Genomic DNA, 115343 nt, shown 5'->3' with positions numbered 1-115343 from the left:
TCGTCAACCTGCTCCTCGCCGGTGTGGTCCTGGCCGTCTCCAGCTTCTGGTGGGCGGCCGCCGTGTCACTGGTCCCGGCCTCCGAGCGGCCGTACATCGGCGGCTCGACCGACGGCACCGCCTGGAACCTGATCATGGGTTACAACGGCCTCGGCCGGATCTTCGGCGGCGAGGGCAACGGCGGGGGCGGGGGTGGAGGCGGTGATCTCCATGTGGGGCTGGTCCGGCAGCGACAAGGCGATGACCCTGGCGAAGCTGAAGGAACTGGTGAAGGCGGGCGAGCTGCACTACATGCAGATCGGTGGCGGCGGTATGGGCGGGGGTCCCGGTGGCGGGTCCGACGTCAGCTCCGAGGTCACGGCGTGGGTGCAGGAGCACGGTACGGCGGTGAAGGAGAGCGACTACAGCGGGAGTTCGGCGTCGAGCACGGCCAACCAGTCGACGGTCTACCGCCTGGACGCGTCGGACGTCAGCTGACACCGGCGTGAAGCCGCCCCTCTGCGGCCCCTGACTCCCGGTCAGGGGCCGTTCCGCTGCGTCAACTCGCGCAGAGAAGCCCCGATTTGCCGTTTCACGTCATCCAATGGACACGTCGACTCCATGGACATGACCGCATGTCCATGCCACTCTCCCGTTTGCCGCCTCCATTCAACCCGCGTAGATGGGACCCCACTTATGCTGGCGACACGCACCCGCCGCCGCTGGAAGCCGGTCGCGCTGACGACCGCCGCCGTGCTGGTCGGCCTCGCCGCTCCCGCCCTGACCGCGACCCCCGCCGCGGCCACGACGACCGCGTACGACACGACGTACTACAAGAACGCGATCGGGAAGACGGGCACGAGCCTCAAGTCCTCCCTGCACACGATCATCAGCAGCCAGTCGAAGATCTCGTACTCCGCGGTCTGGAACGCCCTCAAGGTCACCGACCAGGACCCGAACAACAGCAGCAACGTGATCCTGCTGTACAGCGGTGTCTCGCGCAGCAAGTCCCTCAACGGCGGCGACGTCGGCGACTGGAACCGCGAGCACGTGTGGGCCAAGTCCCACGGCGACTTCGGCGAGGCCACCGGACCCGGCACCGACCTGCACCACCTGCGCCCCGCGGACGTCAAGGTCAACAGCATCCGCGGCAACCTGGACTTCGACAACGGCGGCAGCGCGGTCACGGGCGGCGGCGGCAGCCTCGTCGACTCCGACTCCTTCGAGCCGCGCGACGCCGACAAGGGCGACGTGGCCCGCATGATCCTCTACATGGCCGTGCGGTACGACGGCGGCGACGGCTTCGCCGACCTGGAGCCCAACGAGAAGGTCAACAACGGCAGCAACCCGTACATCGGCAAGCTCTCCGTGCTCAAGCAGTGGAACGACGAGGACCCGCCGAGCGCCTTCGAGGAAAAGCGCAACCAGGTCATCTACGACACGTACCAGCACAACCGCAACCCGTTCATCGACCACCCGGAGTGGGTCGAGGCGATCTGGTAACGGCACAGGACGAAGGGAAGGGGCCCCGCCGGACGGATCCGGCAGGGCCCCTGGCTCCCATCCCTGCTACCCGAGACGCACGAGGTCCTCGGGCAACGCGTACCGGTGCTCTCCGGTCAGCACGTCGGACGCGAAGACGAGCACATACTCCCGGTCCTCGTCGAGCCCGCACGCGCCGCACGGCTCCTGGTACCCGATAACCTCCGCACGCTCCTGACCCGGCGCCCCCTTGTCGTTGCCGCCCCATCCCAGGCGATCGCCGATGCGGTACGTGTCCTGGAACGTGTGCCCGAAGTGGAACTGCAGGGTCATCGGCCCCTCGTCGCCACACCCCGGACACCCGTGCAGCCGCGGCACGACCGCCATGTTGTACGCCCCCATGGCCCCACCCCGAGTTCAGTCCCTGTCGTCGTCTTCCAGGTACCAGCCGCGAGCGACCATGCGTTCCTTGAGGCGCTCCACTTGTCCGGCCGACGGCTTGCGGACGGACCGTACCGCTGCCGCCTCGTTGCGCACCACGTGCCGGTCGAGGCCGAAGGCCGTCTCCACCACCTCGCCGAGGTTCCGCTCCGACAACAGGTCCGAGAGGATCACGAGCAGCGGCCCGTAGTCCTCGTCGTCCTTTCCGAGACCGGCGGGGAACGCCGTGTGCAACTGCTCGACGACCTCGGCGAGGTGGGGCGCCGGGTTCACGGCCCGCCAGTCCCAGCCCGGTTCGGCTTCCATGCGGCGCACGAACTCGGAGAACTCGATGAGCTCTCCGAAGTTCGTGTCCACCACCCCCGTCCGGTCGCGGATGAGGCTGCCAAGGAGGGCCTTCGCCGACTCGGCGTTCTCGTACTCCACGAGGACCGCGTACGGATCCGGCGCCACGCGGGCGACCTCTTCGAGTTCCTCCGGGTCGAAGTCCTCGATCACGCGCCCGGAGAGCGCGAAACCGTAGGTGTTCTCGCCGAGTTCGAGCAGGTCGAAGAACGGGTCCGGTCGGTCCGTCAGTCCGAGTGCCCGGAGGTCCGCGAGCAACCGCTCACGGTCCGAGCCCGGCACCAGCAGGACGAGGGTGGGCTTCACCTGGACCTCAGCTCGGGCATCAGGTCCGCCGGGCAAGGCCCAGGCGGGCCGCATCGTCGTATCGCTCGCACAGTTCGCCGACCCGGGCCTCGACGAAGGTCAGGGCCTCGTCGAGGTCCAGGCCTTCGGCGTGCCGCCGGTACGGGGTGTGGACCCCGGCCGGCCACTCGCCCATGTCGCGCTCCAGGTCGATCCGGACGAGCGCCTCCGCCGTGATCCCCGCCTCGGTGAAGGCGAGGGTCACGGCGAGGCGGTACTCGTTCGGCTCGGGGTCCCGGGTGAGGTCCATCCAGGTGATGCCGTGGTGGAGCGTCACCTGCGGTGTGCCGTCCACGACGTCGAGGAGGAGCTGCGGGCTGAGTGCCGTCTCGTCCTCGACGTCGGAGTCGCCCCTGAAGTCGAACTCCAGGTAGCGGCCGAGCATGAACTCGGCGAGCTGCTTCTGGAAACGGTCCAGCGACAGCAGGAACCGCGTGAACTTCTGTTCCGCCAACTGGAGTTCATCCCCTTCATCGCATTCGAGGTGCCCCCTGGCACGACGATCGCCGGGGAGCTCGTCACACGCTCTCCCCGGCGATCGCCGCTGTCCGGAACGTCAGGAGGAGAGACCTCGCCGCTCCTCGGCCCTGCGCAGGCGTTCCGCGAGAGGCACCTGCCCCGGAGGCCTCAGGATGAACTTGTTCTTCATCTCGTCGAAGGCGTCCAGGTAGCACGACACTCGGTCGCCCACCTGGTAGTTGTCGTCATCGTCGATGTAGAGGACATCGATGAGGCCGTCCCGTGACAGGCCCAGGTCCACGATGACTCCCCAGGGGAAAACCGCCGTGGCCTCTCCCTCGACGACGCTCCCCACGAGGCTCATCTCGGCCTCGGGCACCTCATGGTCGGTCATAGCTCGTCCATCACTCTCAGCGGATACGAGTTGAGGAGACCCAACATCTCCTTGGGAATTCCGACTTCGGCGCGCTGAACGCCGTTGTGCGAACCGACGAACTTCTCGAAGTGCTTGTCGAAGTCGGCCCTGGGGATCTTGATCTCCACAACCGTCCCATCGTAGGGACCACGCCCCGCGTAGTCCTCCGCGACGACCAGCCCCTTGTCGCCCAGGCCGAAGTAGGCGTGGCCGTCCGGGTTCTGGCCCTTGCGGCCCGGGTAGTCCTCGGGCTTGAAGCCCTCCTCCTCGATCTTCTTGGTCTTTCCCTTGTACGGAGCCTTGTAGATGTAGACGTTGTCCGGATCGTCGTCCTTCTTCGGCCTCGCGGGCTTGTCGGCGTCCGCCTTCTCGCTCTTCTTCGGGCCGTCGGCCTTCTTGGTCGGCGGGGCCGGCTTGGGCTTGGCCGGCGGAGCCGGCTTGGGCGGGGGCTTGGGCTTGGGGGTGGACGGCGGCGTCACGTTCTCGGCGTTCTTGACGGCGTCCTTGGTCTTGTCGGCCGCCTTGACGGTGTCCGTCGCCACGTCGACCGCGTCCACTGCCTTGTCGACGTACCGCGCGCCCTTCGCCGCGGTCGCACCGTAGCCCGCGATCGGGATCGCCGAGGCGTAGGACAGACCCGCGTCGATGTAGTTGCCCTCGGCCGTGTACCAGACGCCGTTGAGCAGGTCGGCGGGTTCGCCGAAGCCGGGCACCAGGCCCACGACGTCGAGGGCTCCGTGGCCGATCGGGCTGATCCAGGACTCGCCCCAGTACAGGCCCGTCGGGTCCGGGAAGGCCAACGGGTTGTTGCGGCCGTAGGCGTAGGCGTTGAGGTGCTGTGAGTCCGCGAGGTTGAGCATCGGGTCCACGGACACGAAGCGGCCTGCGGCCGGGTCGTACGCGCGTGCGCCGAGCTGGATCAGGCCGGTCGTCGCGTCGGCCGTGCCGCCCACGAACGACTTGTCACCGGGCCACGCGCCCGCCGCCGGCTTGGCACCGCGTACCTCGCCGAAGGGAAGGGTGCGGCGCTGGACGATCGCCGAGTCGGACGCCCTGACGGCGATCTCCGCGGTGCCGTTCTGGCCGCCGACCAGCCAGGTCACGCCGGCGGAGGTGCGCACGGCGATCTGCCGGCCGCCGTGGGAGTAGTAGCGCGTGCCCGACAGGGACTTCTTCTCCGTGTCGAGGCGGATCTCCTGGCTGCCCAGGTACAGCGTGACGGCGCCCTTCTCCTTGCGGAGCAGGCGCTTTCCGTCCGCGCTGTACACGAACGAGGTCTTGTTCGCCTCGTCCAGCGTGTCGCCGGACAGGTACGGGGTGACCGCGCTCAGGCGGCCTTCCTCGTCCCAGTCCAGCTTCTGGTCGACCGCCGGGGAGAGGTCCGTCGCCGCCTTCGTACGGCGGACGGTGTTGCCCGCCTCGTCGTACGCGAACGACTGGGCCGCCGTCGCCTCCTTCGCCGCCGAACCCGACGTCGAGGTGCGCGCCTCCGCCGACTTCAGGGCGTGGGCGTGCGTTCCGCCCTTGGCGTCCTGGGCCTTCGGTACGTACGTCGTCGTCTGTGTGATCGCCGCGTCCCCGGACGTGCCGGTGGCGTGGCGGACCTCCCCGGTTCGGTTGCCCGCCACGTCGTACGCGTAGGAGTGCCAGTACGGCGCCGGGCCGCCGACGGTCGCCTCACCGGCGCTCGCCGCGCAGGCTGTGGCCGTCTGGGTCCACGCCTCGCTCAGACGGCGCAGGTAGTCGTACGTGAAGCACTGGACGTCCGCTGTCTTGCCCTCGGGCGTGTCCGCGACCTTGCGGATGTTGCCGGTGGCGTCGTAGCCGTAGGTGATGTCCGAGTCGGGGTTCTGGACGATCTCCCGGTCGATGCGGGCGCGCTCCAGGCGCCGGGTGCCCTCCTCGTAGGTGTTGGTGAGCCAGGTGTACTTGTCGGCGCTGGCGGTACCCAGCGTGAGCTGGAGGAGTTCGCCGTAGTTGGAGTAGCGGGACTCGCGGGCGTAGTCGGTCGTGTCGCCCACCGTGAAGGACGGCAGTCCGGTCGCCGTGTAGCCGGTGGTGACCGTCTCCGCCGGGAGACCGCCGGCCGCCGGGAGACCGATGTCGTCGGGCGACCCGTCCGGCTTGTACGACGCCGTCGAGGTGTAGGTGCCGGCCAGCTTGCCCTCGGCGGCGGGGATCGTCACCGAGGTCTTCGTCGGGCGGCCCGCCGCGTCATAGGCGTCGACCGAATTCGTGTAGGCGTCGTCGCCCACCCACTTGGTGGCCGAGGCCAGGCGCCCCTTGCCGTTCGGGACGGTGGCGCTGTCGTACTCCCAGGTCGTCAGTTTCTTGTCGCCGTTGTAGAGCGAGCGCTGACGGCCCAGCTTGTCGTAGGTGAAGGTGAGGGTGGTGTCGCGCTGGTTGCGGACCGTCTTCAGCTGGTCGAGGTCGTTGTACGTCATCCAGGACGTGCCGGCGTCCGGGTCGACGGCCCGGGTCTGACGGCCGCGCACGTCGTACTCGAAGGACCAGAGGTTGCCCGACTCGTCCTTGACCTCGGTGACATGGCCCGCGGCGTCGTAGTCGTAGGACGTCGTGTCCGCCGCGCCCGTCGGCGACGAGGCCTTGAACTCGAGGACCTTGGTCTTCTTCCCCTGCGCGTTGGTGTACGTCGCGGTGGGTGTGCCGCCGGCCGGCGGGTCGACCGTCGTGTGGTCACCGTGGTACGTGGTCTTCGTACGCCACTTCTCGGTGCCGGCCACGCGGAAGATCTCGTCCGTCGCCCGCCCCGCCCCGTCGTACACCGTCTCCGTCTCCCGAGGCGTCCCCTCGGAAGCGTCCGCCACGCCCACGAAGGTCGTGCCGACGGCGGCCGAGTTGTAGAAGGGGCCGATCTCGTTGACGGCGAGGCCGCGGGAGTCGTACTCCGTGGTGGTGACGACCCGGCCGGAGTTGGCGGCCGGGGCCTGGGACTGGCGCTCGCGCAGGAGGCCGTCCTGGAGCTGGTGGCTGACCGCGACGGAGCCGTTCGGGAGGAGCGACTTCGTGGTGGTGACGACCGGGCCGTTGTTGCGGACCAGGTAGGAGTACTCCAGGGACGGGGTGTCCCCGGACTTCGCGCGGCCCGGGAGCCAGACCTTCAGCAGGCGGCCCAGGGCGTCGTAGTCCAGGTCGGTGCGCTGCTTGTTGGCGTCGACCGTGGCGGTGACCAGGCCCCAGCGGGGGTCGACCGTCGAGGTCGTCGAGTTGCCCACCGGGTCGGTGACCTTCATGCCGGTCACCGGGCCGCCCGTGGTCGGCGTGTACGACGTCTTCGTCGTGTTGCCCTGCTGGTCGGCGGAGTCGGTGACCCGGCCGTGGGCGTCGTACTTCGCGGTCGACGTCGTCACGTACTGCGGGGTGCCGTCGTCCGTGTAGCCCTTGACCTTCTCGCTGCGGACCACGTCGCCCTTGGTGGGCGTGGTGCCGTAGGTGTCGGGGTCGTCGTACCAGGTGCGGACGTCGGAGATCGCCTCGCCCTTGTAGGACGGGGCGCCGTCGTCGCAGTTGACCGGGACCACCGTCACGCGCTTGAGGAGCGTGAGCAGGTTGGCCTTGGTGTTGCGGTTGTAGCTGTTGGTCGTGCACGTGTCGTCGTCCGGGTCCGACAGGTCACCCGAGTCCGACGAGCGCTCCAGCATGCCGTACGAGTCGTAGAAGTGCTCGATGGCGGCGCGGCGGACCTTGCCGTCGTCGAGGGCGGTGCGGGTCTTCGTCGACTTCACCGCCGCGTACGTCGCCTCGTCGCTGCCCTCGGTGGCCGTGGCGGCCGACTTCCAGGGGGTGCTGACGGCGCCGCTGACCTCGGCGGAGCCGTTGTAGGTGCGCTGTTCCAGCTGGAAGCCCTGGTGGCGGGCGTCGTCGCGGACCTTGGTGCCGTCGGAGGCGGTGACCGTGACGGACTTGGTGCCGCCGGACTCCTTCTCCCGGTCGCCGTCCATGCCCTGGAGGTAGGTGGTCTGGGTGCGCAGCTGCTTGCTGTTCTCGTCACCCGTCTTCACGGTGACCGTGCGGAAGCCGCGCCACTGGTTCCACGTCTTCTTCTTGGTCTTGACGAGCTCGCTCTCGTCGAAGGCCCAGGCGGCGCCCGAGTAGTCGTAGGAGGTGACCTTGTTCGGGCCGGTGACGGTGACCTCGTCCTCGGTGACCGTGTCGACGACGAACTTGTGGAACCAGTCCTCCTTCTCCCCGACCGTGCCCTCCTTCGACCAGAAGGACGGCATGCAGCGCTTGGTGTTGGTCTCGGGGGTGGGCAGGTTCGACGGGGTGCACTCGGTCGGCTTGTAGTTGACCGAGATGGTGCCGCCGGTCTCCGACTGGATGGCCCGGATGCGCCACTTGTACATGGGAAGGCGGTCGTCGGCGCCGGTGTCGACGCGGTTGGCGTCCTGCCGCTCGTAGAAGGTGACCTTCGGGAGCTTGTTCGCGCCGTCCTTGCCGGAGTGGGTGACCGACTCCAGCCACATGGACGGGGAGTGGGTGGTGTCGGCGCTCTGGTACTTGTGCGCCAGCTCCCACTCGTCGACGTCGTCGTACGTCTTGCCGTCCGCCTTCAGGACCTGCGTGGTGACCTTCGTCAGGCGCTTGCGGGAGAAGAAGGTCGGGGACCACTGGTCCTTGCACTCGGTGTCGGAGGTGCAGATCTGCTCGAACGGCACGTCCGGCCAGCGGGTGGCGGTGGACTCCTTCAGGTCGCCCGGCTCACAGTCGGCGGCCGCGCCCTTGCAGCGCTCGGCGGTGTCGAAGACGACCCGGGAGGGAGCGGCGGTGGAGTTCTCCTTGCCCTCCTGCTCGCCGTACTCGACGCGCTTGAGCCAGCCGCCGCGGTCGTAGGAGACGACCTTGTCGCCGCGCACGGTGTCGTACTTGTTGGTCTCGGTGCCGTAGTAGTACGTCATCGTGTTGCCGTGCACGTCGACGACGTAGTCCAGGTTCCAGCGCCAGGTCTGCTGGCAGCGGGACTCCTTGAAGGTGTCCTTGTGGCAGGGCTCGTCCTTGTCGTCGCCGAAGACCGGGACCTCCCAGGAGGAGCCGGTGAACTCGGTGTCGGCGGACTCGCGCTTGCCCTTGCCGAAGTAGTAGCGGGTGCCGTCGGTGGTGGTGACGACCCAGTACTCGTTGTTGTCGTCGTTGTTGAAGCCGCCGGTCCTCCGCTCGACGATCGTGCCGTCGTCCTGCTTCAGACGCCACTCGTCCTTGGCCTTCTTGACCAGCTCACCGGCCCGGCCGCCGAAGTTCATGGTGGCGTTGTCGGAGTGCCAGCACAGGTCGTACTTCTGCGACCCGGCCTCGTCGTGGCCGTCCTCCGTGCAGGAGCGGTACGACCGCTCGATGTAGCCGGCGCTGAGGTCGAAGCCCTCGCCGACCCAGGAGGTCTGGTTGTTGCTGCTGGCGGTACGGCCGTCGGTGGACGCCGAGTTGTAGGCCAGGCCCAGCTGCGGGGACGGGCCCGCGACGGCGGGCGGGACCCGCAGCGGGTACTGCCAGGTGAAGGCGCCGGTCTGGGCGGCGACCTGCCAGGACGCGGAGGGCGCGAGGGAGGTCGCGGTGTAGGACCCGGAGCCGCCGGAGGGCGCGGCGGAGACCGCGAGCAGCGGTGCCTTGGCGCCGGGCGCGGCCGTGACGTCGGCGGTGAGCTTCTGGGCGCGGACGTCGTTGCTGGTACTGAGCGGCGTGACGCCCTGGCAGGCGGCCGCCTTCGGGGTGGCCAGCGCACAGGCGGGCAGCTCGACCAGGCGCAGCCGCTGCGCCCAGTCGCCGCCGTAGGCCTGGGCGAAGGAGGCGTAGTCGACCTGGACGGAGACCTTGCCCGGCTTGGCCTTTGCCTTGGCCGTACGGGCGTTGTCCGCGTCGGTCACCTTCAGCAGCAGGCCGTCGATGCCGGCCTTGCGGGCGGCGGCGTGACCGAGGAGGTCGACCTTGGCGCGGGTCGGTGTGGCGGCCGCGCGGGACTTGGGGGCGGCGATCCGCACGGGGAGGCCGCCGGCGCGGGCGCCGCCGAGGGCCGCGCGGGTCTGGCCCAGGGTGACGGTGGCGCTGCCGGGTTCGGGCCAGGTGGCCTTCGGGGGCTTCGACGCGCCGAATCCGGCGAGGTGCTTGAGCGGGGTGACGTGGCCGGCCTCCTCCACCACGGGGGTGGAGGGCACGTCCTGGGTCTTGGGTCGGCGCTGCTCACGGGCGTCGTCGTCGGCGAGCGCCGGGGCCGCCTGGAGCAGCGTCAGGGTCAGGGCCGCCGACACCGCGGCGGCCAGATGTTTCGCCCATCTTTGGGCGTAATGTCTCCGTGTTGAGCGCATGCGCGCTCCCCTCCCGTTGTGATGTGAAGACCCGGGCGCCCGAAGGGTGTTCGTTCGGGCGCCCGGGAGAGCGGTTCTGGTCAGGAACCGCTAGTCGTTCGCGAGCCGGAAGATCTCCGCGCCCGAGAGCAGGCCGGGGACCACGCGCACGTCGTCGATGTCACCGGCGAAGAAGTCGTGCCAGGCGCCGCCGAACTGGGCGCGGCCGATGTTGAGGCCCTTGGTGGCGTTCCACACGTCGGTGACGGTGGCGCTGCCCTGCTCCTCGCCGTCGACGTAGAGGGTGAACTTGCGGGCGGCCGGGTCGTAACTGCCCGCCAGGTGCGTCCACTTGCCGACCGTGGGCGGCCTCTCGCTGGAAGCCATGGCGCGGATGACGTCGTTGGCGCCGTCCGCGTCGGAGATGTGGCGGCCGAAAATCCAGCGCTTGTAGGCGGTCGAGTAGTAGAGGGTGAAGCCGTTGCCGTTGTTGCCGGCCTGGCTGACCACCGCGATGTTCTCGCTCAGCGAGGTGGGCCGCACCCACGCCGAGACGGTGAACGCCTGCCCGGTGTGCACGACGGAGCCGGTGGTGGCGTAGTCGCTGCTGCCGTTGAAACGCAGCGCCTTGTCGGCGGCGTCGGTGGCGGAGTGGTTGCCCGCGACCCAGTCGGCGCCCTTGACGGTCAGGGTGCGGTCGTGGCCCGAGGTGTCGGGGGCGGTGGTGCCGGAGGTCTGGTCGAGGCCGTAGACGGCGGCGGCGCAGGAGTCGGCGAGGGCGTCTTCGCAGGCGCGGTCGGCGGTGAAGATGTACTTCTCCAGCGGGCCGCGGTTGCCGGCCCGGTCGACGCTGCGCACGTAGAGGACGTTCGGCCCGAAGGTGGACGTCGGTACCTCGATGGTGGCGTTGCCGCCGAGGCTCGCCGGGGTGGCCTTGCGGCCGGGGGTGTCGTTGCCGAGGTCCCACTCGTAGAACTCGACGTCGTTCTTGAAGACGGAGTCGGAGTTGCCGTTGGCGGAGACGGTGAAGTGCCGCTTGGCGCCCACCGGGAGGTTCTCCTCACCGGCCGCCGGCTCCACGAGCGGCTTGGTGTCGGGGCGCTCGGTGTCGACGACGAACTCGCACCAGTCGGACCACTCGGAGTACCCGGAGGCCTCGAGCTTCCCCTTGGAGCCGTCGTAGAGCTGGGCGTGCCACTTGTAGCCGCGGCCGTGTGTGAGCTCGCGGACGGGGATGTTCTCCTCGAACACGCCCTCGTTCTGCGGTCCGTCCTTGCCCTCGTAGACCTTGGGCCGGTCCGCGGCTGTCTCCCAGACGCGGAAGGTGGCGGTGAGGTTCTGGCCGGTGCCGTCGCTGTAGGAGTCGGCGTCGGTGCCGTTGACCGCCATGGTCGGGGTGGCGTCGCGGATCCACGGGCGCTTGGTGTTGTCCGTGGTGCAGGCCTTCTCCTCCGGGTTGCTCAGGCGCTCCTTGGAGGGCTTGCCCGGGGTGGTGTTGTACGTGACGACGAGCTTGGCGTTGTCGCCGCGGAACCGCTTCCAGGAGTTCGGGTCGTCCTCGTCGGCGGCCCGCAGCGAGAAGGCCAGCGGGTCACCGGCGGCCACCTTCTTGCGCACGGTGGAGGTGAGGTTCTCGTTGTTCTCGTCGCCGTTGTCCTGGAAGTCGACCCAGCTGGGCGGCGCGTCGGGGCTGCAGCTGTCGCCGCGCCCGTAGGCCACCGTGCGGTCGACCATCAGGTCGCCGTCCTTGGGCTTGTTGTTCCAGTTGGTGGCCGAGTCGACGCCCGCCGAGTCCACCAGGTGCAGGTTGACGGTGCTCTTGGTGCACGAGAAGGAGAACGTCTCGTAGACCTCGAAGACGGCCTTGGAGATGGTGCGGTTCTTCCACCCGGCGGTGGAGAACTGGAAGTACATGCGGTTGGTGTACGGCGAGGTGCTGCACACGTAGTACGTGCCGCCGATGGTCTTGTACGAGCAGTGGCCGACACCCTCCTCGTCCTTGAACTTGTGGTACTCCGTGCTCGGATGGGAGCTGGAGACGTACAGCCACTCGCTCTTGGACATGCCGGCCTCCGGGTCGAGGTAGACCGGGAAGTCGGTGTCGGCGGACGTCAGCACGGCAGGGTCGGGTACGACGGTGACCGCGTCGGCGGAGACGTCGAGGCCCATGTCGGCGACCTTGGCGGCGGCGTCGGGCGTGTCCTGGACCGGGGCGGCCGTGCCGGAGGCGGCGACCGCGTCGGCCGGGAGCTCACCGGAGGCGGTGGCGGAGTCCCACATCTTGGGTGCCTGGCCGCCGAAGACGCGCTCACCGGAGGCGTCCACCGCCTCCAGGCCACCGGCCGCACCGGCGCCGAGGTCGAGCCCCTCGGTCCGCACGGGCAGGCGAAGCCGCGCGAGTTCGGGGTTGCGGGCCGCCTGGGGGGTCTTCACCTCCAGGACGTACGAGTAGCCGGTGACCGAGGCGCTGGCCAGCAGGTCCACGCCGGGCAGCACCTCGCGGTACTCGGCGGTGTCGCCGTCCAGGACGGGCTCGGGCAGTGGCTTCGGCCAGCGCAGGGTGAAGGACTTCCCGTCCTCGCCGAGGGTGACGAAGTCCTGTGAGCCGCCGGCCGCGAAGGCCAGGTCGACGACGGCGGCCTTCGGCCCGACGGTTCCGTCGGGGCGCCGCTCCAGGGTCGCGTCGGCTGCGTCCCAGCCGCCGTCGGCCCGCTGTACCCGCTGCGGCTGGACGCTGGTCTCACTGGTGAGCGAGCCGTCGGGATTGGCGAAGACGAGTTCGTCCTCGGTGCGTCGCTGAAGGATCTCCACCGGTTCCCCGGTGTCTGCGGCCCGGGCGAACGCGGTCGCCTCGGCTGATGTCGGTCTGGTCTGGGCGGCCTCGGCCGCGCTGGTGACGGCGGGCAGCGCGCCCAGGACGACGGCGCTGCCGAGCAGCACGCCGAACGTCCGGGCAGCACGCGCCCGCCGGAACCAAGGGTTGGTCATGCCCTTGTTCTCCCCCTGAGCTCTCCCCAGAGCTCTTTATGCAATTGATGTGGCCGCTGCGCTTGATGTGGCCATGCGGTAAAGCAGCGGTGGAGGTGAACGTAGGGGACTTTCTTTGCCGGGACAAGTGTCTTTCGGCCAGCGGACCGGGGCCTGTCGGCCTTGACGCTGGTCAGTCCAGGTGCGTCGGCGCGAACATCCGCAGTACGGCCGGGAGGACGACCACCGAAGGCCCGGGTGCGGCCAGCGCCTTCGCCAGGTCCGCCTCCAGGGCCTCCGGGGACGTCCGTACGCCGGGCACACCGAACGACTGGGCCAGCGCCACGTAGTCCGGGCGGGTCAGCTCGGTACCGGTGGTCTCGCCGAAGGTGTCGTTCATGTACGCGCGCAGGATGCCGTAGCCGCCGTCGTCGACGATCAGCCAGGTGACGTTCAGCTCGTACTGCCGGGCCGTCGCCAGCTCGGCGATCGAGTACAGGGCCCCTCCGTCGCCCGACACGGCCAGCACCGGGCGGGTCGGGTCGGCCGCGGCCGCGCCCAGCGCCGCGGGGAAGCCGTAGCCGAGGCCGCCGGCACCCTGGGCGGAGTGCATGTGGTTGGGGCCCTTCGGGTCGAACGCCGACCAGGCCCAGTACGCGAGGATCGTCATGTCCCAGAAGGACGGCGAGTCGGCGGGCAGCGCCCTGCGTACCGACGCCAACACCTGCTGTTCCAGGGTGAGTTCCTGGGCGGCGATACGGTCGGCGACCTTCGCGAGGAGTGCGCGGACGCGCTCCGGCGCCGTCGGGTCCTGCCGCCGGGAGACCGTCTCCAGCAGGGCCTGCAACGCGAGGCGGGCGTCCGCGTGGATACCGAGGGCAGGGTGGTTGGACTCCAGCTTGCCGAGGTCGGCCTCGATCTGGATCACCCGGCCGCGCGGCTTGAACGTGTGGTAGTTCGAGGAGAGTTCGCCGAGGCCCGAGCCGACCACCAGCAGGACGTCGGCGTCCTCCAGGAAGTCAGTGGTGTGGCGGTCTTCCAGCCAGGACTGGAGCGAGAGGGGGTGCTTCCAGGGGAACGCGCCCTTGCCGCCCGGGGTCGTGACGACCGGCGCCTGAAGCGTCTCGGCCAGCTGACGCAGCTTCTTCGACGCGTCCGCCCGTACCACTCCCCCGCCCGCGATGATCGCCGGACGAGCGGCACGGGACAGCAGGTCGGCTGCCACGGCGGTCAGTTCCGGGCGTGGGGGCAGCTCGTCGGGGAAGGCGTCGCCCCCGGTCACGACGGGGATCGACGTCTCGGCCAGCAGGACGTCCTGCGGGATCTCCACCCACACCGGGCCGTGCGGGGCCGTCAGCGCCGACTTCCAGGCCGCCTCGATCGCGGACGGGATCTGGGACTGGGTACGGACGGTGTGAACCGACTTCACCACGCCCCGGAACGAGGCCGCCTGGTCGGGGAGTTCGTGCAGGTAGCCGTGGCGGCCGCCGCCCAGCCCCGCGGTCGGGACCTGGCTGCTGATCGCGAGGACGGGGGCGCTCGCCGCGGCCGCCTCCTGGAGCGCGGCGAGCGAGGTCAGCGCGCCAGGGCCCGTCGACAGCAGCAGCGGCGCCGCCTCACCGGTGACGCGGCCGTACGCGTCCGCCGCGAACCCCGCGTTGTTCTCCACCCGCAGGCCGATGTACCGCAGGTCCGAGCGGCGCAGGGCGTCGAACATGCCCAACGCGTGCTGGCCGGGCAGGCCGAAGACGGTCGTCGCGCCGAGCCCGGCGAGGGTCTCCACGACCAGGTCTCCGCCCCTGCGGCCGGGCGGAGGGTTCAACGCGGCCTCCGTCTGGGCCGGCGTCGGGCGGAGCACCAGGTCGTGGTCGTGAGTCACTTCGCGCGGGCCTCTGCAATCTGGCGGGACATGATCGTGGTCAGTTCGTACGCCGTGTGGGACGCGGCCACCGACGTGATCTCCGCGTGATCGTACGCGGGCGCCACCTCGACGACGTCCGCCGAGACCAGGTTGCAGGACGCCAGACCGCGCAGGATCTCCAGGAGTTCGCGGGAGGTCATGCCACCCGCCTCGGGGGTGCCGGTGCCGGGCGCGTGCGCCGGGTCGAGGCAGTCGATGTCGATGGAGATGTACAGCGGGCGGTCGCCGATGCGCTGCCGCAGCTGGTCGGCGACCTCGTCGGCGCCCCGGCGGTAGACGTCCGCCGAGGTGACGATGCCGAAGCCCATCTTCTCGTCGTCGGTGAGGTCCTGCTTGCCGTACAGCGGGCCGCGGATGCCGACGTGGGAGAGCGCCTCGGTGTCGAGGATGCCCTCCTCGACCGCGCGGCGGAACGGGGTGCCGTGCGTGTACTCGGCGCCGAAGTAGGTGTCCCAGGTGTCGAGGTGGGCGTCGAAGTGGAGCAGGGCGACCGGGCCGTGCTTCTTCGCGACCGACCGCAGCAGGGGCAGCGCGATGGTGTGGTCGCCGCCGAGGGTCATCAGCCGGGCGCCGGTGCCGAGCAGTTCGTCGGCGGCCGCCTCGACGGTCTCCACGGCCTCGTTGATGTTGAACGGGTTGACCGCGATGTCGCCGCCGTCCGCGACCTGGGCGAGGGCGAAGGGGGAGGCGTCCTGCGCCGGGTTGTACGGCCTGAGCAGCCGGGAGGCCTCGCGGATCGCGTTGCCGCCGAAGCGGGCGCCCGGCCGGTAGGAGACCCCCGAGTCGAACGGCACGCCCACCACGGCGACATCGGCGCGGCCGACCTCGTCGAGGCGGGGCAGCCGGGCGAAGGTCGCGGGTCCGGCGTACCGCGGGATGCGCGAGGAGTCGACGGGGCCGCGGGGCGTCTCGTTGCTGCTCATGGTCGTGTGCCTTCTCTCCTACGCTTCATCGCGTATGTACTGCTTCCGGTACGAGACTAGGCGCGCTTTCGGCGGCGCCGACGGGACCTGACCCTAGGTGGCCGGCAAGCGGCTGCGAAGTGTACGTTTCATCCAGGTGACACCCTGAGGCTGGAGGAAACGTCCATCGTGCCGGATCCCGCCGTTCCCCCCACCCCACCGGTGCCTCTCGCCGCGCTGCTGGCCCGCGAGGACCTGGGCCTGCGCCGGATCGCCGGGCCGGCGGACAGGGGCATCGCGATCCACGGTGCGCACACCTCCGAGATGGCCGACCCCTCCCCCTACCTCCTGGGCGGCGAACTGCTGCTGACCGCCGGGGCGCACATCCCGCAGGCGGCGGGGCCAGGGCCCTCCTTCGACTTCGACTTCGACTTCGGCTTCGACGACTACGTCTCCCGGATCGTCGCGGCGGGCGGCGCGGCCCTCGGCTTCGGGCTCACCCCGGTGCACGACAGCGTGCCGCGCGCCCTGGTGGCGGCCTGCGACACGCACGGGCTGCCGCTCCTGGAGGTCCCGCCCCGCACGACCTTCTCGGGCGTGGCCCGCGCGGTCTGGCAACTGATGGCCCAGGCCCGCCACGCCGAGCTGCGCCGCGTCACGGAGGCCCAGCAGAGCCTGGCCGCCGCGGCCTCCCGCCCCGACCCGGTCCCCTCGGTCCTCGGCCAACTGGCCCAGCGGGTCGGCGGCTGGGCGGCGCTGTACGGCCCCGAGGGCACGGAGATCGCCACGGCGGGGCGGGCACCGGAGGAGGCGGTGAGCGCGGCGCTGCTGGAGCTGACGTCAGTGGTCCGGCCGACGCCTCCGACCGGCAGCCCCGCCCAGCAGCCGGCCACCGTCAGCCGCACCACTCCCCCGCCCGCCCCCACCCCCTCCTCCGCCACCGACACCGTCGCCGGCGCCCGGCTCGCCGCCTACGCCCTCGGTGCCGGGCAGGGCTTCGTACTCGGCGTCGCGGTGCCCGGGCGGGAGGCCGGGGACCACACGATCGCGTCGGTCGCCGCCGTCCTGCTCTCCCTCCTCACCGGGGAACAGCAGAGCGGTCCCGGGGCGGCGCGTTCGTCGGCGTTGGTGCGGCTGCTGCTGGGCGGTACGCCGGAGGAGGTGGCCCCGCTGCTGGGCGGCGGGCGGTGGACGGTCGTGCACGCCGCTCCCCACGGCCGGCCCCTCGACGCGGTCGCCGCGTCCGCGCTGGGCGCCGCTCTGGGCTCGTCGCTGGTCGACCTGGCGGCGGACGTCGTGCGCGTCCTCGTACCGAAGGGGCGGGAGGTGGACGCGCAGGCCGGCTGGACGCTGGGTGTGAGCGCTCCGGCCGGCCCCGGTGACTGGCCCGTCGCCGACTCCCAGGCGGCCCGGGCCCTGGCACGCGCCCGGGCCACCCGCACGCCGCTGGTCCGGCACGGCGGGCGCCCCGCCCTCGCCGAACTGGTCCCGCCGGACGCGGCCGAGACGCACGCCCGCGCCCTCCTCGCCCCGGTCACCGCGGGCAGCCCCGCCCTCGCCGAGACCCTGCGTGCCTGGCTGTCGCTGCACGGCAGCTGGGACCGTACGGCGGTGGCGCTGTCGGTGCACCGCAACACCGTGCGGCAGCGGATCGCCCGGTGCGCGGCGCTGCTCGACGCCGACCTGGACGACCCGGACGTACGCATGGAGTTGTGGTTCGCGCTGGGGCGGTTGTAGATCATGGCGTGACGCACGTCCCAGCGTGCGGGACGTCGGGTGTGCGCACAGAGCGCTGCCTCACAATGGACGCATGCCGATACCCGGGACACCCAGCCGCGCCGAGCTCGTCGACCACCTCGTGAGGACCCGTATCGCGGGCGCTGTCGCCACGCCGCGTGAGAACAACCTCTCCCACTACCGCAAGCTGGCGAACGGCGACCGCAAGTACTGGCTCGGCCTGGAGCTCGGCGACCGCTGGAGCGACGAGCAGGACGTGCTCGCGGTGATGGCGGAGCGGGCCGGCGTCAACGACGACCCCGAGCACCGGTACGGCCAGGACACCATCGACCCCGAGCTGACCCTCGCGGCCCTGGAGCGGCTGGCGGGCCGGCTCCGCAAGGCGGCCGACGGCCGGCAGCGGGTCCTCTTCGCGACGGGCCACCCGGGCAGCCTGCTCGACGTGCACCGCGCCACGGCCGCCGCCCTGCGCACGGCCGGCTGCGAGATCGTGGTGATCCCGGAAGGGCTGCAGACGGACGAGGGGTATGTCTGGCAGCTCGCGGACGTGGCGGTCCTGGCCCACGGCGCCAGCCTCTGGCACACCCACTCCGGCGAGCCCATGAAGGCCATCCTCACCGCACTGGAGCGCGAGGGCCGCCCCCTGCCCGACCTGGTCGTCGCCGACCACGGCTGGGCGGGCTACGCGGGACAGCACGGCGTCGACTCCGTCGGCTACGCCGACTGCAACGACCCGGCGCTGTTCCTCGCCGAGGCGGAGGGGACCGTGCAGGTGACGGTCCCCCTCGACGACCATGTACTCAGCCCGCGCCACTACGACCCGATGACGGCGTACCTCCTGGCGGAGGCGGGTCTCACCGAGGAGTGATCTCCGAGACGTGATCAGCGCGGGACGCGGACCACGCCCTCCTGGATCACCGAGATGGCGAGCTTGCCGTCCTGCGTGTAGATGCGGGCCTGGCCCAGGCCCCGGCCGCCGTGGGCCGTCGGCGACTCCTGGTCGTACAGGAGCCACTCGTCGGCGCGGAACGGCCGGTGGAACCACATCGCGTGGTCCAGGGACGCCCCGACGACGTCACCCACGGCCCAGCCACCGCGCCCGTGCGCGAGCAGGACCGAGTCGAGCAGGGTCATGTCGGAGACGTACGTGGCGAGGACGACGTGCAGCAGGGGTTCGTCAACAGAACCGCCGAGCTTGCCGTTGGTGCGGAACCACACCTGGGAGTGCGGCTCGCGCGGCTCGCCGAACTTCCCGTACGGCGGCTCGTCGGCGTAGCGCAGGTCGATGGCCTCGCGGGTCTCCAGGAACTTCTCCACCACCGCCGCGTCGAGGTGGTCGTAGCCGCGCAGCCGTTCCTCGGAGGTGGGCAGCGTGGCCGGGTCCGGGGAGGGCGGAACGGGCGTCTGGTGGTCGAGGCCGTCCTCGTACGTCTGGAACGACGCGGACAGGGTGAAGATCGGCCTGCCGTGCTGGACCGCGACGGCCCGGCGCGTGGTGAAGGAGCGGCCGTCGCGGATGCGCTCGACGTTGTAGACGATGGGCGCGCCCGGGTCGCCCATGCGCAGGAAGTACGCGTGGAGGGAGTGGGCGTGCCGGTCCGGGGGGACCGTACGCCCGGCGGCGACCAGCGCCTGGGCCGCGACCTGCCCGCCGAAGACGCGCGGGACGACGGCGGACCGGGACTGGCCGCGGAAGATGTTCTCCTCGATCTGCTCGAGGTCGAGCAGATCGAGGAGATCCTGAAGTGCCTGGCTCATGGCGTCCAGTTGTATCGGCCGGCGATTGCGGGCGGCTTACAGGCCCATGTCCTTGGCGATGATCGACTTCATGATCTCGCTGGTGCCGCCGTAGATGCGGTTGACGCGGTTGTCCGCGTACAGGCGGGCGATCGGGTACTCGTTCATGAAGCCGTAGCCGCCGTGCAGCTGGAGGCAGCGGTCGATGACGCGGTGGGCGACCTCGGTGCAGAACAGCTTGGCGCTGGCGGCTTCGGCGGGGGTCAGCTCACCGGCGTCGAGGGCCTCCGTGGCGCGGTCGGCGACGGCCTCGGCGGCGTCCACCTCGGCCTGACAGGCGGCCAGCTCGAACTTGGTGTTCTGGAAGTGGGCGACAGGCTTGCCGAACACCACCCGCTCCTGCACGTACTGCTTGGCGAACCGGACGGCGGCCTTGGCCTGGGCGTAGGCGCCGTAGGCGATGCCCCAGCGCTCGGAGGCCAGGTTGTGGCCGAGGTAGTAGAAGCCCTTGTTCTCCTCGCCGAGGAGGTCCTCGACGGGGACCTTGACGTCGACGAACGCCAGCTCGGCGGTGTCGGAGGTCTTCAGGCCGAGCTTGTCGAGCTTGCGGCCGACGGAGTAGCCCTCGGCCTTGGTGTCCACGACGAAGAGGGAGATGCCGTGGCGGCGGTCCTCGGCGGTGGGCGCGGAGGTGCGGGCGCAGACGATCATGCGGTCGGCGTGCACGCCACCGGTGATGAAGGTCTTGGAGCCGTTGAGGACGTAGTGCGTGCCGTCCTCGGAGAGCTTGGCGGTGCTCTTCATGCCCGCGAGGTCGGAGCCGGTGCCCGGCTCGGTCATCGCGATCGCCCACATCTCCTCACCGGAGACGAACTTCGGCAGGTAGCGCTTCTTCTGCTCGTCGGTGGCGAGGAGCTTGATGTAGGGCAGGCCGAGCAGGACGTGCACGCCGGAGCCGCCGAAGGAGACACCCGCGCGGGCGGTCTCCTCGTAGAGGATGGCCTCGAACTTGTAGGAGTCGATGCCGGCGCCGCCGTACTCCTCGTCGACGCGGATACCGAAGACGCCGAGGTCGGCGAGCTTGTAGTAGAAGTCGCGCGGCGCCTGGCCGGCGGCGAACCACTCGTCGTAGACGGGGACGACCTCGGCCTCGATGAAGGCCCGGAGGGTCTCCCGGAACGCCTCGTGATCCTCGTTGAACACCGTACGGCGCACCGTCGCCACCCTTCTTTGCGCCTAAACCGGCGCCGCTCTCGCGTACCTGGTTGCTCGCCGTGGGACTTGCTCAATTGATGGTTGCCGTCCCGTCGGCTAAGCGCTTGCTCATATCCACCGTACCGGCGGGTAGGAAGAGCGTCCAGGGTGAGGCAGGGGTAACGCTCGTCACGCCCCCGCCGCCGCCAACGCGCCTCGCGCCATGCGGTGCAGGAGCTCGGCGGTGGCGCCGCGGCCCGGGAGTGAACCGGCGCGGCCGAGGTGGGGGGTGGAGTTGAGCAGGCCGAAGACGGAGTGCACGGCCGAGCGGGCCGCGGGTTCACCCAGGTCGGGGTACACCTCGCGGACGACCTCCACCCACAGCTCGACGTACTGCCGCTGGAGCTGTCGGACCAGCTTGCGGTCACTGTCCCGGAGGCGGTCCAGCTCGCGGTCGTGCAGGGTGATGAGGGGACGGTCGTCGAGCGCGAAGTCGATGTGCCCCTCGATGAGCGAGTCGAGGACCTCCCCGGGAGCCACCCCGTCGGCCTCCTCCAGCCGCTGCTTCGCCCCCGTCAGCAGCTGACCGGAGATGCCCACGAGCAGCTCGGCGAGCATCGCGTCCTTGCCCGGGAAGTGCCGGTACAGGCCAGGGCCGCTGATGCCGACCGCGGCTCCTATCTCGTCGACCCCGACGCCGTGGAAGCCGCGCTCGGCGAAGAGCCGGGCGGCCTCCTTGAGGATCTGCTCACGGCGGGTGGGGGCATCGGTCCGGGTGCTCATGAAGACAATTCTAGACAGGGAGGTTAGCGGTCGTTAACCTGAAGGAAATGCGTTAACGCTCATTAACAAAGTGAGGGGCCGCAGGATGCACCAGGCACCGGAGCTTCAGAGCGCGGCCGATCCCGCGTCGGAGGTCTGGCGGGCCAACGAGGAGGCGCACCGCGCGCTGGTCGAGGAGCTGCGCGGCAAGCTGGCCGCGGCCCGCCTCGGCGGCGGCGAGAAGGCCCGCGCCCGCCACACCGCGCGCGGCAAGCTGCTCCCGCGCGACCGCGTGGACACCCTTCTGGACCCGGGCTCGCCGTTCCTGGAGCTGGCGCCCCTGGCCGCCGACGGGATGTACGAGGGGCAGGCCCCGGCCGCCGGGGTCATCGCCGGGATCGGGCGGGTCAGCGGCCGCGCGTGTGTGATCGTCGCCAACGACGCCACCGTCAAGGGCGGCACGTACTACCCGATGACGGTGAAGAAGCACCTGCGCGCGCAGGAGGTGGCCCTGGAGAACCGGCTGCCGTGCGTGTACCTCGTGGACTCAGGCGGGGCGTTCCTGCCGATGCAGGACGAGGTCTTCCCCGACCGCGAGCACTTCGGGCGGATCTTCTACAACCAGGCCCGCATGTCGGGCGCCGGCATCCCGCAGATCGCGGCCGTGCTCGGCTCCTGCACGGCCGGCGGGGCGTACGTCCCGGCGATGAGCGACGAGGCCGTGATCGTCCGCAACCAGGGCACGATCTTCCTCGGCGGCCCGCCCCTGGTGAAGGCCGCCACCGGCGAGGTCGTCACCGCCGAGGAGCTCGGCGGCGGCGAGGTCCACTCGCGTGTGTCGGGCGTGACGGACCATCTCGCGGAGGACGACGCGCACGCGCTGCGGATCGTGCGGGACATCGTCGCCACGCTCCCCGCGCGCGGGGAGCTGCCCTGGGAGGTCACCGCGGCCGTCGAGCCGAAGGTCGACCCACACGGGCTGTACGGCGCGGTGCCGGTCGACTCCCGCACCCCCTACGACGTGCGCGAGATCATCGCGCGCGTGGTCGACGGCTCCCGGTTCGCCGAGTTCAAGGCCGAGTTCGGCCAGACCCTCGTCACCGGCTTCGCCCGCATCCACGGCCACCCGGTCGGGATCGTCGCCAACAACGGCATCCTGTTCTCCGAGTCGGCCCAGAAGGGCGCCCACTTCATCGAGCTGTGCGACCAGCGCGGGATCCCGCTGGTGTTCCTGCAGAACATCTCCGGCTTCATGGTCGGCCGGGACTACGAGGCCGGTGGCATCGCCAAGCACGGCGCCAAGATGGTCACCGCCGTGGCGTGCACGCGCGTGCCGAAGCTGACCGTCGTCGTCGGCGGCTCGTACGGCGCGGGCAACTACTCGATGTGCGGTCGGGCGTACTCGCCGCGCTTCCTGTGGATGTGGCCGGGCGCGAAGATCTCCGTGATGGGCGGCGAGCAGGCCGCCTCCGTCCTCGCGACCGTCAAGCGGGACCAGTTGGAGGCGCGCGGGGAGTCCTGGCCCCTGGAGGAGGAAGAGGCGTTCAAGGCGCCGATCCGCGCGCAGTACGAGCGCCAGGGCAACGCCTACTACGCGACCGCCCGCCTCTGGGACGACGGCGTGATCGACCCGCTGGAGACCCGGCAGGTGCTGGGCCTGGCCTTGACCGCGTGCGCGAACGCCCCACTGGGTGACCCCCAGTTCGGCGTCTTCCGGATGTGAGGGACCTGATGACGATGTTCGACACAGTGCTTGTGGCCAACCGGGGCGAGATCGCCGTCCGCGTCATCCGGACGCTGCGGTCGATGGGCGTGCGCTCGGTGGCCGTCTTCTCCGACGCCGACGCCGACGCCCGGCACGTCCGGGAAGCCGACACGGCGGTACGGATCGGTCCGGCGCCCGCAGCCGAGAGCTATCTGTCGGTCGAGCGGCTCCTGGAGGCGGCGGCGCGCACGGGCGCGCAGGCGGTGCACCCCGGATACGGCTTCCTCGCCGAGAACGCCGGCTTCGCGCGTGCGTGCGCCGAGGCGGGGCTGGTGTTCATAGGGCCGCCCGCGGAGGCGATCGCCCTGATGGGCGACAAGATTCGCGCCAAGGAGACGGTGCGGGCGGCCGGGGTGCCGGTGGTGCCCGGCGGCCGCGACCCCGAGTTGGCCGAGGCGGCTCGTGAGCTCGGGGCGCCTGTGCTGCTCAAGCCCTCGGCGGGCGGCGGCGGCAAGGGCATGCGCCTGGTGCGGGACCTGACCCTGCTGGAGGACGAGATCGCCGCCGCCCGCCGCGAGGCCCGCGCCTCCTTCGGCGACGACACCCTCCTCGTCGAGCGGTGGGTCGACCGGCCCCGGCACATCGAGATCCAGGTCCTGGCGGACGGCCATGGCAACGTCGTCCACCTGGGCGAGCGCGAGTGCTCCCTCCAGCGGCGCCACCAGAAGGTCATCGAGGAGGCGCCCTCAGTTCTCCTCGACGGGCGCACGCGCGCGGCGATGGGCGAGGCGGCGGTCCAGGCGGCCCGCTCCTGCGGCTACCGGGGCGCTGGCACGGTGGAGTTCATCGTCCCCGGCGGCGACCCGTCCTCGTACTACTTCATGGAGATGAACACCCGCCTCCAGGTGGAGCACCCGGTGACCGAGCTGGTCACGGGACTGGACCTGGTGGAGTGGCAGCTGCGGGTGGCGGCGGGCGAGCGCCTGTCCTTCGGGCAGGACGACATCGGGCTCACCGGGCACGCGATCGAGGCCCGCATCTGCGCCGAGGACCCCTCGCGCGGGTTCCTGCCGTCGGGCGGCACGGTGCTGCGGCTCCGCGAACCCCAGGGCGACGGCGTCCGCACCGACTCCGGGCTCAGCGAGGGCACCGAGGTGGGCAGCCTGTACGACCCGATGCTGTCCAAGGTGATCGCGTACGGCCCCGACCGCGCGACCGCGCTCAGGAAGCTCCGGGCGGCCCTCGCGGAGACGGTCACGCTGGGGGTGCAGACCAACGCGGGCTTCCTGCGCAGGCTGCTGGCCCACCCCGCCGTCGTCTCCGGGGAGTTGGACACGGGTCTGGTCGAGCGCGAGGTGGAGGGGCTCGTCGCCACCGACGTACCGGACGAGGTGTACGAGGCGGCCGCGGCCGTACGGCTGGAGGCGCTGCGGCCTCGCGGTGACGGCTGGACCGACCCGTTCTCGGTGCCGAGCGGTTGGCGGCTCGGGGGTGAGCCCCGGCCCGTCGGGTTCCACCTGCGGGTGCAGGACCCGGTGGAGTACGTGCCCCAGGGCACCCACACCGTCACCGACGACCGGGTCTCCGTCACCCTCGACGGCGTCCGCCACACCTTCCACCGAGCCGCCGACTGGCTCGGCCGTGATGGCGACGCCTGGCATGTGCGCGACCACGATCCCGTGGCCGCGTCCCTGAACCGGGCCGCGCACGCGGGCGCCGACTCGCTGACCGCGCCCATGCCGGGGACGGTGACCGTGGTGAAGGTGGCCGTCGGGGACGAGGTGACCGCCGGTCAGAGCCTGCTGGTGGTGGAGGCGATGAAGATGGAGCACGTCATCTCCGCCCCGCACGCGGGCACGGTCACCGAGCTGGACGTGACACCGGGCACGACCGTCGCCATGGACCAGGTACTGGCGGTCATCGCCCCGGTGGAAGCCGCGGAGGAGGAGAAATGACGCTCCCCATGGTCGTACCGGCCCCGGGCCTGCCCCCGCGCGTCCGCATCCACGAGGTGGGCCCCCGTGACGGCCTGCAGAACGAGAAGTCGGCGGTCCCGACCGAGGTCAAGGCCGAGTTCATCCGCCGGCTGGCCGAGGCGGGCCTGACGACCATCGAGGCCACCAGCTTCGTCCACCCCAAGTGGGTACCCCAACTGGCCGACGCCGAGCAGTTGTTCCCGGCCGTCAGCGAGCTGCCCGTCGCGCTGCCGGTCCTGGTGCCGAACGAGCGCGGCCTGGACCGGGCCCTGGCGCTCGGGGCGCGACGCGTCGCCGTCTTCGCCAGCGCCACCGAGTCCTTCGCGAAGGCCAACCTCAACCGCACGGTGGACGAGGCGCTCGCGATGTTCGAGCCGGTGGTGGCCCGGGCGAAGGCCGAGGGCGTCCATGTGCGCGGCTACCTCTCGATGTGCTTCGGCGACCCGTGGGAGGGCCCGGTCCCCGTCGCCCAGGTGGTGCGGGTCTGCGCGGCCCTGAGCGACATGGGCTGCGACGAGCTGAGCCTCGGCGACACGATCGGCGTCGCGACCCCGGGGCATGTGAGCGCCCTGCTCACCGCGCTCGGCGAACGGGGTGTCCCGGTCGGCGCGTTGGGCGTGCACTTCCACGACACCTACGGCCAGGCGCTCGCCAACACCGCGGCCGCCCTCCAGCACGGCGTCACCACCGTCGACGCCTCCGCCGGCGGACTCGGCGGCTGTCCGTACGCCAAGTCCGCCACCGGCAACCTCGCCACCGAAGACCTCGTGTGGATGCTTCAGGGTCTCGGCATCGACACCGGAGTCGACCTCGGCCGTCTCGTCGCCACCAGCGTGTGGATGGCCGACCAACTGGGCCGACCCAGCCCGTCCAGAACCGTCCGAGCCCTGTCCCACGAGGACGCCCAGGACACCGAGGAGCACTGATCCCGATGGACTTCCGACTCTCCCCCGAACTGGAAGAACTCCGCCGCACGGTCGAGGAGTTCGCGCACGACGTGGTGGCGCCCAAGATCGGCGACTTCTACGAGCGGCACGAGTTCCCGTACGAGATCGTCCGCGAGATGGGCCGCATGGGCCTGTTCGGGCTGCCGTTCCCGGAGGAGTACGGCGGCATGGGCGGCGACTATCTGGCCCTTGGTGTGGCCCTGGAGGAGCTGGCCCGGGTCGACTCCTCGGTGGCGATCACGCTGGAGGCGGGTGTCTCGCTGGGCGCGATGCCGATCCACCTGTTCGGCACGGAGGAGCAGAAGCGTCAGTGGCTGCCGCGGCTGTGCACCGGTGAGATCCTGGGCGCCTTCGGCCTCACGGAGCCGGACGGCGGCAGCGACGCCGGAGCCACCCGGACGACGGCCCGCCTTGACGCGCAGACGAACGAGTGGGTGATCAACGGCACGAAGTGCTTCATCACCAACTCGGGCACGGACATCACGGGGCTGGTGACGGTCACGGCCGTCACCGGACGCAAGCCGGACGGCAGGCCGCTGATCTCCGCGATCATCGTCCCCTCGGGCACGCCCGGGTTCACGGTGGCGCCGCCGTACTCGAAGGTCGGCTGGAACGCCTCGGACACCCGTGAGCTGTCCTTCGACGACGTGCGGGTCCCGGCGGCCAACCTGCTGGGTGAGCAGGGCCGCGGCTACGCCCAGTTCCTGCGGATCCTGGACGAGGGCCGTATCGCCATCGCGGCGCTCGGCACGGGCCTCGCGCAGGGCTGTGTGGACGAGTCGGTGAAGTACGCGAAGGAACGCCAGGCCTTCGGGCGGCCCATCGGCGCCAACCAGGCCATCCAGTTCAAGATCGCCGACATGGAGATGAAGGCCCACACGGCCCGCCTCGCCTGGCGTGACGCGGCCTCACGTCTGGTATCCGGCGAGCCGTTCAAGAAGGAGGCGGCGGTCGCCAAGCTGTACTCGTCGACGGTCGCCGTGGACAACGCCCGTGACGCCACGCAGATCCACGGCGGGTACGGCTTCATGAACGAGTACCCGGTGGCCCGTATGTGGCGCGACTCCAAGATCCTGGAGATCGGCGAGGGCACGAGCGAGGTGCAGCGGATGCTGATCGCACGGGAGCTGGGCCTGACGAGCTGACCCACACAGGGCGTTCACAGTTTCGAACGGGAGGCCCCCCGCCCCCTGGACAAGCAGTGAGGTTAGGCTAACCTACCTTCGAACTTGTCCGGCGGGCGATCCGCCCCGTTCGAAAGCAGTCATACCCATGTTCAACGCCCGTGCCACCCACCTCACTCGTCGCGGCGTCCTCGCCGCGGGCGGTGCCGTCGGCCTCGGTGCCGTGCTCGCAGCCTGTGGTGACGAAGACAAGAAAAGCGGCGCCGCGGGCAAGGGCGGGACGGCGGCCGCGAAGTCCGGCCCCTTCTCCTTCAAGGACGACCGCGGCCAGACCGTGAAGGCCGACAAGACCCCGTCGAGCATCGTCGCGTTCACGGGTGTCGCCGCCGCGCTGTACGACTACGGCGTCCAGGTCAAGGGCGTCTTCGGTCCGACGAAGACGACGGCCGGCAAGGCCGACGTCCAGGCCGGCGACATGGACATCAGCAAGGTGGAGATCCTCGGCAACGTCTGGGGCGAGTTCAACGTCGAGAAGTACGCGGCCCTCGCGCCCGACCTCCTCGTCTCCACGATGTTCGACGACGCGGGCACGCTCTGGTACGTGCCGGAGGAGTCGAAGAAGAAGATCGAGGCCGTGGGCGCGCCGAGCATCGGCATCTCCGTCTACGACCGCCAGCTGACCGAGCCGCTGCAGCGCATGCAGGAGCTCGCCGAGTCGCTTGGCGCCGACGTGACGTCCTCCAAGGTCACCGACGCGAAGAAGCGGTTCGAGGACGCGGCCGCACGGCTGCGGGCCGCGGCCAAGGCCAAGCCCGACATCAAGGTTCTGGCGGGGTCGGCGAGCCAGGAGCTGTTCTACGTCTCCGGGACCAACCTCTCCATCGACCTGGAGTACTTCAAGGCGCTCGGCGTGAACTTCGTCGAGCCGCCGGAGTCCGCGAAGAAGCAGGGTGGTGGCTGGTTCGAGTCGCTGAGCTGGGAGAACGTCGACAAGTACGGGGCGGACATCATCATGATGGACAACCGGACGTCGGCCATTCAGCCTGCGGACATCGCCGAGGCGACGTGGAAGAAGCTGCCTGCGGTGAAGGCGGGGCAGGTCATTGCGCGCAATCCCGAGCCGATTCTGTCTTACGACAAGTGTGTGCCGCTGCTTGAGGCTCTCGCCGAGGCGCTGGAGAAGGCGAAGAAGGTCAGCTGAGCGAGCGGGTGAGCTGCGGGTCCGTTGTGGCTGGGCGCGCCCGCGCGGCGAAGCCGCACATCGATACAGCCCCGCGCCCCTGGGTCAGTTGCAGTCCCCCACGTTTCAGGAGTCCCGTTGACTACTGCCGTAGCCGCTCCGTTCCGGTTCTTCTCCCTGCAGGTCGTTCGGACTCGGCGGCTCGGGCCGTCTCTTGTCCGGGTTACGTTCACCGGGGAAGACCTGCAGTACTTCTTCTCCGACGGACGTGATCAGTCGCTGTCCCTCTTCCTGCCGCATCCGGGGCAGCGGGAGCCGCGGGTGCCGTTGGAGCTCGGGGACGGGTGGTGGCAGGGGTGGCGTGAACTGCCGGACGACGTGCGGGCCGTGATGCGGTCGTACACCCTGCGGGCGCTGCGGCGGGACCCGGACGAGATCGACATCGACTTCGTGCTGCACACTCCGGCGGGGCCCGCCTCGCGGTGGGCCGCGCAGGCGAGTGCCGGGGACCGGGTGTTGCTGCTCGGGCCCGCCATCGCCGACAACCGGGCGATCCGGTTCCGGCCGCCGGAGGACGCCGATCTGGTGGTGCTCTGGGGTGACGCGTCTGCGTTGCCCGCCGTCTCGGCGATCCTCGAATCCCTCCCGGCCGGGCAGCGTGTGCGCGCCTGGCTGGAGGTGCATGACCCCGGGGACATCCAGGACCTGCCGACGGAGGCGGACGCGGAGATCACCTGGCTGGTCGAGGACGAGACCCGCGGCGAGGGATCCCCCATGGCCCTCGCCGCGCTCCAGGAGACCCAACTGCCGTACGCCGCACACCCGTACGTCTGGATCGCGGGTGAGTCCGGCTGTGTGAAGGCGCTGCGTCGGCACTTCGTCGGTGAGCGCGGGATCGACCGGCGGCGGGTCACGTTCGTCGGGTACTGGCGACGGGGCCTGACGGAGGAACAGCTGCGCGTGCAGGAGTGACACGTGGATTCAACTTAGGTTAGGCTTACCTAAGTTTCAGCCGAGGCCTGGCCCTCGCCTGGCTCCCCCACGGACCGTCCCCACCGGAGGACCCCCACGATGCGCTCGCACCTGCTCAATGACACGACCGCGGAGCAGTACCGCCGCTCCGTGACCGAAGGAGTAGAGCGGGTGGCCGCCAAACTCGCCGCCACCGACCGTCCGTTCACCGGCATCACGGTCGACGCCCTCGCGCCCCGCATCGACGGGATCGACCTCGACCGGCCACTGCACGACACCGCGGCCGTCCTGGACGAGCTGGAGGAGGTCTACCTCCGCGACGCGATCTACTTCCACCACCCCCGCTACCTCGCCCACCTCAACTGCCCGGTCGTCATCCCGGCCGTGCTGGGCGAGGCGGTCCTGTCCGCCGTCAACTCCTCCCTCGACACCTGGGACCAGTCGGCCGGCGGCACCCTCATCGAGCGCAAGCTCATCGACTGGACCGCCGAGCGCATCGGCCTCGGCCCTGCCGCCGACGGCGTGTTCACCTCCGGCGGCACCCAGTCCAACCTCCAGGCGCTGCTGCTGGCCCGCGAGGAGGCCAAAACCAACAGCCTCGCCGAACTGCGCGTCTTCGCCTCCGAGGTCAGCCACTTCAGCGTGAAGAAGTCCGCGAAGCTGCTCGGCCTCGGCCAGGACTCCGTCGTGTCGATCCCCGTCGACCACGACAAGCGCATGCAGACCGTCGCGCTCGCCCATGAGCTGGAGCGCTGCACGACGGACGGCCTGATTCCCATGGCCGTCGTCGCCACCGCCGGCACCACCGACTTCGGCTCCATCGACCCGCTGCCCGAGATCGCCGAGCTGTGCGAGCAGTTCGGCGCCTGGATGCACGTGGACGCCGCCTACGGCTGCGGACTGCTCGCCTCGCGGAAGTACCGCGGCCGCATCGACGGCATCGAGCGCGCCGACTCGGTCACCGTCGACTACCACAAGTCCTTCTTCCAGCCGGTGAGTTCGTCCGCCGTGCTGGTGCGGGACGCGGCCACGCTGCGGCACGCGACCTACCACGCCGAGTACCTGAACCCGCGCCGCATGGTGCAGGAACGTATCCCTAATCAGGTGGACAAGTCCCTGCAGACCACCCGGCGCTTCGACGCCCTCAAACTGTGGATGACGCTGCGCGTGATGGGCGCCGACGGCATCGGGCAGCTCTTCGACGAGGTCTGCGACCTCGCGGTGGAGGGCTGGCGGCTGCTGGCCGGCGACCCGCGCTTCGACGTGGTCGTCGAGCCGTCGCTGTCCACCCTGGTCTTCCGCTACATCCCGGCCTCCGTCACCGACCCGGCCGAGATCGACCGCGCCAACCTCCACGCCCGCAAGGCCCTGTTCGCCTCCGGGGACGCCGTCGTCGCGGGCACCAAGGTCGGCGGCCGCCACTACCTGAAGTTCACCCTGCTCAACCCCGAGACGACGGCCGACGACATCGCCGCCGTCCTCGACCTGATCGCCGGCCACGCCGAGCAGTACCTGGGAGAGTCCCTTGACCGCGCTTCCTGAATCCACGAACGCCGCCTATGACTTCGTGGGGATCGGGCTCGGGCCCTTCAACCTCGGTCTGGCCTGCCTGACCGAGCCCATCGCCGAACTCAGTGGCGTCTTCCTGGAGTCGAAGCCCGACTTCGAGTGGCACGCGGGGATGTTCCTCGACGGCGCCCACCTCCAGACGCCGTTCATGTCGGACCTGGTCACCCTGGCCGACCCGACGTCGCCGTACTCCTTCCTCAACTACCTGAAGGAGAAGGGCCGCCTCTACTCGTTCTACATCCGCGAGAACTTCTACCCGCTGCGCGTGGAGTACGACGACTACTGCCGCTGGGCCGCGAACCGGCTGAGCAGCGTCCGCTTCTCCACGACGGTCACGGAAGTGACGTACGACGAGGGGGACGGGCTGTACGTCGTGAGGACCGCGGCCGGTGAGGAGTTCCGCGCCCGCCACCTGGTCCTCGGCACCGGCACCCCGCCGTACGTCCCCGAGGCCTGCCAGGGCCTGGGCGGCGACTTCATCCACAACTCCCGCTATCTGGAGCACAGAGCGGAGCTCCAGCGCAAGGAGTCGATCACGCTGGTCGGCAGCGGTCAGTCCGCCGCCGAGATCTACTACGACCTGCTCAGCGAGATCGATGTCCACGGCTACCGGCTGAACTGGGTCACCCGCTCCCCGCGCTTCTTCCCGCTGGAGTACACCAAGCTCACGCTGGAGATGACCTCCCCGGAGTACATCGACTACTTCCACGCGCTGCCGGAGGGGACCCGCCACCGCCTCACCACCGAGCAGAAAGGCCTGTTCAAGGGCATCGACGGGGATCTGATCAACGAGATCTTCGACCTGCTCTACCAGAAGAACCTCGGCGGCCCCGTCCCCACGCGTCTGCTCACCAACTCCTCCCTCAACGGCGTGACGTACGAGAACGGCACGTACACCCTGTCCCTGCGCCAGGAGGAGCAGGAGAAGGACTACGAACTCTCCTCGCAGGGCCTGATCCTCGCCACCGGCTACAGGTACGCCGAGCCCGAGTTCCTCAAGCCCGTCCGCGACCGCCTGCGCTACGACTCCCAGGGCAACTACGACGTCGCCCGCAACTACGCCATCGACGTCACGGGCCGGGGCGTCTTCCTGCAGAACGCCGGCGTGCACACGCACAGCATCACGTCCCCCGACCTGGGCATGGGCGCGTACCGCAACAGCTACATCATCCGCGAGCTGCTCGGCACCGAGTACTACCCCGTCGAGAAGAGCATCGCGTTCCAGGAGTTCGCCGTATGACCTTCGCCTTCCGCCCCCTCGACCCCCTGAAGGACGCCGAGCTGCTGCACGGCTGGGTCACCCACCCCAAGGCCGCCTTCTGGATGATGCAGGACGCGAAACTGGAGGACGTCGAGCGGGCGTACATGGAGATCGCCGCCGACGAGCACCACCACGCGTACCTCGGTCTGCACGACGGTGAGCCCGCCTTTCTGATGGAGAGGTACGACCCCGCCCACCGCGAGCTGGCAGGCCTGTACGAGCCGCGGCCCGGTGACGTCGGCATGCACTTCCTGGTCGCCCCCACCGACCGGCCCGTGCACGGCTTCACCCGGGCCGTGATCACCGCCGTGATGGCGCACCTCTTCGACGACCCGGCGACCGCGCGTGTGGTCGTCGAGCCGGACGTGTCCAACAAGGCCGTCCACGCCCTGAACGAAGCCGTCGGATTCGTGCCGGAGCGCGAGATCCAGAAGCCGGAGAAGAAGGCGTTGCTGAGCTTCTGCACGCGGGAACAGTTCGTCGCGGCGACGGGGGTGACCGCGTGACCCTCGCCGACACCGTGGCCCACCTCTCCCCCGAGCGCTGGGAGAAGGCCAACCGCCTCCTCGTCCGCAAGGCACTCGCCGAGTTCGCGCACGAGCGGCTGATCGCCCCCGAGAAGGACGGCGACGGGTACGCCGTACGCAGCGACGACGGTCTGACGGCCTACCGCTTCACCGCCGCCCGCCGCGCCCTCGACCACTGGCAGGTGGACGCCGACTCGATCACCCGCACCCGCGACGGCGCGGAACTCCCCCTCGCCGCGCTGGACTTCTTCATCGAGCTGAAGAAGACACTGGGCCTGAGCGACGACATCCTGCCGGTCTACCTCGAGGAGATCTCCTCCACCCTCTCCGGCACCTGCTACAAGCTCACCAAGCCGCAGGTCCCGGTGGCGGACCTCGTGAGGAGCGACTTCCAGGCCATCGAGACCGGCATGACCGAGGGCCACCCCTGCTTCGTCGCCAACAACGGGCGGCTCGGCTTCGGCATCCACGAGTACCTGTCGTACGCCCCCGAGACCGCGAGCCCGGTCCGGCTGGTGTGGCTGGCCGCGCACCGCTCGCGGGCGGCCTTCACGGCGGGTGTGGGGATCGAGTACGAGTCCTTCGTGCGCGAGGAACTGGGCACGGAGACGGTCGAGCGGTTCTCCCGGACGCTTGAGGACCAGGGCCTCGACCCCGCCGACTACCTCCTCATCCCCGTCCACCCCTGGCAGTGGTGGAACAAGCTCACCGTCACCTTCGCCGCCGAGGTCGCCCGCCGGCACCTGGTCTGCCTGGGCGAGGGCGACGACGAGTACCTGGCGCAGCAGTCCATCCGTACCTTCTTCAACTCCTCGCACCCCGAGAAGCACTACGTGAAGACGGCCCTGTCCGTCCTCAACATGGGCTTCATGCGCGGTCTGTCGGCCGCGTACATGGAGGCGACCCCGGCGATCAACGACTGGCTGGCTCAGCTCATCGAGGGCGATCCCGTGCTGAAGTCGACGGGCCTGTCGATCATCCGGGAGCGGGCGGCGGTGGGCTACCGGCACCTGGAGTACGAGCAGGCGACGGACCGCTATTCGCCGTACCGCAAGATGCTCGCCGCCCTGTGGCGGGAGAGCCCGGTCCCCTCCCTCCAGGAGGGCGAGTCCCTGGCCACCATGGCCTCCCTGGTCCACGTCGACCACGAGGGCGCCTCCTTCGCGGGCGCGCTGATCGAGCAGTCGGGGCTGGCGCCGACGGAGTGGCTGCGGCACTACCTGCGCGCGTACTTCACCCCGCTGCTGCACAGCTTCTACGCCTACGACCTGGTCTTCATGCCGCACGGCGAGAACGTCATCCTGGTCCTGGAGGACGGGGTCGTGCGGCGCGCGATCTACAAGGACATCGCCGAGGAGATCGCGGTGATGGACCCGGACGCGGTGCTGCCGCCCGAGGTGCGGCGGATCCGGGTCGAGGTCCCCGAGGACAAGAAGCTGCTGTCGATCTTCACGGACGTCTTCGACTGCTTCTTCCGCTTCCTCGCCGCGAACCTCGCCACCGAGGGGATCCTGGAGGAGGACGACTTCTGGCGCACGGTCGCCGAGGTCACCCGCGAGTACCAGGACTCGGCGCCCGAACTCGCCGACAGGTTCCGCCAGTACGACATGTTCGCCCCCCAGTTCGCCCTGTCCTGCCTCAACCGGCTCCAACTGCGCAACAACAAGCAGATGGTCGACCTCGCGGACCCGTCCGGCGCCCTCCAGCTGGTCGGCAACCTGGAGAACCCCATCGCGGGCCTGTAGCCCCACAGACGGACGGGCATCCCGGAGTACGGTCCTCCGGGATGCCCGTCAGCATGCGCTCAGGCCGCCGTCGGCCAGGGAACCTGCGGCGACCGGTAGTAGCCGATGCCCAGCGCGTCCCACCGCGGCCCCTGCGCGGCGATCCTGAGCCGGTAGGCCTCCCAGTCGTGCGTGGTCGCCGGTGACCAGCCGAGCTCGGCGACACCGGCGAGTCTCGGGAAGGCCAGGTAGTCGATGTGGGCGGAGGTCGAGACGGTCTCCGTCCACAGGGGCGCCTCGACCCCCCGCACGGCTCGCGCGGGCACATCCGGCAGATAGGAGCCGGGGTCCCAGTCGTAGGACCGCTTCACCTCGACGTAGCCGGCCCAGGACAGGCCGATCGGGGTGTCCTTGCTGTACTTCATGTCCAGGTAGATCCGGTCCGCCGGGGAGAGGATGACCCCGGTCCCGTTCTGGGCGGCCTTCGCAACCCGCGCCTTCTCCTTGGCGCTGGTGCGGTCCAGACCCCAGTACTGGACCAGCGCGCCCCGCGCCGGGTTCGCGCCGGTCAGCTGGTGCCAGCCGATGACCGTCTTGCCGTACCGGGCGACGATCGGCTGCACCCGGTCCATGAACGTCACGTAGTCCTCGTGGCTGGTGGAGTGCGCCTCGTCGCCGCCGATGTGGAGGTAGCGGCCGGGGGTGAGCGCGGCCAGTTCGCGGACGACGTCGTCCACGAAGTCGTACGTCACCTCCTTGGGCACGCACAGCGAGCTGAAGCCGACGTCGGTGCCGGTGTACAGCGGGGGTGCCACGCTGTCGCAGTTCAGGTCGGCGTACGAGGCGAGCGCCGCGTTGGTGTGGCCGGGCATGTCGATCTCGGGGACGACCTCCAGGTATCGGGAGGCGGCGTACCGGACGATCTCCTGGTAGTCGGCCTTGGTGTAGTGCCCGCCGGGGCCGCCGCCGACCTGGGTGGAGCCGCCGTGGGTGGTGAGCCGGGGCCAGGAGTCGATGGCGATGCGCCAGCCCTGGTCGTCGCTCAGATGCAGGTGCAGGGCGTTGAACTTGTAGAGGGCGAGCTGGTCGACGTAGCGCTTGACCTGGTCGACGGTGAGGAAGTGCCGGGAGACGTCGAGCATCGCGCCCCGGTAGGGGTAGCGGGGGGCGTCCTCGACGGTGCCGCCCGCGATGTCCCAGGGGCCGGGCTGTACGGCGTCCCTCTCGATCGCGGCGGGGAGGAGCTGGCGCAGGGTCTGGACGCCGTGGAACAGGCCGGCCGGGGTCCCGGCGCTGATGGTGACGCGCCGCGGGTTGCTGTCCAGGCGGTAGCCCTCGGCCGCGAACCGTCCCTTCGCGAGCCGGAGTCGGATGCCGCCGGTGCCGTGCGAGGTGACCGGCAGGGCGTAGCCGGTGGAGGGCCGGAGGATGTCCGCGAGGTACTCGCCGACGCGGCGGGCCTCGGGTGAGTCGTCGACGCGGATGCGGGTGGTGTGCGTGATGCGGTACGGGGGCCCGCCGGGCTCGGCCGCGACGGGGGCGGGGAGGAGCCGGCCGTAGGGGCCCGGCGCCTCGGCCGCCGGGGCGGGTGCGGTGGCGACGGCGAGGGCGCCGGCCGCCACGAACAGCAGGAGCGGTGCGAGGAGTCGGGTCGTACGGGGAGTTGTCCCGGGAGGTCGTCTCACCTGCGCTCCCTTCACGGGGCTGTCCCCCATGACCTGCCCACAATGGGTATAGACCAACCTCTCGCAGCACCGGTGGAACAATCCCTCGCATGGCGGAAATCATCCAGAAGGACGGCACTTGGGCCTTCGACGGCGACGCGCTGCGGCTCACGCCCGGGCGGGACAAGAACGTGAGCCTGTTACGCCGGACACTGGGCGAACTGGTAGTCCCCTTGGGCGCGTTGGCGGGCGTGTCGTTCGAGCAGGGGAAGAAGAACGGGCGGCTCAGGCTGCGGCTGCGGGACGGCGCCGATCCGCTGCTGCAGGCGACCGGCGGCAAGCTCACCGAGCCGCACGATCCGTACCAGTTGGTCGTCGAGTCGGACCGCTACGGCGTCGCCGAGTACCTCGTGGACGAGGTCCGCAACGCCCTGCTGCTCGACCAGGTACCGTCCGACCCGGTCGCCGCGTACCTGCTGCCGGGCCCGTCGGTGCCCCTGTCCGTGTCCGCCGGGGACGGCACCGCGAGCTTCGACGGTGAGCACGTGCGGCTGGAGTGGAACTGGAAGACGGAGGACGCCAAGGCCGCCGCCGGCGCCCGCACGCTCGCCGTCGCCGACATCGAGGCCGTGGCGTGGCATCCGGCGGCCGGCCTGGAGAACGGCTGGCTGCGCTTCACCGTGCGGAACGCGTCCACCAAGGCCCCGCCCAAGTACGACCCCAACTCCGTGGACCTGTGGGGCTTCAAGAAGGACCCGCTGATGGCCCTGGTCGCGGCGGCCGTCCAGGCCCGCCTGCCGCACCCGGCCGACGCGGGCGCCACGGACGCACGACCGGAGGAACCCGCGTCCCTCCCGCTGCAGCCCGCCGCCGGGGACGACCACGACACGCTGCTGCGGCGGCTGCGCGAGCTGGGTGAGCTGCACCGCGAGGGCGTGCTCACCGAAGAGGAGTTCGCCCTGGCCAAACAGGCGGTCCTGAAGCGCATGTAGCGCGGGTGAGGACCGCCTGCCGTGGGCGTTCACCGGTGTGCCCCGCCTTCCGGGCACACCTGCTGCTACTTGGCCGTGCGGGCCACCGTGAAGTGGTCGACCTGCTCGCCGCTCTCGGCGATGCCGCGCACCGTCAGGGTGGCGGTACGGCCCCGGGGCGCCGGGGTGACGTCGACGCGCAGGAAGGAGTAGTCGAGGTAGCGCACGCGCGACCAGGTGACCGTCTCGTTCTGCTTGCCGTCCTTGGTGTTGATGAAGGAGGCCACGGACTCGACCTCGTTCTCGTGGCCCTCGTAGGAGAGAGGGGCGGTGAAGGAGTACAGGCTGCGGCCGGCCGCGCCCGCCGTCACGTAGACCACGCCGTCCTTCTCGGGGTACGCCGTGCCGCCGATCGGGAGCTTCTTGGTGACCGCGCCCGCCTTGATGACGTCGGTGCGCTCGTACTGGTGGTTGTGGCCGTTGATCACCAGGTCGACCGTGTACTTCTCGAACAGCGGCACCCACTCCTGGCGCACACCCCCCTCCGAGGCGTGCGAGGTGGAGGTGCAGTAGGCGCAGTGGTGGAAGAAGATCACGACGAAGTCGATGTCCTCGGACGCCCGGAACTTCTTGAGCTGGGCTTCCAGCCACTTGGTCTGGGTGCCGCCCGAGATGCCGAGGTTGGCCGGGATCTCGAAGGAGATGTCGTTGGCGTCGAGCGAGATGACCGCCGTGTTGCCGTAGACGAAGGAGTAGACGCCCGGGAGGTTCTTCGCGTCGGGGCCGTTGTCCGGGAGGGTCCAGCGGGCCTCCTCACCGCCGTAGCCGTTGGGCGAGTACCAGGCCTCCATGTCGTGGTTGCCGTAGGCCGGCATCCACGGGACGGACTTGGCGACGGACTCGGTCTGGGCGAGGAACTGGTCCCAGATCCGCGAGTCGAAGCCGGTGTCGGTGGTCTTGCCCGAGCCGGACGGGTCGGCGTAGGCGATGTCACCCGCGTGCAGGTGGAAGGCCGGGTTCTGGCCGAGCAGCAGGCTGTTGTTGGCCAGGCCGTGGTAGCTGACGCCCTCGTCGCCGAAGGCGGTGAAGGTGAACGGCGTCTTGTGCGCGGGGGCGGTGGTGAAGGTGCCGAGGGTGCCCAGGAGGTGCGGGGCGGCCGGGTCGAATCCGGCGTGGCCGACACCGTAGTAGTACGTCTTGCCGGGCTTGAGGTGGGTGAGCTTGGCGTGCAGGTAGTACTGGGTGTGGTTGCCGCTCGCGCCGACCCCGGCCGGGGTGAAGAGCGTGCGCACCTCGGCGTCGATCTTGCGGGAGAGGTCCCAGGGGTGGGCGCCGACGCGGATGAAAGGCTTCTTCACCGCGACCGGGACCTGCCAGGAGACGGTGATCTCCGTGCGCGGGTCGTTGCCGTAGGCGAGGTGGCGACCGAAGGGGGCGACGAGGGAGCCGTCGACGGTCTCGGTGCTCGGGGCGGTCCGCGTCGGGACGGCGGCCTGGGCGGTGGCACCCGGTACGAACGCGCCACCGGCGACGGCGCCCAGGGTGACCGCGCCACCGCGGATCATCGTGCGTCGGGAGAATCTGCTGCGCAGGTACTCGTGCTGCTCGGCCATGCTCATGCGCTCGGCGAGCTGCTCGGGTACGCCCATGCGAGGAGTGTCCATGGCGTCTGAAACTCGTCCCTCCGGGCGACCAATCACGGGACGCCGGATGGACGGCCGACGAACAGGTCCTCATATCAGATTCAACGTTCCCCCAAAGATCCCCAACAGACCTCTGCCCGAATTCGGGCAGGATTCTTGCGAAACTGGCTTCCGTGCCCCAAGATCTAGCGGGTGCACGACGAACTTCTTGATCATCTGACGCGCTCCACGCCTTTGAGTCGGGGCGAGGCGCTGCGGGTGGTCCAGGACGTGCTCGCCTACTTCGACGAGACGACCGAGGACTACGTCCGTCGCCGCCACCGTGAGCTCCAGGCCCAGGGCCTGGTCAACGCGACGATCTTCGACCTGATCGAGGCGGACCTGAAATACCGTGCGGTGGCGCCGCCCGAGCTCACGCTCAGGCAACTGCGACGCATCGTCTACGGGTGAACGAGAGTCTGGGGACACCTATACATGTGCGGAATTGTCGGATACATCGGGAAGCGTGACGTCGCCCCGCTGCTCCTTGAGGGGCTGCAGCGGCTGGAGTACCGGGGGTACGACTCCGCGGGCGTCGTCGTCAACACCCCGACGAACGGCCGCCTGAAGATGGTCAAGGCCAAGGGCCGGGTCCGTGACCTCGAGGCCAAGGTCCCGGCGCGCTTCAAGGGCACCACCGGCATCGCCCACACCCGCTGGGCCACTCACGGCGCCCCGTCCGACGTGAACGCCCACCCGCACCTGTCGGCCGACCAGAAGGTCGCCGTCGTCCACAACGGCATCATCGACAACGCCTCCGACCTGCGCAAGAAGCTCGAGGCGGACGGTGTCGAGTTCCTCTCCGAGACCGACACCGAGGTCCTCACCCACCTCATCGCCCGCTCCCAGGCCGAGAAGCTGGAGGAGAAGGTCCGCCAGGCGCTGCGGATCGTCGAGGGCACGTACGGCATCGCCGTCATGCACGCCGACTTCCCGGACCGGATCGTGGTGGCCCGCAACGGCTCCCCGGTCGTCCTCGGCATCGGCGAGAAGGAGATGTTCGTCGCCTCGGACATCGCGGCCCTGGTCGCCCACACCCGGCAGATAGTCACGCTGGACGACGGCGAGATGGCCACCCTCAAGGCCGACGACTTCCGTACGTACACCACCGAGGGCACCCGTACGACCGCCGAGCCCACCACCGTCGAGTGGGAGGCCGCCTCCTACGACATGGGCGGCCACGACACGTACATGCACAAGGAGATCTTCGAGCAGGCCGACGCCGTGGACCGCGTGCTGCGCGGCCGCATCGACGACCGCTTCTCCACCGTGCACCTCGGCGGCCTCAACCTGGACGCCCGCGAGGCGCGCCAGATCCGCCGCGTGAAGATCCTGGGCTGCGGCACCTCGTACCACGCGGGCATGATCGGCGCCCAGATGATCGAGGAGCTCGCCCGCATCCCCGCGGACGCCGAGCCCGCCTCCGAGTTCCGCTACCGCAACGCGGTCGTCGACCCCGACACCCTGTACATCGCCGTATCCCAGTCCGGTGAGACGTACGACGTGCTGGCGGCCGTCCAGGAGCTGAAGCGCAAGGGCGCGCGGGTCCTCGGCGTGGTGAACGTCGTCGGTTCGGCGATCGCCCGCGAGGCCGACGGCGGCATCTACGTGCACGCGGGCCCCGAGGTCTGCGTGGTGTCCACCAAGTGCTTCACCAACACCACCGTCGCCTTCGCGCTCCTCGCCCTGCACCTGGGCCGCACCCGTGACCTCTCGGTCCGCGACGGCAAGCGGATCATCGAGGGCCTGCGCAAGCTGCCCGGCCAGATCTCCGAGATCCTCCAGCAGGAGGAGGAGGTCCAGAAGCTGGCGGAGCAGTACGCCGACGCCCGCTCGATGCTCTTCATCGGCCGCGTCCGGGGCTACCCGGTGGCGCGTGAGGCCTCCCTGAAGCTCAAGGAGGTCTCCTACATCCACGCCGAGGCCTACCCGGCCTCCGAGCTCAAGCACGGCCCGCTGGCCCTCATCGAGCCGGCCCTGCCGACGGTCGCGATCGTCCCCGACGACGACCTGCTGGAGAAGAACCGCGCCGCCCTGGAGGAGATCAAGGCCCGCAGCGGCCAGATCCTCGCCGTCGCCCACCAGGACCAGCCCAAGGCCGACCACACGATCATCGTCCCCAAGAACGAGGACGAGCTCGACCCCATCCTCATGGGCATCCCCCTCCAGCTCCTCGCCTACCACACGGCGAAGGCCCTGGGCAGGGACATCGACAAGCCGAGGAACCTCGCCAAGTCGGTAACGGTCGAGTAGCTGCTTCTCACGGGCGCGGAGCTGTATCGATGTGCGGCTCCGACGCGTGGGCGCGATCACCCTCCACGCACCCGCAGAGGCGGCGCGAACGGAACGGACCCCCACGTGGTCACCACGAGGGGGTCCGCTCCTGTGCGCCGGAGGAGCCCAACCCCCCGACTCGGCTGCCATCAGCCCGTGGCCGTCACACCCCGGCCGGGAGCAGCCCGCCGCGGAAGGACCGTCGGCCAGTGAGCCAGCGCGGCGGTCGCCGCGTACCAGGCCACCGCCCCCGCCGCGACGGCGAACCAGCCCCCCACCTTGGCCAGGCTGGAGCTGTCCGCGAAGACCGCCACGGCGAGCAGCACCAGCGAGACGAAGAACAACCCGTGAACGCCCTGCCCGAGCTGGTCCCCGCCCGCCAGGGTGAGGGAGAGCGCCACCAGGGCGAACAACAGCAGGAAGAGCCCCGCGGCGTCACCCGGGCCACGCGCACCATCGGTGACCGCCCAGGTGAACCACATCGCGCCGAGTACGGCGAACGCCGTCCCGTTCGCGGTGTCGCGCTCGCGCAGTGCCAGCAGGCCGGCGACGAAGAGCGCAACGCCGCCTACGTAGTGGGCCAGTGATACGGCGTCAGCCGTCGTCACGCCGTCGATGAGATCGGTGTGGCCGAGTCCGAACGCCAACAGGGTGATGCCCAGGGCGAGTCGGCCGGCGATGGTGGTGGTGTTTCCCGCAGAGACGTCGTTGTCCACGGCGGGCTCCCTTCGTGCATGTGCAGTGGTGCGGTGAGCGATATATGCCCTTCACAAGGGCACAAACAACCTCCGCGCACGAGATTTGTGCTGCACACAAGGGAGTTGACCGGCGCGGGGCGTCGGTCAGGGGATCACGACGACGGGCCGCTGCGCGCGCTTGGCCAGGCGGCCGGCGACGGAGCCGAAGAGGCGGCCCACGATGCCGTGCGTGGAGCCCACGACGATCGCGTCGGCCTCGTACTCCCGCCCCACCTCTTCGAGTTCGTGGCAGATGTCACCGCCGCGCTCCACGAGGATCCACGGCACCTCGGTGAGATAGTCCGCGCAGGCGAGCTCGAGGCCGAGGACCTCGGTGCGGTGATCGGGAACGTCCACGAAGACGGGGGGCTCGCAGCCGGCCCACACCGTCGTCGGCAGCCGGTTGGCGACGTGGACGATGATCAGGCCCGAGCCGGAGCGGTGGGCCATGCCGATCGCGTACGCGAGGGCGCGCTCGCTGGAGGTGGAGCCGTCGAAGCCGACGACCACGCCGTGCTTGAAGGCGGGATCGCAGGAAAGGCGTGGCTCTTCCGCCGCCAGGGGATCGGCCGCCGTGGGGTCGGCGACCGGCCGCTTGCGGTCCGCGGGTTCGAAGAATTCGTGACCGGCCATGGCTGTCTCGGCGTTGTGATCCTTATTGGGTGGGACGACAGTGTGCGGCGGAGCTGTGTCCGGGAATCATCTTCCCAACCCCATACCCCCAAGGGTACGGCGCCAAGCCTCCACGGCCCAGCTCTCGGCTCAGCTCTCGACCCACAGTGCGCGGGGTTCCAGGGAGCATGCACGAGGGGGTGCCCGTAACGCAATGGTTGCTGCCTCGTACAGCCGGTTCGCACAGCATTCACTCACGGAGCGCTCACAGGACCGTCGCGGCAGTGACCGACCGATCGAACACGCGTTGAACCTCGTGAACCGCCATCGCTGGGAGCCGTCATGCCCTCACCCCGCTCGACCTCCGAGGGTCACTCGACCGAGGACACCGTGACCGACGTCATCCGCTGGGCCGCCTTCAGCTGTGTCATCGTCCCGGTGGTCCTGCTCTGGTTCGGCACCTCCCTCGCCGGCGCGGCGGGCACCGCCCTCGGTCTCGCCGCCGTCACCGCGGTCTGCCGTTTCCTGCTGCGCCGCTCCGAGCGCAACCGGGGCCGCGAACGGAAGGCCGGAACCGACTCCCGCAGGGGCGGGCGTCACACCGGGGGAAACACACCGGTCGGCTGACCGGTTTTCACGCACGCCACCGCATCTTTTCAGCCAACTTCTGGCGTGTGTGCATCCCTTGCCGTAACCACCCCCCACCCCCCGTTTGACCTGCATGGAAAGGGTCTCCGGGACCCTGTGCACCCTACGTGGATTGGCCACTGCGACAAGGCGCACTTCCCTGCACGCCCCACGAGTGCAACGCTTCGTGATCGAATGCTTCACGCCAAGTTGCCATGTCGACAATGTGCCGGGTATCCAACCCGGCCGCGGCGGCACGAGGCACAACGGCACCCAGTAGATTTGATCTTGACTGTCTTACGGCGGGGGACTCGTGCAGGACCGAGGGGAAACGTGCAGGAGCGACACAACCGAGGAGCCGCGACCACCGAGGGGGGCTTAGCAGTATGAGCCACGACTCCACTGCCGCGCCGGAAGCCGCGGCCCGGAAACTTTCCGGGCGACGCCGCAAGGAGATCGTCGCGGTGCTGCTGTTCAGCGGCGGCCCCATCTTCGAGAGTTCCATTCCACTGTCGGTGTTCGGGATTGACCGCCAGGACGCCGGCGTGCCGCGCTACCGCTTGTTGGTGAGCGCAGGCGAGGAGGGCCCACTGCGGACCACAGGGGGCCTGGAACTCACCGCACCACATGGCCTGGAGGCGATCTCCCGGGCAGGCACGGTGGTCGTGCCCGCCTGGCGTTCGATCACCTCGCCGCCACCGGAGGAGGCGCTCGACGCACTCCGCCGGGCACACGAAGAGGGCGCCCGCATCGTCGGGCTGTGCACCGGGGCCTTCGTACTGGCGGCGGCGGGCCTGCTGGACGGCCGCCCGGCGACAACACACTGGATGTACGCACCGACGCTGGCCAAGCGCTATCCGTCGGTGCACGTGGATCCGCGCGAACTGTTCGTCGACGACGGCGACGTCCTGACGTCGGCCGGTACGGCGGCGGGCATCGACCTGTGTCTCCACATCGTGCGGACGGACCACGGCAACGAGGCGGCCGGCGCGCTGGCCCGCCGCCTGGTGGTCCCGCCGCGCCGGTCGGGCGGCCAGGAGCGCTATCTCGACAGGTCTTTACCAGAGGAGATCGGCGCCGACCCGCTCGCCGAGGTCGTCGCCTGGGCGCTGGAGCACCTCCACGAGCAGTTCGACGTGGAGACGCTGGCCGCGCGCGCGTACATGAGCCGCCGTACGTTCGACCGCCGCTTCCGGTCCCTGACCGGCAGCGCGCCGCTGCAGTGGCTGATCACGCAGCGCGTCCTGCAGGCCCAGCGTCTGCTGGAGACGTCGGACTACTCGGTGGACGAGGTGGCGGGCCGCTGCGGCTTCCGCTCCCCCGTGGCGCTGCGTGGCCACTTCCGCCGCCAGCTCGGCTCGTCCCCCGCCGCCTACCGGGCCGCGTACCGCGCCCGCAGGCCGCAGGCCGACAAGCCGACGGACGGCGAGGCTCCGCCGCCGGTGACCGGCACCCCGGGCCTCGCCCCGGCCGGTCTGCACCCGGAGAGCGCGGTCCCACTCCAGGCCCGACGCACGGCGGCCACCGCCGGCATCGGCCTGCAGTCGGACCACGCCCGCGACCACGCCCGCGAGGCGTACGTCCCGAGCCGGGCGAGCCTGCCCGGCCAGCGCAGCGGGACGTGAGCTGAACAGAGCGGACACCCGACCGGGGCCCACACCGCGTGGGCCCCGGTCGGAGCCGTTTCAGCGCCGGTCCAGCCAGTCCGGCGGTCGAAAACGAGGCCGTTCAGGCCGAAAGCGGGGTCCGGGGGCGGCAGCCACCGGCGAGCCCGGCATCAAGGCCGGGGGCCTCGTAGACGCACGCCAGCCTTAGGGTGGTCGCATGAACGATCGCATGGTGTGGATCGACTGCGAGATGACCGGCCTCTCGCTGTCCGACGACGCGCTCATCGAGGTTGCCGCCCTCGTCACCGACTCCGAACTGAACGTGCTCGGCGAGGGCGTCGACATCGTCATCCGGCCGCCCTCCAGGGCACTGGAGACGATGCCGGAGGTGGTGCGCCAGATGCACACCGCGTCCGGCCTGCTCGACGAGCTGGCCGGCGGCACGACGCTCGCCGAGGCCGAGGAGCAGGTACTGGCCTACATCCGCGAGCACGTGAAGGAGCCGGGCAAGGCGCCACTGTGCGGCAACTCCGTGGGCACGGACCGCGGCTTCCTCCACCGTGACATGCCGACGCTCGAGAACTACCTCCACTACCGGATCGTCGACGTCTCCTCGGTGAAGGAGCTGGCCCGCCGCTGGTACCCGCGGGCCTACTTCAACAGCCCCGAGAAGAACGGCAACCACCGCGCCCTCGCCGACATCCGCGAGTCCATCGCGGAGCTGCGCTACTACCGCGAGGCCATCTTCGTCCCGCATCCCGGCCCGGACTCGGACACCGCCAAGTCGATCGCGGTGAAGCACGTCCTGCCTGCTCAGCAGGCGTGAGCACGGTCCGGAAGGGGGCGCCGCGAAACACGTGCGCGAGCACCCCTTCGGACCCTGTACACTTTTTCTCGGCCGGTCGGGGAAAAGATTCCCCGGACTTCCGGTCATGGTGGGTGTAGCTCAGCTGGTAGAGCACCTGGTTGTGGTCCAGGATGCCGCGGGTTCGAGTCCCGTCACTCACCCTGAGTAATCAGCCGGTGACCTTGGCAACAGGGTCACCGGCTGATTCGGTTTCACACCGAAGCTCCGGGGAGCCACCGTTCACGCCGAGCCGATCAGCACCGACCGCCTCGACCTCCTTCCGCTGGCGGTCGAGCACGCCGAGGAGATGGCGGTCGTCCTGTCCGACCCCGCGCTGCACGCCTTCATCGGCGGCGAGCCCCTCGCCCCCGACGCCCTGCGGGCCCGCTACGAGCGTCTCGTCGCCGGTTCCCCCGATCCCACCGTGTCCTGGTGCAACTGGGTCCTCCGCACACGCCACGCACGGCAGCTCGTCGGCACCGTGCAGGCCACGGTCACCGCGGGCGTCGCCGAGATCGCCTGGGTGGTCGGCACACCCTGGCAGGGCCGCGGCTTCGCCTCGGAAGCGGCCAGAAGGCTCGTCGACCGGCTGCGGGACCGCCCCGTCCACACGGTCGTAGCCCACATCCACCCAGCCCACACGGCCTCCGCCACCGTGGCCAGGACGGCCGGCCTCTCCCCCACCGACGAACTCCACGACGGCGAGCAACGCTGGCGGCTGCGCCTGCACCCGTGACCCAACCGCCGAGCCGACTCCCGGACGCGTTCACCGAGCAGGCCTTTCCAACGAGCGCCGGGCACGAGACGCACCCCAGGCCCGGCCTGGGAGGGGGCGCCGAACACGCCCCGACCGTGCGGACGTACGGCCCGGCCTCGGGAAACCTTGTTGACAGTGCCATCGGGCGCGCCCGCCCTCAGGACGACGTACGCGCCACCAGTTCCGTAGCCAGCACCACCTGCCGACGCTCCAGGCCACGGGACGCAGCCGGGCGGCGGTCGGCGATCTCCGCGAGGAGGAGGTCCAGCATGCGGCGGCCCATCTCCTCGATGGGCTGGCGGACGCTGGTGAGGGGCGGGTCCATGTGGCGGGCGATGGCCGAGTCGTCGTAGCCGACGAGGGCCACGTCGTCCGGGATGCGGCGGCCCGCTTCCCGCAGGGCCTGGCGGGCGCCGGCCGCCATGACGTCGGAACCGGCGAAGACCGCGTCGAGCTCGGGGCGGCGCTCCAGCAGGTTGTGCATCGCCCTGCTGCCGCCCTCCTCGGTGAAGTCGCCGGGCTCGAGAAGGAGTTCGTCCACGACATGGCCCGCGTCGCGCAGGGCGTCGCGATAGCCGTCGACGCGGCGCTGGGCGCCGTAGACGTCGAGGCGGCCGGTGATGTGGGCGATGTGGGTGCGGCCCCGGTCGAGGAGGTGCTCCACGGCCGAGCGGGCGCCGCCGTAGTTGTCGGAGTCGACCGAGGTCAGCGTCTCCGCGGCCGACCTGGGGCCGCTGATCACCGCGGGGATCTCCAGCTGGGCGAGCAGGTCGGGCAGCGGGTCGTCGGCGTGGACGGAGACCAGCAGGACGCCGTCCACGCGGTGGGCCGCCAGGTACTGGGCGAGGCGGCGGCGCTCGCGGTCGTTGCCGGCGAAGATCAGCAACAGCTGCATCTCGGTGTCCGACAGCTCGGCCCCGACGCCCTTCAGCATGTCCGAGAAGTAGGGCTCCGAGAAGAAGCGGGTCTCCGGCTCGGGCACGACCAGGGCGATCGCGTCCGTGCGGTTCGCGGCCAGGGCGCGCGCGGCCGTGTTGGGGACGTACCCCAGCTCGGCGACGGCCGCCTCCACCGCCGCGCGGGTCGCGTCGCTGACCCGGGGCGAGCCGTTGATCACCCGGGAGACCGTGCCGCGGCCGACGCCGGCGCGAGCGGCGACCTCTTCGAGGGTGGGTCGCCCCCCACTCCGGTTCCGCGCTCCGTGGCTTGCCATGGGCTCCGCCTCCTGTCGACCCTACCGATGGCCTGGAATTTAACAGTCCTGTCCGTGTCGGTGACCGGCACGGGGGCTGCCGCCCCTGTCACCTGCCGGATGGACCCATATATGTCAATTCGGGCGGAATGTTCGCCACCCCCTGGAGTTAGTTAACAGCCCGATAACTGAACACATCTCTCCGCGCCGACTCCCTTGACACCCCCGCTCGGACCGACGACTCTTCAACACATCACCTGTGGGAGCGCTCCCACAGTACCTGACACATACACATCCCGCACGTTCCCCGCCCGAGCCGCAACGAGAACTAACGGGCCCAACCACGCAGTTGGCCGGGGGGTCGGCACGTCAGGGCAACAGGAGGACGCAATGCGAGCACGTACCCGAATCGCCCGCAAGGCGCTGGTCCTCGCGGCCGTCGCGTCGCTGGGCACCGGGCTGCTGGCCGGCTGTGCCGACGACGGCGGCGACGACAGCGACAGCTCGTCGTCGGGCGGCGGCAGCGGCAAGACGAAGATCACCCTGGGACTCTTCGGCAGCTTCGGCTTCGAGGAGGCCGGCCTGTACAAGGAGTACGAGAAGCTCCACTCGGACATCGACATCCAGCAGACCGTCATCGAGCGGAACGAGAACTACTACCCGCCCCTGGTCAACCACCTCACCACCAACAGTGGCCTGCAGGACATCCAGGGCATCGAGGTCGGCAACATCGCCGAGGTGGTGGACAAGTACGCCGACAAGTTCGTCGACCTGTCGAAGTACGGCAAGGAGAGCGACTACCTGCCCTGGAAGTGGCAGCAGGGGACCGCGAAGAGCGGTCAGACGGTCGGGCTCGGCACCGACGTCGGTCCGATGGCCATCTGCTACCGCAAGGACATGTTCCAGGCGGCCGGCCTGCCCACCGACCGCGAAGAGGTCGGCAAGCTGTGGGCGGGCGACTGGGCGAAGCTCGTCAAGGTCGGCAAGGACTACAAGGCGAAGGCACCCAAGGACACCACCTTCCTGGACTCCCCCGGCGGCCTGTTCAACGCCATCATCGGCAGTGAGAACGAGCGGTTCTACGACTCCTCCGGCAAGGTCATCTACAAGACGAACCCGGCCGTCAAGAACGCGTTCGACCTGACCGCCGAGGCCGCCGAGGCCGGCCTGATCGGGAAGCAGACGCAGTTCCAGCCGGCCTGGGACACCACGATCGCCAACAGCAAGTTCGCCGCGATGGCCTGCCCGCCGTGGATGCTCGGCTACATCGAGGGCAAGTCGAAGCCGGAGAACGCCGGCAAGTGGGACCTGGCCGTGCCGCCGAAGGCCGCCAACTGGGGCGGCTCCTTCCTCAGCGTCCCGAAGTCGGGCAAGAACGCCGAGGAGGCCGCGAAGCTGGCCGCCTGGCTGACCGCGCCCGAGCAGCAGGCGAAGCTCTTCGCCAAGCGCGGCAGCTTCCCGACCGCGCAGGCCGCGTACAGCCTGCCGCTGGTGAAGGACGCGAAGAACAAGATGACCGGTGACGCCCCGATCGGGCAGATCTACGCGCCGCTGGCCGCGAAGCTGCCGGTTCAGGTGGTCGGTCCGAAGGACCAGATCATCCAGCAGGGCCTGACCGACAACGGCGTCATCCTGGTGACCCAGGGCAAGTCTCCCAAGGACGCCTGGGAGAACGCCGTCAAGACCATCGACAACAACCTCGAGAAGTGACCGGTATGACCACCCGGCACGACACCGCCGCCGCGCCCCCCGCCAAGGAGGGGGGCGCGGCCCCGGCCCGTCCGCCCGCCGAACCGGTGCCACCGGAGGTCGAGAGGAAGCGCGCCCGGCTCTCCCGCCGCTGGCAGCGGGACGTGCGCTGGAGCCCGTACGCGTTCGTCTCGCCCTTCTTCCTGCTGTTCGCGGCGTTCGGCCTGTTCCCGCTGATCTACACGGCGTGGGCCTCGCTGCACGCGGTGGAGCTGACCGCGCCCACCGACATGGAGTGGGTGGGCCTGCGCAACTACACCCGGATCTTCGACGACGAGTTCTACTGGAACGCGGCGAAGAACACCCTGACCATCGGGATCATCTCCACCGTCCCGCAGTTGATGATGGCGCTGGGCATCGCCCACATCCTCAACTACCGGCTGCGCGCCTCGACCTTCTACCGGGTCGCGATGCTCGCGCCGTACGCCACCTCGATCGCCGCGGCGTCCCTCGTCTTCGTCCTGCTCTTCGGCCGTGACTACGGCATGATCAACTGGGCGCTGGACCTGATCGGCATCGACAAGATCGACTGGCAGAACGAGACGTGGCCCTCACAGTTCGCCGTCTCCTCGATCGTGATCTGGCGCTGGACCGGCTACAACGCGCTGATCTACCTGGCCGCGATGCAGGCGATCCCGCAGGACCTGTACGAGTCGGCGGCCCTCGACGGGGCCAACCGCTGGCGGCAGTTCCTCCACGTCACGCTGCCGTCGCTGCGCCCGACGATCCTGTTCACCTGTGTGGTGTCGACCATCGGCGCCTCCCAGCTCTTCGGTGAGCCCCTGCTGTTCGACTCCACCAAGGGTGCTTCCGGTGGCTCGCAGCACCAGTTCCAGACGCTCGGCCTGTACATGTACGAACAGGGCTGGGTGAACCAGCACCTGGGCCGCGCCTCCGCGATCGCCTGGACGATGTTCCTCATCCTGATCGTGATCGGCATCGTCAACTACGTCATCTCGCGCCGGCTGCGCGCCAGTAGTTAGGAGAACCGGCCGTGACGACGACCCTGACGAAACCGCAGGCCGACGCGGCGCCCGAGCCGCCGAAGCGTTCACGCGGCATGAAGGCGGCACGGGCGGGCGGGCAGATGCACGCCGGTCCGGTGGCCTACATCATCCTCGGCGTGTTCACCATCGTCTCGCTGTTGCCGCTGGTGTGGACGGCGATCGCCGCCTCGCGCGACAACCAGCGCCTGGCGCAGAACCCGCCCCCGTTCTGGTTCGGCTCGGGCCTGTTCGACAAGCTCGAACTCGCCTGGACGGACGCCAACCTGGGCGAGGCGTTCCTCAACACGACGATCGTGGCCGGTGTTTCGGCGCTGACCATCGTCTTCCTGTCGACGATCGCCGGGTTCGCCTTCGCCAAGCTGAAGTTCAAGGGCCGCGGCGCCCTGATGCTGATCGTGATCGGCACGATGATGGTGCCGCCGCAGCTCCAGGTGATCCCTCTGTACATGATGGTCGCCAAGCTCGACTGGACCGATCAGCTGCAGGCGGTGATCCTGCCCTCGCTGGTGAGCGCGTTCGGTGTGTTCTTCATGCGGCAGTACCTGATCCAGGCCCTGCCGGACGAGATCATCGAGGCGGCCCGGGTGGACGGCGCGAGCAGTTGGCGCGTGGTGTGGCACGTGGTGTTCCCGACCGCGCGTCCGGCGATGGCGGTCCTGGGAATGCTGATGTTCGTGCAGACCTGGAACGACTTCCTGTGGCCCTTCCTGGTGCTGACCCAGACCGGCAACCCGACCGTGCAGGTGGCGGTCGCGGGCCTGGGCCGTGGGTACACGCCCGATCAGTCCCTGATCATGGCGGGCGCGCTGCTGGGAACGCTGCCGCTGCTGCTGGTCTTCGCGATCTTCGGCAAGCAGATCGTCGGCGGCATCATGCAGGGTGCCGTCAAGGGCTGAGGCCCCGCTTTCCCGGAGGGCCGAGCCACCGCCGTCTCGCCCTCCTTCCTCTCCCTCCCTTCCCCCCAACCGTCGTTCTCCACGACCTCCTATGGGAGCGCTTCCATGTCTGAGTCCGCACAGCCCGTGACTTTTCCTCCCGCCTTCCTCTGGGGCGCCGCGACCTCCGCGTACCAGATCGAGGGGGCGGTGCGGGAGGACGGCCGCACCCCCTCGATCTGGGACACCTTCAGCCATACGCCCGGCAAGACGGCCGGCGGTGAGACCGGTGACATCGCTGTCGACCACTACCACCGCTACCGCGACGACGTGGCGCTGATGGCCGAGCTGGGCCTGACGGCGTACCGCTTCTCGATCTCCTGGTCGCGGGTGCAGCCGACGGGCCGCGGTCCGGCCGTCCAGGTGGGCCTGGACTTCTACCGCCGTCTGGTCGACGAGCTGCTCGCGCAGGGCATCAAGCCCGCCGTCACGCTCTACCACTGGGACCTGCCGCAGGAGCTGGAGGACGCCGGCGGCTGGCCCGAGCGCGACACGGCGTTCCGCTTCGCCGAGTACGCGCAGATCGTCGGCGAGGCGCTCGGCGACCGCGTGGAGAACTGGATCACGCTCAACGAGCCGTGGTGCAGCGCGTTCCTGGGCTACGCCTCCGGTGTGCACGCCCCCGGTCGTACGGATCCGGTGGCCTCCCTGCGCGCTGCCCACCACCTGAACCTGGCGCACGGCCTGGGCACGTCCGCGTTGCGGACGTCGATGCCGTCGCGCAACACGGTCGCGGTCAGCCTCAACTCGTCGGTGGTGCGCCCGCTTTCGCCGAGCGACCCGGCGGACCTGGCGGCCGTCCGGAAGATCGACGACCTGGCCAACGGTGTCTTCCACGGCCCGATGCTGCACGGCGCCTACCCGGAGACGCTCCTCGCCGCGACCTCGTCACTGACGGACTGGTCGTACGTCCTCGACGGTGACCTGCGCACCATCAACCAGCCGCTGGACGCGCTGGGCCTGAACTACTACACGCCCGCGCTCGTCTCGGCGGCGGACGCGGACGTGAAGGGTCCCCGGTCGGACGGCCACGGCGCGAGCGACCACTCCCCCTGGCCGGGCGCCGACGACGTCGCCTTCCACCAGACGCCGGGCGACCGCACGGAGATGGGCTGGACGATCGACCCGACGGGCCTGCACGACCTGATCATGCGCTACACCCGCGAGGCCCCGGGCCTGCCCCTCTACATCACCGAGAACGGCGCGGCCTACGACGACAAGCCCGACCCCGACGGCCGCGTCCACGACCCCGAGCGGGTGGCCTACCTCCACGGCCACCTGTCGGCGGTGCGCCGAGCCATCGCCGACGGCGCGGACGTGCGGGGCTACTACCTGTGGTCCCTCCTGGACAACTTCGAGTGGGCGTACGGCTACGAGAAGCGGTTCGGGGCGGTGTACGTCGACTACGCGACCCTGGCCCGCACCCCGAAGTCGAGCGCGTTGTGGTACAGCCAGGCGGCCCGCACGGGCACGCTGCCGACGGTGGAGACCGTCTAACCAGAAGCCGGGGGGAACCGGGGGGACCGGGGGAAGGAGCGCGGCACGTCGAGGGGGCGTGCCGCGCTCCGTCGGTCGGGTCAGAGGCTCCCCGGTGCCGCGAGCCACTGGGTCGGCTGGCCCGTGACCGAGGCGATCGTCTCGAAGTCGTTGCCGTAGTGCAGCATCGTCAGCCCTTGGAGTTCGGCCGTCGCGGCGACGAGCAGGTCCACGGCACCGGCGGAACGATGCCGCCCCTTCTCCGTGAGTTCCCGTTGGACGTCCCATGCGCGCGTCACGGCCCGGTCGTCCAGGGGAGCCCAGCCGAACAAGGCGTCAAGATCCTGGACGAGAGCGGCCCGGTCTTCGGCGTTCCTCGCGCTGTTGAGGAATTCGGCCTCGGTCAGTGGGCAGCGGGCGATCAGCCCCTCCTCCAGGGGTTTCTCCCAGAGGGCGCGAGCGGGCCGTTTCAGGATGCGGACCAGTGCGCTGGTGTCGATGAGATAGGCGGCCGCGCTCATCGACGGTAGTTCTCCTTCTCCAACAACATGTCGAAGTCGCCCTCATCCGCCCGCGCCGCGAGCCTGGCCAGGGCGAGCGCTCGCTTCTTGCGCTCGACCCCTTCCTTGAGCGCGGCGTTGACGGTGTCCTTCTTGGTCTTCGTGCCAAACGCTATGGCTGCGTCGGCCAGCAGTTCCTCGTCGATGTCGATCAGCGTCTTGGCCACGGGAAGACCTCCTGGATATCCGAATCTGATCCGAGTATATCCACCGTGGCCGCGCTCAGCGATCCGTGAGACCGTCCGCTTGCTAGTGCTGTGACCGGAAAGGTTTGCCGGGAAGCTCGCGGCGTCCGGTGCGGTGCCTCGCAAGGCGGAGCATGACCCGCGTACTGGATGTACTCGGGTGATGCGACAACGCGGCGAGGTGCCGTGCCGGGCGTCGCGAGCCGGTGAACCTTTCCGGTCGCAGCACTAGACGGAACGTGGCTCCCTCACCACGGCGACCTCCCCTGGTCGCACCCGCACCGTGCCCCCGTCCACCGGTTCCCCGGAGAGGAGTTCGACGGCGCCCGGCGCGACCGGGACCTCGGCGCCCAGGCCCAGGTGGTCGATGAGGAAGAGGTAGTCGGCGTCGGGGCTGCGGCGCAGGGCGGCCTCGATGCCTTGGGGGATGCCGGTACGGACCGGTGCCACGCCCGCTTCGTCGGACGCACGCTTCAGGAGGGCGGCCATGGTGTCCGGGTCGGGCAGGGTGGCGACGTACCAGGCGGTGCCCGTGCCGTAACCGTGTCGGGTGATCGCCGGGACGCCCGTCAGCGGGCCGTGCGTGAAGGCGGACACCGTCTGGGCGCCGGTCGAGCGCACCCGCTCCGACCACAGGGAACCCGTGCCGCCGCCTTCCAGGCTCACCGTCCGGCCCGGCAGCAGCGGGAAGAGTTCGTCCGTGCGCACGCCCAGCACCTCCCGGAACGCTCCCGGGTAACCGCCCAGCCGTACATGGCAGTTCTCGTCGACGGCCCCGCTGTGGAAGCCGACCACCAGCGTGCCGCCGCGCTCGGCGAACGACGTCAGGTTCGCCGCGCCCGTGTCGTCCACCAGGTAGAGACTCGGGGAGAGGACCAGGCGGTACGCCGACAGGTCCGCGTCGGGGCGTACGAAGTCCACGGCCACGCCCGACCGCCACAGCGGCTCGTACCAGGAGCGGACCAGGTCGAGGTAGCGGACCTGCTCGCTCGGCTGGGAGGGGAGTTCCAGGGCCCAACGGGCGTTCCAGTCCCAGACGATCGCCGTCTCGGCGGTGCCGGTGCTGCCCCGCACTTCGGCCAACGCCTTGAGGTCCGCGCCCAGTTGGACGACGTCCCGCCAGATCGCGCTGTCCGTGCCCGCGTGCGGCAGCATCGCCGAGTGCCATTGCTCGGCGCCCGCCTTCGCGGCCCGCCACTGGAAGTAGGCGATGCCGTCGGCGCCGTGGGCCACGTGAGCGAGCGCGTTGCGCCTCAACTCACCGGGATCCTTGGCCCTGTTCACCGGCTGCCAGTTCACGGCCCCCGTCGAGTGCTCCATCAGCAGCCAGGGCCCGCCCGCCAGGGAGCGCACGAGGTCGCCGCTCAGCGCGATGTCGATCTCCGACTCGGGGTCCGTGGAGCGGAGGTAGTGGTCGTTGGAGACGACGTCCAGCTCGGGCGCCCAACGCCAGTAGTCCAGCGCGTCGAAGTTGTACATCACCATGAAGTTGGTGGTGACGGGGGTGTTCGGAGCGGCCTGGGCCAGGACCTCCCGCTCCGCCGTGCACAGCGACAGCAGCTCGTCCGAGCAGAACCGGCGCCAGTCCAGGCGGTGGGTCGGGTTCGGGACCGCGCCCGTCGCGCGGGGCGGGATGATCTCGTCCCAGTCGTAGTACCACTGGCTCCAGAAGGTGGTGCCCCAGGCGTTGTTCAGCGCCGCCAGATCGTCGGCATAGCGCGTCCGCAGCCAGCGCCGGAACGCCTCCGCGCTGGTGTCGCAGTAGCACTCCGCGTTGTGGCAGCCGTACTCGTTGTGGATGTGCCACAGCACGACCGCCGGGTGGTCGGCGTAACGACGGCCCAGTTCGCCCGCGATCCGCAGGGCCGCCGCACGATAGGCCGGGCTGCTCGGGCAGAACGTCTGACGGCTGCCGTACGACAGTCCGCGCCCGTCCCCGTCCACCGGCAGCGCCTCGGGGTGGGCCCTGAAGAACCAGGCCGGCGGGGCGGCCGTCGGGGTGGCGAGGTCGGCGGCGATGCCGTGGGTGTACAGCATGTCGAGGATGCGGTCGAGGCGCGAGAAGTCGAACTCCCCCTCGGCGGGCTCGAGCAGCGCCCAGGAGAAGATGTTGACGCTGACCATGTTCACCCCGGCCTCGGCCATGAGCCGCACGTCCTCGGCCCAGACCTCCTCGGGCCACTGCTCGGGGTTGTAGTCGCCGCCGTACGCGAGACCGGGCAGGGACAGGGCGCGCTTCATGCGGCACCGCCCGACAGGAGTCGCCGGGTCGTGGCGACGCCCCACTGGTCCAGGGACAGCAGCCGGTCGCTGGACGCCATGAGACCGCCGGTGGTCTCCACGTGCGCCGCCCACTGCTCCCGTGTCTCCACGGCCGGGCGGGCCATCAGGCAGTCGGGGTCGTTGACCCAGAGGCGGCCGTGCTGCCACTGCCTGGCCGCCCCGGTGAACTCGGCGGGGTCCTGGCCGGGCTGGCTGTAGTCGTCGGCCTCGGGGCGGCGGTGCGGGGCCGTGTCGGGGCTGACGCGCATGGCGTCGAACAGGCCGATGGACGCCAGGATCGGCGCACCGCAGCCCAGTAGGTAGGCGTCGGGGCCGATGGCCTCACGGATGAGCCGGATGCCGTCGCGGTAGGCCTGGATCGGGTCGCCCGTCCCGTGCCGTACGCCCTGCAGCGCCCCCGCGTACAGGAAGTCGACCTTGAAGTAGTCGTAGCCCTCGGCGCGCAGGGTGGCGTACACCTCGGTCAGGTGCGCCGCCGCGTCCGGGTGCGTGGTGTCGAGCGCGCACAGGTCGTGGTCCCAGTTGTGGCCGGCGTGCGCGAAGCCGCCCGCCGTGTCCCGGACGAGCCAGTCGGGGTGCTCGGCGGCCAGGTCGCTCGCCGGGTCGACGAGGAAGGGCGCCGTCCAGATGCCGGCCCGGCGGCCGCGGGCACGGATGGCGTCGGCGATGCCCGCGCGGGAGCGGAAGCGGCCGGAGAGGATGAGCCAGTCGCCGAGGGCCTTCTGGTAGCCGTCGTCGATCTGGACGACGTCGACGGGCAGGTCGAGGGTGTCCATCGCGCGCAGGTTCTCGTGGATGTCGTCCTCGGTGACGGCGGTGAAGTACTCGTACCAGGAGCACCAGACGGTCGGCGCCGGTCGCGGGGCCGGCCCGCCGAGGCTGTCGGCCCAGTCGGCGAGGGCCCCTTGGATGCCGCCGGGGCCCAGGTAGGAGTAGAGGTCCACCTTGCCGTCGGCACTGATCTCCGCGTGGTCGTCGCGCACCTCCAGCCGGATGGAGGGTACGGACGACAGCGGATCGACCGCCACGCAGACCACGACGGGCCCGTCCTCACCCTTGGGTGCCAGGGCCAGCAGCCCCTCCCCCTGGAAGACCCCCGCGGGGACGGTGACCCCGGGCCGGTAGCAGACGGTCGCCCAGTTGGCGTTGGTCGGGCGGTACGGCGTCGCGTCGAGGGCGTAGGCGCCGCTCGGGCTCCAGGACTGCCAGCCTTCCTCGTGGACGCGGGCCCTGCGCGGGTCCACCGGCACGGAGGCGACCGGGGTGAAGGGGTGGTGCACGGGGGTCTCTTTCAAGGAGTGGGCGTCAGCCCTTGTTGGCGCCGAGGGTGAGGCCGCTGACGAACTGGCGCTGGAGCACGAAGTACACGATCAGGGTGGGGATCGCGGTGAGGAGGGCGCCGGCGGCGACGAGGTTGGGGTCGGTGAAGTACTGGCCGGAGAGGTTGTTCAGGGCCGAGGTGATGGGCATGTTCTCGCCGGTGGAGATCAGGACGATGGCCCAGAAGAAGTCGTTGTAGATCCAGATGGACAGCAGGGTCGCCAGGGCGGCCATGGCGGGCTTGCACAGCGGCAGCACGATCTGCCAGTACAGCCGCCACACGGAGGCGCCGTCGACGAGGGCGGCCTCGGTCAGCTCGTGGGGCAGGGAGCGCATGTAGTTGCTGAGCACGAAGGCGCAGAACCCGGACTGGAAGGCGACGTGGATGAGGACGAGGCCGAGGGCGGAGTCGTAGAGCTTGCCGCTCATGGTGATGCCGGGCAGGTCGATGAGCAGGTAGAGGCGGTACAGGGGGGTGATGATGACCTGCTGGGGCAGCAGGTTGCCGGCGGTGAACACCAGCAGCAGGAACAGGTTGACGCGGAAGTCGAAGCGGCTGACGTAGAAGGCGACGCAGGAGGACAGGAACAGCGTCAGCAGTACCGCCGGGACGGCGATGATCAGCGTGTTGCCGAAGTAGTGCAGCATGTCCGACTGCTGGTAGGCGTTGGTGAAGTTGTCGAGGCTGAGCTTGTCGGGCCAGGAGACGTAGCCCTTGGTGCTGGTCTCGGAGTAGGGGCGCAGGGCCGCGAACAGCGCCCACAGCAGCGGGCCCAGCCAGGCGAGCGCGGTGACGGTGAGGAAGGTGTGCAGCAGGATCCGGGCCGGGCGCAGGGGGGTGCGCTGCTTGGTCACCAGGGTCGTGCTCATGCGCGCCGCTCCTTGCGGAAGGTGGCGATCAGGTACGGGATGATCACGGCGAGGGAGATCACCAGCAGGACGACGGCGATGGCGGAGCCGTATCCGATGCGGCTGGACTCGCCGATGATGTTGTTGGTCACCAGGATGGAGAGCAGCTCGGTGCCCTGGGCGCCCTTGTTGAAGACGAACACCAGGTCGAAGGCGCGCAGCGCTTCGATGATGGTGACGACCAGGACGACGGTGTTGGTGGGGCGCAGGGTGGGGAAGACGACGTTCTTGAACGTCTGCCATTCGTTGGCGCCGTCCAGTGAGGACGCCTCGCGCAGGGCGGGGTCGACGCCCTTGAGGCCGGCCAGGTAGAGGATCATCATGTAGCCGGTGTGGCGCCAGGACGCGGCGACCAGGATGGCCCACAGGTTGAGGTGGGGGTCGCCGATCCAGTCGATGTAGTGGCCGGGTTCGTTGGCGCCGATGAGGCTGTTGATCAGGCCGGTGTCGGCGTTGTAGACGAGCTGCCAGACGAATCCGGTGACCGCCAGCGACACCACGACCGGGAGGAAGAACGCGGTCTGGTAGACGCGGCTGAAGCGGATCTTCTTGTCGAGCTGGATCGCGAGGAACAGCCCCAGCGGGGTCGGGATCAGGATGAGCACGACGAACCAGATGACGTTGTGCTCGACGGCGGGCCAGAACTGCGGGTTGCTGGTGAACAGGTCACGGAAGTTCTGCAGCCCGACCCACTTGATGGAGTCGAAGCCGATGCCGTCCCAGGTGGTGAAGGCCAGCGCGATGGAGGCCAGCGCGGTGACCCAGACGAGGGCCACGTGCAGGATCGTGGGCACGCCGGCCATCAGGCCCAGCGTGAGACGGTCGCGGCGGGTCAGCAGGCGGCGGTGGCCCTGCGGGATCCGCTTGGCGGCGGACAAGGCACCCGGAGGCGGCACGGCGGCCGCCCCCGGGTCCTTCGTGGTGGTCTCAGCAGTCATGGTGTGGGTGCTCAGGCGTGGGCGCTCAGGCCGACGCGAAGATCTGCTTCTTCTGGCGTTCGATCGAGGTCAGCAGGCTGTCGACGCCCTTGGGGTCGCGGACGAACTTCTGCAGCGCGGGCTGCATCACCGTCGAGGTGAAGTCCGGCCGGGAGTCGCGGTCCATGAACTGGGTGAGGCTCTTGGCGCCGGAGATCATGTCGTACGCCTTCTTCTGCAGCGCCGTGTACGAGGAGGTGTCGGCCTTGGAGGAGGCGGCCACCACGCTGGAGTCGGCCTTGAGGTAGATCTGCTCCGCCTCGGGGGTGCCCAGGTACTCCAGCAGCTTGATCGCGCCGTCGTGGTTCTTCGGCGCCTTGGAGAGCATGAAGCCGTCGGTCGGGGCCTCGACGGTGTCCTGGCCGAACTGCGGGTCGATCTCCGGGAAGGCGAAGAAGTCGAGGTCGTCCAGGTCGGCCTTGTTGGTGAACTGCTGGGCGACGAACGTGCCCAGCAGGTACATGCCCGCCTTCTTCGACACCAGCGACTGCGCCGCGTCCTGCCAGGTGCGGCCCACGGCGCCGTCCTGGTGGTAGGGGAGGATCTCGGTCCAGTGGTCGAAGACCTTGCGGACCTTGGCGTCCGTCCAGGACGCCTTGCCGCCCATCAGGTCGACGTGAAAGTCGTAGCCGTTGGTGCGGAAGTTGATCTGGTCGAAGGTGCCCATCGCCGGCCAGGCGTCCTTGTCGCCGAAGGCGATCGGGACGAGACCGTCCTTCTTCATCTGCTTGCACAGCGCGACCAGCTCGTCCCACGTGGCGGGGACCTTGTAGCCCTTCTCCTGGAAGACGCTCTTGCGGTAGAAGACTGCCCAGGGGTAGGTGTACAGCGGCACGAAGTAGTACTTGCCGTCCGCGCCCTTGCTGAGCTTCTGCATCGCGTCGGGGAAGTTGCCGCCGATCTTCTGCCACACGTCGTCGATCGGGGTGGCGAGCTTCTTGTTGGCGAAGAACTGCATCCGATAGCCGGCGAACCAGGTGAACACGTCGTCCGGGGTGCCCTGGAGGTAGGAGTTGATCTGCTCCTGGAACGTGTTGTGGTCCTTGGTGTTGACGTCGACCTTGATCCCGGACTGCTTGGTGAAGGCCGCGTAGATCTCGGCGAACGCCTTCTTCGGCACCGCGTCCGAAGAGTTCGAGCCGAGGGAAACGGTCTTCGAGTCGGAGGCCGTGCCGCTGCCGCCGCAGGCGCTCAGCAGGGGTATGCCCGCCCCCGCCAGGAGAGCGGCGCCCCCGACGCCACGCAGCAGGCTGCGACGGCTCGGGGAGGGCAGGGAGAGTCCGGAGGGAGGGAGGTCGTGCATGAACGGCTCCTGAGGGCAGGGTTCGGCCATGGGCGCGAGGCTGGCTGAAAAGATGATCGCAATCGACCAGAAACCAACTTGACCAAACACGGTGGCGCCATAACAGCCGCATGTACTGTCATGCGTCAAGAGCCGCTGCCTTCATTTGTCGAAACGTAATCGACACGATTGATCACCTATGGGCGACCTGTGGTCACCTACGGGTCCGGGAGCGGTTGAAGGTAGAGACCAATCGGCCCGGTCGGCGCCTTCGTACGGCGCCCCGATGTCCCCCGCGCACGTGCTCGCGCCCGTCCATCTGGATCCAGATCCGCACCTCGGTGCCGCCGAGGACCGACGAGCCGATCCGTATGTCCCCGCCCGTCGACTCCGCGAGCCGGCGCACGATGTCGAGGCCGAGCCCGGTCGACCCGTCACTGCCCGAGCCGCGCCCTCGCGCCATCGCGGCCCGCGGGTCGGATATGCCGGGGCCGGCGTCGGAGACGAGTACGATCACCGCGTCCTCGCCGTTGTGCACGTCGACCGCGAAGGCCGTGCCCTCGGGCGTGTGCCGGAAGACGTTGCCGAGCAGGGCGTCCAGGGCGGCCGCGAGATCGGCCCGGGCCACGGGGGTCCGCACCGGCCGGTCCACTCCGGCCACCCGCACCTTGCGGCCCTCGTCCTCCGCCAGCGCCGACCAGAACGCCATCCGCTCCCGCACCACCTCGGCTGCGTCACACCCGGCGCCGGGCCCTGCTGCCGCGGTCTGCGGCTTGGCCTCCCGGGCCGTACGAATGATCGTGTCGACCTCGCGCTCCAGCTGCGCGACGGCGGCCCTGGTCTGCTCGGCGGCCGGATCGTCGCCCAGAGAGGCGGTGTTCAGCCGCAGCACGGTCAGCGGGGTGCGCAGCCGGTGCGAGAGGTCGGCCGCCAGCTCCCGCTCGTTCGCCAGCAGTTGGACGACCTGGTCGGCCATGGAGTTGAACGCGGCCGCCGCCAGCCGCAGTTCGGTCGGGCCCTCCTCCGGCACCCGCGCGCCCAGCCTGCCCTCCCCCAGTTCGTGCGCGCCCTCGACGAGCCGCCGCGCGGGCCGCACCATCCGCACGCCGAGCCGGTCGGCGACCGCGACCGAGCCGACCACGAGGGCGACACCGACCGCGGCGAGGATCGCCCACGCCGTGCCGACGCCGTTGCTGACCTCGGACTCGGGGACGTACACCTCGACCACGGCCATCACGCCCGAGCTCAGCGCGACCGGCTGAAGCAGCGTGGAGCCGCCGGGCACCTCACTGGTGGAGGCGCGGCCCAGTCTCCGTACCGTCGCGATGTCTCCGTCGGACGCGCGCTGCCGTCCGAGGTCGACGGCGGCCCGGCCGTCGGTCGCCGGGATGTGCACGGCCAGCCCCGCGTCGGAGCCCGCGGAGGCGACCACGCGCTCCAACTGGTCGCGTTCGGTGGTGATGGAGAGCGCCGGTACTACGGCCGCCGCCTCCCGCTCCGCGTTGGAGAAGGCGCGGTCGCGGGCCAGCTCCCTGACGACGAGACCGAGCGGGACCGCGAAGGCGACGACGACCATCGTGGTGACCGCCAGACAGACCTTGACCAGCGCCCACCTCATCGCACCGGCTCCGCGCCGCCCGGTGGCTCCAGCTTCACGCCCACGCCCCGCAGGGTGTGCAGATAGCGGGGCCGCGCGGCCGTCTCGCCCAACTTCCGCCGCAGCCAGGAAAGATGCACGTCGATGGTCTGGTCGTCGCCGTACGACTGCTGCCACACCTCGCAGAGCAGTTCCCGGCGCGGTACGACGACACCCGGCCGGCCGGCCAGGAAGGCGAGCAGGTCGAACTCACGGCGGGTCAGGTCGAGGCAGACACCGTCCAACTCGGCCTGACGGCGCAGCGGATCGACCATCAGGCCGCCGACGCGGAGCACGCTGGACGGGGGTGCCTCGGCGGCGCCCGCGCGGGAGCGGCGCAGCACGGCGGCGATCCGGGCCGACAGGTGCTCGACGGAGAACGGCTTGGTCAGGTAGTCGTCCGCCCCCGCGTTCAACAGCCGGACGATCTCCGTCTCGTCGTCACGCGCGGTGGCGATGATCACGGGCACGTCCGTGATGCCGCGCAGCATCTTGAGCGCCTCGGAGCCGTCGAGGTCGGGGAGTCCGAGGTCCAGGATGACGACGTCGAAGCGGAAGTGGGCGACCTCGCGCAGCGCCTCCAGCGCGGTGCCGACGCTGCGCACGGTGTGTGCGGCGTCGGTCAGGTGCCGGATGAGCGCCGAGCGTACGAACTGGTCGTCCTCGACCACGAGCACACTTGCCATGCGCGGCACCGTACGCCATGTCGACGGGTCGAACAGGGGCCTGTGGACAACTCCCAGCCTGTGGACAACCGGTGGGGGATCCGTGTGGCTCTTGTGACGGGTGAGACCGCGTCAGGCAGTATGACCGGCGATGCGCAAGGGACTCGTACACGTGCTGGCTTGGACGCTCGCCACGGGCGCGGCGGCCACGCTGTCGTGGTGGGGCGTGCACACGGTGCTCGCGGGCACGGCCTACGGCCCGCCCCGTGCCCTGCCGGTCACGGCGGCCGACGCGACCACGCTGGGGTCGAAGCAGCTGGCGTCCGGCACCGGCCGGCCGTCGCCATCGACGTCGCCATCGCCGTCGAGCAGTCCGTCGGCGAAGCCGAGCCCGAGCCGCACGCCCGCCGCGCCGACGCCCTCCCGGACGGCTGCCCGCGGGCCCGGCCCGGCCCCCTCCGCCTCTCCCTCCGGCCAGGTCAAGAGCTACGACACCGACGGTGGGCGCGTGGTCTTCTCGCTCGGCAGGACCTCCGCGACGCTCGTGTCGGCCACTCCGGGCACGGGCTGGTCGATGCAGGTGTGGAAGACGGAGTCGTGGATCCGGGTGGAGTTCGCCTCGGGCGCGGACCGGGTGTCGGTGTTCTGCACCTGGCACGACGGGCCGCCGCGGGTGGAGATCGGGACCTACTGAGTCATCGGGGACTTCTGAGTCAGGGGCCTACTGAGTCATCGGGGACTACTGGTCATGGGGACCTACTGAGTCACTGGAACACCGACGGCGGTGGTGCCGGTGAGGCGACCGCCGCCTCGTCCGTCACCGGTGCGGCCCCTCCGGTGAAGTCGGAGAGCGCCTTGCCGTGCTCCAGCCGTGCGGGGTGCGGGTCGGAGGCGGCCCGGCGGGTGAGCTCGGCGACCGGCAGCGGGCGGTCGGAGGCGACGAGGACCGCGTTGCCGAAGCGTTTGCCGCGCAGGACGGCGGGGTCGGCGATCAGGGCGAGTTCCGGGAAGCGGGCGGCGACGGTGGCGATCTGGCCGCGCAGATGGGCGAGCGGCGGACCGTCGGCGAGGTTGGCGGCGTACAGGCCGCCGGGAACGAGGGCCCTGCGGACGTCGTCGAGGAACTCGGTCGAGGTCAGGTGGGCCGGTGTGCGGGCCCCGCTGAACACGTCGGCGATGACGAGGTCGGCCCAGCCGTCCGGCACCTTGCCGAGCCCTTCCCGGGCGTCCACCGACCGCACCCGGATCCGGGCGTTGGCGTCCAACGGCAGTTCCCGGCGGACCAGTTGGACCAGGGATGCGTCCCGCTCGACGATCTGCTGGGTGGAGCGGGGGCGGGTGGCCGCGAGATAGCGGGCGAGCGTGAAGGCGCCGCCGCCGAGGTGGACGGCGCGCAGGGGTTTGCCGGGCGGTGCGGCGAGGTCGATGACGTGTCCGAGGCGGCGCTGGTACTCGAACGAGAGGAACGCCGGGTCGTCGAGGTCCACGTGCGACTGCGGGGCCCCGTCGATCAGGAGCGTCCAGGCCCTCGCCCGGTCCCGGTCGGGTATGAGCTGGGCGAGCCCGCCGTCGACGATCTCGACGACGGCGTCAGCGGCGGCCTGTCCGCGCCGCGTCTTCCTGTACTTGCCCATTGGACCATTTTCGCAGCCGGGAGGGACTCATGCTCCCGCAGGCCAGCACACCCCTGGGACGGGGGCCTCATCTTCGGCTGTCCGCCGCTTCGATCAGCCGTGCCGCCTCGCCCAGCGCCGCTCGCAGCACCGCGGGGTCCGTGGCCGCGTCCGCGTCCTCCGGGTGCAGGAGCCAGTCCGAGCCCTCGACCGGCAGCTCGGGGTTCAGTCGCAGCCCGCGTTCGTTGGTCTCCGTACATGTGCTGCCTGGCACGTCCCAGGCCGCCGCGGTGCCCGGCGGCACCACGAACCCGAGCGTGTCGCAGCCGTCGTCGTGCAGGACGGGCCCGACCGCGTCCCCGGCGCCCCGCCGCAGAATGTCGACGGCCTCCAACCCCTGACGTGCGGGGACGGTGACCACGTCGCAGCCCACCTGGGGTGGTGCTCCGCGCTCCGCGGCCGACGCGTGTCCCACCGTCGTCGGCGTACGAGGATCGATGCTCTGGCTGGTCTTCATCCCGACCTCCACCACGGAACCCCTCTTGCAGTCCACGGGTTTCAACGCGGCACGGCGTCAACGGCTACGGCGGAAGTCCGCCGCAAAGGATGGCAGTTCATGGCAGATCGTGGATGAGATATCCGGTTTGTAGCCAAACACAGCGTGGCGACACGGCCACAGCAGGTACGTTCTTGCCCGCCGGAAACGGGGTGTCACACGGACAACTCATTCCGAATCCGGCATGGTTCGACGGTTCGCACGAGAGGACCCGGCCATGGCGTCGTCAACGGTGAGCTCATCCCAGCCCAGTCGGCCACCGCGACCCAATCTCGCCTTCCGGCAGGCGCGCGGCCAGCGCTCACCGGCCGAGTTCGCCGCGCTGGTGCGGCGAGCGGCGCGCGAGATCGGGGAGCGGGTCTGCTGTGACGCGCGCTATATCGGCCGGGTGGAGGCGGGTGAGATCCGCTGCCCCAACTATGCCTACGAACGGGTGTTCCTCCACATGTTCCCCGGTCGCACGCTCACCGACCTCGGCTTCGCGCCTCGCTCCTCCGTACGCGGAAGAGGGGCGCGCGCCGCCGAGGACGCGCCCCTCACGCAGACCACGAGCCCTGCGTACGCCGCTGGTGAGACGCGGGGGGCGCACGAGCCGTATGACCCGCAGGACCCGTACGACAAGTACGACAACCACGAGGAGAGCGACGTGCTGCGTCGCGCATTCATGACCGGCGGGGGCGCCACGGTGGCCGCCGCCTCTCTGGGCCCCTTGAGGCTCGCCCTGGACGCGTCGGCCGCCGAGCGGCCCGCGCGCCGTGTCGGAGCGGGTGAGGCGAGTGCCCTGGAAGAAGCGGTCCGCAGGATCCGTCTGCTCGACGACCGGCACGGCGCCGACGGTCTGTACCGCCGCGCGGCGGCCCCCCTGCGCGCCGCGTACGCGCTGCTGGACGCCCAGGCGACCCGCCAGGCGACCGCCGACCGGCTGCACTCGGGCGCCGGGGAACTCGCCATCTCCGTGGGCTGGCTGGCGCACGACTCGGGACGGTTCGACGACGCCCGCTCGCACTACGCGGAGGCGCTGGCCACCGCGCGGGTCAACGGGGACGCCGGCCTGGAGGCGCACGCCTTCTGCAACACCGCGTTCCTCGCGCGTGACGCCGGGCGACCGCGCGAGGCGGTCCGGGCGGCGCAGGCCGCGCAGCGCGTCGCGCGCCCGCTCGGCTCCGCCCGCCTGATGTCCCTCCTCGCCCTCCGGGAGGCGGGCGGCTGGGCCGGCCTCGCCGACCGCTCCGGATGCGAACAGGCCCTCGTCCGCGCGCAGGCCTTCTACGAGCGGGGCCCGTGCGACGCCGACCCCGAGTGGATGAGCTTCTACGGCGAGGCCGAGCTGGAGGGCCTGGAGGCACAGTGCTGGTCCGCGCTGGGCGACTGGCCCCGGGCCGCCCGGCACGCGCGGCGGGCCGCGGAACTGCAGGACCCGCACTTCACCCGGAACATCGCGCTGTACACGGCGGAACTGGCCGACGACCTGGCCCGCGGCGGCCGCCCGGACGAGGCGGCGGTGGCGGGGATGCGGGTGTTGGATCTGCTGGCGGAGGTCCAGTCGTCCCGCATCCAGACGATGCTGTCGGGAACGGCACGCGTGCTGCTGCCGCACCGCAGGGCGTCGGGGGTGTCGGGCTTCCTGGAGCGGCACGCGTCGCTGCCGCGCATGGCCTAGGGTCTTTCGTTCGGATCAGGCCGGATCAGGGAGCGGGGTCCGGCATCATCCGAACGAGAGGCCCTAGGCGTGTTGCGAACGTCCCGCCTGCCCTGAGACGCCCGGCACGCGCGCTCGCCGCGTTGCCGGGATCGCCCACGCACGCCCCGTACGCGGGCGATCCTCCGCCTCGCGATCACACGCACCGGACGCCGCAGGGCCCGCCCTTCGGGCGGACGACGGGACTCTCGCAACACGCCCTGGGGGCGGACCTGCGCCTCCCTTGGCAACCGCCCCGGCAGCCACCCCGGCTAAGCCAGATGCCCCAGATCGTTCCAGCTCTCGATCGCGGGCTCTCCGTAGGCCCACCCCAGAACGGACAACGACGTCGGGTTCAGCCGGATCCGCGCCGCGAACTCCAGCGGCAGCCCCAGCCACCGCGCACCGATCGACCGAAGGATGTGGCCGTGAGCGAACACCAGGACGTCACGTTCCTCGGCCCGGGCCCACGCCACGACCTCGTCGGCCCGCGCGGTCACCTCGTCCAGCGTCTCCCCTTCGGGGACACCGTCCCGCCAGATCAGCCAGCCCGGTCGGACGGCCTGTATCTGTGCCGGGGTCATGCCCTCGTACGCCCCGTAGTCCCACTCCATGAGTGTGTCCCAGGTGGTCGCCCGCTCGCCGAAGCCGGCGAGTTCGCAGGTCTCACGCGCGCGTGACAGGGGACTGGTGCGTATCTCGATGCCGGCAAGGCCCTCGAACGGCGCCCGGTGCAGTCGCTCGCCGAGCAGCTTGGCGCCGCGTCGCCCCTCTTCGAGGAGGGGCACGTCGGTCCTGCCGGTGTGCTTGCCGGACAGCGACCACTCCGTCTGTCCGTGCCGGGCCAGCAGGATGCGCGGTGCCATGGAGGGCCCCTCCAGAAGAGACTTCAGACGGAACCCCTCCATCATCGCGCACCCCCTGCACGGGCAACCCGGGGGGCGATCTCTGCGTCTATCAGGGCCGGGGGCGCGCAGCGAGGACGCGCGCATACACCGTAAGGTGGCACGGCCGGACCGCCGGGCGCCGCGCGAGAACGAAGGGGGAGGCGATCGGATGCCGCAGACCGAGACACCGGGCACAGAGGCAGCATTGCCCACCCGCCTGCGCTGGTGGACCGAACTGCCGTTGATCATGCTGGTGTACGCCTGCTACTCCGCCGGTCGGCTCCTCGTGCGCGGCAACGTCCCCTCGGCCGTCGACCACGGCCTGACGATCCTGCGCGTCGAGAAGTTCCTGTACATCAATGCCGAGCACCCGCTGAACCGCCTCTTCACGCGCGAGGCGTGGCTCGGCGTACCGGCCGACTTCTGGTACGCGTCGTTGCACTACCTGGTCACGCCCGCGATCCTCATCTGGCTGTTCCGCTCGCTCAAGCCGCACTACCGCGCGGCCCGCACATGGCTGATGACCTCCACGTTCATGGGCCTCATCGGTTTCACCCTGCTCCCGACCTGCCCACCCCGCCTCCTGTCGGCCGGCCACGGGTTCGTGGACACGATGGCCCAGTACAGCTCGTACGGCTGGTGGGGCGGCGAGGCGAGCGCGCCGCGCGGTATGGGCGGCATGACGAACCAGTACGCGGCGATGCCGAGCCTGCACGTGGGCTGGGCGCTGTGGTGCGGGGTGATGTTGTGGCGGCACGGCCGCACACCGGCCGCGAAGGTCGCGGGTGTCGTCTACCCGCTGGTGACCACCATCGTGGTGATGGGCACCGCCAACCACTACTTCCTCGACGCGGTCGCGGGCGCGGCCGTGATGGGCGTCGGGTTCCTGCTGGCCCCGCTGGTGATGCGCGGCGCGGACCGGGCGAAGGCGGGCTTCGCGGCCCGGTTCGGGCCCGTCCCGGCGGCCATTCGCGACGCCTCTCTCGACATCTCGTCGGACCTTTCTCTCGACGCCTCTCCCGACGCACATGCCTCGGTTGTCAGTGGCGGATGCCAGACTTCCACGGGTGAGCGAATTCCACGGCAGCGCGATGCGCGGTTCGGGTCAGGAGCCGAGCCGGGTGCCTCCCCCACGGACGCGGGGGACGGCGCTCCGGCACCGGCTCGCTGAGCTGCGCGGTCCCGATGTACCGGCCAAGGCGCTGGACGCCCGCGCCCTCGCGGCACTCGCCGCGAACCCCGGGTGCAGACGGCGCGCGATCCTGGACGGCGCCGGGGTGAACAAGGCGGCGCTGGCGAGCGCGCTGGGCTCGCCTTCGGCCTTCGGGCAGTCGCAGTTCGCCCTCACCCGTGGCAACGCGTTCGAGGCGAAGGTCAAGGCGGACGGCGGCGCGGAGCTGCTGCGGCTGGTGCACGAGAAGCTGGATCCGCGGGCCGAACCGCCCGTCGACGCGCGCGTGCCCGACCTGTCCGCGATCGGCCCCGAGGGCCGCACGGCGCGTACGGCGCTGGAGCTGCGGGAGGCCACCGGGGCGCGCGGTGCCTGGACGCTCCTCGACCATCCGATGCTGGCGCTCGACGTGGCCGGCTCTCCCGCGTTCCTGGAGCCGGACGCCGTCGTCGTGCACCCCGACGGCAGTTGGACGGTCGTGGAGATCAAGTCCTTCCCGATGGTGGACGGTTCGGCGGACCCGTCGAAGGTCGGCGCGGCCGCCCGGCAGGCGGCTGTGTACGTGCTGGCGCTGGAGGACGTCGCCGCGCGCCTGGACCCGGCCCCGCCGGTGCGCCACCACGTCCTGCTCGTGTGTCCCAAGGACTTCTCCAACCTGCCGACCGCCTCCGCCGTCGACGTCCGCAAGCAGCGCGCGGTCACCAGCCGTCAGCTGGCCCGTCTCACGCGCGTGCAGGACATCGCCGACGCGCTCCCCGAGGGCACGTGCTTCTCCCCCGACCTGCCGGCCGAGGAGCTCACGGCCGCCGTCGAGTCGGTCCCGGCGACGTACGCGCCGGAGTGCCTGTCCGCGTGCGAGCTGGCCTTCCACTGCCGCGACCGCTCCCGCGCGGACGGCGCGGTGACCTCCCTGGGCCGCTCGGTCCGCGCCGAGCTGGGCGGCCTGACGACCGTCGAGGACGTCCTCGCGGCGGCCCGCGCGGAGGCCGGCGACCCGGACGACCCGGCGGTCGCGGCGCTGCGCCGTGCGGCCGAACTACGGGCGGAGGCCCTCGGCGAGCTGCGCACGCAGGCCCTCGGCGAAGGGGTGTCCGCGTGTCGCTGATCGCCACCCTCGCCCGACTCGAGGCGGTCACCACCGGCCGCGCCCAGCCCATCGCCACCGTCCGGCACCGCCACCTGTCCGAGCGGCCACTGGTGTTCGTGCCGCTCATCACCGCCGGTGAGGCCGGCGCCCCGCTCGGCGCGCTGGTGGGCACCGACCGGGACGCGCCGCGTCTGCTGGTCGTACCGCAGCCGCGTGACCGCGACCTCAGGTTCGCGTTCCTCGCCGAACTGGCCGAGGTCGTCCTGCCGTACATCGACGCCTACGCGGACAGCGTGGAGGCCGCCGAGCGCAATGAGACCGACCCGGAGACCGGCAAGCGCGTCAAGGTCGAGGTCGAGCTGTGCGCGGACGCCCCGCAGCTGGTGGTGCCGAGCCGCGCGGGCGGCGACTTCGTACGGCTGCTCGGCCGCTCCATGCGCTTTCGGCGTACGGCGGAGCAGGACCCGGAGACCCCGCATCCCGCGCCGCCGCGCGTGCCGTTGCTGGGCCGGTGGCTGACCCACTTCGGGGAGCGGGCCCGGGTGCCCGGCTCCTCCCTGCTGCTGGCGCTGACCGAGGTGCTGGGCCGGCACTGGGCGACCGGGCAGTCCACGCTGGAGGACCAGCATCTGGGCGCGCTCCTCGCCTGGATCGACCCGCCCGAGGGAGCTTCGGGTGCCGAGGCGGCGCTGCGGGCCGAGGTGGGCCGGGACGCCGAGGGACAGCTGCTGTGCCCGCCGGCCGGCCCGGCCACCGACCCCGCGTTCGACAACAGGCTGCTCGCCCCGGCCATCGAGCGCTACGACCGCGCGCGTACCGCCCTCGCCGCCGCCGAGGACGGCCTGGAGGCGGACGACCGGCTCGGTGCGCTGACCGCCGCCGAGCGGGAGATCCGCGCCCTGGTCGAGAGCCGTACGCGGCCCACCTGGGACGCGGTGTGGCGCGGCCTCGACCTGCTGCGGGCGCTGCCGGAGGGGGCGCACGTCGAGGAGCGGTGGACGCGCGACCGCTGGTCGTTCACCGGCCACCGCGACCGTGTCCTGGCCGGCGAGCCCCCTCAGCCGCGCCGCGACGACGCGGTCACCGCCGCCAACAAGCTCGCCACGCGCGAGCGTGAGCAGGCCCGTCTGGAGGCGCAGGAGGCCCTCGACGACCCGCTGGTGATGGCGGGGCGGCGGCTGGCCGGGGAGGCGTTCGCGGGCGAGGTCACGGATGTCGTCATGGCGTACAGCGAGGGCAAGCGGCCCAGCCCGCGCCCGCTGGTCACGGTCCGCACGGACGACCGACCGCACCTCGGTGAGCGGGTGAAGGTGTACCGGTCCCTCGCCGGCAAGCCGCAGGCTGCGGAGTTCGTGGGGGACGAGGGCGACGGTCTGGTGGTGCTGCGGATCGTCGACAAGATGGGCCGCGGCAAGGAGCCCGAGGTCGGTTCGGTGCCCGAGAAGGGCGACCGGGTCTGCTTCACGCTGTTCGAGCACGAACAGCGGGGCGGCGCGAAGCTCCCCGACCCCGAGGAGACGCCGTGGACGCACGGCGGCCCGCCCGGCGAGACGGTCGCCGTGCCGGAGGCCGCCGACCCCGTGACCGAGGAGGACGTCCTGTGACCGCGCCCCGGACCGAAGAGGCCGCTCACGGAGAAGGCGCCACGCGTACCTTCGACCCCGGGGCCGCGGCCTCGCGGGCCACCGACGCGATCCTCCACGACACACTGAACGGCACCGCGCGCGGTGTCGTCGTCGACTCCCCGCCCGGCGCGGGCAAGTCCACCCTCGTCGTCCGCGCGGCACTCGAACTCGCCGACGCGGGACGCCCGCTGATGGTGGTGGCGCAGACGAACGCCCAGGTCGACGACCTGGTCCTGAGACTCGCCGAGAAGAACCCCGAGCTGCCGGTGGGCCGGCTGCACAGCAGTGACGCCGACGCGTACGACAAGGCGCTCGACGACCTGCCGCAGGTCCGCAAGTCGGCGAAAGCGGGGGACCTGAACGGGCTCCCGGTCGTGATCTCCACGGCTGCCAAGTGGGCGCACGTGAAGACCGACGAGCCGTGGCCGCACGCGATCGTCGACGAGGCGTACCAGATGCGCTCCGACAGCCTGCTGGCCGTGGCCGGGCTGTTCGAGCGGGCCCTGTTCGTGGGCGACCCGGGTCAGCTGGACCCGTTCGCGATCGTGGGCAGCGAGCAGTGGGCAGGCCTGTCCTACGACCCGTCGGCCTCCGCCGTCTCCACCCTGCTCGCGCACAACCCGACGCTGCCGCAGCACCGCCTCCCGGTGTCCTGGCGGCTCCCGGCCTCGGCCGCGCCCCTGGTCTCCGACGCGTTCTACCCGTACACCCCGTTCCGCAGCGGCACGGGCCACGGCGACCGCCGCCTCTCCTTCGCCGTCGCGTCGGACGGCTCGGGCCCCGACCGTGTGATCGACGAGGCCGCGGAGTCCGGCTGGGGCCTGCTGGAGCTGCCCGCCCGGCACACTCCACGCACGGACCCGGAGGCGGTGCGGGCGGTGGCGACGGTCGTACGACGCCTGCTGGACCGGGGCGGCGCCGCCACCTCGGAACGCTCCCCGGACCCGGCTCCCCTGACCGCCGACCGGATCGCCGTCGGCACGGCCCACCGGGACCAGGCGGCGGCGGTCCGGGCGGCGCTGGTGGACCTGGGCGTCACGGACGTCACCGTCGACACGGCCAACCGGCTCCAGGGCCGGGAGTACGACGTCACGGTCGTCCTCCACCCCCTCTCCGGCCGCCCCGACGCCACCGCCTTCCACCTGGAGACCGGCCGCCTGTGCGTCCTCGCCTCCCGCCACCGCCACGCCTGCATCGTGGTCTGCCGCGCCGGCGTCGGCGACCTCCTCGACGACTACCCGTCGACGGAACCGGTCCAGCTGGGGACGATCGTGAAGTTCCCCGACGGTTGGGAGGCGAATCACGCGGTGTTGGCACACCTGGGGGAACATCGGGTGGGCTTCAGGCCTTGAAGGTGCGGGGTCCGGAGGTCACCCGGCCGGGGGGTCACCTGTCGGCAGGCCACTCGACCGGGCCCCCTTGCGCCCCGGGCCACAATGGAAGACGGCCCACCCACCCGGCGGCGCCACCCGAACCGTACGAGGAGGAGATGAAGACATGGCGGAGCCCACGCCGCGTCGGAACGAACCGCGGCTACGCCCCGCGCCCCTGCTCTTCGAGCCCGCGGACGCCGCCGCCGACCCGGAGCACTTCTTCGATCTGGAGTCGATCGACGACCCGCGGGACCTGCTGGCGCGTGCGACGGAGCTGACGCACGCGTTCCGTGCCGCGACCGACCGGGCGATGGAGTTCCAGGCGATCGCCGCGGCCCAGCTCGCCGACCCCCGGCGGTTCGACCGGCTGACCCCGGCGGACATCGCCGAGCGGGCCGAGTGGACCGAGGACTACGCGAAGAAGATGGTCGAGTTCGGCCGGGAGCTGCTGAGCGGCGGGGAAGGGACGGGGTACGCCGACCCCGCCTGAGCCCGCCCCGCCTGAGCCCACTCCGCCTGAGCCGCGCGCCGCGCGCATCTCGCCCTGGCATATGCCGGGTGGGCAAGATACTCCCTCCGGCCCAACCCTGTCCGGGTTTCCCGCAACCCTCGGAGAGCGTGCGCTCACGGCCGGTACACCTGTCGACATGAGCAGTGCATGGGTCACCCCGGACGGCGCCGCCTGGCTCGCCTCGGCAGGAACGTACCCCCGCAGCACACTGGCCCTCTGGGACGAGCACCCGGACGCCCCGGTCGTGCTGCCCTGCGGCGCCGCCTTCGACGTCGTCAACGCACCCGCGCTCTTCGGACGCCGGATGCTGGACCGGCTCTGGGAAGAGGGCCCGGGCTCCGGGCCGGTGGCGGAGTACCGGGGCCGGATGCTGCTGTTCGCCGCGCCCGGCACGGCCCAGCGGCTGCCGACCCTGCTGGAGTGGGAGGAATGGGGTTCCCGCGGTCACTCAGGTCCCCCCAGTCACTCCGGCGGCCGTACGGCGGACATCCCGCCCCTGTTGTGCCACGGCACCGGCGACGCGGTGACCGTGCCGCCTCCCGCACCGGCGAACCCCGCCACCCACACCCCGGCCGCCCGCTGGCTCGTCGCCCCCGACACCCGTCACCCCTGGCTCCCGGGACCCGACATCCTGCTCTGGGCGGCCGTCCGAGCGGCCCGCGCGGCGGTGCGGATATCGATTTTTCCTCCCGCCGACCTGGATGCTAAGGTCTACGACGTCAGCAGGCGCCGCTAGCTCAGTTGGTTAGAGCAGCTGACTCTTAATCAGCGGGTCCGGGGTTCGAGTCCCTGGCGGCGCACGATGACGATGGCGAGCCACGTCCGCGGAGAGCGCGGACGCGGCTCGCCATCGTCGTTTTTGCGCGGCTGGCGCCGCGCGCTGTGGGGGCCGCGCCACCCACACACCCAGACAGGACGGGCTCCTCGCACGACGAGGGGCCCGTTTCGCGTTTGGCCGGATACCCTCCCGCCATGGCAGCCCGTGATCTCCAGGAGCGCATCAAGAAGCTGATCGTCGACCAGCGACTGGCCTCCGGGGCCCCGCTGCCGACCGAGCCCGAGCTGATGGAGTTCCTCGGCGCGAGCAGGAACTCGGTGCGGGAGGCACTGAAGGCGCTCCAGGCCATGGGCATCGTCGAGATCCGGCACGGCTTCGGCACGTACGTCGGCCCGATGACCTTCGCCCCCATGATCGAGGGCCTCGCCTTCCGTACGGTCGCCGGGCACTACCGGGGCGAGGACAGCCTGCTCCAGCTGCTCGAACTGCGTGAGGCGGTGGAGACGGGGCTGATCTCCCGGCTCGCGGGACGGATCCCGGCCGACGTCCTCGGCGAGCTGGACGCACTCGTCGACCGTATGGAGGAGCGGGCCGCCCGGGGGGACGGTTTCGCGGAGACCGACCGCGCCTTTCACGCCACGCTCTACCGGGGGCTGGACAACGCTCTGCTGAGCGAGGTCCTGGAGGCGTTCTGGGACGCCTTCCATCGCGTACGCACCGATCTCGTGGACGTGCCGCAGGATCCGAGGGTCACCTGCCGGCAGCACCGGGAGATCGTTGATGCCGTTCGGACGGGCGACTCCGTTCGAGCGGAGAACGCCATAAGGGACCACTTCGGTCACATTCGTGCACGACTGTCCACTACCGTCCACAACGCAGCCACAAGGCCCCCACACGCGCAACAATGAGCGCGTATGACCGGTAACCACCGCGTTTCGCGTCTTGCGATCATGCCGAACACCGTAGAACCCTGGTGTCAAAGTGCTGCGCATTCGCGGCAGTTGGGGGCATGCATCCGGTTGCGCGACTTGCGGGGAGAGGGGCCCCGTTCGCGAACAAGATGTCGAGGGGGGCATCCGCAACCGGTAAGTCGCCCTTCTGTGTCTTCAGGGAGGAATGACACGGAACACGCGACTTCTCCTTCACCGATGAGACGCCTGTGAAAGCCGAGGGGGGCTGCCCGCAGGCGCAGGAAGACAACGACGACACGCGGTGATCTGCGTGTGGGGGGATGACTCATGACGTCGACGCCGACGGGCGCCCGGCATAACTTCGGCCCGTCACAGACCACGCCGCTCAGGCTGGACACGCACCGGACCGGGGGGACCGGATCGTTCCGCCGCATCAGCAAGACACTGCCGAGATACGACTACGAGCACTACAGCCGACTGGCGGGACCCCTCACCCAGCCCGACCCGACCAAGCCCTACAAGGTCCGCTACCGCTCGCTGCTCTCCCAGGAGCCGCACCGTATCCGGGCCGCGCTGATGCTGGGCGCCGCGCCACTGCTCTCCCTGGTCCTGCTCGCCTGGCTGCTGCAGCCGGAGCACTGGACCAGGCGGGACTACCCGGCCTTCGACTGGCTGCCCGCGCTCGACATGGTGATGCTGGTCGCGATCGGCCTGATCGAGTTCTTCCGCTGCATGAACGTGCTGTCCAACGCGCACGCCACGCTGGTCGCCCGCGACCCGATCCCGGTGGTCCCGGAGACCGGCACGAGAGTCGCCTTCCTGACCTCCTTCGTGCCCGGCAAGGAACCGCTGGAGATGGTGACGAAGACCCTGGAGGCGGCCGTCAAGCTGCGCCACCGGGGGCTTCTGCACGTCTGGCTCCTCGACGAGGGCGACGACCCCGAGGTCAAGGCGGTCTGCGAACGCCTCGGCGTGCACCACTTCTCCCGCAAGGGCATCGAGAAGTGGAACCGGCCCTCGGGCCCGCACCGCGCCAAGACCAAGCACGGCAACTACAACGCCTGGCTCGACGCCCACGGCGACGACTACGACTACTTCGCCTCCGTCGACACCGACCACGTACCGCTGCCCAACTACCTGGAGCGGATGCTCGGCTTCTTCCGTGACCCGGACGTCGGCTTCGTGATCGGCCCGCAGGTCTACGGCAACTACGACACGTTCGTCACCAAGGCCGCCGAGTCCCAGCAGTTCCTCTTCCACGCCCTCATCCAGCGCGCGGGCAACTTCTACGGCGCCCCCATGTTCGTGGGTACCTCGAACGCCGTACGCATCAAGGCGCTCAAGCAGATCGGCGGGCTGTACGACTCGATCACCGAGGACATGGCGACCGGTTTCGAGATCCACCGCCACAAGAACCCGGCGACCGGCAAGAAGTGGCGGTCGGTCTACACCCCGGACGTCCTCGCCGTCGGTGAGGGCCCGAACGCCTGGACGGACTTCTTCACCCAGCAGCTGCGCTGGTCGCGGGGCACCTACGAGACCATCCTCAAGCAGTACTGGAAGGGCTGGTACTCGTTGCCGCCCGGCAAGCTCTTCAACTACACGATGATGATCATCTTCTACCCGATGTCGGCCCTCAACTGGATCCTCGCGGCCCTGAGTTGCGCCCTCTTCCTGGGCCTGGGCGCCTCCGGCGTCAACATCGACCCGACCGTGTGGCTGATGCTCTACGGCAACGCCTCCGCGCTCCAGATCGGCCTGTACGTCTGGAACCGCCGGCACAACGTCTCCCCGCACGAACCGGAGGGTTCGGGTGGAGTGGCGGGCATGGTCATGTCGGCACTGTCCGCGCCGATCTACGCCCGCTCACTGATGGACGCGGTACTGCGCCGCAAGAGCAGCTTCGTGGTGACGCCCAAGGGCGACTCCGCCTCCCCGGACACCCTGTTCGGAACCTTCCGGATCCACCTGTTCTTCATCATGGTCTTCGGCGCGTCCATCGCCGCCGGATGCACGCTCGGGCACGCCCACCCCGCGATGGTCATCTGGGCCTCCTTCGCCCTGCTGATCACCGCATCGCCGATCTTCGCCTGGCAGTGGACGCTGCGGGAGGCGCGCAGGCGGCCCGCCGCGCCCCCACCGGAGCCGGAGCCCCAGCCGCAGGACGCGGTGCCGGTCGGCGCCGCCGCGGGGTCGGTGTCGTACGCGCCGCACGGCCACGCGCCGGCCCGCAAGCCGAGCTGGGCCTCAGCGCCCGCCTCGCCCGCGTCGCACGGCACGAACGCCTCGCACGGCAGCGGTGACCAGACCATGCAGATCGCCCTGGGCGGACTCGGAGGGCGTAAGGAATGACGGAGGGAGCCGGCCGCCGCCGTGCCCGTCGACTCGCGATCGGCACGGCGGTGGTTCTCGCGCTGGCCGGAATGAACGGCCCGTGGGTCTACCGCTTCAGCACGGAGCAGTACCACCAGTACAAGATCAACAGACCGGAGTACAAGGCCGACAACGGCCACTGGGAGATCGTCGAGTTCCCGAAGGAGTACCGCCAGAACACCATCCACGCGGCGCTCCTGCACACCGGGAAGATCCTTCTGGTCGCGGGCTCCGGCAACAACCAGGACAACTTCGACGCCAAGCAGTTCGACACCCGGATCTGGGACCCGGTCGCGCGCACCATCAAGAAGGTGCCCACGCCGAGCGACCTGTTCTGCACCGGCCACACCCAGCTCGCCAACGGCAATCTGCTGATCGCGGGCGGCACCAAGCGGTACGAGAAGCTGAAGGGCGACGTCACCAAGGCCGGCGGCCTGATGATCGTCCACAACGAGAACCCCGACAAGCCGATCACGCTGCCCGCGGGCACGAAGTTCAAGGGCAAGGAGAACGGCAGGACCTTCGTCTCCAAGGACCCGGTGGTCGTCGAACGGGCGACGAAGAACTTCGACAAGAAAACCGGCAAGTTCCTCGGCAACACCCCGGGGCTCGGCCGCATTTACGTCGAGGCGCAGAAAAGGGGCTCGAAGTACGAGACGGGTACGCAGGACAACTACCGCATCCAGGGCCTGACCGGCGTCGACGCGCGCAACACGTACGGCATCGCGCAGAAGCTGGCGCTCGACAAGAAGGACTTCCAGGGGATCAGGGACGCGTACGAGTTCGATCCTGTCGCCGAGAAGTACATCAAGGTCGACCCGATGAAGGAGGCGCGCTGGTATCCGACGCTGACGACGTTGAGCGACGGCAGAATTCTCAGTGTCTCCGGGCTGGACGACATCGGGCAGCTGGTTCCCGGCAAGAACGAGGTCTTCGACCCGAAGACGAGGAAGTGGACCTACACGCCGAAGGAGCGTCAGTTCCCGACGTATCCCGCGCTGTTCCTGATGCAGAACGGGAAGGTCTTCTACTCGGGTTCCAACGCGGGGTACGGGCCGGACGACGTGGGGCGCGAACCGGGGATCTGGGACGTGGGCACGAACAGGTTCACCAAACTGCCCGGGCTGAGTGATGCGAAGTTGATGGAGACCTCCGGGACGGTGTTGCTCGCGCCGGCGCAGGACGAGCGGTACATGGTGATCGGGGGTGGTGGGGTCGGTGAGTCCCGGCTCTCGAGTGCGAAGACGCGGATCATCGACCTGAAGGCGGATGATCCCCGGTTCGTGGACGGGCCCTCACTGGGCAAGGGGACGCGCTATCCGCAGGCCTCGGTACTGCCCGACGACACCGTTCTGGTGTCGGGGGGTTCCGAGGACTATCGAGGGCGCGGGGACTCCAACATCCTCGAGGCGCGGATCTATCACCCGGACACCAATACGCTCGACCGGGTCGCCGATCCGCTGGTGGGGCGGAACTATCACTCCGGGTCGATTCTGCTGCCGGACGGGCGGGTGATGTTCTTCGGGTCGGACTCGTTGTACGGGGACGCGGCGAACACGAAGCCGGGGAAGTTCGAGCAGCGGATCGAGATCTATACGCCGCCGTATCTGTACCGGGATTCCCGGCCGTCCTTGGGCGGTGGGCCGAAGACCATTCCTCGGGGTGGGTCGGGGACGTTCACCTCACGGCATGCGTCGTCCATCAAGAAGGTGCGGTTGATCCGGCCCAGTGCGTCCACGCATGTGACGGATGTGGATCAGCGGTCCATCGCGTTGGATTTCACGGTGGCTGGGGACAAGGTGACGGTGACTGTGCCGAAGAGCAGGAATCTGGTGCAGGGTGGGTGGTACATGCTGTTCGTGGATGACGATCAGGGGACGCCCAGTAAGGCGCGGTGGGTTCGGGTGCCGTAGCGCTCCCGCGGCGTTGTGTTGTGGGTGCGGGAGCGCTGTGGCCGGCCGCGCGCACGCGGCGGGGCCGCACATCGACACAGCCCCGAGCACCTCAGGGCGTGTTGCGAAAGTCCCGCCTGCCCTGCGACGCCCGGCACGCGCGCTCGCCGCGTTGTCGGGATCGCCCACGTACGCCCAGTACGCGGGCGACCCTCCGCCTTGCGATCGCACGCGCCGGACGCCGCAGAGCCCGCCCTTCGGGCGGACGACGGGACTGTCGCAACACGCCCTAGCGTCGTGAGGCTTCCGCCAGTTTCAAGGCGTAGGTGGGCCACCATTGGCCCGCCTTCGGGCCGCCCTTGCATTCGCCGTCGGACTCACCTGGGCGTTTGACCCACAGGTAGGCGTCCACCAAGGGGTCTGCCGTGTCGGTGGTGGGGGTCTCGCCCAGGGCCCGGCCCGGGGGGTTGCACCAGCGTTCGCTCTGGTCGCCCCCCGTGTACGGGCCGTTGCCGTTGCGGCCGGTGTCGATGACGAAGTGTTTGCCGCCGACCTTGGCGGAGAGTTCCTTGCCGTAGGCGATGGAGTCCTCGGTGGAGTAGAAGTTCGAGACGTTGACGGCGAATCCGTCGGCCTGCTCGATGCCCGCGCGTCGCAGTGGGTCATGGATGCGGTCGGGGTCGTTCCAGCCGGCGTTTCCGGCGTCGAGGTAGACCTTCGTGTTCTTCAGGGCCTTGAGCGTGGTGACGGCGCCGTCCAGGAGGTTGTAGCGCTCCTCGTGGAACGCGTCCTGGGTACAGCCGTCGACCAGGTGCAGTACGGCGTCCGGTTCCAGGATCACCGTGGCGGGGCGGTCGCCGATGCCCTTGGCCACACCGTCGATCCAGGCGCGGTAGGCGTCGCCGTCGGCGGCGCCGCCCTGCGAGTACTGGCCGCAGTCGCGGTGCGGGATGTTGTAGAGGACGAGGAGCGCGGTGCGGCCGGCCTGGTCGGCGGCCTCGGTGAAGCCGCGGGCCTGCTGCTCCGGGTTCTCCGGGAGGATCCACTCGCCGGTCGGCTGCTCGGCGATCTTGCGGATCTGCTCGGCGTCCGTCTTCTCGCCGCTCGTCTCGTAGGCGGCGACCTGCCGTGCCGCGTTGCCGTCCGGGTTGACCCAGAACGGGTTGGTGCCCTTGGGCTGTTGCGTGATCCGGGCCCCCTGCTCGGGCCGCTCGGGTTCCTTGTCCTCACCCTCTCCCGACGGCGAACATCCGGTGATCAGCAGCGCCGCCCCCAGCGCAGCCATGACCCCCCTGCTGACGTACATCCAACTCCCCCTTGGCTCACGCCAGTCCAAGTATTAATCCTGACATACACCCAATCATGCCCACGAGGTCACCGAGGCGTTGTCGGAGAGCTGTTACAGCGGGGAGCGGCCGTCGACCGGGCCGGGAGGGGACTTTCAGGGGAAGGACAGCCGAGGGGTTTCCGGCAGGGCTCACACACCCGTTCCCGTCAGGTACGCCGACACGATCACGTTCGCCGTGTAGCCGCCGCTCGCGCGGTCGAAGGTGCCGCCGCAGGTGATCAGCCGCAGTTCGGCGCGGCCCGGTCGGTGGGGGCCATAGGCGCGGCGGGCGTCGAAGTGGTCGCTGGCGACGACCTCGACGTCGTCGACGGTGAACTCGGCGATCCTGCCGTCGTCCCGGACCACTCGGACCCTGTTCCCCGGATGGAGGGTGCCGATCTTGTAGAACACGGCGGGCCGGGTCTCCGTGTCGACGTGGCCCACCATCAGCGCGGTACCGGCCGCCCCCGGCTTCGCTCCGGCCGCGTACCAGGCCACGACGCCCGCCTGATCGTAGGGCGGCGGATCGATCGCGCCCCGCGTGTCCAGGCCGCGGCCCACGACCGGTGCCTGCACGTTCAGGTCGGGGATGTCGATGCGCTGCGGGAGGGCGTCTCGCAGGGGCCTGGCGGCGGGCGGCAGATCGGCCTCGGCCTTCGGGGGACGGCCGACCGCGGCCATGTCCCCCGTGCTCGACCCCGCCGTCCCCTGCCGTACGTCGGTCACCTCGCGGCCCCACAGCCACAGCCCGAGCAGCACCAGGGACCAGGTCAGGACCGTGAGCAGCCGTCCGGTACCGGAGGGGCGTTCGCCGTCGGACATGGGTCAGTCCGTCCCGCGGCCCCGCCGGACGCTGCGGAGCGCGACGGCCACCGCGGCGACTCCGGCGAGGACGAGGCCGGTCACCGCCTGGGCGGCACCGGGACCGGCCGCGCCTGCGTCGTCGGCGTCGACGGAGGAGTCGGCCACGGAGGAATCGGCCACGGAGGAGGAGAGGTGGGCGGTGCCGCCGCCGCCCGCGTGGACCGGGGCGACGGGAGAGGTGTGGGGTGACGGCGTGGAGGGGTGGGGGCCGTGTCCGATGGACCTGGTCACGACCGTGAGGGCGCCCTTGAGGTCGGACCCGGCGCAGGAGATCTTGACGTCGTACGATCCCGTTCGTACCGAGGACCGGACGCGGGTCTCGCCGACGAGCGCGCGGTCGGCGCCGACTGCGGTTCCGGCCACGGAAAGGTGCGCATCCGTGACGAACGCGGCCGACGCCGCGGTGGCCGTCGTACCGGTGCAGCCGCTGACCCGTAGGGCGATGTCGGTGCCGGGGGCGGGGGTCGAGGGGGTCACCGAGAGGTGTCCGTCCGCCGCGTACGCGGTCGGGGCGAGGGCGGCGACGGTGACGGCGGCACCCGCACAGAGTGTGACTTTCAGTGAGCGCATCGTGAAACCTCCAGCTCTCTGGAGACTCCCCCGCGCGGCCCGCCCACGCATCCGCTGGGCCAGGCCACTGCTCCGTACGGGTTACACGCGTACCGCTGCTCAGATCCGGTCGACGAGGTCCGCGATCGAGTCGACGACCTTCGACGGCCGGTACGGGAAGTTCTCGACCTGCTCCGGCGTGGTCAGGCCGGTGAGCACCAGGAAGGTCTGCATCCCGGCCTCGATGCCGGCCAGGACGTCGGTGTCCATGCGGTCGCCGATCATCGCGCTGGTCTCGGAGTGCGCACCGATCGCGTTGAGCCCGGTGCGCATCATCAGCGGGTTCGGCTTGCCCGCGAAGTACGGCTTCTTGCCGGTGGCCTTGGTGATCAGCGCGGCGACCGCGCCGGTCGCGGGCAGCGGGCCCTCGGTGGAGGGGCCGGTCTCGTCCGGGTTGGTGCAGATGAAGCGGGCGCCGGCGTTGATGAGCCGTACGGCCTTGGTCATGGCCTCGAAGGAGTAAGTGCGGGTCTCTCCGAGGACCACGTAGTCGGGCTCGTGGTCGGTGAGGATGTAGCCGATGTCGTGCAGCGCGGTGGTCAGGCCGGCCTCGCCGATGACGTACGCCGAACCGCACGGCCGCTGGTCGTCCAGGAACTTGGCGGTGGCCAGCGCCGAGGTCCAGATGTTCTCGATCGGCACGTCCAGGCCCATGCGGCGCAGCCGTGCGTGCAGGTCGCGGCCGGTGTAGATCGAGTTGTTGGTCAGGACCAGGAACGGCTTGCCGGACTCCCGCAGCTTCTTCAGGAAGGCGTCGGCGCCGGGGATCGGGACGCCCTCGTGGATGAGCACACCGTCCATGTCGGTGAGCCACGACTCGATGGGCCTGCGTTCTGCCATGTGCGGGGTCTCCTGCCGTACGCCGTGCTGCGTGAGCCCCAGCCTAGACACAGGCCCGATCTTGCGGGAATGCAGGCATTGCAGCGAATGCAGGGATTGCAGGATTTGTAAGGCTTGCAGGCGATCAGCGCCGTCTGCGCACCAGCAGCAGCGCACCCCCTACGAGGAGCAGGCCGAGGGTCGCGGCGATGGCTCCGCCGGGCGACGTGAGGCCGGTGCGGGCGAGTTCGTCGGCGAAGGGCAGCCGGTCGATCCGTTCGGGGGGTGAGGCCTCGGGCAGCGGGTCGGGGTCGGGTTGGGGATCGGCCGCTCCCCCCTCCACCGTGAACCGGTAGTCGTTGGACTGCCCCACCCAGTCCCCGTCCGCCTCCTGCCGCTGCACGACGGCCGCGTTGACGGTCACCTCGTTGGGCACGGCATCCGAGGTGAGCGCCAGCCGCACCTTCACACTGAGCGTCGCTCCGGGGCCGACGGTGAACCCGGGGAAACCGTCGTCGAAGGCCCCGACCAGCTCGTCCTGGTCGGTCGTCACGAAGTGGACGGGGTGGGGCCGCTCCCCGTCGTAGAACTCCAGCCGCGGCTGCGAGGCCACGAGCGCGCGCTTCCCGTCGACCAGCACGACGACCGGATGAATGGCGGCGCAGGTGCGGGAGGTGGTGTTGGTGAGATCCAGATACCAGGTGCCGTACCCGCCCCCGGCTTCGTAGGAGTCCTGCCCACCGTGAATACGCGTGGTGAGCGGGAACTCCCCCTCATCACCGCCGGCACCACAGACAGGCCCTCGCACCGCGTGCGCGGGCGCCGCGGCCACGGGGAGCAGAAGGGCGGCCGCGGCCAGACAGAGAGGGGCGGCGGGAGTGCACAGTCGCATAAACACATGAGCTTGGCGGATGGGGAGCGGAGCGGGGAGGTGGCGGGCCGGGAGGCACCTCGAATGGCCCCAGCATTCCGCCCGTTCGGCGGCACCAGCCAGCACGCGAGCCCGCCGGCGGTGAGGTGCTCGAAAACCAGTGGGCTCGAAAACCAGTGGAAAGGCGCCGCTGTGCGCCCTTACCGTGCTGCCGAACCAAGTCGTCTAGGCAAGGACGTGCCGTTGTACACCGTGTGAGACCTCCCGAGCGCTGATTCGTCGCGCGTCGCGCCCTGTGCGCCGCGCTCCTTTCTGCTGCCGAATTCTCACTGAAACCGGTGTACTTCTGTGCTCAACAACTGGGTTGTCATGCCCACCTGCCTGCCGCTCGTTCTCCGTCGATGCCACGCATGCGCGTCCGAGCGCTTCCGGGCGAACGGCAAATTTCGCATCAACGCCAACCACAAGCTCATCGACGCCTGGCTCCTCGCGCTCTGTACCGTTTGCGGGGAGACCACGAAGCTCACGGTCCTGGAGCGGACGAATGTGCGCTCCGTACGACCTGAGCTGCTGGACCGACTGCATGACAACGACCTCAGCCTGGCAGCCGAGCTGCTCCAGGATCCGGTCGTACGGCGCCGTAATCGCGTCGCCCTCGACTGGGACAACGCCTGGCGCCTCGACACCGGCGGTTCGGACCACCTGGACCGCGAGGTGATCGACGTCTCGGTCCGCTTCGCGGCGCGGATCCCTGTCCGGCCGGTGCGGCTGATCGCTGACGGTTGCGGTCTTTCACGGGCCGAGGTCGAGAGACTGATCACGGAGGGGAGCCTCGTTTCGGCAGTCCGGCTGACCGGCAAGCTCTCCGGCGCCTTCACCTTCACGCTCAAACGCTGAGCCCTCCTCGGGACCAGGGCCTGTCCGGCAACCGTTCCTAAAGACTGAGCGGGAGTGAGTCCTGGTGCCAGGACTCATGCTCAGTCGGACGCCCCGAACGGTGTTGGGCGTCCTGGTCCCCCGCGTTCGCTCCGCATCCGGCGCGCACGGATCGTGTCCGTGGTCCGGGAATGCGGGGGCGGGATTCCTCACGCCCCGGGGCCACCGGTGCGGCCTGGACGGTCCGATGCCCGTACCCATCGCTCTGGTGGGTACGGGGCGGTGCCGTCCGTCGCCGGATCGGGTGCCCCAGGGCGCGTGTGCACCAGAACACGCCTGTACGCAGACAATCGCCAGCAGTCCGTAACCCCCGCCGACCAGGTCCTGGTCCCGCCGGCCCCGCTGTTCCGCGAGTCCCGCTCTGCCGCGGGCAGTCGTGCCGCTGGGGCGGCACGGGCGGGCGCGGGCGGTGCCCCGTCAGCGCCGGGCTGCGCGCCTACCCACGGCGGCCCCGGCCGACCCGCACGCACAACGCAGCCGCTCACCCGTCCCCCCGCCCGAACAACGGCCCCAGCAACAACTGAGCCGCCCCCACCGCAACCCCCCACACCCCGCCGGAGGCAACCCGCACGGGCACCGCGCTCCCGGTCGCCCCCTCCCGCCGAGCCAGTTCCTCAAGCACCCCCTCGACCCCCCGTACAAACTTCTCCGGCGCCTCCTCCACCGTCCGCCCACCCAGCAACACCAGATCAATGTCCAGCAGGGCCACCAGATTCGCCGTCCCCGCCGCCAACACCCGCGCCGCCTCCTCCGCGTCCTCCCGCCCCATGGCCTCCAGACACAGCACCTCGATGCAGCCCCGGTTCCCGCACGAACACACGGGCCCGTCCAGTTGAATCACCTGGTGCCCGAACTCCCCCGCCCCTGTCCGCGCCCCCCGATGCAGCACCCCACCGATCACCAACCCGGCCCCCAACCCCGTACCGAGGTGCAGGTAGGCGAAGGACCCGCTCTCGCCCCCCACGGCCAACCCCAACGCCGCCGCGTTCGTGTCCTTGTCGACCACCACCGGCACCCCCAGCCGCGGCGCCAACGCATCCCGCAGCGGAAATCCGTCCCACTCGGGGAACCCGGTGACCCGGTGCAACACTCCGCGCGTGTGGTCGAGCGGCCCGGGAAGCGCGATGCCGAGCCCGAGAAGTGACCCGTAGGCAGCCAGTGAGCCGGAGCCCGACCCCACGCCCCAGCCTGAGCCCAGGCTCCAGCCAGAGCCCTCCGAGTCCGGCTCCGGGTCGGCGGTGGGCCCGAGCGCTTCCTCCACCAGCCCCTCCGCCTCCCGGGTCACAGCCGAGACAACCGCGTCTGCCCCCGCCCCGAGGTCCAGCGCGGCGCGGCGCTCCCCGACCACCGCCCCCGCGAGGTCGACGAGCACCGCCCGCAACTCGTCCCGGTCGAGATGTACACCCACCGCGTGCCCTGCCTCCGGCACCAGCCGCAACGTCGTGGGCGGCTTACCCCCCGTGGACGCCCCGCGCCCCGCCTCCGCCGCCAGCCCGTCCTCCCGCAGCCGAGCCGTGATCTTGCCGACCGCCTGCGGGGTGAGTCCGGTGCGCTCGGCGAGTTCGAGCCGGCTGATACCCCGCGGTCCCGCCGTACGCAGCAGATCGAGAACCAGCGCGGTGTTGTGACTGCGCAGGGCGAACAGGTTCGCACCGACGGAAGAGCCCTTCATGCCCCCATTGTCCTCCCTGCTTGCACTTTGACAACAGCGTTGTGAAAGTGGAGGGCATGACTGGACGCACAACTGGTGACACCCCCCTCCGCGTAGGCCTCGTCGGCTACGGCCTCGCCGGCTCCGTCTTCCACGCCCCGCTGATCGCCGCCACCGAGGGCCTCGTCCTCGACACGGTGGTCACCTCGAACCCGGAGCGGCAGCAGCAGGCTCGCGCGGAGTTCCCGGACGTGCGCACGGTCGCCACCCCGGACGAGTTGTTCGAGCGGGCCGGGGACCTGGACCTCGTCGTCATCGCGTCCCCGAACAAGACGCACGTCCCGCTCGCGACCACCGCCCTCGAGGCCGGCCTCCCGGTCGTCGTCGACAAGCCCGTCGCCGGTACGGCGGCCGAGGCGCGCACCCTCGCGACCCTCGCGGAGGAGCGCGGGCTGCTGCTTTCGGTCTTCCAGAACCGCCGCTGGGACAACGACTTCCTGACCCTGCGGGGGCTGCTCGACGCGGGCGAGCTGGGTGACGTGTGGCGCTTCGAGTCCCGCTTCGAGCGCTGGCGCCCTCAGCCGAAGGGCGGCTGGCGCGAGTCCGGCGACCCCGCAGAGATCGGCGGCCTGCTCTACGACCTCGGCAGCCATGTCGTCGACCAGGCACTGGCCCTCTTCGGGCCCGTCACCCAGGTCTACGCCGAGTCGGACATCCGCCGCCCCGGCGCCGAGACCGACGACGACACCTTCATCGCGCTCACCCACGCCGACGGCGTCCGCTCCCACCTGTACGTCTCCGCGACGACCGCCCAACTCGGCCCCCGCTTCCGGGTGCTGGGCTCGCGGGCGGGCTACGTGAAGTACGGCCTGGACCCGCAGGAGGCGGCGCTGCGGGAGGGGCAGCGGCCCGGCACCACCCCGGACTGGGGCACGGAACCCGAGGACCTGTGGGGCCGCGTCGGCGCCGGTGAGTCCCCGCTGACCGGCGGCGGACGCCCCGAACCGACCCTCCCCGGCGACTACCCGGCCTACTATGCGGCCGTGGCCAAGGCACTGCTGGACGGCGGCCCCAACCCGGTGACCGCCCTGGAGGCGGCCGCCGCTCTCGACGTACTGGAGGCAGCCCGCCGTTCGGCACACGAGAAAGTGGCGGTGACGCTGTGACGCACAACCAGGAAATCACCCCCAAGTTCCACCCCGAACTCACCCCACCCCTGGAGGAGCTCGAGGCCCAGGAGCGTCGTCTGGTCTTCCGGCAGTTCACCCACGACGACGCCTGGGCCCTCGGCTCGCTCCTCGTCGACCTGGCCCGGGAGCGGCAGGCCCCGCTCGCCATCGACATCCACCGTGCCGGCCAGCAGCTCTTCCACGCCGCCCTGCCGGGCTCGACCCCCGACAACGACGCCTGGATCGCCCGCAAGCGCCGGGTCGTGGAGCGCTACGGCCACGCGTCGTACCTGGTCGGCGCCCGCTTCCGGGCGAAGGGCACGACCTTCGAGGAGTCCTCCCGCCTGGACCCGGACGTGTACGCGGCCCACGGCGGCTCCTTCCCGATCCACGTCGAGGGCGTGGGCGTGATCGGCGCGGTCACGGTCTCCGGGCTGCCGCAGTTGCAGGACCACCGGTTCGTGGTGGAGGCGCTGGAGCAGTTCCTGAAGTTGTAGCGAGAGTGTGGTGATGACGGCGCGGCGGGAATGACGAGCGGCGCCCCTCCGGTTGGCCGTGCCGTACGCGTGGTGATCAACGGGCACAGCGCCCCCTTCCGGAGGGACCGGTCAACCGATGAACAACGCACTGAGGGAAACCGTCGGACGGTACGGCATCTGGAGCGTCGGCCTGCGCTCCGAGGACCCGGCCCGCCGCGGCGAACTCGCCGAGGCCGCCGCGGAGCTGGAGGAACTCGGTTACGGCGCGCTCTGGCTGGGCGGCAACAGCGCCGCCCACCACGCCGCCCCGCTCGTCGAGGCCACCTCGCGCATCGTCGTCGGCACCAGCATCCAGAGCATCTGGCAGCACGAGTCCGCCGACAGCGCGGCCGCCCTCGCCGACCTGGAGGCCGCCCACCCCGGCCGCTTCGTCCTGGGCCTCGGGGTGAGCCACGCCCAGCGCGCGGAGCAGTACCGCCGCCCCTACTCGGCCCTGGTCTCCTACCTCGACGACCTGGACACCGCGGGCGCACCCGCGGACCGCCGCGTCCTGGCCGCCCTCGGCCCGAAGTCGCTGGAGCTGACCCGGGACCGGGCCGCCGGCGCGATCCCGTACCTGGTCACCCCCGAACACACCGCGTACGCCCGCGAGATCCTCGGCGAGACCCCGCTCCTCGCACCCGAGCTGGCGGTCGTCCTGGAGACGGACCCGACCCGCGCCCGCGCGCTGGCCCGCGAGTTCCTCGCGATCTACCTCCCCCTGCCCAACTACACCAACAACTTCCTCCGCCACGGCTTCACCGAGGAAGACCTGACCGACGGCGGCAGCGACCGCCTGGTCGACGCCCTGTTCGCCTGGGGCGACGAGAACCAGATCCTCGAGCGGATCAAGGCCTTCCAGGAGGCAGGCGCCGACCACCTCGCGCTCCAGGTGGTCGACGCGGGCTCACGGGACAACCTCCCGAGGGAAGCCTGGCGCGCCCTGGCTTCTCTACTGGCGTAAGGGAAGGTCCCCTCAGGGGCGCGGGGCTGTATCGCTGTGCGGCTCCGCCGCGCGGGCGTCCTCGATCTCCGGCACCCGGCCGCCGGGGGCGGCCGGAGGTGCGGCCGGGGAGCAGCCATCGGCGGCCTGGCTGATCCGCCAAGCTCCGTGGTCAGTCCGCAAGGGCCGGTTCACGGACTGGACCGGTCCGGTAGAGCGCGGCCCGCTCGACGGCGCTCCACGTCGTACTGGTCACCACGTACAGGGCAGCGGCGAGCGGTACGACCGCCACGGTGATCAGGGTGAAGAAGGACATGAACGGCATGAGCTTGCTGACCGCGCCGAGCCCGGGCACCTGCTGCGCCTGCTCACCGCTGTCAGCCACCGGCAGCACCCCGGCACCGCCGGAGGCCATCATCCGCTTGGTCCGCCCGTAGTTGAACCAGGCGACGGCGGCGACGACCGCGAACAGCACGAGGTACACGACCCCCGCCTCTCCGAACACGCCCCCGCCGGACAGCGCGTCCGCCCAGCGGTCGCCGAGGGGTGCGGCGAACAGCTCGTGGGAGAGCAGCGCGTTGGCCTCACCGCCGATCGTCGTGCTGGAGAAGAGGTGGTAGAGCAGGAAGAACGCGGGCAGCTGGAACAGGCTCGGCAGACAGCCCGCCACCGGCGACACCTTCTCCTCCCTGTGCAGTTCGAGAACCGCCTTCTGCAGCTTCTCGGGGTCCTTCGCGTGCTTCTTGCGCAGCTCGGCGATCCGCGGCCGCAGCACGGCCTGCGCCCGCTGTCCGCGCGCGGCGGCCCGGGACAGAGGGTGCACGAGCAGTCGTACGAGCGCGGTGAACAGGACGATCGCGGCGGCGGCCGCGGAAGCACCGAAGAGCGGTCGGAGCAGCTCGGCGAGCTGCTCGACGAGATGGGCGAAGACGGACATGGGTGAGCCCTCCGAGGGGTCTCGTCGTGCCGAGGAAACGACGAACTGGAGACATGGGGAAATGGGAACGTCGGCATGACGACCCGCGCGGGGTCACGAACCGCTCGAACTGCTTCGGAGGGAGCGCGTGCCTACGCGGTGGTCGCCGGGAGGGCGTGTCCGGGCGCCCGGGGCCGTATGCGCCCCTTGGCGTCCGGGTCGCGCTGGGGCAGGAACGCCGTACGGCGGGCACGGTCGCGTATCGCCGTGCGCACACGGGTGGGCGGCACGGCGGGGGCGCTGCGGGAGGCGAGGAGGGAGCAGACGAGGAGTGCGGAGCCGGCCGCGGCGGTCGCGGCGAGCGCGACGGTGGCGGTGAGGCTGCCGGTGTCGAGCAGCGCGGTCTGCAGGACCAGGAACAGCAGCACGGCGGCGGGGCGCAGCCTCGCCCAGCTCTGGATCATCGACGCCCCCCTCTCGTACACGCGTGCCACCCCTGGTCGGTCGTCATCGGTTATACCTGATCCGGTGCGAAGGACCGCAAGAGCCCCTTCAGCCGAACCGGGGCCGGGACTCACCCCGGCACCCCTCACAACGTCCCGGCCCGGCACGACGGTTCCGCATATGGCTCAGAGTGTGTAGCTGATCGCCTTTTCCCGCATCAGTTTCTCCAGCTCTGCGTTCGACAGTGGGTGCAGGGTGTCCAGGAGATGGCGTAGCCCGGCTTCGTCGAGGGTCCAGCTGGTGACCTCGACCTCTGCGTTCCGCTGGCGGCGGGTGAGGGTGACGGTGTGTTCGCCGCCGGGGAGGTCGCGGACCGTGCGCCTCTCGCCGTGCGCGTCCACCGTGCACGTCTCGCCCTTGGCCGGGAGGTCGGGGCATCGGAGTGTCGGCGTGATCGGTGGGCGCAGCATGAGGCCTGCGTACGCGGTCTCGTCCGGCTGGGCGGGGCCGTATTCGACGCTGAAATAGGCGGGGCCGGCCTCGGCATGGGACAACCGCATGCCGGGCGGCGCAGCGCCCATGTACAGCAGCTCCGGATACTCCCGGTACCGCGCGACCTCCGCCTCGTGCCGGCGCTGCTGCGCGTGCGCCGGGCCGACGAAGCCCCCGTAGGTCACCCCGGCCGCCAGCGCGGCCACCGCCCCCAGTCGTACCCACCGGCTCGGCACGAAGAACGCCGCGGCCACGGCGTACGGCACCCCCGTCAACGCGAACCGGGTACTGGCGCTCCCCAGGTCGACGCCCCCGTCGTAGGCGTGCAGACCTGCCACGACGCCGAGCGTGCCGAGGACGAAGACCAGCACCGCCCACCCGAGCCGCTGCGGCAGGGAGCCGCACAGCGGCACCACGGTCCGCGCCGGAAGGCCCGCGGTGGCCAGCAGGACCACCGACAGCGGCAGACCCACCAGGAGGACCGGCGTCATCGCACCGTTCCCACCACCCCATGCCGACAACACCAGCGCGAAGCCGAGCGCCGGCACCACGGCCGCCGTCATCGCCCAGACCAGGAAGAGATGCAGGGCTATCGGCGCCCCTCTGCCACTCGTCATACGCGAAGCCTGTCAGCGGGCGTCCAGGCGCACATGAGTGCTCGTACTCATAAGTCGCAAGCCCGCGCAGCCGTTCAGCGTGGCCGCATCGAGGTGAGCTTGGCCCACACCACCAGGCGGTACCTGGAGGTGTACTCGGGGGTGCAGGTGGTGAGCGTGAGGTAGTAGCCGGGGTCGGTGTAGCCGTAGCCGGGGTGCGTGGTGCTCCTCGGCACGGGCGCGATGGTGGTGCCGTCCCGCGCGGAGGTGCGCGGGAGCGTCCGGTCGACGGTGTACGTGTAGACCGCGCCGCGTGTCTCGACCTGAACCGTGTCGCCCTCGCGGAGCCGGTTGACGTACCGGAAGGGCTCGCCATGGGTGTTCCGATGCCCGGCGACCGCGAAGTTGCCTGCCTGACCGGGCTGTTGCGTGCCGGTGTAGTGGCCGACGTAGCCCTTGTCGAGGACGTGACGCTTGCTGGTGCCTTCGGCGACGGGGACGCGGAGGTCGAGGCGGGGGATGGTGAGGATGGCGTAGGCGCGGGAGTTGTCCCGGGTGGTTGCGGCGGCGGTGCTGCCGCTGTGGAGTCGCGAGCCGCTGCCGGTGGCGGGATCGGGTGCGGGGGACGTACGCGCGCGTGTGCCCGCTTCGCCGGACGACGTACGGGATCCGTCACCGTCGGCGTCGAGGCCGAGGTCGGCGTCGGAGCCGGAGTGGGGGTCGGCCCACTGCCTCTCCAGCGCCTCGACCGTCCGGCCCGCTCCCTCCCTGGCCTCCCGGTTGGTCCACCACAGCTGGTGGGCGACGAAGAGCAGAAGCAGGACCCCGACGGTGACGAGGACCTCCGCACCGCCCCACAGCACGCGCCGGCGCAGGGCGCGTCGCCGCCGGGTGCTGTGCCGTACGACGGGAACCCGCACGCGGACGCCTCCTTCATCGGGGCTGGCGGCACGATAAGGGGCGGGGCGCGAGGTCTCCAGAGGCACGCGCGCGTGGGTCTGCGTTCGCACCGCCGAACACTTCGTCCACAGGTTTGAGAAAGGGCTGTCAGAACTCTCGACAACCCCTCAGGTCACACCCGATGCTTCGTGTCGACCTGGACGGGACGAACAGGCCACGACGCCGGTTGGACGGCCGGCCGTCGGTCGAATCATCGAAGCGGAGAAGCCATGATCCGACGCAGGACACTGCTGACGGCCACCGGCGGAGCGATCCTCGGGAGCGCGCTCGCGACGGGCACCGCGCGGGCGGACGCGACGATCGCCGTCAACCCCCGTACGACATACGGCACCTGGGAGGGCTGGGGCACCTCCCTGGCCTGGTGGGGCAACGTCTTCGGCAACCGCGACGACTTCGCCGACATCTTCTTCACCACGAAGTCGGTGGCGTACGGCGGTAGGACGCTCCCCGGCCTCGGCCTGAACATCGCCCGCTACAACCTGGGCGCGTGCAGCCCGAACAGCGTCGGCGGCGAGAGCATGGTCGCCTCCCCCAACATCCCCGCCTTCAAGCAGATCGAGGGCTACTGGCAGGACTGGAACAACGAGGACCCGACGTCCTCGGCCTGGGACTGGACGGCCGACGCGAACCAGCGCGCGATGCTGGTGAAGGCGACCCAGAGGGGCGCGACCAGCGAGCTCTTCGCCAACTCGCCCATGTGGTGGATGTGCAAGAACCACAACCCGTCGGGCGCCTCGGACGGCGGCAACAACCTCCAGACCTGGAACTACCGCCAGCACGCCTCCCACCTGGCCGCGGTCGCCCTGCGCGCCAAGAACAACTGGGGCGTGAACTTCGCGACGGTCGACCCCTTCAACGAGCCGAGCTCCAGCTGGTGGACGGCGACGGGCACCCAGGAGGGCTGCCACATGGACGCGACGGTCCAGTCGGCCGTACTGCCGTACATGAGAAGCGAGTTGGACAAGCGCGGCCTGACCGGCGTGCGGATCTCCGCGTCCGACGAGACGAACTACGACACGGCCCGCTCGACCTGGAGCGCCTTCTCCTCCTCCACCAAGGCCCTCGTCAACCAGGTCAACGTGCACGGCTACCAGGGCTCGGGCGGCCGCCGCGACCTCCTCTACACCGACGTGGTCACGACGTCCGGCAAGAAGCTGTGGAACTCGGAGACCGGCGACAAGGACGCCACCGGCCTCACCATGGCGTCGAACCTCTGCTACGACTTCCGCTGGCTGCACCCCACGGCCTGGGTCTACTGGCAGGTCATGGACCCGACCACGGGCTGGGCGATGATCGCGTACGACCAGAACACGCTCCAGCCGACCACCGTGCAGACGAAGTACTACGTGATGGCCCAGTTCAGCCGCCACATCCGCCCCGGCATGAAGATCCTCGACACGGGCGTGAGCTACGCGGCGGCCGGCTACGACGCGTCCGCGAAGCGCCTGGTCATCGTCGCCGTGAACACCTCCACGTCGGCCCAGACCCTGACCTTCGACCTCTCCCGCTTCACGACGGTGACGGGCGGCTCGGGCGGTGCGGTGCCCCGCTGGAACACGGTGACGACGGGCGGCGGCGACCTCTACACCTCCCACTCGGACATCAAGCTGAGCGGGAAGAGCGTGGCAGTGCCGTTCGCGGCACAGTCGGTGCAGACGCTGCAGATCGACGGCGTGACGATCTAGCCGCTCCGCCCCCCTTCACTTACCGCGATTCCTTCGCAGCGGGTACCCGGGTGTGCCTAAGGCAGGCACACCCGGGACATCACGTCTTATGTGAAGCCGTTCCGGTGGTTGCTGGAGGCTATTGAACTTGATTGGGTGATGTCGGGGCGGTTCGCCTGACGGCGGCCGGGCGGTGCCGGTAGCTCTGGGGTCCGTGAGGTACGCGCAGGGCGGCGGGTTGACCGACGCCGAGAGAGCAGCGCGAGAGCGGGTGCGGCTACAGGCCGTGGAACGCTTTGAGCGTGGGGAGAAGAACCGGGAGATAGCCGTCGCGCTGCGGGTGAGCGAGCGGTCGATCGAGCGGTGGCGCCGGGGATGGCGTGAGCAGGGCGAGAGGGGAGTGCTGTCCAGGGGCTCGCCCGGTCGGTCCAAGCTCAGCGATGCCCAGGTCGCGCGGTTGGAGCGGGAGTTGGAGCGCGGCCCGTTGGTGCACGGGTGGGCGGATCAGCGGTGGACGCTAGGTCTGGTTGCGGGTAAGAGCACCGCGGCGGTACTCGGCGCCTGGATCGTCTTCCAGGACGAGGCCGGGCAGTCGATGACGCCGCCGCGCGCCCGGACCTGGGGACGTATCGGCTGCACACCGATGGTGCGGGTGCGCGGCCGGGGATCCGGTCGGGTGTCGATGGCCGGGATGGTCTGCTACAAACCCGGCCAGCGTTCAAGGCTGATCTATGCCGTGCGCGAGTACCACGGCCGCAAGGACGAGCCGAAGGGCTTCGGCTGGAAGGATCTGCGCAACCTGCTGGTGCGCGCCCGCATCCAGCTGGGCGGCCGATCGTGCTGGTGTGGGACAACGTACGCCTGCACCTGACTGTCGGCATGCGGGAGTTCATCGCCGCGAACGCGCATTGGCTCACCGTCTTCCAGTTGCCCGCCTACGCGCCGGACATCAACCCGCAGGAAGGTATCTGGCACTGGTCAAGCGTGAGATCGGCAACCTCGCCGCCGCTGACCTCGCCCAGATCACTGGAGCCGTCAAGCGCCGGCTCGAGCAGATCCAGTACCGCCCCGATCTGGTAGACGCCTGCCTGGCCGCCACCGGACTGATCGCGGACGGGTGACGCAGTGGGTCACCCGGACGCTCACAGGCGGGAGTATTCGATGGCAGGCCACGGCTCCTGGCTGACAGGCTGTGTCCATGTGTCCCGAGTCCAACGGCGTGTCCGGCATTTCTTGGCTGGGTAACCCGATCGACGCGCGTGCGCTATTCGGTCCGGAGCTCAGGTCGCTGCTCGATACCCTGCGCGGTCTGACACCCTCCGACTGGAGCAGGACGGCAGCCGGCCACTGGACGGTGCACGATGTTGCCACCCACCTCCTCGGTGACTACTACGGCCGCCTCGGCCACGGCTACCGGAACGGCTTCGCCGATGGCGAGACGCTCGAGGCGTTCATCCACCGCACGAATCAGGAATGGGTCGAGCTGCACGCCGATGACAGCCCTGCTTCGCTCATCGACGCCCTGGCAGCGGCAGGCATCCAGCTCGCCCAGCGATTCGCCACAGCCAACCTTGACGCGGCCGCCCTGGGCGTGTCGTGGGCAGGCGTCGACCCCGCGCCGGCGTGGCTGGACATCGCCCGGGAGTTCACCGAGCACTGGACTCACCGGCAGCAAATCCGCCACGCCATCGGCCGCAACACCGACCCGGAACCGCTTGCCCTGGCCATGGTCCTCGATACCTTCATGCGGGCCCTGCCCCACACGCTCCGCCACACGTCAGCACCAATCGGGGCGCAGGTCCAGGTGATCGCCGAGGGCCCTGCCGGCGGCGGCTGGACGGCGACTGCCACTGCGGACCGATGGTCGTTGTCCGAAGCGCCGAGCGGCCGACCAACCGCAGTCGTACTGCTGGATACAGAGACCGTCTGGCGATTGTCTACGCGGAACATCGATCCTGCGGATGCCTTGTCCCGCGCCCATGTGCAAGGAGATCGTCGGCTCGCCGAAGCCGCGTGCCAGATCGTGTCCATCATCTACTGACCCGACGCTGGCCTCACCGGCTTCCACCGTGCCTGACACCAACAGCGCCAGCGATGGGCACCGACATCACGCATTCAACTTCAGTAGTTGACCCACATGTCGATCAGAAACAGCAGAATTCCGAGTACACCGAGTCCGATGCCGAGCCACAGACCCCAGATGAGTCGCTTCTGTTTTTTGTCCGCTGTCATGACATGCACGCATCCAGCATGCCCGTGGGGTCGGTGTTATTCACGGAGTGGCCCTTGGCGAAGAGGTAGGCGTTCTGTTTCCGGCCCGAGGGGTCGGGCTGCTTGAACGCCTCGGATTGAGGCCTGTGGATGTCGGTGCCCGAGAGCGGCCGTCCGGTTCGAGAGGACCGGACACTCGCCGGCCTTTTTCGCACTGGTCCACCCCAAAGACATCTCGATCCTCATTTCCTTCTGTTATCCCGACACGACCAAGACGACGGCGATGATCCAGCAGGACGGGGCACTCTCCCCAGCCCCCTTGGCCAAGAACGTCGCATGCCATGCAATTCCCCTGTCCGCCGTTACGGATACGAGCCAGGCATTCGGTCGCCTACATGCGGGACTTCGACGCTCGCAGTAAGAGCAGCCCACATCCCGCCGCAGCGAGGGGGCGACGTGAATGAGTGCGGGCTTTGCTCCCATGACGAACATGGCGATCACTAACAGGCCATGAGGCACGCGCACCCGAGGACGACATAGGCAAGGACTCTCACCAACGCTCTCGAATCTTCTCTCATTCTCTCGCCCTCATTTTTTGCGTCGACGCGCCACAGCGACGATGATAACCACCGCGATCATGGAGACAAGAAATACGAACAGTTCCCAACCTTCGGGTATCCAGGATCCTTTTCCGTACCCGTCTGCCAACTGCTCCATTTTCGATTACCTGCCTCTCTGCGAACGATGCCGGGGCGGAGAAGAAACGCCACCCCGGCATCGCGTTTGATTGTTTACGTCCACGCACTCATCGTTTGCTCTTACGCGAAGTTGCCTGCGCAGCCTCCAGGGACCCGGCACGAGCAACCCAGGGGCTCACGCGGAACAAAGACGCACAAGCGGTGCGCCTTCACATCCTCACCACGACACACAGCGGAGCGGCACATTCCATGGGTCAAACACGGTGCGCGACGCCTGACACGGAGAGTCAATTGACGGATTTTCTGGGGCATCACCTTTAGCACGCAAACAAATCCCCACCGTCAAAGGCGCCATCCAAGGCAAGTCGCCACCTCGCTTTCGCATTCCACGACCAACCCGGATCCTGTGACATGCCAGACAGGCATGCACGCATCAACTCAGGGCACCTGGAAGGGCTTTCTTCAAGACATCTGCATCTGCGTTGACCCGCGCGGCAGTTGATGGGGGGAGGTCTCCGCGGCGGACGGCCACCAGGGTTCGACGAACACTTCGCGGGCACGCGACCTGGACTCGGGCTCGTGGCCCGCGGTGTCGACGAGGCACCCGAGCCCCGCCGACACTGCCGCTCGGTCTCCGGCGCGCTCGTCACGCTCTCCCCTTCTCGGCGGCCATACGAGCGCGCACGGATTCCGGCGCGCGCACCACCTGCGGACCAGTCGTGTGACGCACATGATTCGGTCATCAACGCCGGAAGGCTGCGGGACGCAGCCGCCGACGGGGCTCCGGCCCGCGCACACCTCACGCTTGTCAGCCGCCGGCAGTACGGTGTCGTCCATGCGCCCCGACACGCCTGCCGAGAACCTCGACCACCCCGCCGAAGCGGCACGCCTGGAGCGGACCGCCGGCCTGTACCCGGAGGACGCCGAGGCCCTGCTCCTGCAGGCCGCGGCCCACCTGGAACTGTCCGGCGACCGCCCCGCCGCGACCACCCTCTACGACCGTCTGCTGTCCTCCGACGCCGACCTGGACAACCCCCACCTGGTCCGAGCCCTCAAGGCCTCGAACCTCTGGGAGTACGGCCACGAGGCGGAGGCCCGCGCGATCATCGACGGCCTCCGCGCCGCCGCCCCGCGCGACCCGGCCCCCTGGGTGATCGTCGCGGAGGCCCTGGAGTCCCACGACGAGCTGGAGGCGGCGCACGAGACGTTCACTGAGGGCGCGGAGCTGCTCATCCCGGAGGGCGCGGAGCCCCCGTACGCCACCCACGCGTTGTTGTTCGGCCGCCACAGGGTCCGCCGTATGCTCGGCATCGGCCACGACGAGTGGGACATGCTGGCGGACACCCTCCACTCGTCCCCGGTGTCCCTGGACGAACTCCACGACCCGAAGCGGGTGTGGTCCCTGGGCTCCGACAACCCGGCGGAACTGGAGGCGGAGATCTCCCGCCTCCGCGCCGAGCTGGGCGCGTACCGCGAGGCCCTGTCCCGCCCGTTCCCGGTGGCGGTGCTGCACTGGCCTGCGGGGGAGCTGGCGGAGCTGGTCGCCGCGTATCCCTCGCTGGAGGTGGAGTACCCGTCGCATGAGGAACACCTGGCGACGATAGAGGCGTCGCTGAGGGAGCTGGCGGCTTCCGGGACACCGAACCTGGGGATCGTGACGGGCACGGTTCCGTCCTACGAGGCGTTCGCGGCGTCGGAGCTGTCCTCTCCGGGGGATGTGACGCTGCTGCCGCAGTACGCGACGACGCTGGGGGCGCGGGGGCGGGCTGTGGCTTGGCCGCCGCAGAGGGGTGCGAAGTGCTGGTGCGGATCGGGGACGGCTTATGAGGGATGCCACGGGGTCAAGGCCTGATCTCCACTCCCCAACCAATCCGGCGCATACGGCCCGCCAGGCAGTCCTGGCGGGCTTTACGCGATCACGCACGGCGCGGTACGGCGCGAAGCCACCGCCCCCACCCAGCGTGCAGGCGAGGCGCTGCCGGGCCCCGGCCCCGGCCCACGCGAAGCCAACGCAAGGACTGCCCGCCTTGGGTCACCACCGCTCCGGGCCGCTCGCTCGCTTCTCCCCCGCGGGAGCACGACACTGCCGAAGAAGCGAGCGGTCCTACGACGCCGCACAACACCGTCCAGGCGACCAACCCTCAGAGGCCGCCCGACCTTTCCCACCAAGTTCGGTGATAGCGGACGTACTCCTCGTGCACCTTGTGCTTCCTGTCCATTTTCAGCTTCGCTCGTAGGCCATCACCGAACATGCCAGCGCGTACGACGATCGACCAGTTCTCCGCAATGGTCACAGCCCCAATGTCCAACCGCACATGGCAGTTGGGGCAGAGGCAGAGGATGTTGCGCTCCACGTCAGGGCCGTTGTGGGGATTTCCCAGAGGCTTTATATGCGCGCCTTCGCTGTACGGTTTCCCGCCCGGACCAACTAAGCGCAAGCCGCACATCTGGCATTCATGATCGTAGAGCGCCTTGATGCGCCGTACAGTCGCAGTGTCGCGCACAAGGCGTCGAACACGGGTGACGCGTGTCGTAGGATATTTTTCCGTTTCTGCCATCGCGTCCAGCAGCTCTTCCTGCTGCTCCAGCACCCCAGCAACCCTGCGCTCAGTCGCGGTGAGCTCCTGATGCGAAGCTGGTAAGCGCCGCAGGTCGAACTGGCAGATCTCAATCGGCGAGCCGTCGGGTGCCGGCACTTTGGATATAGCTGTACGGATGTCCGTGATCTCGTACAGCCCGTCATAGCGATAACCATCAGCCGGAGAATATCGCTTATCACCTTTGCGGCCGCGGATGATCCGAACGTGATATCCGCGCTCGTAGCTGAGCTTGAGTGCCGCATTGTCGCGATAGTCCCAGGATTGGCTGCGCAGAAGCGACTTGCCCCCAGGCGCCTTTTCTATGTCGGGCGATGCACCGGTGTACTGGACCCAGGCCCATCCATCCTCGTCGTCCACATAGCCACCGTTGAGCACGATGGCGTCAGCGACGTAGGTGCCGTCATCGTCCTTCAGACGCGAGATACCCCGCATGTTGTCGCTGTGGAGCTTCGCGTCCCTCACTTCAGCGCGCCCCAGGAAGACTTCGCCAGGTAAGACGCCGTCTATATGACCGATCACTCGCTCTACCATCGCACCATACTGACCGAAGATGATCACTTACGTCACGTCAGATTCTAACCTTGATCGACCGGGCACGGTCTGAGCCCTAGACGACCTTGCGTCGGTGGCCCCTGTTAGAACTGTTCATGGCGCTACAAGCGATCGAGGGGGATCAGCGTGGTTCAGCCAGGGGATCTGTCACAACCTGTCGCGGGTGTGTACGAGGAGCTCATCACCGAAGGTATGCAGGCTCAGATCGAGCAGTTGGGGGCGGCCGGCTGGAAGCCGATCCACACGGATGTCAGCGCCGAGTCCTCGCCACATGTTCTAGCCCGCTACATCGGTGAGGCCGTGGGGCGACGGTTGAGCCAACTCCCCCACGACAGGCAGGTCGCCGCGGCCAACCAGATCATGCGGTCCCTCATCAGCAGCGTGCCGGATCCGGACGGGGACGACACCCTGACCGCCATCGCTGATGGTCCTCGCCAGCTTCTCGCCCTAGCGGAGAAGGAAGCTCCTGGCGTCTACGCCATCAGGCCCCTGACTCCCCTGTCCGAGACGGCGCTTATCACCAACGCACCGGACGATCCGAGCCTTGGAACGGAGCTGCGGGCGGAGCTCGCCACCGCCGATCGCATCGACCTGCTCTGCGCGTTCGTGAAGTGGTACGGGATAAGAGTTCTCGAGGACTCGCTCCGCGCAGCCAAGGAGCGTGGCGTTCCTATCCGGGTCATCACGACCACGTACATCGGCGCCACCGATCGCCGTGCCCTGGACCGGCTGGTTCGCGAGTTCGGCGCCGAGGTGAAGGTCAACTACGAGATCAGGTCGACGCGTTTGCACGCCAAGGCGTGGCTGTTCCGCCGCAATACTGGCTTCGACACGGCATATGTCGGCAGTTCCAACCTATCGAAGGCCGCCCTGCTCGATGGCTTGGAGTGGAACGTACGGCTGTCTTCTGTCGCCACTCCGAGGGTGCTCGACAAGTTCGAGGCAACCTTCGATGCCTACTGGGCCGACGCGGCCTTCGAGAGCTACGACCCTGACCGCGACGGCCAGCGTCTGGCTGAAGCTCTCGCCCTGGCCAGCGGCACCGGGGCTGCTGGGGAACTCAAGATCAGCCTCTCTGGTCTTGAAGTGCACCCCCTCCCCCACCAGAAGGACATGCTGGAGCGCCTCCGCGTCGAACGGGAGGTCCGAGGCCGCAACCGAAACCTACTCGTCGCTGCGACGGGCACGGGCAAGACGGTCATGGCTGCCTTGGACTACCGAAGCATGCGCGACGAACGCGGCGGCAAGCTCCCCCGCTTGCTCTTCGTCGCCCACCGCAAGGAGATCCTTAATCAGTCCCTGCGGACCTACCGAGAGGTGCTCGACAACGCTTCCTTCGGCGAACTTCTCCACAGTGGCAAAGAGCCGAGCGACTGGACACATGTGTTCGCCAGCGTCCAGTCGCTCAACCTCCAGCGGCTGGAGCAGCTCAACCCCGAGCACTTCGACGTCATCGTCATCGACGAGTTCCACCACGCCACTGCCGAGACGTACAAGCGGGTCATCGAACACTTCAAGCCAACCCAGTTGTTGGGGCTCACTGCGACTCCAGAGCGCATGGACGGGCGCAGTGTGCAGAACGAGTTCTTCCATGGGCGAATTGCCGCCGAGCTACGACTTTGGGAGGCTCTTGAGAATGATCTGCTGTGCCCCTTCCACTACTTCGGGCTTCCAGACGGCACTGATCTGACCCGCCTCGACTGGCGTTCGGGCACCTACGACCGAAACCAGCTCGGCAGCGTCTTCACGGGTGACGAAGCCAGGGCCCGCATCGTCATCAAGCAGGTCGAGGACAAGATCTCGGCTCCCGCCGCCATGCGGGCACTCGGTTTCTGCGTGAGCAAGGACCATGCGCACTACATGGCGGACTGCTTCCGCCGAGCAGGGTTCCAAGCGGCGGCACTCGACAGTGACTCTAAACCCGAGGTTCGCGAGCGGACACTCGAAGATCTCAAAGCGGGCCGCATCCAGGTGATCTTCTCTGTCGATCTGTTCAACGAGGGACTGGACATCCCCGATGTCGACACGCTCCTGCTTCTGCGCCCCACCAACAGCGCGACCGTCTTCCTCCAGCAGCTCGGGCGTGGTCTGCGCCGTACGCCGCACAAGCCTGTCCTGACAGTGCTCGACTTCATCGGCCAGCATCGAGCCGAGTTCCGCTTCGAGGAGCAGTTCCGGGCCCTGACCAACCTCTCGCGTAACCGCCTCGTCGACAGCATCGAGCAGGACTTCCCGCAGCTGCCGTCTGGCTGCCAGATCATTCTGGAGGGCAAGTCCAAGGACCTGGTCCTCGACAACATCCGCACCCAGCTCAAAGCCACCATCACGACTTTGGCGAAGGAGGCCAGGGACTACCGCACCCCTCGGCTGGCGGATTACCTCCGCGAAAGTCGACGTGACATTCAGGAGCTCTACAAGAGCGACAACTCCTGGACCAAGGTGCTGCGTAAGGCGGGATTCATCCGTGACGAGGCGCCGTCGGGCGAAGCAGAACTCCTCAAGCGCGTGCATGCCTTCCTGCATGTCGACGATCCGGACCGAATCGACGCGTATCTACGCCTACTCGCAGATGACACCCCGGACTACGACTCACTGCCCGCAGAGGATCAGGCGTACGCCCGCATGCTCTTCTTCAACCTGTGGGACAACGCCGGCGGTTTCTCTAGTTACCGGCAGGGGCTTGCATCGCTGTGCCCTCAGACGGCGTTGCGTGACGAACTCCAACAGGTTCTGTCGTACGCCCGCGAAGAGGCAGACCACTTCCCCCTCCCGTTGGAGGGCCCGCTCTCACACGTCCCCTTGAAGATCCACAGCTCCTACAACCGCTCCGAGATCCTTTCAGCCCTTGGAGTAGCCCACCTGGGCGGTCAGATGCCTAGAGACTTCGGGCAAGGAGTGCGTTGGGTGGAGGAGCTTAAGACCGACGCCCTCCTCATCACCTTGGAGAAGAACGAGCGGGACTTCTCCCCCACAGTCCGCTACAAGGACTACGCCCTCAGCCCGACCCGCTTTCACTGGGAGTCCCAGAGCACCACTCCGGAAAACTCCGCGACTGGCCTGCGTTACCAACGGCACGTACGGCAGGGGAGCCACGTCCTGCTCTTCCTGCGCCGCTACAAGCGCAACAGCATCGGTAAGGCCGAGCCTTGGATGCTTCTGGGACCGGCCACCTACGCGGGGCACACCGGCAGCAAGCCGATGGCGATCACATGGGATCTGCACCACGAGCTTCCTGCCGATGTGAGTTCCTACGCCTCGATCACGAGCTGACCTTGGCGGCCTCTGCTTCGAAGTGCGTCTGGGCTCGGTCTAGGAGGTCATCGGGATCACGACCGTAGAGATGTAGCCAGTGGAGGAGGTCGGTGATGATGTCGATCGCCGCTTCCTCCGCCCGGGCCAAGCTCAACCGATGCGAGTCCGAGGCCGTCGTGCCCGGCACTCCTTCTCTCCTGTAGAGATTCAACAGCCCTTCAGCTCTGCTCAAGCACGGGCTGTTGTGCGTCGAGATGGGCAAGGCATGCTCTGACGCCAACTCGCACCAGGTCACTTTGCGATCCGCGTGAAGTTCCACTCCCCAACGCACAGCGGTGGCGTCGACAAGCGCCATCCCACGGCCTCCCTCAGAGTCAACTCCCGCCCGAAGCAGCGTGGGTAGAACCCGAGTGTCCGGGTCTTGGATCTCGATCCGCAGGTGAGGACCGCTCATGGAAACCGCGAGGGTCGTCGGCGTTCCCGTACCCACGTGGGCGATGACATTGGAAACCAGCTCGGTCACGCACAGTTGAGCGTCCTCGACCACGTCAGTCAGTCCCCAGAGACCCAAGTGAAGGCGCATCAACCGGCGGAGAGCGGCCACCTCCTGCGGCTCTGCGGCGAAGGCGAGGCTCCACGGCTTCCTGCGCGTGCGTAGGTCGTTGTGCATCACGGCACGTCCTTCCACGAGGGCTGCAGTCGCTCACTGCAACTGGTGACGCACTGAGAGTTGCAGTGAAACTCTCAAAATGGAACTCTCACCAAGGGGAGAAGGAAGCATGACGTCCACGGACGCGCCCCCGGCGCACGCCTTCTTGTCCTCGGGCTCCCATGACCCGCACGATCGAACCGATCAACACGAAGGGCCTTGAAGCATGGCAGTCGGACCCACCACCCGAAGGCGCCAGCTCGGCGCTGACTTGCGCCGCCTCCGCGAGGCGAAAGGCCTCACCTTGGAAGACGCAGGCGCCCGCGTAGGGATCTCCAAGGCGACTCTGAGCCGCTACGAGACCAAGGAAGGAACCGTCAAGTGGCCGGCTGTAGATGCCCTTTGTCGTGAGTACGGCGCCTCTGACCAGGAACGCCTCGCCTTGGTCGAACTTGCCAAGGGAGCCAAGATTCAAGGCTGGTGGCGCTCACTCGCCGACCCCATCCCCGAGTCCATGAACCTCATGCTCACGCTTGAGGACGAGGTGGTACGCGAAGACCACTACTCCTGCATGTACATCCCTGGGCTCCTCCAGACGCGCAGTTACGCCGAGGCAGTGCACCGGGCCTCCGAGGTGCACTGCTCGGAGCGGGAAGTCCAGCACATGGTCGACATTCGCATGAAGCGGCAGGAACTGCTTGATCGAGATGACCCGCCTCATCTCTGGTGCGTCATTGATGAGGCAGCGCTGCGCCGCCGAGTGGGCGGCAGTGAGGTCATGCAGGAACAGTTGCGTCATCTGCTCGAAGTGACTCAGCACCCCCACGTGACGGTCCAGGTTCTGCCGTTCTCCTCTGGGGCTCATGCAGCGGCAGTGGGCAGCTTCGCCGTCCTTCGAGGCCCAACCCGAGAGCTGGACGTGGTTTACGTGGACCTGATCGGCGGTGGACTCTTCATGGAGAAGCCACAAGAACTCGAGCGCTATAGGTTGGCGTTCGAATACCTCAGCGCCCAGGCCCTCGACCTTGAATCCTCCGCGGAGATCGTCGACCGCATAAGCAAGGAGTCCTGATGACCTCGTCCTCCCCGCACGCATGGTTCAAGTCCTCCTACAGCGGCGGTAGTGGGACCGAGTGCGTGGAGTGTGCCCGGGACGGAGGCGACACCCTCGTACGTGACTCCAAGCACGTACGAGGACCCGTCATAGCTGTCCGGCGTCAGGCTTGGGAGTTCTTTGTCGCCGGACTGCAGCAGGGAGCCTTGGAGGATCGCTGGGGTGCCGGTGTTGAGTGAGCCTTACTCACAATGAGCCTCTTCCCCTACCTCATTGCCAGCAACCCCGAGGCCATCGCCCAGGATGCGCAATCTGCTGCAATCCTCGGGCACGCCCGGGCCACGACCGCGCATTCTGGATCTCCGACGACCACAGACGGAGCGTAAGCATGACGCTCAGGTTCATCGGCACAACCAGCGACGACGGTGACTGCCCCACCCTCTACGAGATCGAGGGAACGGACGAGATCCTCGTCCAGGGCGAACGGGAGACCGACGGCATAGCAGGGATCACCGTCAGCCCTCACGACACGAGGTGTGTAGACCCGCACCGACGGTGAGCACTGTGGCCGAGCTGATCGAGGAGATCGAGCGGTTCTACGAGTCGACGGAGATCCAGCCGACCTCATAAGGCACGTCCAGGGCTCCCTGCGAGCGCACGGATGGGACGACACCCATGCATAGACCACTCCGCCACTCGCGGCCATGCCGTGGTCCACGGCCCCGGTTTCGTCCGGCTCCCGTGCCAGTTCACTCACCCGTCCGCTCACCTCCACCGCCTGTACCAACCGAGGTCCACGCTAGAAAGCCGGAGCGGTCGCTTCGGACACGGCTGGCTCCGGACACCGTGGTCCGCAAGCGCCGCTGGATCGGGGCGCGGACGGACCGTGTTACGTGGGTGCGACCCCGTAGTCTCCGTCTCGCCGTCCGAGCCCATGTCCGCACGTCCTCGACCAGGAGCGCGGATGCCAGCGGCGGCGAGCCGAAGAGGGCCTCTTCCACCTGGGCCCGGCGTTTTTCGAGCACCGGCGCACCCGGTCGGGATGGTCGGCCGCGTTGCCGTGTGCGAGGCAAAGACACGACGGTGCAACCGAGTTGCACTGGACGGACTCGGACGCGCACGACAACGACACCAGGGCCTCCCGGCATTGCTCCATGGGATTCGCATCCCCGAGCTACCGAGAGGCCCTGATCTTCATGCGCGGACAACGGCAGATCACCCTGGCGGGAGACCTGTTCGCCCCGCACGTTCCGTGATCGGTCGAGATATGGCTTCTCAGACGGTGAACAGGTAGACCGGTACGTCGCTGCCCGGGCCGTTGAAGTCGAAGTACCGGATGTGGCTCGGGTTGTCGGTGTCGGCCGGGCACGCCTTGGCGCTCCACTGCGTGCCGCTCGAGTACATGGCCTTCACCTGGGCGCACTTCCCGTCGGCCCTGGTGTCCTTCACCCAGCCGGCGATGCGCATCTTGCCGCCGGAGCAGCTGGTGGCCCAGCTGGCCTGCCCCCCGGACACACTCGCATTGACCGTTCTGTTGCACGTGACGGCACTGGCCGGAGTGCCCAGGCCGACCGTGACCAAGCCGGCCGTGGCCATGGTGAGGGCGGCACCGACGGCGATCTTCTTCTTGCCGTTCTTGATCATATTCATGCGTGTGCTCTCCTTTGGTCTTTGAAGGCCCCGTTCTCACGTCGATGGTGGCGAGCCGACCTGGTGACGACCTTGTCGAAACCTTGTCCACCCCGTGCACGCCTGCTGTGATGGGTGCGCACCCGAGGTGGTGGAGTGGACCGATCAGACGGGTTGGCATGACGGATTTTCGACTGCTGGGCCCGTTGGAGCTGCGGGTGGCCGGCCGAGCCGTGGAGCCCGGCCCGCCGCAGCGGCGGGCCGTGCTCGCCTTCCTCCTGGCAGATGCCGGCCGGCCGGTCCCGGTCGACGCGCTGGTCGACCGGCTGTGGGGTGAGCATCCGCCCGCCGAGGCCCGCGCCTCGCTCTATGCGCACATCGCCCGGATCCGTCGGCTCCTGGAGGTGACGCCAGGCGCCACGGTTCCTGAGCATGGCGACCTCGCCGCGTCACCGCGTGTCCTGCGCCGCGCCGACGGATACCTGCTCGACGTGGCCCCGGACCAGGTGGACCTGCATCGGTTCCGGCATCTGGTCGAGCAGGCCCGCGGTTTTGCCCGCACGGACGGGGAACGCGCGTTGGCGCTGCGTCAGGCGTGTGCGTTATGGCGGGGAGAACCCATGGCCGGGCTGCCCGGGCCCTGGGTGGCCCGGGCTCGGGAGAGCTGGAAGCAGGAGTACATCGCCGCGCTGGTCGCCTGGGCTCACTGCGAGCTGGAAGCGGGCAACCATGCGGCGGTGGTCGGTCGGCTGCCCGATCTGGTCGCCGAGCACCCGCTGGTCGAGCCGCTCGCCGCAGCGTTGATGAGGGCGCTGCACGTCTGCGGACGCGGCCCGGAAGCCCTGGCCTGTTTCGCCGCCCTACGGGAGCGGCTGGCCGAGGAACTCGGCACTGAGCCGGGAGCCGAGGTGCAGCGGCTGCACCAGGCGATCCTCCGCGGTGACGGCACCTCCCCCGGCCGGGCTGACCGCGACGAGGGTTCGGGAGGTGCCCGCCCCCCAGCGGTGCCCGCCGCCGTCGAGACGCGTCCCGCGACAGGCGGCCGACTGGGCCAACTGGTGGGACGTACCGAAGAGGTGGCGGTGCTCGACCGCGCCCTCGAGGACGTGGCCACCGGTGAGTCCGGCGTCCAGGCACACGTGGTGGAGCTCGCCGGTGAACCGGGTATCGGCAAGACGCGACTGCTCGCAGAACTCGGCGAGCGGGCGAGGCGGCGTGGGCTGCTGGTGTTGACCGGGCGCAGCGTGCAGTTCGATCAGGCTCCGTACGGCGCCTTCGTGGACGCGCTGGACGACCACCTCGCTTCCGCGAACCCGCGCGAGAACCCTGTGGACGCGTTGCCGAAGGCGGCCGTGCGTCAACTCGCCGCCGTCTTCCCCGCATTGTGGGACGACCGCGTGGCGGCGGGGCCGGTGCGGGCTGAGCGGTACTGGCTCCACCGGGCAGTGCGGTCGTTGCTGGAAGCCGTGTGCGGGGGCGGCCAGGGGCTCGTACTCAGCCTGGACGATCTGCACTGGGCGGACGACGCGACCGCCGAGCTGATCGACCACCTGATACGGCATCCGCCGAAGGCACGGGTGCTGCTCGCGCTCGCCCACCGTCCTCGGCAGATTCCGCCTCGTCTGTCGGCAGCCCTGACCCGGGCCGGGGCGGACAGCCGAGTGTCCCGAGTGGAGCTGGGTCCTCTGTCGTCCACGGACGCGGCGCGACTGTTCGCAGCCGACATGGGCCCAGGGCGCTGGCGGCAGCTGTATGACGTCAGCGGCGGCAATCCGTTCTACTTGGAAGCGCTGACCCGGATGCCCTCCGAGCAGCTCGCGACGCCCGCCCCGTTGGATCCGGCAGCCTCCGTGAGAGACGTGCCCCGACCAGTGCGGGACTCGCTCCTGGCGGAGCTACAGGGTCTGTCGGAGCCGGCGCGGCTCTGCGCGCGGGGGGCAGCGGTTCTCGGCGACTCCTTCTCGGCCACGATGGTCGCGGACGTCGCCGGGTCCGATCAGGCCCTCACTCTGGCAGCCCTCGACGAACTCACCGCACACGACCTGGTGCGGCCCGTGGGAGCCCCGGGCCAGTTCGGGTTCCGCCATCCGCTCGTGCGTGCCGCCGTCTACGAAGGAGCGGGCGCCGGCTGGCTGATCAGCGCGCATGGCCGCGCCGCGCGGTGCCTGGCGGCGCGCGGGGCCTCGTCGGCCGCCCAGGCCTCGCACGTCCAGCGATCGGCGCATCCGGGTGACGAGAAAGCCGCGGAGCTGCTGGCGGAGGCTGCCCGCGACGTGCTGACCATCGCTCCGGCCACCGCCGCGCAGTGGACGGAGGAAGCCCTCCGGCTGCTGGGTGACGAGAGCCGCCTCAGGCCGGAACTGTGGTTCCAGAGAGCCAGCGCGCTCGGCGCGGCCGGACGGCTGCGAGAAAGTCGTGACCTGCTGCGTGCCACGGCCTCGCTGCTGTCTCCTCAGGCGGGGGACATGCGGGTCCGGGTCGTCGTCTCCCAAGCCACGATGGAGTGGATGCTCGGCGACTACCAGCAGGCGATGCGCTTGCTGCTCCGGGAGTTGGAGGACCGGGACGGCGGGTCGGAGCATGACATAGCGGAACTGGAGATGGCGCTCGCCGCCATCGCACAGCGCACGGACGAGTTCTCCACAGCGGTCCGCTGGAGTGAACGGGCACTTGCCTCGGCGGAGAGAGCGGGCAACCCCCCGCGGCTCGCCATGGCCCGAGGGCTGCTGGCGCTCGCGTACGCTTCGACCGGCGAACACTCCCGTTCCCGCTCCCACCTCTCCCGACTGCTGGAGTCCCTCAGTGGAGCGCAGAGCGAGCAGCCGGAGTACATCGAGGTCCTTTCCGTCGTCGGCTGGACGGAACTGCTGCACGCCCGCTACGACTCGGCCCTGCACCATCTCGACCAGGGACTCGAGCTGTCCCGCCGTACTGGCAACAGCCTGTTGCTCAGCGACCTGTTCGCCGCCTCCGCACACGTCCACCTGCTCCTCGGACACCTGGACGAAGCGAGCAGATGCGCGGAGGAGGCGCTGGAAGCCGCGTCGATGGTCGGCAGCGAGGAGGCATCCTCCTTCGCCGCCGGTGTGCTCGCCGCGACTCGCCTGTGGCGAGGGGACTACGCCGCAGACGATTCCCTCTTCGAGAAGCTGGTCGCCTCGCTCCGCACGGCCGATGACTCCGAGCCCGGACGGGTCAGGTCGGTCGCGCTCGGGATTCTCGGCCAGGCCATGCTCTTCAACGGTGACCCGGACGGCTGCGTCCGCACGGTCACCCGCGCAGGCGGTGGCCCTGACCTGCCCAGGTTCGAAGCTCCCACGCGCGCTCTGTGGTTCGGGCTGCTGACCAGCGCGGAGCTGGCCAGGAACGACCTCGCCGCCGCCGGCTCCTGGACGGATCGGGCGGCCTCGGCAGCCTGTCCTGACGGACCTCACAACCAGCGGGCCTTCATCGCGCTCTCCCGCGCCGAGCTCCACCTCGCCCGGCAGGACGCCGCGGCTGCGACGCGGTTCGCACAGGAGGCCGCCGAGGTGTTCCGCACCTGCCGTATGCCGCTCTACGAAGCACTCGCGCGCATAAGGGCCGGCATCGCTCTGGCCGCGTCGTCCGAACGCAGGTTGGATGCCCTGGCCCAGCTCGAACAGGCGCAATCCCTGTCCGGGACGCGCGGCGCCCACGGTCTGTCAGCATGGGCCGAGGCGGAGTACCGCCGCATTGTCGATGCGCCCGTCCACTGAGGGCTTGCAGGGGATCAAGGTGTTGCTTGATCACCGACCCTGCGGAACTCGCCAGGGAGCCACTCTCGGGTGTCGGCTGAGGAGGAGCCCCCGGACGGCGCGAGTGCCGTTTCCTTCGAACCGGCAGCCGTACGGAACCGACGGGCCCGTTCCCGGTGTCGTAAGGGCCGTATAGGCTCAGGGCCCCCTTGAGTGCCCTGTATCGGCAGAGGAGTTCGGCATCACATCGGGGAGGCTCCCATGGCTACCAGCGCAGGCGACTTACTGAGCCCGCTCAGACCGGAAGACCCGCGAGAAACCGCCGGCTACCGGCTGCGGGCGCGGATCGGCGAAGGCGGTATGGGCACCGTCTACCTCTCGCACACCCGCGGCGGCCAGCCGGTCGCGCTGAAGGTGATCCGCCGCGAGTACGGCCAGGACCAGGAGTTCCGCCGCCGTTTCGAGCAGGAGGTCCAGGCGGCCCGCCGGGTGCACGGCTACCACGTCGTACCGGTGGTCGATCACGACACGACCGGCGAACTTCCCTGGCTGGCCTCGGCGTTCATCGCGGGTATCCCGCTGCACAACGCGCTCGCGGCGTTCGGTCCGCTGCCGCTGCCCGCGGTCTTCCAGCTGGTCGGCTGTACGGCCCGCGCCCTGTCCGCGATCCATGCGGCAGGCGTTGTCCACCGCGACCTCAAGCCCAGCAACATCCTGTTGGGCTCCCAGGGCCCGTACGTCATCGACTTCGGCATCGCGCGCGCCGCCGACGCCACCCAGCTCACCCGGTCCGGCGGTGTGATCGGCACCCCGCAGTACATGTCGCCGGAGCACGCGCTGGGCGAGCATGTCGGGCCGGCCACCGACGTCTTCTCGCTCGGCCTGATCGCGGCTGTCGCAGCCGCGGGGCGCCATCCGTACGGCGACGGCGGCGCCATCACGATCGCCGCCCAGATCGCGAACACGGCTCATCGCCCGCCCCGGCTCGGCGGATACGACGACAAGCTGCGCCCCCTGCTGGAATCCTGCCTGGCAGCGGACCCGGACGAGCGCATCGGCACGGAGGAGCTGGCTGTGCGCTGTCAGGAGCTGGCCGGCGGCCCGCTCAGCGACTTCGGCGACTGGCTCCCGGCCCCGCTCGCCGCCGAGGTCGTCCGCCGAGAGCAGGCCGCGCAGGCCCCGCCCCCGCCGACCGTTCCTCCGGTCCCGACGGCCGTCCCGACAGCACCCCCTGAGGCCGCCCCCACGACACCGCCGCCGTCCCCGGCCACCGAGCACGGGTCCACCGGGATGAACGAGGCGACGGGACCGCAGGCTCCGACCGCGACGTCTGCCGAGGGCTTCGGCCCGGCGGGCTCGGTACCCACGCCGGGCTACGGCTACCCACCGCCCGCCACCGGCACCTACAACCTCACCCCGGCCGACCCCGCGTCGGCCTCTCCCGCTCCCGCGAGGCGCCGGGGCCTGAAGACGGCCCTCATCGCCGCCGCCCTGGTCCTCGCGATGGGCGCGGGCGCGGCGGGGGCCGTGTGGGTGCTCGACAAGGACGACAACGGCCGACGCAACGACCAGGCGGACGGCAACGGCGGCACGGCGAGCTCGACGCCGGGCGCGTCCGGGACCGACGCCGACGGGACACCGGGCGACGGGGAGGGGACGACGCCTTCCACGTCCCCGTCGGCGCCGGCGAAAGCGTCGTACGAGCTGAAATTCGAGGACAGGGACTTTACGCTCCGCACGCCCACCACGCTCGGCCTGACCGCCGTCGACCTTGACGAACCGAAGGCTGACACCGAGGACGAGATGGAGGATGCGCTGCGGGACATGACCGTCGAGGACACCAACTGGTCGTTCTGGACCACGATGGGCAAGAGCGCGGGCACCACGGCCGAGGAGTGCCGGGAGGGAGCGGAGACGGATGTCCTGCCCGACACGGTGGACAAGGACTCCTTCGGCGAGAAGGCGCTGATCAGCAAAGGCGCCCGCCTCTGCACGGTCACCAGTGACGGCAACCTCGCCATGTACGAGATCACCGCGATGAGCACCCCGCCCAGGTGGGGCAGCAAGATACCCACCGTCCAGGGCAAGCTGACCCTCTGGAAGATCACCGAGTAGGACCAGGTTGTCGTCGAGGGACCAGGTGCGGGTGTCGACGATGGCGGTGCGGGTGGAGAAGTTGGTGCCGGCGTAGGAGTCGCCGCTGACGAAGACCGTCCAGGCGACCAGGTGGCCGGAGGGCGAGACGCGGGCACGGGGTGGGGATGCCGGCGGCCGGGACGCCGTAACCCTAGGGGCGGGCGAGGGGACCCGGCCGCGCGTCGTGAGCGAAGATCAGACGAACGGTGGGCCCTTCGGGCAAAGCCCGCGTCAAGCGGTCACCATCCCGGTAAAGCCCGGGTCAAGCGGATCGCCGACGAGGTGGGGGCGTGGTGGCAGCCTTCAGCCTTGACTGCGGTTGAGGTCACGCAGGGTGGTCCGGGCCGTGTGGCGGACGCGCCTGGTGCGGCCTTGCTCGGCGAGGAGTGCCAGTGCCTCGGGGTTCGCCGACGTCTCGGCGAGCTTGCGTTGCAGCCAGTCGGAGGCCTGCGTCAGGGACTTGGGGGTCCAGGGGCGGGCCAGTGCGACGGACCGGAGGAGGGCCCATTCCTGGAGACGGGTCGTCAGGAAGGGGTGATCGGCCGTCGCCGCCGTCATCGACTCCGACCATGGTGGGTAGGCCGGGGTCAGGTGGAGGGCCGTCGCCCGTTCGTCCAGATGGTCGAGTACGGCCGACCGGGCCATCACGGGGTCCGGGTCCTCCAGGATCCTGCGGATCAGGGGGACTTCCTCGGCGGCCGACGCCTGCCGCAGCTCCCTCACGTACGTCGCGAATCTCGCGTGTTCCGGCGGCTGGGTCTCGCTCACCGTGCCGCCTTCGCGTTCACGAACCCGGCGATCGCCCCGTACAGCGCGTCCGGCTGGTCCAGGTGGACGTCGTGGGCCGCGTGCGGCACGACCGTGACCTGGGTGGCGGGGCGGCGGGTGCGCATCTGCGCCGCCTCCTGCTCCGGCATCATGCCGTTCTCGCCCCGGATCACCAACGTGGGGCAGGTGATGCGCGACCACTCCTCCCAGTAGTCGTCCGTCGCCAGTTCCGCGACCGCGGCGAGCATCGTGGCCCGGTCGACTCGCGCCCAGCCGCCGTCCTCCCGCCAGTCCAGGCCCTTCGCCCAGGCCTCATGACCGAAGAAGGCCGTCGCGTCGGCCAGGGTCGGGAAGGGGGTCGGCCAACTGTCCAGCCACGTCGCGATCGTGCTCGGGAGGCCCGGGTTCGGGCCGGCCGGGCCCGCCTCCACCACGATCAGGGCGTCGGACAGGGACGGGTGGGCCGCCGCCGTGAGCAGGGCCGTCAGGCCGCCCAGGGACTGGCCCACGAGGATCACGCCTCGCAGGGACAGGGTGTCGATCAGGGTGACGGCGTCCCGTACCGCCGCCGCTCTCGTCATGTCCCCCGGCGCGCGCGTGCTCTCGCCGTGGCCTCGCGCGTCGTACGCCACGACGCGGTGGCCGTCCGCCAGGAGGCGCGGGGTCAGGGCGTCCCATTCGGCCATGTGGCCCGCCAGTCCGTGGAGCAGGAGGACCGGGGGCCGCTGCTCGGGGATGCGCGGAGCGTGGTCGCGGTAGGCGATGCGGGTGCCGTCGGGGGTGGTGAGGTGGGCGGTGGTCGTCAACTGGGCCGGCTCTTCCCGTCGTACCGAGAGTCTGTCGGTCGTCAGGGTCTCCTGTGCGGCCCGGCCGCCACCAGTGAATTGACGGCCGGGACCGCTCCCCCGGGCTCAGCCCTTGACCGCGGAGCTGGCGACGCCCTGGACGAACCAGCGTTGGAAGAAGGCGAAGACCACCAGGACGGGGAGGACGAGGAGGACGCCGAAGGCGAGGATCTGGCCCCAGTCCGGGGGCTGCTGGCCCTGGAAGACGCTCATCTCCAGGGGGAGGGGGCGGACCGACGGGTCGGAGACCATCAGGACCGGCCAGAGGAAGGAGCCCCACTGGGTGAGGAAGGTGAGGATCGCGACGGAGGCGAACACCGGCTTCGACATCGGCACGATGATCGCGAAGAAGGTCCGCCACGGGCCCGCGCCGTCCAGCCGGGCCGCCTCCTCGATGCTCGGCGGGATCGTGCGGAAGAACGTGTGGAACTGGTAGACGGAGAAGGCGTTGGCGATGAAGGGGATCGCCTGGACGAAGAGCGTGTTGCGCTGGTCGTTGAACATGTAGAACAGCGGGACCGCCACCGACTCGAACGGGATCAGCATCAGGAGGAGGACCAGCGTGAAGACGGCCTCCCTGCCCCGCCACTTCAGCCGTGAGAGCCCGTACGCGGCCATCGAGTTGACGAACAGGCCGCCCGTGACGACCACGAACGACAGCAGCAGTGAGATGCCCATGAAGCGCCAGAAGTAGCCGGTGCTGTCGGAGTTGAGGCTGTCGAGGACGGCGGAGTAGTTGTCGAAGGACAGGTGGGTCGGGAGGAAGCCGGACAGGCCGTCGAGGACCTCGTCGGACGGCTTGAGGCTGCCGAGGAAGAGATAGAGGACGGGCAGCGCGAAGACGAAGGCCAGGACGGAGAGGACGGCGTAGTCGAGGACGCGGCGCAGGGGCCTGCCGGTCGTACGCGGTACACGGGTCGGGCGCGGCATGCGGGTCGTACGGGTCATGGCCATGGGTCAGTCCTCGTTGTCGGGCCGGACGACGCGGCGCTGGATCAGGGTCAGGACCACGACGATCAGGAAGAACACGACCGTGATCGCGGACGCCTGGCCGATGTTGTTCTGGTCGAAGGCCGTGGTCACGGCCTGGTACATCACGGTGCGGGCGGCGTCCTCGTCGAGACCACCGCCTCGGACGAGGACGTAGACCTGGTCGAAGACCCGGAAGGACAGCACCGAGGTGAGCAGCGCGACGAACACGAGGGTGCCCCGGATGCCGGGGAGCGTGACGTGCCGGAACTGCTGCCAGCGGGAGGCCCGGTCGAGTTCGGCGGCCTCGTACAGCTCACCCGGTATCTGCTGGAGGCCGGCGAGCAGGATGACCATCTGGAAGCCGACACCCTGCCAGACGGAGAGGACGATGATCGACGCCATGGCCGTGGCGCTGTCGCCGAGCCAGTCGAAGGCGCCCCAGTTGCCGAAACTCACCACGTCCAGAGCGGAGTTGAGTATGCCCTGCTCGCTGCGGGCGAGGATCAGCCGCCAGATCACGGCGACCAGCGCCATCGGGAAGACGACGGGCATGAAGAAGAAGGACCGGAACAGGCCGATGGCCTTGAGCTTGCGGTTCAGCAGGATCGCCAGCCCCAGTGCCAGGCCCGTCTGGAGGGGGACGACGACCACGGCGAAGGTCAGGTTGTTCAGCAGCGCCCGCAGGAACGGCCCTGAGAGGTCCGGGTCGGTGAACAGCCGCCGGTACTGCTCCACTCCGAAGAAGGTCGGTTCCAGCGGCGAGCCCAGGCGCACGTTGTAGAAGGAGAGCACCACGGCGTAGCCGAAGGGGATGCCGACGAAGGCGATGAGTCCGCCGACGGCGGGGGCGGACATGAGCAGTCCGTGCAGCCAGTCACGGTTCTTGCGCGCTGTGCGCGAGGTGCGCGTCGGGGGTGCGGGCTGCACGGAGGTCACGGGCGGTGCCAGGTCCGGGCCGGGCGGCGCGGCGTGCGCGGGTTCCACGGATTTCACGGGTGGGGTCCTCTTCCCGGCGGGGGGGGGGGGGGGGGGGGGGGGGGGGGGGGGGGGGGGGGGGGGGGGGGGGGGGGGGGGGGGGGGGGGGGGGGGGGGGGGGGGGGGGGGGG

At 69.8% G+C, this 115343-nt stretch carries 92 protein-coding genes, 2 tRNA genes and 5 pseudogenes (1 of these 99 running past the window's edge); 52 read left to right on the top strand and 47 right to left on the bottom strand.

Translation table 11 applies throughout. The annotated features are described in order from the left end of the window. Nucleotides 1-203: pseudogene (locus tag AC067M_RS27605) on the top strand (ArnT family glycosyltransferase); its annotated part reaches 703 nt to the left of the window's first position; the annotation flags it as partial. Nucleotides 204-675: 472 nt separating this feature from the next. After that, nucleotides 676-1482 (top strand): endonuclease I family protein, encoded by an 807-nt coding sequence (locus AC067M_RS27600; protein ID WP_478699722.1) that lies wholly within the window; start codon nt 676-678, stop codon nt 1480-1482. A gap of 66 nt (nt 1483-1548) precedes the next feature. Here the strand turns inward: AC067M_RS27600 and AC067M_RS27595 are convergent, their stop codons facing one another. The 8 genes from AC067M_RS27595 to speB all read right to left on the bottom strand — a co-directional run bounded on the left by AC067M_RS27595 (nt 1549) and on the right by speB (nt 15573). After that, nucleotides 1549-1863, bottom strand: coding sequence for a hypothetical protein (locus tag AC067M_RS27595; protein ID WP_478699721.1), 315 nt, complete (start codon nt 1861-1863; stop codon nt 1549-1551). A 15-nt stretch (nt 1864-1878) separates the two neighbouring features. Continuing rightward, on the bottom strand, nt 1879-2553 hold the full coding sequence (locus AC067M_RS27590) for a hypothetical protein (RefSeq protein WP_478699720.1): 675 nt from the start codon (nt 2551-2553) through the stop codon (nt 1879-1881). Between the two features lie 19 nt (nt 2554-2572). After that, nucleotides 2573-3046, bottom strand: a complete 474-nt coding sequence (locus AC067M_RS27585; RefSeq protein ID WP_478699719.1) for a hypothetical protein — start codon at nt 3044-3046, stop codon at nt 2573-2575. A 102-nt stretch (nt 3047-3148) separates the two neighbouring features. Next, a complete protein-coding gene (locus AC067M_RS27580) occupies nt 3149-3445 on the bottom strand; it encodes a S1 RNA-binding domain-containing protein (RefSeq protein ID WP_478699718.1) in 297 nt (98 codons plus the stop codon). Then, nucleotides 3442-9783 carry an RHS repeat-associated core domain-containing protein gene (locus tag AC067M_RS27575; RefSeq protein WP_478699717.1) on the bottom strand — a complete coding sequence of 2114 codons (6342 nt, stop codon included), beginning with the start codon at nt 9781-9783 and terminating at the stop codon, nt 3442-3444. Before AC067M_RS27575 ends, AC067M_RS27580 begins: the two co-directional genes overlap by 4 nt. A 90-nt stretch (nt 9784-9873) precedes the next feature. Continuing rightward, nucleotides 9874-12750 (bottom strand): LamG-like jellyroll fold domain-containing protein, encoded by a 2877-nt coding sequence (locus tag AC067M_RS27570; protein WP_478699716.1) that lies wholly within the window; start codon nt 12748-12750, stop codon nt 9874-9876. 172 nt (nt 12751-12922) lie between these two features. Next, complete coding sequence (locus AC067M_RS27565) at nt 12923-14608, bottom strand: thiamine pyrophosphate-binding protein (protein WP_478699715.1); 1686 nt, start codon at nt 14606-14608, stop codon at nt 12923-12925. Continuing rightward, nucleotides 14605-15573, bottom strand: a complete 969-nt coding sequence (gene speB, locus AC067M_RS27560) for an agmatinase (RefSeq protein ID WP_478699714.1) — start codon at nt 15571-15573, stop codon at nt 14605-14607. Before speB ends, AC067M_RS27565 begins: the two co-directional genes overlap by 4 nt. Nucleotides 15574-15741: 168 nt before the next feature. Here speB and AC067M_RS27555 point away from each other — a divergent pair, with 168 nt between their 5' ends. Together AC067M_RS27555 and AC067M_RS27550 are read left to right on the top strand one after the other, a co-directional pair. Next, nucleotides 15742-17289, top strand: a complete 1548-nt coding sequence (locus AC067M_RS27555; protein ID WP_478699713.1) for a helix-turn-helix domain-containing protein — start codon at nt 15742-15744, stop codon at nt 17287-17289. 73 nt (nt 17290-17362) lie between these two features. Continuing rightward, nucleotides 17363-18157, top strand: a complete 795-nt coding sequence (locus AC067M_RS27550) for a phosphatase (protein ID WP_478699712.1) — start codon at nt 17363-17365, stop codon at nt 18155-18157. Between the two features lie 14 nt (nt 18158-18171). On the opposite strand, the gene AC067M_RS27545 is transcribed toward AC067M_RS27550, so the two are convergent. From AC067M_RS27545 to AC067M_RS27535, 3 genes are all read right to left on the bottom strand, one after another. Next, nucleotides 18172-19047, bottom strand: coding sequence for an acyl-CoA thioesterase (locus tag AC067M_RS27545; protein ID WP_478699711.1), 876 nt, complete (start codon nt 19045-19047; stop codon nt 18172-18174). A 36-nt stretch (nt 19048-19083) separates the two neighbouring features. Then, a complete protein-coding gene (locus AC067M_RS27540; protein ID WP_478699710.1) occupies nt 19084-20241 on the bottom strand; it encodes an acyl-CoA dehydrogenase family protein in 1158 nt (385 codons plus the stop codon). A 168-nt stretch (nt 20242-20409) separates the two neighbouring features. After that, complete coding sequence (locus AC067M_RS27535; protein WP_478699709.1) at nt 20410-21003, bottom strand: SACE_7040 family transcriptional regulator; 594 nt, start codon at nt 21001-21003, stop codon at nt 20410-20412. An 85-nt stretch (nt 21004-21088) separates the two neighbouring features. Here AC067M_RS27535 and AC067M_RS27530 point away from each other — a divergent pair, with 85 nt between their 5' ends. The 10 genes from AC067M_RS27530 to AC067M_RS27485 all read left to right on the top strand — a co-directional run bounded on the left by AC067M_RS27530 (nt 21089) and on the right by AC067M_RS27485 (nt 33988). After that, nucleotides 21089-22705 (top strand): carboxyl transferase domain-containing protein, encoded by a 1617-nt coding sequence (locus AC067M_RS27530; RefSeq protein ID WP_478699708.1) that lies wholly within the window; start codon nt 21089-21091, stop codon nt 22703-22705. 14 nt (nt 22706-22719) lie between these two features. Further along, nucleotides 22720-24642, top strand: a complete 1923-nt coding sequence (locus AC067M_RS27525) for an acetyl/propionyl/methylcrotonyl-CoA carboxylase subunit alpha (RefSeq protein WP_478699707.1) — start codon at nt 22720-22722, stop codon at nt 24640-24642. Then, complete coding sequence (locus AC067M_RS27520) at nt 24639-25589, top strand: hydroxymethylglutaryl-CoA lyase (RefSeq protein ID WP_478699706.1); 951 nt, start codon at nt 24639-24641, stop codon at nt 25587-25589. The genes AC067M_RS27525 and AC067M_RS27520 overlap by 4 nt, the downstream gene beginning before the upstream one ends. A 5-nt stretch (nt 25590-25594) precedes the next feature. Next, nucleotides 25595-26755, top strand: coding sequence for an acyl-CoA dehydrogenase family protein (locus AC067M_RS27515; protein ID WP_478699705.1), 1161 nt, complete (start codon nt 25595-25597; stop codon nt 26753-26755). Nucleotides 26756-26882: 127 nt separating this feature from the next. Then, the gene (locus AC067M_RS27510; protein WP_478699704.1) at nt 26883-27935 is read left to right on the top strand and encodes an ABC transporter substrate-binding protein; all 1053 of its coding nucleotides are present in this window, start codon (nt 26883-26885) and stop codon (nt 27933-27935) included. A 117-nt stretch (nt 27936-28052) separates the two neighbouring features. Beyond that, complete coding sequence (locus tag AC067M_RS27505; RefSeq protein ID WP_478699703.1) at nt 28053-28886, top strand: siderophore-interacting protein; 834 nt, start codon at nt 28053-28055, stop codon at nt 28884-28886. Between the two features lie 99 nt (nt 28887-28985). After that, entirely contained in the window at nt 28986-30428 is a 1443-nt protein-coding gene (gene desA, locus AC067M_RS27500; RefSeq protein WP_478699702.1) for a lysine decarboxylase DesA, read from the top strand. After that, a complete protein-coding gene (locus AC067M_RS27495) occupies nt 30412-31695 on the top strand; it encodes a lysine N(6)-hydroxylase/L-ornithine N(5)-oxygenase family protein (protein WP_478699701.1) in 1284 nt (427 codons plus the stop codon). The genes desA and AC067M_RS27495 overlap by 17 nt, the downstream gene beginning before the upstream one ends. Then, complete coding sequence (locus AC067M_RS27490) at nt 31692-32222, top strand: GNAT family N-acetyltransferase (RefSeq protein WP_478699700.1); 531 nt, start codon at nt 31692-31694, stop codon at nt 32220-32222. The genes AC067M_RS27495 and AC067M_RS27490 overlap by 4 nt, the downstream gene beginning before the upstream one ends. Further along, nucleotides 32219-33988, top strand: a complete 1770-nt coding sequence (locus AC067M_RS27485; RefSeq protein ID WP_478699699.1) for an IucA/IucC family protein — start codon at nt 32219-32221, stop codon at nt 33986-33988. The genes AC067M_RS27490 and AC067M_RS27485 overlap by 4 nt, the downstream gene beginning before the upstream one ends. 59 nt (nt 33989-34047) lie before the next feature. On the opposite strand, the gene AC067M_RS27480 is transcribed toward AC067M_RS27485, so the two are convergent. Beyond that, nucleotides 34048-35682 (bottom strand): beta-N-acetylhexosaminidase, encoded by a 1635-nt coding sequence (locus AC067M_RS27480; RefSeq protein WP_478699698.1) that lies wholly within the window; start codon nt 35680-35682, stop codon nt 34048-34050. Nucleotides 35683-35741: 59 nt separating this feature from the next. On the opposite strand from AC067M_RS27480, the gene AC067M_RS27475 reads away from it, so the two are divergent. Next, nucleotides 35742-36623 (top strand): DUF4429 domain-containing protein, encoded by an 882-nt coding sequence (locus AC067M_RS27475; protein ID WP_478699697.1) that lies wholly within the window; start codon nt 35742-35744, stop codon nt 36621-36623. Nucleotides 36624-36688: 65 nt separating this feature from the next. Here the strand turns inward: AC067M_RS27475 and AC067M_RS27470 are convergent, their stop codons facing one another. Next, complete coding sequence (locus AC067M_RS27470) at nt 36689-38251, bottom strand: purple acid phosphatase family protein (protein WP_478699696.1); 1563 nt, start codon at nt 38249-38251, stop codon at nt 36689-36691. Between the two features lie 186 nt (nt 38252-38437). On the opposite strand from AC067M_RS27470, the gene AC067M_RS27465 reads away from it, so the two are divergent. Further along, complete coding sequence (locus AC067M_RS27465; RefSeq protein ID WP_478699695.1) at nt 38438-38695, top strand: hypothetical protein; 258 nt, start codon at nt 38438-38440, stop codon at nt 38693-38695. Between the two features lie 24 nt (nt 38696-38719). Then, entirely contained in the window at nt 38720-40537 is a 1818-nt protein-coding gene (gene glmS / locus AC067M_RS27460) for a glutamine--fructose-6-phosphate transaminase (isomerizing) (protein ID WP_478699694.1), read from the top strand. Between the two features lie 170 nt (nt 40538-40707). On the opposite strand, the gene AC067M_RS27455 is transcribed toward glmS, so the two are convergent. After that, on the bottom strand, nt 40708-41274 hold the full coding sequence (locus AC067M_RS27455) for a GPR1/FUN34/YaaH family transporter (protein ID WP_478699693.1): 567 nt from the start codon (nt 41272-41274) through the stop codon (nt 40708-40710). A 126-nt stretch (nt 41275-41400) separates the two neighbouring features. Continuing rightward, on the bottom strand, nt 41401-41928 hold the full coding sequence (locus tag AC067M_RS27450) for a universal stress protein (protein WP_478699692.1): 528 nt from the start codon (nt 41926-41928) through the stop codon (nt 41401-41403). A 321-nt stretch (nt 41929-42249) separates the two neighbouring features. Here AC067M_RS27450 and AC067M_RS27445 point away from each other — a divergent pair, with 321 nt between their 5' ends. The 5 genes from AC067M_RS27445 (at nt 42250) to AC067M_RS27425 (ending at nt 45724) form a co-directional block, all read left to right on the top strand. Next, entirely contained in the window at nt 42250-42534 is a 285-nt protein-coding gene (locus tag AC067M_RS27445) for a hypothetical protein (RefSeq protein WP_478699691.1), read from the top strand. A 386-nt stretch (nt 42535-42920) separates the two neighbouring features. Next, entirely contained in the window at nt 42921-44159 is a 1239-nt protein-coding gene (locus AC067M_RS27440; protein ID WP_478699690.1) for a helix-turn-helix domain-containing protein, read from the top strand. 199 nt (nt 44160-44358) lie between these two features. Next, nucleotides 44359-44967, top strand: coding sequence for an oligoribonuclease (gene orn, locus AC067M_RS27435; protein WP_478699689.1), 609 nt, complete (start codon nt 44359-44361; stop codon nt 44965-44967). A gap of 109 nt (nt 44968-45076) precedes the next feature. Further along, nucleotides 45077-45149 (top strand) — tRNA-His (locus AC067M_RS27430). A gap of 92 nt (nt 45150-45241) precedes the next feature. Continuing rightward, the gene (locus AC067M_RS27425) at nt 45242-45724 is read left to right on the top strand and encodes a GNAT family N-acetyltransferase (protein ID WP_478699803.1); all 483 of its coding nucleotides are present in this window, start codon (nt 45242-45244) and stop codon (nt 45722-45724) included. Nucleotides 45725-45902: 178 nt separating this feature from the next. On the opposite strand, the gene AC067M_RS27420 is transcribed toward AC067M_RS27425, so the two are convergent. Then, the gene (locus AC067M_RS27420) at nt 45903-46958 is read right to left on the bottom strand and encodes a LacI family DNA-binding transcriptional regulator (RefSeq protein ID WP_478699688.1); all 1056 of its coding nucleotides are present in this window, start codon (nt 46956-46958) and stop codon (nt 45903-45905) included. 369 nt (nt 46959-47327) lie between these two features. Between AC067M_RS27420 and AC067M_RS27415 the strand changes: the two genes are divergently transcribed. The 4 genes from AC067M_RS27415 (at nt 47328) to AC067M_RS27400 (ending at nt 52125) form a co-directional block, all read left to right on the top strand. Beyond that, nucleotides 47328-48647 carry an ABC transporter substrate-binding protein gene (locus AC067M_RS27415; RefSeq protein ID WP_478699687.1) on the top strand — a complete coding sequence of 440 codons (1320 nt, stop codon included), beginning with the start codon at nt 47328-47330 and terminating at the stop codon, nt 48645-48647. A 5-nt stretch (nt 48648-48652) separates the two neighbouring features. Continuing rightward, nucleotides 48653-49669 carry a carbohydrate ABC transporter permease gene (locus tag AC067M_RS27410; protein ID WP_478699802.1) on the top strand — a complete coding sequence of 339 codons (1017 nt, stop codon included), beginning with the start codon at nt 48653-48655 and terminating at the stop codon, nt 49667-49669. An 11-nt stretch (nt 49670-49680) separates the two neighbouring features. After that, nucleotides 49681-50589: a carbohydrate ABC transporter permease gene (locus AC067M_RS27405; RefSeq protein ID WP_478699686.1), complete on the top strand. Its 909-nt coding sequence runs from the start codon at nt 49681-49683 to the stop codon at nt 50587-50589. Between the two features lie 105 nt (nt 50590-50694). Further along, nucleotides 50695-52125 (top strand): GH1 family beta-glucosidase, encoded by a 1431-nt coding sequence (locus AC067M_RS27400; RefSeq protein WP_478699685.1) that lies wholly within the window; start codon nt 50695-50697, stop codon nt 52123-52125. An 80-nt stretch (nt 52126-52205) separates the two neighbouring features. On the opposite strand, the gene AC067M_RS27395 is transcribed toward AC067M_RS27400, so the two are convergent. The 9 genes from AC067M_RS27395 to AC067M_RS27355 form a co-directional block, all read right to left on the bottom strand. Next, complete coding sequence (locus tag AC067M_RS27395; protein WP_478699684.1) at nt 52206-52625, bottom strand: PIN domain-containing protein; 420 nt, start codon at nt 52623-52625, stop codon at nt 52206-52208. Further along, nucleotides 52622-52831, bottom strand: coding sequence for a type II toxin-antitoxin system VapB family antitoxin (locus AC067M_RS27390; RefSeq protein ID WP_478699683.1), 210 nt, complete (start codon nt 52829-52831; stop codon nt 52622-52624). Before AC067M_RS27390 ends, AC067M_RS27395 begins: the two co-directional genes overlap by 4 nt. Before the next feature lie 246 nt (nt 52832-53077). Further along, on the bottom strand, nt 53078-55090 hold the full coding sequence (locus tag AC067M_RS27385) for a beta-galactosidase (protein WP_478699682.1): 2013 nt from the start codon (nt 55088-55090) through the stop codon (nt 53078-53080). Next, on the bottom strand, nt 55087-56412 hold the full coding sequence (locus AC067M_RS27380) for a glycoside hydrolase family 36 protein (RefSeq protein ID WP_478699801.1): 1326 nt from the start codon (nt 56410-56412) through the stop codon (nt 55087-55089). Before AC067M_RS27380 ends, AC067M_RS27385 begins: the two co-directional genes overlap by 4 nt. 25 nt (nt 56413-56437) lie before the next feature. Then, nucleotides 56438-57322, bottom strand: coding sequence for a carbohydrate ABC transporter permease (locus AC067M_RS27375; protein ID WP_478699681.1), 885 nt, complete (start codon nt 57320-57322; stop codon nt 56438-56440). Then, nucleotides 57319-58299, bottom strand: a complete 981-nt coding sequence (locus AC067M_RS27370) for a carbohydrate ABC transporter permease (protein WP_478699680.1) — start codon at nt 58297-58299, stop codon at nt 57319-57321. Before AC067M_RS27370 ends, AC067M_RS27375 begins: the two co-directional genes overlap by 4 nt. 25 nt (nt 58300-58324) lie before the next feature. Next, on the bottom strand, nt 58325-59641 hold the full coding sequence (locus AC067M_RS27365) for an ABC transporter substrate-binding protein (protein ID WP_478699679.1): 1317 nt from the start codon (nt 59639-59641) through the stop codon (nt 58325-58327). 193 nt (nt 59642-59834) lie between these two features. Continuing rightward, complete coding sequence (locus AC067M_RS27360) at nt 59835-61238, bottom strand: sensor histidine kinase (RefSeq protein ID WP_478699678.1); 1404 nt, start codon at nt 61236-61238, stop codon at nt 59835-59837. After that, nucleotides 61235-61942, bottom strand: a complete 708-nt coding sequence (locus AC067M_RS27355; RefSeq protein ID WP_478699677.1) for a response regulator transcription factor — start codon at nt 61940-61942, stop codon at nt 61235-61237. The genes AC067M_RS27360 and AC067M_RS27355 overlap by 4 nt, the downstream gene beginning before the upstream one ends. Nucleotides 61943-62072: 130 nt before the next feature. Between AC067M_RS27355 and AC067M_RS27350 the strand changes: the two genes are divergently transcribed. Beyond that, a complete protein-coding gene (locus AC067M_RS27350; RefSeq protein ID WP_478699676.1) occupies nt 62073-62615 on the top strand; it encodes a hypothetical protein in 543 nt (180 codons plus the stop codon). A 70-nt stretch (nt 62616-62685) separates the two neighbouring features. On the opposite strand, the gene AC067M_RS27345 is transcribed toward AC067M_RS27350, so the two are convergent. Both AC067M_RS27345 and AC067M_RS27340 read right to left on the bottom strand, forming a co-directional pair. After that, a complete protein-coding gene (locus tag AC067M_RS27345) occupies nt 62686-63555 on the bottom strand; it encodes a spermidine synthase (RefSeq protein ID WP_478699675.1) in 870 nt (289 codons plus the stop codon). 67 nt (nt 63556-63622) lie between these two features. Continuing rightward, nucleotides 63623-64051, bottom strand: a complete 429-nt coding sequence (locus tag AC067M_RS27340) for a hypothetical protein (protein WP_478699674.1) — start codon at nt 64049-64051, stop codon at nt 63623-63625. 256 nt (nt 64052-64307) lie between these two features. On the opposite strand from AC067M_RS27340, the gene AC067M_RS27335 reads away from it, so the two are divergent. Continuing rightward, nucleotides 64308-65750 (top strand): hypothetical protein, encoded by a 1443-nt coding sequence (locus AC067M_RS27335; protein WP_478699673.1) that lies wholly within the window; start codon nt 64308-64310, stop codon nt 65748-65750. 290 nt (nt 65751-66040) lie between these two features. On the opposite strand, the gene AC067M_RS27330 is transcribed toward AC067M_RS27335, so the two are convergent. After that, the gene (locus AC067M_RS27330) at nt 66041-66634 is read right to left on the bottom strand and encodes a histidine phosphatase family protein (protein WP_478699672.1); all 594 of its coding nucleotides are present in this window, start codon (nt 66632-66634) and stop codon (nt 66041-66043) included. Nucleotides 66635-66824: 190 nt separating this feature from the next. Here AC067M_RS27330 and AC067M_RS27325 point away from each other — a divergent pair, with 190 nt between their 5' ends. The 10 genes from AC067M_RS27325 (at nt 66825) to glxA (ending at nt 78397) form a co-directional block, all read left to right on the top strand. Further along, nucleotides 66825-67826, top strand: coding sequence for a phosphatase PAP2 family protein (locus tag AC067M_RS27325; protein WP_478699671.1), 1002 nt, complete (start codon nt 66825-66827; stop codon nt 67824-67826). Continuing rightward, a complete protein-coding gene (locus AC067M_RS27320; protein WP_478699670.1) occupies nt 67777-68931 on the top strand; it encodes a hypothetical protein in 1155 nt (384 codons plus the stop codon). Before AC067M_RS27325 ends, AC067M_RS27320 begins: the two co-directional genes overlap by 50 nt. Next, nucleotides 68922-70517 (top strand): hypothetical protein, encoded by a 1596-nt coding sequence (locus tag AC067M_RS27315; RefSeq protein WP_478699669.1) that lies wholly within the window; start codon nt 68922-68924, stop codon nt 70515-70517. Before AC067M_RS27320 ends, AC067M_RS27315 begins: the two co-directional genes overlap by 10 nt. Continuing rightward, the gene (locus tag AC067M_RS27310) at nt 70514-71890 is read left to right on the top strand and encodes an AAA domain-containing protein (protein ID WP_478699668.1); all 1377 of its coding nucleotides are present in this window, start codon (nt 70514-70516) and stop codon (nt 71888-71890) included. Before AC067M_RS27315 ends, AC067M_RS27310 begins: the two co-directional genes overlap by 4 nt. A 145-nt stretch (nt 71891-72035) precedes the next feature. After that, on the top strand, nt 72036-72401 hold the full coding sequence (locus AC067M_RS27305; protein ID WP_478699667.1) for a hypothetical protein: 366 nt from the start codon (nt 72036-72038) through the stop codon (nt 72399-72401). 157 nt (nt 72402-72558) lie between these two features. Continuing rightward, complete coding sequence (locus AC067M_RS27300) at nt 72559-73158, top strand: bifunctional DNA primase/polymerase (protein WP_478699666.1); 600 nt, start codon at nt 72559-72561, stop codon at nt 73156-73158. Further along, nucleotides 73149-73222, top strand: a tRNA-Lys gene (locus AC067M_RS27295). The genes AC067M_RS27300 and AC067M_RS27295 overlap by 10 nt, the downstream gene beginning before the upstream one ends. Nucleotides 73223-73394: 172 nt before the next feature. Next, complete coding sequence (locus tag AC067M_RS27290) at nt 73395-74108, top strand: FadR/GntR family transcriptional regulator (protein WP_478699665.1); 714 nt, start codon at nt 73395-73397, stop codon at nt 74106-74108. A gap of 330 nt (nt 74109-74438) precedes the next feature. Beyond that, nucleotides 74439-76463 carry a glycosyltransferase family 2 protein gene (locus AC067M_RS27285; RefSeq protein ID WP_478699664.1) on the top strand — a complete coding sequence of 675 codons (2025 nt, stop codon included), beginning with the start codon at nt 74439-74441 and terminating at the stop codon, nt 76461-76463. Further along, entirely contained in the window at nt 76460-78397 is a 1938-nt protein-coding gene (gene glxA / locus AC067M_RS27280; protein ID WP_478699663.1) for a radical copper oxidase GlxA, read from the top strand. The genes AC067M_RS27285 and glxA overlap by 4 nt, the downstream gene beginning before the upstream one ends. Nucleotides 78398-78665: 268 nt before the next feature. On the opposite strand, the gene AC067M_RS27275 is transcribed toward glxA, so the two are convergent. The 5 genes from AC067M_RS27275 to AC067M_RS27255 all read right to left on the bottom strand — a co-directional run bounded on the left by AC067M_RS27275 (nt 78666) and on the right by AC067M_RS27255 (nt 82887). Further along, a complete protein-coding gene (locus AC067M_RS27275) occupies nt 78666-79682 on the bottom strand; it encodes a glycoside hydrolase family 6 protein (protein WP_478699662.1) in 1017 nt (338 codons plus the stop codon). Between the two features lie 171 nt (nt 79683-79853). Next, the gene (locus AC067M_RS27270; protein ID WP_478699661.1) at nt 79854-80525 is read right to left on the bottom strand and encodes a class F sortase; all 672 of its coding nucleotides are present in this window, start codon (nt 80523-80525) and stop codon (nt 79854-79856) included. Nucleotides 80526-80528: 3 nt separating this feature from the next. After that, nucleotides 80529-81137, bottom strand: coding sequence for a hypothetical protein (locus AC067M_RS27265; protein ID WP_478699660.1), 609 nt, complete (start codon nt 81135-81137; stop codon nt 80529-80531). Between the two features lie 99 nt (nt 81138-81236). Then, the gene (locus AC067M_RS27260) at nt 81237-82016 is read right to left on the bottom strand and encodes an HAD-IIA family hydrolase (RefSeq protein ID WP_478699659.1); all 780 of its coding nucleotides are present in this window, start codon (nt 82014-82016) and stop codon (nt 81237-81239) included. 124 nt (nt 82017-82140) lie between these two features. After that, the gene (locus AC067M_RS27255) at nt 82141-82887 is read right to left on the bottom strand and encodes a hypothetical protein (RefSeq protein WP_478699658.1); all 747 of its coding nucleotides are present in this window, start codon (nt 82885-82887) and stop codon (nt 82141-82143) included. A 327-nt stretch (nt 82888-83214) separates the two neighbouring features. On the opposite strand from AC067M_RS27255, the gene AC067M_RS27250 reads away from it, so the two are divergent. Then, nucleotides 83215-83763: a DUF1062 domain-containing protein gene (locus AC067M_RS27250; protein WP_478699657.1), complete on the top strand. Its 549-nt coding sequence runs from the start codon at nt 83215-83217 to the stop codon at nt 83761-83763. 37 nt (nt 83764-83800) lie between these two features. On the opposite strand, the pseudogene AC067M_RS27245 reads toward AC067M_RS27250, so the two are convergent. Next, a pseudogene (locus tag AC067M_RS27245) lies at nt 83801-84061 on the bottom strand (transposase); the annotation flags it as partial. Nucleotides 84062-84283: 222 nt separating this feature from the next. Continuing rightward, nucleotides 84284-85474, bottom strand: coding sequence for an ROK family transcriptional regulator (locus AC067M_RS27240; RefSeq protein ID WP_478699656.1), 1191 nt, complete (start codon nt 85472-85474; stop codon nt 84284-84286). Nucleotides 85475-85530: 56 nt separating this feature from the next. On the opposite strand from AC067M_RS27240, the gene AC067M_RS27235 reads away from it, so the two are divergent. From AC067M_RS27235 to AC067M_RS27225, 3 genes are all read left to right on the top strand, one after another. Continuing rightward, nucleotides 85531-86619 carry a Gfo/Idh/MocA family protein gene (locus AC067M_RS27235; RefSeq protein ID WP_478699655.1) on the top strand — a complete coding sequence of 363 codons (1089 nt, stop codon included), beginning with the start codon at nt 85531-85533 and terminating at the stop codon, nt 86617-86619. Then, nucleotides 86616-87119: a heme-degrading domain-containing protein gene (locus AC067M_RS27230; RefSeq protein WP_478699654.1), complete on the top strand. Its 504-nt coding sequence runs from the start codon at nt 86616-86618 to the stop codon at nt 87117-87119. Before AC067M_RS27235 ends, AC067M_RS27230 begins: the two co-directional genes overlap by 4 nt. A 118-nt stretch (nt 87120-87237) precedes the next feature. Then, nucleotides 87238-88104, top strand: coding sequence for an LLM class F420-dependent oxidoreductase (locus AC067M_RS27225; RefSeq protein WP_478699653.1), 867 nt, complete (start codon nt 87238-87240; stop codon nt 88102-88104). 151 nt (nt 88105-88255) lie between these two features. Here the strand turns inward: AC067M_RS27225 and AC067M_RS27220 are convergent, their stop codons facing one another. The 4 genes from AC067M_RS27220 to AC067M_RS27205 form a co-directional block, all read right to left on the bottom strand. Further along, entirely contained in the window at nt 88256-89020 is a 765-nt protein-coding gene (locus tag AC067M_RS27220) for a YidC/Oxa1 family membrane protein insertase (protein WP_478699652.1), read from the bottom strand. 131 nt (nt 89021-89151) lie between these two features. After that, nucleotides 89152-89463 (bottom strand): DUF6412 domain-containing protein, encoded by a 312-nt coding sequence (locus tag AC067M_RS27215; protein WP_478699651.1) that lies wholly within the window; start codon nt 89461-89463, stop codon nt 89152-89154. A gap of 165 nt (nt 89464-89628) precedes the next feature. Then, nucleotides 89629-90552, bottom strand: coding sequence for a hypothetical protein (locus AC067M_RS27210; protein ID WP_478699650.1), 924 nt, complete (start codon nt 90550-90552; stop codon nt 89629-89631). A 74-nt stretch (nt 90553-90626) separates the two neighbouring features. Further along, on the bottom strand, nt 90627-91451 hold the full coding sequence (locus AC067M_RS27205; protein WP_478699649.1) for a class E sortase: 825 nt from the start codon (nt 91449-91451) through the stop codon (nt 90627-90629). 249 nt (nt 91452-91700) lie between these two features. On the opposite strand from AC067M_RS27205, the gene AC067M_RS27200 reads away from it, so the two are divergent. The 4 genes and pseudogenes from AC067M_RS27200 to AC067M_RS27185 all read left to right on the top strand — a co-directional run bounded on the left by AC067M_RS27200 (nt 91701) and on the right by AC067M_RS27185 (nt 97916). Continuing rightward, entirely contained in the window at nt 91701-93176 is a 1476-nt protein-coding gene (locus AC067M_RS27200) for a glycoside hydrolase (RefSeq protein WP_478699648.1), read from the top strand. 193 nt (nt 93177-93369) lie between these two features. Beyond that, nucleotides 93370-94276, top strand: a pseudogene (locus AC067M_RS27195) (transposase). 77 nt (nt 94277-94353) lie between these two features. Continuing rightward, nucleotides 94354-95196, top strand: coding sequence for a maleylpyruvate isomerase family mycothiol-dependent enzyme (locus AC067M_RS27190; protein WP_478699647.1), 843 nt, complete (start codon nt 94354-94356; stop codon nt 95194-95196). Nucleotides 95197-96899: 1703 nt separating this feature from the next. Then, nucleotides 96900-97916, top strand: coding sequence for a hypothetical protein (locus AC067M_RS27185; RefSeq protein ID WP_478699646.1), 1017 nt, complete (start codon nt 96900-96902; stop codon nt 97914-97916). A gap of 289 nt (nt 97917-98205) precedes the next feature. Here the strand turns inward: AC067M_RS27185 and AC067M_RS27180 are convergent, their stop codons facing one another. Continuing rightward, the gene (locus AC067M_RS27180) at nt 98206-99222 is read right to left on the bottom strand and encodes a YDG/SRA domain-containing protein (RefSeq protein ID WP_478699645.1); all 1017 of its coding nucleotides are present in this window, start codon (nt 99220-99222) and stop codon (nt 98206-98208) included. A 186-nt stretch (nt 99223-99408) separates the two neighbouring features. Between AC067M_RS27180 and AC067M_RS27175 the strand changes: the two genes are divergently transcribed. After that, entirely contained in the window at nt 99409-102486 is a 3078-nt protein-coding gene (locus AC067M_RS27175; protein ID WP_478699800.1) for a DEAD/DEAH box helicase, read from the top strand. On the opposite strand, the gene AC067M_RS27170 is transcribed toward AC067M_RS27175, so the two are convergent. After that, a complete protein-coding gene (locus AC067M_RS27170) occupies nt 102476-103138 on the bottom strand; it encodes an ATP-binding protein (protein ID WP_478699799.1) in 663 nt (220 codons plus the stop codon). The genes AC067M_RS27175 and AC067M_RS27170 overlap by 11 nt on opposite strands. A 205-nt stretch (nt 103139-103343) precedes the next feature. Here AC067M_RS27170 and AC067M_RS27165 point away from each other — a divergent pair, with 205 nt between their 5' ends. The 3 genes and pseudogenes from AC067M_RS27165 to AC067M_RS27155 all read left to right on the top strand — a co-directional run. Further along, a complete protein-coding gene (locus AC067M_RS27165) occupies nt 103344-104189 on the top strand; it encodes a helix-turn-helix domain-containing protein (RefSeq protein WP_478699644.1) in 846 nt (281 codons plus the stop codon). Further along, complete coding sequence (locus AC067M_RS27160; protein WP_478699643.1) at nt 104189-104410, top strand: DUF397 domain-containing protein; 222 nt, start codon at nt 104189-104191, stop codon at nt 104408-104410. Before AC067M_RS27165 ends, AC067M_RS27160 begins: the two co-directional genes overlap by 1 nt. A gap of 149 nt (nt 104411-104559) precedes the next feature. Further along, a pseudogene (locus AC067M_RS27155) lies at nt 104560-104667 on the top strand (DUF6879 family protein); the annotation flags it as partial. 779 nt (nt 104668-105446) lie between these two features. Here the strand turns inward: AC067M_RS27155 and AC067M_RS27150 are convergent. After that, nucleotides 105447-105821 (bottom strand): hypothetical protein, encoded by a 375-nt coding sequence (locus AC067M_RS27150; RefSeq protein ID WP_478699642.1) that lies wholly within the window; start codon nt 105819-105821, stop codon nt 105447-105449. Nucleotides 105822-105979: 158 nt separating this feature from the next. Here AC067M_RS27150 and AC067M_RS27145 point away from each other — a divergent pair, with 158 nt between their 5' ends. Further along, the gene (locus AC067M_RS27145; protein ID WP_478699641.1) at nt 105980-109537 is read left to right on the top strand and encodes a BTAD domain-containing putative transcriptional regulator; all 3558 of its coding nucleotides are present in this window, start codon (nt 105980-105982) and stop codon (nt 109535-109537) included. A gap of 240 nt (nt 109538-109777) precedes the next feature. Then, entirely contained in the window at nt 109778-111631 is a 1854-nt protein-coding gene (locus AC067M_RS27140) for a serine/threonine-protein kinase (RefSeq protein ID WP_478699640.1), read from the top strand. Between the two features lie 3 nt (nt 111632-111634). On the opposite strand, the pseudogene AC067M_RS27135 reads toward AC067M_RS27140, so the two are convergent. The 5 genes and pseudogenes from AC067M_RS27135 to AC067M_RS27115 form a co-directional block, all read right to left on the bottom strand. Further along, a pseudogene (locus AC067M_RS27135) lies at nt 111635-111784 on the bottom strand (TolB-like translocation protein); the annotation flags it as partial. A gap of 171 nt (nt 111785-111955) precedes the next feature. Then, entirely contained in the window at nt 111956-112420 is a 465-nt protein-coding gene (locus AC067M_RS27130; protein ID WP_478699639.1) for a hypothetical protein, read from the bottom strand. Continuing rightward, nucleotides 112417-113226, bottom strand: coding sequence for an alpha/beta fold hydrolase (locus AC067M_RS27125; protein WP_478699638.1), 810 nt, complete (start codon nt 113224-113226; stop codon nt 112417-112419). Before AC067M_RS27125 ends, AC067M_RS27130 begins: the two co-directional genes overlap by 4 nt. Before the next feature lie 105 nt (nt 113227-113331). Then, on the bottom strand, nt 113332-114213 hold the full coding sequence (locus AC067M_RS27120; RefSeq protein WP_478699798.1) for a carbohydrate ABC transporter permease: 882 nt from the start codon (nt 114211-114213) through the stop codon (nt 113332-113334). A gap of 9 nt (nt 114214-114222) precedes the next feature. After that, nucleotides 114223-115230 (bottom strand): carbohydrate ABC transporter permease, encoded by a 1008-nt coding sequence (locus AC067M_RS27115; RefSeq protein WP_478699637.1) that lies wholly within the window; start codon nt 115228-115230, stop codon nt 114223-114225. Nucleotides 115231-115343: the final 113 nt, after the last annotated feature.

This window comes from Streptomyces sp. NPDC043427, from assembly GCF_056436655.1.
This window is presented reverse-complemented; position numbering and strand designations above follow the sequence as displayed.

What these genes read in the sequence shown, in the direction of transcription:
- AC067M_RS27535 (WP_478699709.1), bottom strand. Translation starts at nt 21,003, where the DNA reads ATGAGCACCCGGACCGATGCCCCCACCCGCCGTGAGCAGATCCTCAAG.
- AC067M_RS27150 (WP_478699642.1), bottom strand. Translation starts at nt 105,821, where the DNA reads ATGAATATGATCAAGAACGGCAAGAAGAAGATCGCCGTCGGTGCCGCC.
- AC067M_RS27235 (WP_478699655.1), top strand. Translation starts at nt 85,531, where the DNA reads ATGACTGGACGCACAACTGGTGACACCCCCCTCCGCGTAGGCCTCGTC.
- AC067M_RS27330 (WP_478699672.1), bottom strand. Translation starts at nt 66,634, where the DNA reads ATGGCACCGCGCATCCTGCTGGCCCGGCACGGACAGACGGAGTGGTCG.
- AC067M_RS27200 (WP_478699648.1), top strand. Translation starts at nt 91,701, where the DNA reads ATGATCCGACGCAGGACACTGCTGACGGCCACCGGCGGAGCGATCCTC.
- AC067M_RS27360 (WP_478699678.1), bottom strand. Translation starts at nt 61,238, where the DNA reads ATGAGGTGGGCGCTGGTCAAGGTCTGTCTGGCGGTCACCACGATGGTC.
- AC067M_RS27370 (WP_478699680.1), bottom strand. Translation starts at nt 58,299, where the DNA reads ATGACTGCTGAGACCACCACGAAGGACCCGGGGGCGGCCGCCGTGCCG.
- AC067M_RS27160 (WP_478699643.1), top strand. Translation starts at nt 104,189, where the DNA reads ATGACCTCGTCCTCCCCGCACGCATGGTTCAAGTCCTCCTACAGCGGC.
- desA (WP_478699702.1), top strand. Translation starts at nt 28,986, where the DNA reads ATGCGCTCGCACCTGCTCAATGACACGACCGCGGAGCAGTACCGCCGC.
- AC067M_RS27525 (WP_478699707.1), top strand. Translation starts at nt 22,720, where the DNA reads ATGTTCGACACAGTGCTTGTGGCCAACCGGGGCGAGATCGCCGTCCGC.
- AC067M_RS27445 (WP_478699691.1), top strand. Translation starts at nt 42,250, where the DNA reads ATGCCCTCACCCCGCTCGACCTCCGAGGGTCACTCGACCGAGGACACC.
- AC067M_RS27410 (WP_478699802.1), top strand. Translation starts at nt 48,653, where the DNA reads ATGACCACCCGGCACGACACCGCCGCCGCGCCCCCCGCCAAGGAGGGG.
- AC067M_RS27490 (WP_478699700.1), top strand. Translation starts at nt 31,692, where the DNA reads ATGACCTTCGCCTTCCGCCCCCTCGACCCCCTGAAGGACGCCGAGCTG.
- AC067M_RS27120 (WP_478699798.1), bottom strand. Translation starts at nt 114,213, where the DNA reads ATGACCCGTACGACCCGCATGCCGCGCCCGACCCGTGTACCGCGTACG.
- AC067M_RS27510 (WP_478699704.1), top strand. Translation starts at nt 26,883, where the DNA reads ATGTTCAACGCCCGTGCCACCCACCTCACTCGTCGCGGCGTCCTCGCC.
- AC067M_RS27305 (WP_478699667.1), top strand. Translation starts at nt 72,036, where the DNA reads ATGGCGGAGCCCACGCCGCGTCGGAACGAACCGCGGCTACGCCCCGCG.
- AC067M_RS27350 (WP_478699676.1), top strand. Translation starts at nt 62,073, where the DNA reads ATGCGCAAGGGACTCGTACACGTGCTGGCTTGGACGCTCGCCACGGGC.
- speB (WP_478699714.1), bottom strand. Translation starts at nt 15,573, where the DNA reads ATGAGCAGCAACGAGACGCCCCGCGGCCCCGTCGACTCCTCGCGCATC.
- AC067M_RS27215 (WP_478699651.1), bottom strand. Translation starts at nt 89,463, where the DNA reads ATGATCCAGAGCTGGGCGAGGCTGCGCCCCGCCGCCGTGCTGCTGTTC.
- AC067M_RS27595 (WP_478699721.1), bottom strand. Translation starts at nt 1,863, where the DNA reads ATGGGGGCGTACAACATGGCGGTCGTGCCGCGGCTGCACGGGTGTCCG.
- AC067M_RS27145 (WP_478699641.1), top strand. Translation starts at nt 105,980, where the DNA reads ATGACGGATTTTCGACTGCTGGGCCCGTTGGAGCTGCGGGTGGCCGGC.
- AC067M_RS27140 (WP_478699640.1), top strand. Translation starts at nt 109,778, where the DNA reads ATGGCTACCAGCGCAGGCGACTTACTGAGCCCGCTCAGACCGGAAGAC.
- AC067M_RS27270 (WP_478699661.1), bottom strand. Translation starts at nt 80,525, where the DNA reads ATGTCCGACGGCGAACGCCCCTCCGGTACCGGACGGCTGCTCACGGTC.
- AC067M_RS27290 (WP_478699665.1), top strand. Translation starts at nt 73,395, where the DNA reads ATGGCAGCCCGTGATCTCCAGGAGCGCATCAAGAAGCTGATCGTCGAC.
- AC067M_RS27395 (WP_478699684.1), bottom strand. Translation starts at nt 52,625, where the DNA reads ATGAGCGCGGCCGCCTATCTCATCGACACCAGCGCACTGGTCCGCATC.
- AC067M_RS27400 (WP_478699685.1), top strand. Translation starts at nt 50,695, where the DNA reads ATGTCTGAGTCCGCACAGCCCGTGACTTTTCCTCCCGCCTTCCTCTGG.
- AC067M_RS27470 (WP_478699696.1), bottom strand. Translation starts at nt 38,251, where the DNA reads ATGGGCGTACCCGAGCAGCTCGCCGAGCGCATGAGCATGGCCGAGCAG.
- AC067M_RS27420 (WP_478699688.1), bottom strand. Translation starts at nt 46,958, where the DNA reads ATGGCAAGCCACGGAGCGCGGAACCGGAGTGGGGGGCGACCCACCCTC.
- AC067M_RS27170 (WP_478699799.1), bottom strand. Translation starts at nt 103,138, where the DNA reads ATGCACAACGACCTACGCACGCGCAGGAAGCCGTGGAGCCTCGCCTTC.
- AC067M_RS27255 (WP_478699658.1), bottom strand. Translation starts at nt 82,887, where the DNA reads ATGCGACTGTGCACTCCCGCCGCCCCTCTCTGTCTGGCCGCGGCCGCC.
- AC067M_RS27440 (WP_478699690.1), top strand. Translation starts at nt 42,921, where the DNA reads ATGAGCCACGACTCCACTGCCGCGCCGGAAGCCGCGGCCCGGAAACTT.
- AC067M_RS27450 (WP_478699692.1), bottom strand. Translation starts at nt 41,928, where the DNA reads ATGGCCGGTCACGAATTCTTCGAACCCGCGGACCGCAAGCGGCCGGTC.
- AC067M_RS27515 (WP_478699705.1), top strand. Translation starts at nt 25,595, where the DNA reads ATGGACTTCCGACTCTCCCCCGAACTGGAAGAACTCCGCCGCACGGTC.
- AC067M_RS27240 (WP_478699656.1), bottom strand. Translation starts at nt 85,474, where the DNA reads ATGAAGGGCTCTTCCGTCGGTGCGAACCTGTTCGCCCTGCGCAGTCAC.
- glmS (WP_478699694.1), top strand. Translation starts at nt 38,720, where the DNA reads ATGTGCGGAATTGTCGGATACATCGGGAAGCGTGACGTCGCCCCGCTG.
- AC067M_RS27325 (WP_478699671.1), top strand. Translation starts at nt 66,825, where the DNA reads ATGCCGCAGACCGAGACACCGGGCACAGAGGCAGCATTGCCCACCCGC.
- AC067M_RS27260 (WP_478699659.1), bottom strand. Translation starts at nt 82,016, where the DNA reads ATGGCAGAACGCAGGCCCATCGAGTCGTGGCTCACCGACATGGACGGT.
- AC067M_RS27520 (WP_478699706.1), top strand. Translation starts at nt 24,639, where the DNA reads ATGACGCTCCCCATGGTCGTACCGGCCCCGGGCCTGCCCCCGCGCGTC.
- AC067M_RS27480 (WP_478699698.1), bottom strand. Translation starts at nt 35,682, where the DNA reads ATGGGGGACAGCCCCGTGAAGGGAGCGCAGGTGAGACGACCTCCCGGG.
- AC067M_RS27570 (WP_478699716.1), bottom strand. Translation starts at nt 12,750, where the DNA reads ATGACCAACCCTTGGTTCCGGCGGGCGCGTGCTGCCCGGACGTTCGGC.
- glxA (WP_478699663.1), top strand. Translation starts at nt 76,460, where the DNA reads ATGACGGAGGGAGCCGGCCGCCGCCGTGCCCGTCGACTCGCGATCGGC.
- AC067M_RS27550 (WP_478699712.1), top strand. Translation starts at nt 17,363, where the DNA reads ATGCCGATACCCGGGACACCCAGCCGCGCCGAGCTCGTCGACCACCTC.
- AC067M_RS27175 (WP_478699800.1), top strand. Translation starts at nt 99,409, where the DNA reads ATGCAGGCTCAGATCGAGCAGTTGGGGGCGGCCGGCTGGAAGCCGATC.
- AC067M_RS27345 (WP_478699675.1), bottom strand. Translation starts at nt 63,555, where the DNA reads ATGGGCAAGTACAGGAAGACGCGGCGCGGACAGGCCGCCGCTGACGCC.
- AC067M_RS27475 (WP_478699697.1), top strand. Translation starts at nt 35,742, where the DNA reads ATGGCGGAAATCATCCAGAAGGACGGCACTTGGGCCTTCGACGGCGAC.
- AC067M_RS27580 (WP_478699718.1), bottom strand. Translation starts at nt 3,445, where the DNA reads ATGACCGACCATGAGGTGCCCGAGGCCGAGATGAGCCTCGTGGGGAGC.
- AC067M_RS27575 (WP_478699717.1), bottom strand. Translation starts at nt 9,783, where the DNA reads ATGCGCTCAACACGGAGACATTACGCCCAAAGATGGGCGAAACATCTG.
- AC067M_RS27300 (WP_478699666.1), top strand. Translation starts at nt 72,559, where the DNA reads ATGAGCAGTGCATGGGTCACCCCGGACGGCGCCGCCTGGCTCGCCTCG.
- AC067M_RS27335 (WP_478699673.1), top strand. Translation starts at nt 64,308, where the DNA reads ATGGCGTCGTCAACGGTGAGCTCATCCCAGCCCAGTCGGCCACCGCGA.
- AC067M_RS27285 (WP_478699664.1), top strand. Translation starts at nt 74,439, where the DNA reads ATGACGTCGACGCCGACGGGCGCCCGGCATAACTTCGGCCCGTCACAG.
- AC067M_RS27225 (WP_478699653.1), top strand. Translation starts at nt 87,238, where the DNA reads ATGAACAACGCACTGAGGGAAACCGTCGGACGGTACGGCATCTGGAGC.
- AC067M_RS27530 (WP_478699708.1), top strand. Translation starts at nt 21,089, where the DNA reads ATGCACCAGGCACCGGAGCTTCAGAGCGCGGCCGATCCCGCGTCGGAG.
- AC067M_RS27375 (WP_478699681.1), bottom strand. Translation starts at nt 57,322, where the DNA reads ATGAGCACGACCCTGGTGACCAAGCAGCGCACCCCCCTGCGCCCGGCC.
- AC067M_RS27190 (WP_478699647.1), top strand. Translation starts at nt 94,354, where the DNA reads ATGTGTCCCGAGTCCAACGGCGTGTCCGGCATTTCTTGGCTGGGTAAC.
- orn (WP_478699689.1), top strand. Translation starts at nt 44,359, where the DNA reads ATGAACGATCGCATGGTGTGGATCGACTGCGAGATGACCGGCCTCTCG.
- AC067M_RS27365 (WP_478699679.1), bottom strand. Translation starts at nt 59,641, where the DNA reads ATGCACGACCTCCCTCCCTCCGGACTCTCCCTGCCCTCCCCGAGCCGT.
- AC067M_RS27185 (WP_478699646.1), top strand. Translation starts at nt 96,900, where the DNA reads ATGCGCCCCGACACGCCTGCCGAGAACCTCGACCACCCCGCCGAAGCG.
- AC067M_RS27220 (WP_478699652.1), bottom strand. Translation starts at nt 89,020, where the DNA reads ATGTCCGTCTTCGCCCATCTCGTCGAGCAGCTCGCCGAGCTGCTCCGA.
- AC067M_RS27210 (WP_478699650.1), bottom strand. Translation starts at nt 90,552, where the DNA reads ATGACGAGTGGCAGAGGGGCGCCGATAGCCCTGCATCTCTTCCTGGTC.
- AC067M_RS27415 (WP_478699687.1), top strand. Translation starts at nt 47,328, where the DNA reads ATGCGAGCACGTACCCGAATCGCCCGCAAGGCGCTGGTCCTCGCGGCC.
- AC067M_RS27265 (WP_478699660.1), bottom strand. Translation starts at nt 81,137, where the DNA reads ATGCGCTCACTGAAAGTCACACTCTGTGCGGGTGCCGCCGTCACCGTC.
- AC067M_RS27275 (WP_478699662.1), bottom strand. Translation starts at nt 79,682, where the DNA reads ATGTACGTCAGCAGGGGGGTCATGGCTGCGCTGGGGGCGGCGCTGCTG.
- AC067M_RS27355 (WP_478699677.1), bottom strand. Translation starts at nt 61,942, where the DNA reads ATGGCAAGTGTGCTCGTGGTCGAGGACGACCAGTTCGTACGCTCGGCG.
- AC067M_RS27385 (WP_478699682.1), bottom strand. Translation starts at nt 55,090, where the DNA reads ATGAAGCGCGCCCTGTCCCTGCCCGGTCTCGCGTACGGCGGCGACTAC.
- AC067M_RS27600 (WP_478699722.1), top strand. Translation starts at nt 676, where the DNA reads ATGCTGGCGACACGCACCCGCCGCCGCTGGAAGCCGGTCGCGCTGACG.
- AC067M_RS27545 (WP_478699711.1), bottom strand. Translation starts at nt 19,047, where the DNA reads ATGAGCCAGGCACTTCAGGATCTCCTCGATCTGCTCGACCTCGAGCAG.
- AC067M_RS27165 (WP_478699644.1), top strand. Translation starts at nt 103,344, where the DNA reads ATGGCAGTCGGACCCACCACCCGAAGGCGCCAGCTCGGCGCTGACTTG.
- AC067M_RS27340 (WP_478699674.1), bottom strand. Translation starts at nt 64,051, where the DNA reads ATGAAGACCAGCCAGAGCATCGATCCTCGTACGCCGACGACGGTGGGA.